Source organism: Terrimonas ginsenosidimutans (genome assembly GCF_022012415.1).
Classification (GTDB): domain Bacteria; phylum Bacteroidota; class Bacteroidia; order Chitinophagales; family Chitinophagaceae; genus Terrimonas_A; species Terrimonas_A ginsenosidimutans.
This window is the reverse complement of record NZ_JAKLTR010000022.1, coordinates 1-100,005: the sequence shown is the minus strand read 5'-3', so window position 1 is coordinate 100,005 and position 100,005 is coordinate 1. Positions and strand designations below refer to the sequence as shown.

At 46.0% G+C, this 100,005-nt stretch carries 83 protein-coding genes; 40 read left to right on the top strand and 43 right to left on the bottom strand.

Translation table 11 applies throughout. The features are described 5' to 3' along the window. Positions 1-95: 95 nt before the first annotated feature. Entirely contained in the window at positions 96-1,289 is a 1,194-nt protein-coding gene (locus LZZ85_RS24980; RefSeq protein WP_237876362.1) for an acetyltransferase domain-containing protein, read from the bottom strand. Positions 1,290-1,336: 47 nt separating this feature from the next. Here LZZ85_RS24980 and LZZ85_RS24975 point away from each other — a divergent pair, with 47 nt between their 5' ends. Both LZZ85_RS24975 and LZZ85_RS24970 read left to right on the top strand, forming a co-directional pair. Further along, positions 1,337-2,500, top strand: a complete 1,164-nt coding sequence (locus LZZ85_RS24975; RefSeq protein ID WP_237876361.1) for a dipeptidase — start codon at positions 1,337-1,339, stop codon at positions 2,498-2,500. Positions 2,501-2,984: 484 nt separating this feature from the next. Further along, complete coding sequence (locus LZZ85_RS24970; protein ID WP_237876359.1) at positions 2,985-5,414, top strand: DUF5916 domain-containing protein; 2,430 nt, start codon at positions 2,985-2,987, stop codon at positions 5,412-5,414. 197 nt (positions 5,415-5,611) lie between these two features. Here LZZ85_RS24970 and LZZ85_RS24965 read toward each other — a convergent pair whose 3' ends face one another. Beyond that, entirely contained in the window at positions 5,612-6,433 is an 822-nt protein-coding gene (locus LZZ85_RS24965) for a toxin-antitoxin system YwqK family antitoxin (protein WP_237876358.1), read from the bottom strand. A gap of 168 nt (positions 6,434-6,601) precedes the next feature. Between LZZ85_RS24965 and LZZ85_RS24960 the strand changes: the two genes are divergently transcribed. Then, a complete protein-coding gene (locus tag LZZ85_RS24960; RefSeq protein ID WP_237876357.1) occupies positions 6,602-7,165 on the top strand; it encodes a DUF1543 domain-containing protein in 564 nt (187 codons plus the stop codon). A gap of 726 nt (positions 7,166-7,891) precedes the next feature. Here the strand turns inward: LZZ85_RS24960 and LZZ85_RS24955 are convergent. Further along, positions 7,892-8,839, bottom strand: a complete 948-nt coding sequence (locus tag LZZ85_RS24955; RefSeq protein ID WP_237876356.1) for a cytochrome c — start codon at positions 8,837-8,839, stop codon at positions 7,892-7,894. Positions 8,840-9,044: 205 nt separating this feature from the next. On the opposite strand from LZZ85_RS24955, the gene LZZ85_RS24950 reads away from it, so the two are divergent. Then, positions 9,045-9,344 (top strand): hypothetical protein, encoded by a 300-nt coding sequence (locus LZZ85_RS24950; RefSeq protein ID WP_237876355.1) that lies wholly within the window; start codon positions 9,045-9,047, stop codon positions 9,342-9,344. 173 nt (positions 9,345-9,517) lie between these two features. Here the strand turns inward: LZZ85_RS24950 and LZZ85_RS24945 are convergent, their stop codons facing one another. The 3 genes from LZZ85_RS24945 to rimO all read right to left on the bottom strand — a co-directional run bounded on the left by LZZ85_RS24945 (position 9,518) and on the right by rimO (position 14,966). Beyond that, positions 9,518-11,380 (bottom strand): M1 family metallopeptidase, encoded by a 1,863-nt coding sequence (locus tag LZZ85_RS24945; RefSeq protein ID WP_237876353.1) that lies wholly within the window; start codon positions 11,378-11,380, stop codon positions 9,518-9,520. A gap of 15 nt (positions 11,381-11,395) precedes the next feature. Then, positions 11,396-13,285: a M1 family metallopeptidase gene (locus LZZ85_RS24940; protein ID WP_237876352.1), complete on the bottom strand. Its 1,890-nt coding sequence runs from the start codon at positions 13,283-13,285 to the stop codon at positions 11,396-11,398. A gap of 370 nt (positions 13,286-13,655) precedes the next feature. Beyond that, positions 13,656-14,966 (bottom strand): 30S ribosomal protein S12 methylthiotransferase RimO, encoded by a 1,311-nt coding sequence (rimO, locus tag LZZ85_RS24935; RefSeq protein ID WP_237876351.1) that lies wholly within the window; start codon positions 14,964-14,966, stop codon positions 13,656-13,658. Between the two features lie 195 nt (positions 14,967-15,161). Between rimO and LZZ85_RS24930 the strand changes: the two genes are divergently transcribed. From LZZ85_RS24930 to LZZ85_RS24920, 3 genes are all read left to right on the top strand, one after another. Further along, a complete protein-coding gene (locus tag LZZ85_RS24930) occupies positions 15,162-15,797 on the top strand; it encodes an ABC transporter ATP-binding protein (protein WP_237876350.1) in 636 nt (211 codons plus the stop codon). Next, positions 15,794-16,960 carry a hypothetical protein gene (locus tag LZZ85_RS24925; protein ID WP_237876349.1) on the top strand — a complete coding sequence of 389 codons (1,167 nt, stop codon included), beginning with the start codon at positions 15,794-15,796 and terminating at the stop codon, positions 16,958-16,960. Before LZZ85_RS24930 ends, LZZ85_RS24925 begins: the two co-directional genes overlap by 4 nt. A gap of 161 nt (positions 16,961-17,121) precedes the next feature. Next, positions 17,122-18,198 carry a sensor histidine kinase gene (locus tag LZZ85_RS24920; protein ID WP_237876347.1) on the top strand — a complete coding sequence of 359 codons (1,077 nt, stop codon included), beginning with the start codon at positions 17,122-17,124 and terminating at the stop codon, positions 18,196-18,198. Here the strand turns inward: LZZ85_RS24920 and LZZ85_RS24915 are convergent. From LZZ85_RS24915 to LZZ85_RS24880, 8 genes are all read right to left on the bottom strand, one after another. Beyond that, positions 18,195-19,673: a gluconokinase gene (locus tag LZZ85_RS24915; RefSeq protein WP_237876346.1), complete on the bottom strand. Its 1,479-nt coding sequence runs from the start codon at positions 19,671-19,673 to the stop codon at positions 18,195-18,197. The genes LZZ85_RS24920 and LZZ85_RS24915 overlap by 4 nt on opposite strands. Positions 19,674-19,833: 160 nt before the next feature. Continuing rightward, on the bottom strand, positions 19,834-20,799 hold the full coding sequence (ftsY, locus tag LZZ85_RS24910) for a signal recognition particle-docking protein FtsY (protein ID WP_237876345.1): 966 nt from the start codon (positions 20,797-20,799) through the stop codon (positions 19,834-19,836). A 201-nt stretch (positions 20,800-21,000) separates the two neighbouring features. Beyond that, positions 21,001-21,174: a DUF4295 family protein gene (locus tag LZZ85_RS24905; RefSeq protein ID WP_237876343.1), complete on the bottom strand. Its 174-nt coding sequence runs from the start codon at positions 21,172-21,174 to the stop codon at positions 21,001-21,003. Positions 21,175-21,238: 64 nt separating this feature from the next. Then, complete coding sequence (rpmG, locus tag LZZ85_RS24900) at positions 21,239-21,421, bottom strand: 50S ribosomal protein L33 (RefSeq protein WP_038102283.1); 183 nt, start codon at positions 21,419-21,421, stop codon at positions 21,239-21,241. Positions 21,422-21,498: 77 nt separating this feature from the next. Further along, positions 21,499-21,735, bottom strand: coding sequence for a 50S ribosomal protein L28 (gene rpmB / locus LZZ85_RS24895; RefSeq protein WP_237876342.1), 237 nt, complete (start codon positions 21,733-21,735; stop codon positions 21,499-21,501). A 211-nt stretch (positions 21,736-21,946) separates the two neighbouring features. Continuing rightward, on the bottom strand, positions 21,947-23,056 hold the full coding sequence (locus LZZ85_RS24890; protein WP_237876341.1) for an AI-2E family transporter: 1,110 nt from the start codon (positions 23,054-23,056) through the stop codon (positions 21,947-21,949). A 115-nt stretch (positions 23,057-23,171) separates the two neighbouring features. Further along, positions 23,172-23,624, bottom strand: coding sequence for a VOC family protein (locus tag LZZ85_RS24885; RefSeq protein WP_237876339.1), 453 nt, complete (start codon positions 23,622-23,624; stop codon positions 23,172-23,174). A gap of 98 nt (positions 23,625-23,722) precedes the next feature. Continuing rightward, positions 23,723-23,977, bottom strand: coding sequence for a hypothetical protein (locus LZZ85_RS24880; RefSeq protein ID WP_237876338.1), 255 nt, complete (start codon positions 23,975-23,977; stop codon positions 23,723-23,725). 102 nt (positions 23,978-24,079) lie between these two features. Here LZZ85_RS24880 and LZZ85_RS24875 point away from each other — a divergent pair, with 102 nt between their 5' ends. After that, positions 24,080-24,544 (top strand): hypothetical protein, encoded by a 465-nt coding sequence (locus tag LZZ85_RS24875; RefSeq protein ID WP_237876337.1) that lies wholly within the window; start codon positions 24,080-24,082, stop codon positions 24,542-24,544. Positions 24,545-24,727: 183 nt separating this feature from the next. On the opposite strand, the gene LZZ85_RS24870 is transcribed toward LZZ85_RS24875, so the two are convergent. Then, positions 24,728-26,089 carry a S41 family peptidase gene (locus LZZ85_RS24870; protein WP_237876336.1) on the bottom strand — a complete coding sequence of 454 codons (1,362 nt, stop codon included), beginning with the start codon at positions 26,087-26,089 and terminating at the stop codon, positions 24,728-24,730. Positions 26,090-26,263: 174 nt separating this feature from the next. Here LZZ85_RS24870 and LZZ85_RS24865 point away from each other — a divergent pair, with 174 nt between their 5' ends. Further along, a complete protein-coding gene (locus LZZ85_RS24865; RefSeq protein WP_237876335.1) occupies positions 26,264-26,638 on the top strand; it encodes a YccF domain-containing protein in 375 nt (124 codons plus the stop codon). Positions 26,639-26,803: 165 nt separating this feature from the next. On the opposite strand, the gene LZZ85_RS24860 is transcribed toward LZZ85_RS24865, so the two are convergent. From LZZ85_RS24860 to LZZ85_RS24850, 3 genes are all read right to left on the bottom strand, one after another. Beyond that, positions 26,804-27,598, bottom strand: coding sequence for an SDR family NAD(P)-dependent oxidoreductase (locus tag LZZ85_RS24860; RefSeq protein ID WP_237876333.1), 795 nt, complete (start codon positions 27,596-27,598; stop codon positions 26,804-26,806). Positions 27,599-27,660: 62 nt separating this feature from the next. Further along, on the bottom strand, positions 27,661-28,101 hold the full coding sequence (locus LZZ85_RS24855; protein WP_237876332.1) for a DUF6526 family protein: 441 nt from the start codon (positions 28,099-28,101) through the stop codon (positions 27,661-27,663). Positions 28,102-28,254: 153 nt separating this feature from the next. After that, positions 28,255-30,681, bottom strand: a complete 2,427-nt coding sequence (locus tag LZZ85_RS24850; RefSeq protein ID WP_237876331.1) for an outer membrane beta-barrel family protein — start codon at positions 30,679-30,681, stop codon at positions 28,255-28,257. Between the two features lie 177 nt (positions 30,682-30,858). On the opposite strand from LZZ85_RS24850, the gene LZZ85_RS24845 reads away from it, so the two are divergent. From LZZ85_RS24845 to LZZ85_RS24825, 5 genes are all read left to right on the top strand, one after another. Further along, positions 30,859-31,458 (top strand): TetR/AcrR family transcriptional regulator, encoded by a 600-nt coding sequence (locus LZZ85_RS24845; protein WP_237876330.1) that lies wholly within the window; start codon positions 30,859-30,861, stop codon positions 31,456-31,458. Between the two features lie 53 nt (positions 31,459-31,511). Next, on the top strand, positions 31,512-32,252 hold the full coding sequence (locus LZZ85_RS24840) for an SDR family oxidoreductase (RefSeq protein WP_237876328.1): 741 nt from the start codon (positions 31,512-31,514) through the stop codon (positions 32,250-32,252). A gap of 94 nt (positions 32,253-32,346) precedes the next feature. Continuing rightward, positions 32,347-33,591: a beta-ketoacyl-ACP synthase II gene (fabF, locus tag LZZ85_RS24835; RefSeq protein ID WP_237876327.1), complete on the top strand. Its 1,245-nt coding sequence runs from the start codon at positions 32,347-32,349 to the stop codon at positions 33,589-33,591. A gap of 213 nt (positions 33,592-33,804) precedes the next feature. Continuing rightward, positions 33,805-35,208, top strand: a complete 1,404-nt coding sequence (gene lpdA / locus LZZ85_RS24830; protein WP_237876326.1) for a dihydrolipoyl dehydrogenase — start codon at positions 33,805-33,807, stop codon at positions 35,206-35,208. 52 nt (positions 35,209-35,260) lie between these two features. Continuing rightward, positions 35,261-36,055 (top strand): protein-L-isoaspartate(D-aspartate) O-methyltransferase, encoded by a 795-nt coding sequence (locus tag LZZ85_RS24825; protein ID WP_237876325.1) that lies wholly within the window; start codon positions 35,261-35,263, stop codon positions 36,053-36,055. Positions 36,056-37,025: 970 nt separating this feature from the next. Here LZZ85_RS24825 and LZZ85_RS24820 read toward each other — a convergent pair. Beyond that, positions 37,026-38,753: a phospho-sugar mutase gene (locus LZZ85_RS24820; RefSeq protein WP_237876324.1), complete on the bottom strand. Its 1,728-nt coding sequence runs from the start codon at positions 38,751-38,753 to the stop codon at positions 37,026-37,028. 115 nt (positions 38,754-38,868) lie between these two features. On the opposite strand from LZZ85_RS24820, the gene LZZ85_RS24815 reads away from it, so the two are divergent. Next, the gene (locus LZZ85_RS24815) at positions 38,869-39,900 is read left to right on the top strand and encodes a DUF2279 domain-containing protein (RefSeq protein ID WP_237876322.1); all 1,032 of its coding nucleotides are present in this window, start codon (positions 38,869-38,871) and stop codon (positions 39,898-39,900) included. A 341-nt stretch (positions 39,901-40,241) separates the two neighbouring features. Here LZZ85_RS24815 and LZZ85_RS24810 read toward each other — a convergent pair whose 3' ends face one another. Beyond that, complete coding sequence (locus LZZ85_RS24810) at positions 40,242-40,742, bottom strand: phosphoribosyltransferase family protein (RefSeq protein WP_237876321.1); 501 nt, start codon at positions 40,740-40,742, stop codon at positions 40,242-40,244. Between the two features lie 109 nt (positions 40,743-40,851). Here LZZ85_RS24810 and LZZ85_RS24805 point away from each other — a divergent pair, with 109 nt between their 5' ends. From LZZ85_RS24805 to ygiD, 5 genes are all read left to right on the top strand, one after another. Beyond that, a complete protein-coding gene (locus LZZ85_RS24805; RefSeq protein ID WP_237876320.1) occupies positions 40,852-42,183 on the top strand; it encodes a 4Fe-4S dicluster domain-containing protein in 1,332 nt (443 codons plus the stop codon). A gap of 135 nt (positions 42,184-42,318) precedes the next feature. Continuing rightward, positions 42,319-42,906 (top strand): Crp/Fnr family transcriptional regulator, encoded by a 588-nt coding sequence (locus LZZ85_RS24800; protein WP_237876319.1) that lies wholly within the window; start codon positions 42,319-42,321, stop codon positions 42,904-42,906. Positions 42,907-43,500: 594 nt separating this feature from the next. Continuing rightward, positions 43,501-43,920, top strand: a complete 420-nt coding sequence (locus LZZ85_RS24795; protein ID WP_237876317.1) for a hypothetical protein — start codon at positions 43,501-43,503, stop codon at positions 43,918-43,920. Between the two features lie 10 nt (positions 43,921-43,930). Further along, positions 43,931-44,584 (top strand): NAD(P)-dependent oxidoreductase, encoded by a 654-nt coding sequence (locus tag LZZ85_RS24790; RefSeq protein WP_237876316.1) that lies wholly within the window; start codon positions 43,931-43,933, stop codon positions 44,582-44,584. A 71-nt stretch (positions 44,585-44,655) separates the two neighbouring features. Continuing rightward, the gene (gene ygiD / locus LZZ85_RS24785; protein WP_237876315.1) at positions 44,656-45,489 is read left to right on the top strand and encodes a 4,5-DOPA-extradiol-dioxygenase; all 834 of its coding nucleotides are present in this window, start codon (positions 44,656-44,658) and stop codon (positions 45,487-45,489) included. Positions 45,490-45,595: 106 nt separating this feature from the next. Here ygiD and LZZ85_RS24780 read toward each other — a convergent pair whose 3' ends face one another. Together LZZ85_RS24780 and LZZ85_RS24775 are read right to left on the bottom strand one after the other, a co-directional pair. Next, the gene (locus tag LZZ85_RS24780) at positions 45,596-46,276 is read right to left on the bottom strand and encodes a LysE family translocator (RefSeq protein ID WP_237876314.1); all 681 of its coding nucleotides are present in this window, start codon (positions 46,274-46,276) and stop codon (positions 45,596-45,598) included. 87 nt (positions 46,277-46,363) lie between these two features. Next, positions 46,364-47,407: an ATP-grasp domain-containing protein gene (locus LZZ85_RS24775; protein ID WP_237876313.1), complete on the bottom strand. Its 1,044-nt coding sequence runs from the start codon at positions 47,405-47,407 to the stop codon at positions 46,364-46,366. A gap of 73 nt (positions 47,408-47,480) precedes the next feature. On the opposite strand from LZZ85_RS24775, the gene LZZ85_RS24770 reads away from it, so the two are divergent. Then, on the top strand, positions 47,481-48,260 hold the full coding sequence (locus tag LZZ85_RS24770; protein WP_237876312.1) for a (Fe-S)-binding protein: 780 nt from the start codon (positions 47,481-47,483) through the stop codon (positions 48,258-48,260). 99 nt (positions 48,261-48,359) lie between these two features. On the opposite strand, the gene LZZ85_RS24765 is transcribed toward LZZ85_RS24770, so the two are convergent. Beyond that, positions 48,360-48,755 carry a hypothetical protein gene (locus LZZ85_RS24765; RefSeq protein ID WP_237876310.1) on the bottom strand — a complete coding sequence of 132 codons (396 nt, stop codon included), beginning with the start codon at positions 48,753-48,755 and terminating at the stop codon, positions 48,360-48,362. Positions 48,756-48,783: 28 nt separating this feature from the next. On the opposite strand from LZZ85_RS24765, the gene LZZ85_RS24760 reads away from it, so the two are divergent. Next, positions 48,784-49,293, top strand: a complete 510-nt coding sequence (locus tag LZZ85_RS24760) for a hypothetical protein (RefSeq protein WP_237876309.1) — start codon at positions 48,784-48,786, stop codon at positions 49,291-49,293. An 81-nt stretch (positions 49,294-49,374) separates the two neighbouring features. Here the strand turns inward: LZZ85_RS24760 and LZZ85_RS24755 are convergent, their stop codons facing one another. Next, on the bottom strand, positions 49,375-51,774 hold the full coding sequence (locus LZZ85_RS24755) for an outer membrane beta-barrel protein (protein WP_237876308.1): 2,400 nt from the start codon (positions 51,772-51,774) through the stop codon (positions 49,375-49,377). 256 nt (positions 51,775-52,030) lie between these two features. On the opposite strand from LZZ85_RS24755, the gene miaB reads away from it, so the two are divergent. From miaB to LZZ85_RS24710, 9 genes are all read left to right on the top strand, one after another. Next, a complete protein-coding gene (gene miaB / locus LZZ85_RS24750) occupies positions 52,031-53,653 on the top strand; it encodes a tRNA (N6-isopentenyl adenosine(37)-C2)-methylthiotransferase MiaB (protein ID WP_255724289.1) in 1,623 nt (540 codons plus the stop codon). Between the two features lie 63 nt (positions 53,654-53,716). Further along, positions 53,717-54,991, top strand: a complete 1,275-nt coding sequence (locus LZZ85_RS24745) for a sigma-54 interaction domain-containing protein (RefSeq protein ID WP_237876307.1) — start codon at positions 53,717-53,719, stop codon at positions 54,989-54,991. Between the two features lie 23 nt (positions 54,992-55,014). Then, positions 55,015-55,551 carry an LPS assembly lipoprotein LptE gene (gene lptE / locus LZZ85_RS24740; protein ID WP_237876305.1) on the top strand — a complete coding sequence of 179 codons (537 nt, stop codon included), beginning with the start codon at positions 55,015-55,017 and terminating at the stop codon, positions 55,549-55,551. A gap of 228 nt (positions 55,552-55,779) precedes the next feature. Further along, on the top strand, positions 55,780-56,847 hold the full coding sequence (locus tag LZZ85_RS24735) for a DUF8458 domain-containing protein (protein ID WP_237876304.1): 1,068 nt from the start codon (positions 55,780-55,782) through the stop codon (positions 56,845-56,847). A 1-nt stretch (position 56,848) separates the two neighbouring features. Further along, positions 56,849-57,208, top strand: coding sequence for a preprotein translocase subunit SecG (secG, locus tag LZZ85_RS24730; protein ID WP_237876303.1), 360 nt, complete (start codon positions 56,849-56,851; stop codon positions 57,206-57,208). 69 nt (positions 57,209-57,277) lie between these two features. Next, the gene (gene mltG, locus LZZ85_RS24725; RefSeq protein WP_237876302.1) at positions 57,278-58,288 is read left to right on the top strand and encodes an endolytic transglycosylase MltG; all 1,011 of its coding nucleotides are present in this window, start codon (positions 57,278-57,280) and stop codon (positions 58,286-58,288) included. 5 nt (positions 58,289-58,293) lie between these two features. Further along, complete coding sequence (locus LZZ85_RS24720) at positions 58,294-59,259, top strand: YihY/virulence factor BrkB family protein (RefSeq protein ID WP_237876300.1); 966 nt, start codon at positions 58,294-58,296, stop codon at positions 59,257-59,259. A gap of 73 nt (positions 59,260-59,332) precedes the next feature. Then, positions 59,333-59,941: a thioredoxin family protein gene (locus LZZ85_RS24715; RefSeq protein WP_237876299.1), complete on the top strand. Its 609-nt coding sequence runs from the start codon at positions 59,333-59,335 to the stop codon at positions 59,939-59,941. 121 nt (positions 59,942-60,062) lie between these two features. Beyond that, positions 60,063-60,260, top strand: a complete 198-nt coding sequence (locus LZZ85_RS24710; RefSeq protein WP_237876298.1) for a hypothetical protein — start codon at positions 60,063-60,065, stop codon at positions 60,258-60,260. 159 nt (positions 60,261-60,419) lie between these two features. Here the strand turns inward: LZZ85_RS24710 and LZZ85_RS24705 are convergent, their stop codons facing one another. Both LZZ85_RS24705 and LZZ85_RS24700 read right to left on the bottom strand, forming a co-directional pair. After that, positions 60,420-60,905 (bottom strand): TlpA disulfide reductase family protein, encoded by a 486-nt coding sequence (locus tag LZZ85_RS24705; protein ID WP_237876297.1) that lies wholly within the window; start codon positions 60,903-60,905, stop codon positions 60,420-60,422. 24 nt (positions 60,906-60,929) lie between these two features. Continuing rightward, the gene (locus LZZ85_RS24700) at positions 60,930-61,547 is read right to left on the bottom strand and encodes a TrmH family RNA methyltransferase (protein ID WP_237876295.1); all 618 of its coding nucleotides are present in this window, start codon (positions 61,545-61,547) and stop codon (positions 60,930-60,932) included. Between the two features lie 195 nt (positions 61,548-61,742). Here LZZ85_RS24700 and LZZ85_RS24695 point away from each other — a divergent pair, with 195 nt between their 5' ends. Next, positions 61,743-64,829: an AsmA family protein gene (locus tag LZZ85_RS24695; RefSeq protein ID WP_237876294.1), complete on the top strand. Its 3,087-nt coding sequence runs from the start codon at positions 61,743-61,745 to the stop codon at positions 64,827-64,829. 73 nt (positions 64,830-64,902) lie between these two features. On the opposite strand, the gene LZZ85_RS24690 is transcribed toward LZZ85_RS24695, so the two are convergent. Both LZZ85_RS24690 and LZZ85_RS24685 read right to left on the bottom strand, forming a co-directional pair. After that, on the bottom strand, positions 64,903-65,670 hold the full coding sequence (locus LZZ85_RS24690) for a DUF4397 domain-containing protein (RefSeq protein WP_237876293.1): 768 nt from the start codon (positions 65,668-65,670) through the stop codon (positions 64,903-64,905). Positions 65,671-65,901: 231 nt separating this feature from the next. After that, positions 65,902-67,110 (bottom strand): TlpA disulfide reductase family protein, encoded by a 1,209-nt coding sequence (locus LZZ85_RS24685; protein WP_237876292.1) that lies wholly within the window; start codon positions 67,108-67,110, stop codon positions 65,902-65,904. A gap of 247 nt (positions 67,111-67,357) precedes the next feature. Between LZZ85_RS24685 and LZZ85_RS24680 the strand changes: the two genes are divergently transcribed. Together LZZ85_RS24680 and LZZ85_RS24675 are read left to right on the top strand one after the other, a co-directional pair. Further along, positions 67,358-67,687 carry a carboxypeptidase-like regulatory domain-containing protein gene (locus LZZ85_RS24680; protein WP_237876291.1) on the top strand — a complete coding sequence of 110 codons (330 nt, stop codon included), beginning with the start codon at positions 67,358-67,360 and terminating at the stop codon, positions 67,685-67,687. A 121-nt stretch (positions 67,688-67,808) separates the two neighbouring features. Continuing rightward, positions 67,809-68,432 (top strand): Crp/Fnr family transcriptional regulator, encoded by a 624-nt coding sequence (locus LZZ85_RS24675; RefSeq protein WP_237876289.1) that lies wholly within the window; start codon positions 67,809-67,811, stop codon positions 68,430-68,432. 1,129 nt (positions 68,433-69,561) lie between these two features. Here LZZ85_RS24675 and LZZ85_RS24670 read toward each other — a convergent pair. The 4 genes from LZZ85_RS24670 to LZZ85_RS24655 form a co-directional block, all read right to left on the bottom strand. Beyond that, complete coding sequence (locus tag LZZ85_RS24670) at positions 69,562-69,840, bottom strand: hypothetical protein (RefSeq protein ID WP_237876288.1); 279 nt, start codon at positions 69,838-69,840, stop codon at positions 69,562-69,564. Between the two features lie 291 nt (positions 69,841-70,131). Beyond that, a complete protein-coding gene (locus LZZ85_RS24665) occupies positions 70,132-71,109 on the bottom strand; it encodes a 2-hydroxyacid dehydrogenase (RefSeq protein ID WP_237876287.1) in 978 nt (325 codons plus the stop codon). A 253-nt stretch (positions 71,110-71,362) separates the two neighbouring features. Next, positions 71,363-72,253, bottom strand: a complete 891-nt coding sequence (locus LZZ85_RS24660) for a carbohydrate kinase family protein (RefSeq protein ID WP_237876286.1) — start codon at positions 72,251-72,253, stop codon at positions 71,363-71,365. Between the two features lie 286 nt (positions 72,254-72,539). Next, complete coding sequence (locus LZZ85_RS24655) at positions 72,540-74,909, bottom strand: TonB-dependent receptor (protein ID WP_237876284.1); 2,370 nt, start codon at positions 74,907-74,909, stop codon at positions 72,540-72,542. 132 nt (positions 74,910-75,041) lie between these two features. On the opposite strand from LZZ85_RS24655, the gene LZZ85_RS24650 reads away from it, so the two are divergent. The 5 genes from LZZ85_RS24650 to LZZ85_RS24630 all read left to right on the top strand — a co-directional run bounded on the left by LZZ85_RS24650 (position 75,042) and on the right by LZZ85_RS24630 (position 80,920). After that, positions 75,042-76,187 (top strand): sensor histidine kinase, encoded by a 1,146-nt coding sequence (locus LZZ85_RS24650; RefSeq protein WP_237876283.1) that lies wholly within the window; start codon positions 75,042-75,044, stop codon positions 76,185-76,187. Next, entirely contained in the window at positions 76,184-76,885 is a 702-nt protein-coding gene (locus LZZ85_RS24645) for a LytR/AlgR family response regulator transcription factor (RefSeq protein ID WP_237876282.1), read from the top strand. Before LZZ85_RS24650 ends, LZZ85_RS24645 begins: the two co-directional genes overlap by 4 nt. 349 nt (positions 76,886-77,234) lie before the next feature. Further along, on the top strand, positions 77,235-79,622 hold the full coding sequence (locus LZZ85_RS24640) for a TonB-dependent receptor (protein WP_237876281.1): 2,388 nt from the start codon (positions 77,235-77,237) through the stop codon (positions 79,620-79,622). Positions 79,623-79,624: 2 nt separating this feature from the next. Then, complete coding sequence (locus LZZ85_RS24635) at positions 79,625-80,554, top strand: DUF4249 domain-containing protein (RefSeq protein WP_237876280.1); 930 nt, start codon at positions 79,625-79,627, stop codon at positions 80,552-80,554. Positions 80,555-80,611: 57 nt separating this feature from the next. Then, positions 80,612-80,920 (top strand): hypothetical protein, encoded by a 309-nt coding sequence (locus tag LZZ85_RS24630; RefSeq protein ID WP_237876278.1) that lies wholly within the window; start codon positions 80,612-80,614, stop codon positions 80,918-80,920. A gap of 438 nt (positions 80,921-81,358) precedes the next feature. Here LZZ85_RS24630 and LZZ85_RS24625 read toward each other — a convergent pair whose 3' ends face one another. Beyond that, positions 81,359-81,781: a VOC family protein gene (locus tag LZZ85_RS24625; RefSeq protein WP_237876277.1), complete on the bottom strand. Its 423-nt coding sequence runs from the start codon at positions 81,779-81,781 to the stop codon at positions 81,359-81,361. Between the two features lie 224 nt (positions 81,782-82,005). Here LZZ85_RS24625 and LZZ85_RS24620 point away from each other — a divergent pair, with 224 nt between their 5' ends. Further along, positions 82,006-82,917, top strand: a complete 912-nt coding sequence (locus LZZ85_RS24620) for a YybH family protein (RefSeq protein ID WP_237876276.1) — start codon at positions 82,006-82,008, stop codon at positions 82,915-82,917. Between the two features lie 163 nt (positions 82,918-83,080). Here LZZ85_RS24620 and LZZ85_RS24615 read toward each other — a convergent pair whose 3' ends face one another. From LZZ85_RS24615 to LZZ85_RS24570, 10 genes are all read right to left on the bottom strand, one after another. Beyond that, a complete protein-coding gene (locus LZZ85_RS24615; protein WP_237876274.1) occupies positions 83,081-84,418 on the bottom strand; it encodes a glycoside hydrolase family 27 protein in 1,338 nt (445 codons plus the stop codon). Positions 84,419-84,452: 34 nt separating this feature from the next. Beyond that, positions 84,453-86,453, bottom strand: coding sequence for a DUF2264 domain-containing protein (locus tag LZZ85_RS24610; RefSeq protein ID WP_237876273.1), 2,001 nt, complete (start codon positions 86,451-86,453; stop codon positions 84,453-84,455). An 81-nt stretch (positions 86,454-86,534) separates the two neighbouring features. Beyond that, positions 86,535-87,395, bottom strand: a complete 861-nt coding sequence (locus LZZ85_RS24605; RefSeq protein ID WP_237876272.1) for a glycoside hydrolase family 16 protein — start codon at positions 87,393-87,395, stop codon at positions 86,535-86,537. A 359-nt stretch (positions 87,396-87,754) separates the two neighbouring features. Further along, a complete protein-coding gene (locus tag LZZ85_RS24600) occupies positions 87,755-91,882 on the bottom strand; it encodes a hybrid sensor histidine kinase/response regulator transcription factor (RefSeq protein WP_237876271.1) in 4,128 nt (1,375 codons plus the stop codon). A 249-nt stretch (positions 91,883-92,131) separates the two neighbouring features. After that, positions 92,132-93,676: an alpha-N-arabinofuranosidase gene (locus LZZ85_RS24595; RefSeq protein ID WP_237876270.1), complete on the bottom strand. Its 1,545-nt coding sequence runs from the start codon at positions 93,674-93,676 to the stop codon at positions 92,132-92,134. A gap of 183 nt (positions 93,677-93,859) precedes the next feature. Further along, on the bottom strand, positions 93,860-94,570 hold the full coding sequence (locus LZZ85_RS24590; RefSeq protein WP_237876268.1) for an NUDIX hydrolase: 711 nt from the start codon (positions 94,568-94,570) through the stop codon (positions 93,860-93,862). Positions 94,571-94,687: 117 nt separating this feature from the next. After that, a complete protein-coding gene (gene araA / locus LZZ85_RS24585) occupies positions 94,688-96,184 on the bottom strand; it encodes an L-arabinose isomerase (protein ID WP_255724276.1) in 1,497 nt (498 codons plus the stop codon). 69 nt (positions 96,185-96,253) lie between these two features. Then, positions 96,254-96,952: an L-ribulose-5-phosphate 4-epimerase AraD gene (gene araD / locus LZZ85_RS24580; protein ID WP_237876267.1), complete on the bottom strand. Its 699-nt coding sequence runs from the start codon at positions 96,950-96,952 to the stop codon at positions 96,254-96,256. Positions 96,953-96,993: 41 nt separating this feature from the next. Then, positions 96,994-98,694 carry a ribulokinase gene (locus LZZ85_RS24575; RefSeq protein ID WP_237876266.1) on the bottom strand — a complete coding sequence of 567 codons (1,701 nt, stop codon included), beginning with the start codon at positions 98,692-98,694 and terminating at the stop codon, positions 96,994-96,996. A gap of 262 nt (positions 98,695-98,956) precedes the next feature. After that, positions 98,957-99,787 carry an alpha/beta hydrolase gene (locus LZZ85_RS24570; RefSeq protein ID WP_237876264.1) on the bottom strand — a complete coding sequence of 277 codons (831 nt, stop codon included), beginning with the start codon at positions 99,785-99,787 and terminating at the stop codon, positions 98,957-98,959. Positions 99,788-100,005 lie beyond the last annotated feature (218 nt).

Below are 100,005 nucleotides of genomic sequence, written 5' to 3'. Positions count from 1 at the left end.
AAGCGCCTTGCCCGCCGGCAAAAAAAGTAGAAGGTCACTTCAAGGCAACCCTCGAAAAAAAAGCGCCCTTTGCCCGCCCGGCAAACAAAACAGCATTACAAATAGCTCAACCACCAATACCTGTTTCTCCTCTTATAATCACTATACCATTTACACGGCAAGTACAACGCCAGTACGATCCCCATCCAAAACAAATAAACAATCCACAACGGAAAGCCAAACTTCACCGGCCGGAAAACGAACAATGAATTCGGATCAACTGCTTCGGCCATGCTGTGGCCTGTAGCGAAGAACACTGCCATACATACCAGGTGTATCAAGAAAAAATGAACAACGTAGTAAAAGAAGGGAACACTACCATACACTGTCGCAAATCGCGTAAAACGGTTATTCCAGTTCTCTGATACCGCCAGGAAGATCAATGCTGGCCCCAGCGTCATACATGCATATTGCAATGACACAGGGTACTTGGTAACACGGAAAAAGGATAAGACACTGTAGATGGTTGTTGATTGTGTCTCCCATTTATTGGGATCTCCGTACAGGTTGGGCAAACGCAGCAGCAGAAATAAAGTGATCAGCCCAAGCCCTATCTGCCACAGGATCTTTCTTCTCCGGATCGGATCAAACTCTTTCGCATACAATTTACCCATTGCGTAACCCAGGAACATAATAGCAGCCCAGGGAAGAATTGCATATCCTACAAGAAAAAAATGATTCCCTCCCACCGGCAGCAGGGTTCCGGGAGATGTCAATAACGTGCGCCAAAACACAAACGAAACCTTGCCATCCGGAAGCTGCACATAATCCAGGATATTATGCCCAACGAATATTATAAAGCCAACTATTAAGACAAGCGCATAAGATCCCCTGACCAGCAGGCCAAGTATGATCATACTCCATCCGATCGCCCAGATCACGCCCAGCAGAATAAAATTGTAGTTTGGGTTGAAGGTGAGCACAAAGCTCATGATCACGATCTCCACAAAGATCAGCCAGATCCCACGTTTGAGGAGAAAATGACCAAGCTCTGCTTTTGTTTTACGCAAGCCTACAAGATAGGCGGACAAACCCGAGAGAAACACAAACACCGGCGCACAGAAATGCGTGATCACACGCGTAAAGAAGATCGGCGGCGTAGTTGTGTCAAGGTTCAGCGGATCAGTGATCATCGCCGGCTGATGAAAGAAATCCCGCACATGGTCAAGTGCCATGATGATCATAATAATACCTCTCAAAAGGTCTATCGAACGGATACGCTGGCGTGTCAGATCCTGGCTGGGTTGCATGAGGTTTGGTTTGACTCAAGTTAATGGATTTTGCTATACCTTTCCGCATGCGCAAAAAAGTACTCCTGATCACTGCTGTTGTGCTGCTGATCGCCCTGATCATCTTCTTCGGTTTTGTCCCCACGTTCGTTGATAAAAGCCGGAACACGGTTGTGACAAAAAATGTGCAGGTTCCCCCGGATGCCTGGTATGACTCATTACCATTTGTTGCCGATCTCCATTGCGATGAATTACTGTGGAAACGAAATCTGTTGACGAAGCACGACTATGGTCATGTCGACCTTCCACGTCTTCAAAAAGCCAACATCGCATTCCAGGTATTTACGATCGTGAGTAAAACACCACGTAACCAGAATTATGATAGCAATAGTGATAAAACCGATAACATTACGCTGCTGAGTATTGCACAGCTTCGCCCCGTGCAGACATGGTTTAATTTAAAGACCCGGGCACTGGCCCAATGCCGCCAGCTTTATCGTTATGCTGAAAAGTCTTCCGGAGAGTTTCGGGTAATTGAAAGTTCCAGGCAACTGAAGCAATTGATCAGCGACAGAAAGACCAACCGTAAGCTCGTTGGAGGAATGCTTGGCCTCGAAGGCGCGCATTGCCTCAATAATGATAGTAAGAATCTGGATGATTTCTACAAGGCCGGTGTTCGTTATATCGGGCTTGCACATTTCTTCGATAATGAATGGGCGGGTTCTGCGCATGGCATGGAGAAGTATGGGCTGACCGATGCAGGACGTCAACTGGTAAAAAAGATGGATAGTCTTCATATTATTATTGATCTTGCTCATGCTTCGCCTAAGGCTATCGCTGACGTATTTGCCGGCACAAGTGGTCCCTTGCTGGTGTCGCACACAGGCGTACAGGGTGTTTGCAACAATCCACGCAATCTTTCGGATCAGCAACTGGCAGAGCTGGCAAAGCGTGATGCGTTGGTGGGCATTGGACTTTGGGAAACCGCTGTTTGCGGAACAGATGCCGCAGCGACAGCCAAGAGTGTCCGCTATGCAGTAGATAAAATCGGGCTTGACAAAGTAGCTATTGGCTCCGACTTCGATGGCGCTATCGAAGCGCCTTTCGATATCACCGGTTTTCCTTTACTCGTGTCCGCATTGAAAAAAGAAGGGTTTGATGACACTGCTATCGAAAAAATTCTTGGCAGCAATACGCGGGATTTCTTTTTACGGAATCTTCCGGGCAATTGATCTGTAGCGGCAGACTTAATATTGCACAGCGAGGGCTCCGCCAATTACGCCGGTTTATCGTCTGTAATTCAGAATAAGTTTAATATATCAGGCGTCTTACTTAACTGTACGGATCAGGCAGATCAGGTTCCATCCATCAGCAATTGATCTGAATGATCTGGATTGCACATCAGTAATCGTGCGATCTTCAAGATCTTTTCAAACGGTTGGGAATAAAATCTGCGACATCCACAGGCACCTGTGCCTGTCAAACATCACCACCGCTGCTTCGTTGGCAAATTCCTGCGTCACGTGTAAATATTTTTTCCTGGCTCTGCAGATTATATCTCTTTGTATCCCGGTATTGCAGAAACGCTCATGCAGCCTCCGTTCATAATTATTAGTTACCACTTGTAACGCATTCCGATTTTATTAACAGAGGGTCTGTAACTATTGATTTGGGGTCGCCGTTTCTTTGTTAAACCAATACCACCCAACACTGAGAATGAAACGATTATTTCTAAGTTTACTGCTGCCTGGTTGCCTTGCCGCTAATGCTCAAACCGTAAAGCAAATACCCGCCGTACGAACAACTCTCCCTATTGTGCTTGATGGAGTACCCAATGAAGATGCCTGGAAACAGTCACCATTGATCACTGACCTGACGGAAATGCGTCCCACCTTCGGACGGAAAGAAGACCCAACCAGTAAGACCCATCTTTATCTTTTATATGATAACGATTTTGTCTATTTCGGAGGCTACAATTACGAAAGAACAAGAGACAGCATCGCCACACAACTTGCCGGCCGTGATGAAGTTGGTGTAAATGATTTTGTAGGGATCATCTTTGATACTTACCAGGATAAGATCAATGGCCTTGGCTTTTATGTCACGCCGTTAAATGAACAGTTTGATGTGAAATATTCGATCGGCGATGAAGACATGAGCTGGAATGCGGTATATCACACCCAAACCCAGGTAACCGACAGCGGCTGGTCATTTGAAATGCGCATCCCTTACAGCGCCATTCGTTTCAGTAAAGAGAAAATTCAGAACTGGAATGTACATATCCTTCGCAGACGGGCAAAGCTTGGACAACAGTTTTCCTGGAGCCCGGTTGATCCAACTAAATTTGGCTTTATGAACCAGGCCGGCACATGGGCCGGTCTACAGGATATAAAACCTCCATTACGTCTTTCGTTTTCCCCTTATTTCTCTTCGTACCTGACCCGCAATGCCACCACGACCAATAAATGGGAAACCGCGGTGAATGGTGGTATGGATGTGAAGTATGGTATCTCTGATGGATTCACCATGGATATGACCCTGATCCCTGATTTTGGCCAGGTGCAAAGTGATAACCAGGTACTGAACCTTTCTCCTTTTGAAGTAAGGTTCAACGAGAACCGGGCGTTCTTCAATGAGGGCACAGAACTGTTCAACAAAGGAAATCTCTTCTACAGCCGGCGCATTGGCGGAACACCGATCAACTACGGAACCGCCTACTCCAACCTGAAGCCAGACGAAAAAGTCATTGATAACCCTGTACAAACAAAACTGCTGAACGCAACAAAGATCAGCGGACGGACAAAAAAGAAACTGGGGATCGGATTTTTTAATGCTATCAGCAAAGCACAATATGCAACGATCGAAAATAGCCTTAAAGAACGATACACTGTTGAAACAAGTCCGCTGACCAACTACAACATTCTTGTATTTGATCAGGGGTTGAAAAACAATTCACGCGTAACGCTGATCAATACCAACGTATGGAGGAGCGGTAAGACCTACGATGCAAACGTAACATCGATCGACTGGGATCTGTACGACAATAATGTAAACTATAATTTCTGGGGACAGGTAACTCAAAGCCGCCTGATCGGGTATGATGCAAATGGGAAATCAGTGGTGGGTAATCAATACCGATTGTTCTTCGGAAAATTTAAAGGAAGATTCAATTTCGATGTTCACCGCTACATGTATGATGATAAATACAATCAGAATGATCTCGGATTCTTCACCAACAACAATTATATCACGCACGGATTCTATGCAGGGTATAAATGGGTAAAACCAAAAAGCTTTTATAACAACATCTATCTTAACCTGAATGCGAATTATACGCAGTTATATAAGCCGAGGCAGTACCAGGATTTTCGTTTGAATGGTAACGTAAATGGTCAGCTGAAGAATCTCTGGTCATTTGGCATTACGGGCGACTGGCAGCCGGAGAGAAACGATTTTTATGAAGCAAGGCTTAGCGGTTGGAAGGTAGTGCGTCCTTCTTCCTGGATGAAGGGATTCTGGCTTAATACAAACTCCGCCAAAAAATATACCGCTACAATTGAAGCCTATCATCGTTATTCTGGAAAATACAATACGAGTAACCTCGAAATGTTCTTCAGCAATGCTTACCGGTTTAATAACAAGCTGAGCGTAGGGCTTTCCAATTACCTGGAAATGCACAACAGGAATTTTGGGTTTGCCACCTTGTCTGCCAATGCTGATAGTGTATTCATGAGCCTGCGGAAGATCCGCACTGCGGAAAATATACTGAACATAAAATTTAATTTCAGCAACCGGATGTGGCTGACGGCCCGGCTCCGCCATTACTGGAGCAAAGTGAAGTACACTGAATTTATGAGCCTCAAACCGGATGGAGAAGTAGAAAATGTTTCCTACAATGGCCGAAACCCGGATATCAATGTGAACCTCTTCAATGTAGACATGAACTATACCTGGCAATTTGCGCCGGGAAGTTTTCTGAACGTTACCTGGAAAACAGCTTCGGAGGTGTACGATCAGCTGGTGGTGGAACGCTATTACCGCAACTTCAGAAAATCAATCGACGCGCCAGCATTCAACAGTCTTTCATTTAAAGTGATCTACTTCCTGGATTACCTGAACCTGCAGAAGAAACGGAAAACAGTATAAAGCAAAAGAAACGTAAGAAGTCAACCAGGGCGGGTTGCTTCACAATGCCCCAAACTGAACTTCCCGTCTTAGTTTCCTACCGGTATATTTTTCCGGCAAGAAACTAAGACGGGAAGTAAGTATTGAATAGTAATCTTTCGTTGCTCATTAAAACCTGTCTAATTCGATACAGGGAACCTGGCATTTGTTCGTAAAATTCAACTGAGTTTCTTACGTGAGATCTCTTCACCTTTATTATTGTAGAAAATAATGCCCAGTATCTTTCCCGTAGGCATGTATACTCTCCACTCTTTTACCTTTACGCCGTTCTTATAAGCCCCCATACGCACAAGACCTTCGGGAGCATCGCGGTGCACCCAAACGCCCTGACGCAAACCGTTCTGATAATAACCGGAATCTTTTGCAAGTCCGTTATTAAAGAGATTCATATATAATCCATGATGAAGACTCTGATCGAACACAGGATTATAAACACTGCCGGGAGCGATATTCGAAGCAACCCATTGTTGAAGCGACTGATCATCTATCCGGCGGATACTATGTGGAAATGAATAAGAAGAATGCAGGTATTTAGAGGCAGAGGATCTGTTCCTGTGATACATAACTGTCAACGGATACGCGACATGCCTGGGATTGTATCGTGTCAGCTCCATCTTTACCCGGTTGTATTTCTCGGAACTGTAAGTGCGCACAGCAACAAGCCGGCCCTCTTCATCCCAATGTTTCCATTCGCCATCCGGCAGGCCAAGCGCCAACTGCCCGGAATCACATAACTGACCATTCTGATACCAGCTTTCCCAATTGCCGTGAAGCTTTTTCTTCTTCACGTTGCCGGAATAGAGCTTTCGTTCATTCAGTGACTCATTGATGGTACCATCTTTTTCGAAGGAGAATCGCTCTTCCTGTTTATCTGTAATAAGAGTTACCTCACCCGAAGCAGTAACAGCGTTATCCAATTGCTGAGCTCTTGAATGGGCGGCACTAATGACAAGGATCGCGAGAAGAATGAAGTTTTTCATATTAACAGCGATTATGGCAAAATTAGCAAATTGTAAACCTCTTCTGCTATACAATGCCAATTGACAAACTCTTTTTGCAAAATGTGCAATCAAACAGATTGCCTGATAATCTAAACAACAAATTTCATCCCGAACTATTCATATTTTTAAGTTCTAATGCAGGAAAAAATGCAAGAATTCAAATTATACATGTTATTGCTGGGTGCAAAGCCACCCGGAAGACACACAGAACAACATGACATCTTCTTTACCATCAGTACATCATTGAAAGAATGTGTGCCGGGCATCAGGCAATTCTGGCCGGAAGGAGGACGAACAACACATATAGATGCATGGCGTAATGTGAATTTTATTGGTGGCTTTACTCTAAATATCGTATCACGAGAAGAAAAAAATGATAAAAAAAATTACGCAACTCTGTTTTTCGTCAATCTCGGCGGATATAAAGCAAATGAATTTGAAGAGTTTCATTATAAGCTGATCATTGCAGCACCAGATAAGGACACGGCGATCAGGCAGGCAAAGAAGTCAGCCTTCTTCAGGCACAATGATTCTCCGCACGTAGATGACAAATATGGAATCGATGTGGATGATATCTTTAACGTGGAAGATATTTTACCGGACGAGATCAGAGCCCGGTATGCCATCCAATTAACCCCTTCGGCGGAAGCACAAGAAGACGAGATCCATTTGGGATATTTCAAACTGGATAACCTGGACAACCTGGGCTGACGACGTCCAGGCATTAAGCAAACCAGAACACCGGGGATCATCTTTGCGGGTCAAGCGTAAAAGTTGTGGTATGGTTGTTTAAACGTTTAATGGTTTAAAAGTTTAAGGTTTTTGCTTTTGCTTCGGTCCCCCGCCTGATGTAATCAGGCTTGCGGGTATTCTGCAAATGGGTTATTATCACTTGTCCACTTACAGGTTTTTAAGCGATGGCTGCCTGATCGGGCACAAAAAACCTGAGCACGCCTTGCGGAGATATATGCTCCGTAGATACGACATTCTGGCACGCGAAGCCAGCTGATGTGTTGACTGATGATAATCATTCAGGGTCAAATTTCGCGTGTTTTTAAAATGCTTCTTGGTCGTCGTTAGTTCGTCTCTTGGTCGTCCTTTGGCCGTCCAAAGTTCGACGGGATTTTAGGCAGTGAAAAATGGTGACAAGCTGACACGCTGAAGGCGATAAATCTTTTGCGCGACTGGCGTAGGTTCCCTCGTCTGCTTCGCTACGGTGGAAGGGCCGCCAGAAGTTTATGCGAGCGATGCTCATCCGGAACTTTTCAATCCAAGCCATTTTGCCGACCATCCCCCAACTTTTCAACATGATCCATCTTCCCCGTCATACCGGGAAACGAGTCGGTTAACGTCTTGGATGTTAAAATGGAAGAGGCCAGTCATACATTGACTGACCTCTATCCTGTCTCTGGACTTGCCTTTTCGTAAGCGTCTTTATTAATGTTGCGGCTTTAATGCCTTTGTTTTCGAAGGTGGTAATGTTTTGAGGAATCGGTAGATCGCTTTGAGCTCCATATCTCCCATCCGCTTGTACGACGGCCACGGCATCGGGCTTCCTTTTTGCAAACGCCCCATACGGAATCGCGTGATGAAATTTTGTTCCGTCCAGGTGTATATGCGGCTGCCTGGATCCGTGGTCAGGTTTGGAGGTATAAATGATCCGCCCACTTCTTCCATAGCTGATGCGCCGGAAAACGGAACACCGATAAAATCACCTGTGGGACCTCGCTCGGTATGACAACCCTTACAATTCGCGACCACCGATGCCAGGTATTGACCATATGCAGCTGAGCTATCAGGCTGCACACTTTTTTCGGGTGTTCCTTCTGGTCCAACCGGTTTGATCAGAAAAGCCTTTAGGATATTTCCCATCACGTTCAACTCATGATCAGGCACTTTATTTCTTACCGGCTTCTGTGCCTTCAGGTAGGAAATGATCGCCTTCAGATCATCGTCAGACATATTATTGAATGGCATGAAAGGATACACGATCGTTCCATCCGGTTTTACACCGTAACGAAGAGCACGGGCAATATCTTTATCTGTATACTTCCCTATACCAGTTTCAATATCAGTACTGATATTGGCGGCATAGATCTTCCCAAATGGCAGATCAAAGACAAAACCACCGCCCATCGGCACCTCCTGGCCCGCTTCAAACAATGAATCTGCATTTGATAGACTATGACAGTCGGCACAATGAGCCGCACCAAATACAAGTGACTTTCCCCTTGCTATAATAGTTGAGTCGTCAGACGCCGTGATGTCCGGATAGGGACGTGTATACGTCATATTTTGCCTGGACATCACCGTGATGGTAATTCCTGTTACAAGGAACAGCACGATCAGGCCTATCCATTTCAAGATCTTTTTGAATCGCCGCATAAAATTTAGTGTTGATTTTGACTAATGCAGCGGTGTGGTAATAACGCCGGTATTCGCTCACCGGAAAGATGATGTAAATTATATCAGGCCATTTTATTTGATAAATGATTCGGCACTGAACTGCTTTAAAAAGGCCATGAGCTGTAGAAACCTGCGTATCACGGGATAGTTTGGCACGGCTTTGTGATATTATACAAGAAACAATATGAAAACTAAGCGGTTTCAACAATACCTCGATACAAAAAAGGGTAACGCAATGGACAACAAAAACGACGTGGCAAAGCACCCTGACAATAAGATAGACCAGGACTTTGAAGGTTATCCTCATGGATCAGCCAAAGAAAAAGTGATCAAACCGGAAACAGCCACCGAAAAGAAAACTGCTGCAGTGAACGTCAAGGATGGAGAGAAAATGGAAAATACGACCGGGAAGAAAAAACGTGATGAACAGGATTCTGACGGTTCCGGCGGCGCTTTTGCAGGCACTGAAGATGTAAAAGATTAATACAGGAGTTGTATGGCCTATATAGCTATAGCGGTCCGGTATAGCAGTTTATAGCTACGCAAAGGGCGCAAAGAACCGCAAAGGACGCAATGCAATAATCTCAAAGTTATTCATTGCGTCCTTTGCGGTTCTTTGCGCCCTTTGCGTAGTTTCTCAGGCCAGGCAATTTCAGGCTAGTCGCGCTCCGTGTAAATATTATCCCGGGGGTTGCTGTCTGGCGTATGCGGATGTTTCAATTCGATCCTGCTTACTGTTTTAAGCGCGTCGAAAGTAAGCGTTACTTTATTGCTGTTCTCCCAAACAGCTATACTCTTGTGCAACTTAGTAGTTGATCCATCACTGTAGGTTACGACCAGGTCAACAGGAACAGGCTTTGCCCCTTTGCTTTCAACAATCACCGTGTATGCCTTTCCTTTCTTGTTTACTTTACCGATCGCAAGGTCAGGGATACCGTTTTCGAAGAACCATTTTTTCCAGAACCAGTTCATATTCTTTCCCGCTCCTTCATTCATACTGTAAAAGAAATCATTCGGCATGGGATGTTTACCATGCCATTGCGCAATATAATGATGTAATGCTTTAGTGAATAACGAATCTCCCAGCATGTCCTTTACATACAGGTAGCCCATGGCGGGTTTGGGATAAGAATTTGTAAATGCACTGCGGTTCACTTCTGTAGTTAATGTCATGATCGGCAGATCTGTCTCCCTTCCCGCGGAAGAAGCATAGGGCTGTACGCCGTATTCATCAACGATAGAAGAATCGATCATTGGAGAGATCAGCCACTCGCCTATCGTTGCCCAGCCTTCATCCATCCAGGCATACTTTGTTTCATTGATGCCCATATAGAAAGGGAACATGGTATGAAAGATCTCGTGATCTGTAAGCGTAATACTTTCTGTACGGTCTTCAACCGGGTTGTCATTCACCATCATCGGGTATTCCATCTGATCAAGACCATCCACTACCGTGATATGCGGATAAGGGAAAGGCCATGCGGGAAAACGATAACTCATCGACTCTACCGTTGCACGGGCATCGTTCACTACATGAAAGTAGTCTTTATGCCTCGGGTTGAACACAGCATCTACTCTTGTTCTTCTTTTCGTGGAAGGGTCAACCACCAGGCTTGTTGATTTCCATACATAGTGATCGCTGGTTGCAAAGGCAAAATCGGTCACTTCAGTTGCTTCGAACTTCCAGGTATTAAAGGCTTTTCCCGGGGGTGTGAAATTCTTTTTCGAGAGCTCAGTCGTATCGATGATCGTTGTGATCGCGTCAGATCTTTCAGCAGCAGCCAGCCTGTCAGCATATTCGGGCGAAAGAACTTCCGTCACATTTTTCAGATCACCGGTTGCCCATACTACAAAATTGACGGGGACAGTGATCGCAGCACTGAAGTTGCAGAAATCATTGTAAAACTCCTGCGCACCTATATATGGGTATGTATTCCATCCATCAATATCGTCATACACAGCAATACGCGGAAAGAAATAAGCCACAAATGCAGCATTGGGCTCTATCTCGCCGGTCCTGTTATGAGAACCTTTGTTTAACGTATAATGATAAGCAATACGGATATTGATCTTCTTTTTTGAAGCAAGCGCCTGGCGGGAAAGAATTCCATTCGTTGCACTGATCCCTATCCGGTTTGCAGGTGTTACCGCGCCATCGATCCATAGTGAATCTATACTGACTCCTTCGCTTTCATCATTTGGAGAAACAGCAAACGAGCGGGGCGAGCCTTTCTTATAAACATTGGGATACAACTTCAGCCAGATCTGTTTCAATGTATCAGGGCTGTTGTTATAATAGGCAATATCCACCACGCCATTCAGCAGCCGTGTTGCCGGATCAAAATGGATGTTCAGTTTATAATCAGCCGTATTCTGCCAGTAATTATTTCCGGGACGGCCTGTTTCAGAACGGGTGCCTTTGGTATAAGTTGCCTGGATATTTCTGGGAGTAGGTAATGACTGTGCCGTTACCAGCGATCCAAGAGATAAAGCAGCTAAAAGAAATCGAATATGCATCATATTATGCTTGACTTATTAAAACCCTTTTTTGTCTTCAGCCGGAAAGCTGTTGTTTTTCGTATTCGCATCCATGAAAATGCCACCGTCCAGCTTCACGCTTTTGATCTGTTTTTTTGTTGCAACCGTGATTGCCGTTTGTTTCAGATCTTTTTCCCACACGGATGAGTTGAAATGTTTTGTTTCAGTACTTCCATCGGCATAGGTGATCAGGAGATCAGCCGGCGCTGGAAACCCTCCAATGTTCTTTACACTGATCGAATAGCCGCTGCTTGCTTTTTTTACGTCTGATACAGCAAGATCGATATAGCCGGGCTGGAAGAACCAACTGTTCCAGAACCAATCAAGGTTTTTACCTGTAGCCGAATTGATGGTATTAAAATAGTCCCATGGAGTCGGATGTTTTCCATTCCAGCGGTTCATATATTCATGCAATGATTTTTTGAACAGCTGATCACCCAGCATATCTTTCAAAGCAAGATACCCAAGCGCAGGTTTGCCATAAATGTTATTGCCAAAGCCCGCACCTGAAACAACGTTACCGGGTGTAATGATGGGAATATCCTGCTCTGCTGACGGATCTCCTATCCAGCCTTCCACGCGGAATTGCTTGAAAAATCCATCTGCTTTTTCTTTACCCATATCTTCGATTGCCATCAGGTATTCAAATGTTGTAGCCCATCCTTCATCCATAAATCCATACCTGTTCTCATTAATCCCCATGTAGAAAGGCATGTAAGTGTGCGCCAGTTCATGCTCCGCAACAAAACGGGAGAATACCGGATCTTCATAGGTTTCATCATTCGCCATCATCGGATATTCCATTCCTGCATAGCCCTGGAAGATGGTTGTTTTCTCGTAAGGATAAGGCACGCCCGGCCATTTAAAGGAAAGCAGTTTTAATGCATGCTGACCATGCGCTACCATTTCATGATAATCTTTGGCTGTGTCATTGAACGCAGCCTGCACGCTCGCCCGGCGGTTGGTCGTACTGTCTACCACTATACTTGCGGCATCCCATACAAAATGATCGCTGAGGCCAAATGCCATATCGGGGATATTACTTGCAGTGAACTGCCAGGTATTACTTTTATTAAGCGTTACTTTTTTTCCGGCAAGATCTTCTTTAGTTACAACATTGATCGTTTTATCACTGGTAAACGATTGCTGAAAACGTTTCAGGTATTCGGGTTGTAATACTGTTTCAGGCTTTTGCAACGTACCTGTACCCCAAACAATATAGTTGTTTGGCACAGTGATATTCACTGTGTAATCATTAAAGTCGCTATAGAACTCATGATCTTCCAGAAAGCTGTTTCTATCCCATCCATAATAATCATCGTAAACAGCTACGCGTGGGTAGAAATACGCCAGGAAAAAAGTCGTGGAGTCGATCATTCCTTCCCGGTTGCTTTGGAGAGACATATCATAATGCCAGTCGAATGAAAGCTGTATCGAATCTTTCGGACCCAGGGGCTTGGCTAATCTTACCGGTACTACCGTAAATGAATACGGACTTTGCTGCCATTGTCTTTTCTGTCCGTTCACTGAAAATCCATCGATATGTACACCCGATGTCAGATACTCCTGCGGAGCTGGAACATTGCTTGGAGCTCCGGGTTTATGGATATTCATGAACAACTTGATGTAAACGCCCCGTAGTGTATCAGGACTGTTATTTATATAGCTGATCTGTTCAGAACCACGGATGGTTCTTTCCGGCGGTAAGGCTGTAATATTGATCTCATAACGGGCTTTATTCTGCCAGTAGTCTTTACCGGGCTTACCATCAGCTGAGCGGGTATTTTTATCAAACGCATGTTGAACATCGCGGGGCTTATATAACCCCTGTGAGTAGCCTTTAACTGACATACCGGCAAGCGCCAGTACCACCAAAAATCTTTGCATAAAATCGTTTTAAAAGAAACTGAGCGGGTCTTCTAATGCCCCGTTCGCTGTCTAATATCAAACTATTTCCTTTTCAGCAGAAGGTTTTTTTATGAATGGAGGGAGGAGGGTTTGGGAGGTGCCGGGAGTTGGGGAGGTGCGGGAGGTTTGATAGGTTCCATAGGTTCACCGTTGGTTGAGGCTGTCATTCCTGCCGGAAAGCCTATCGTTTGATACAATTGTAAAACTAACAGAGCCGGGCCTCCCTGAATTAGGGAAGATCCCGGCTCTGGCATAAAATACGTTCAACTTTTTTTTCGGAACGCGCATCTCAAGCAAGTGAAGAATCAATGGTTATGTCGGGAACAGCACACTTACAAACGATCAAACCTCACCCCACCACTTCACCTTCCAGGTCGTAGTCGTACGCTTTTACGATCTTCGCCTGAACGAATTCTCCGATCGCCAGTTTTTTATCACTGTGAATGATCACTTCGTTGTCAACTTCCACGCTGTCAAATTCTGTGCGTCCAAGATAGCGGCCGGCTTCTTTTTTATCAATGAGGACTTTAAACGTTTGCCCAACTTTCTCCTGGTTCTTCTCGTAAGAGATCTCCTGTTGTGTTTCCATGACGTCCTGTGCGCGGCGCTCTTTTTCTTCGGAAGGGATATCATCAACGAGGTCATACGCTGAAGTACCTTCTTCGTGAGAATAAGAGAAGATCCCTACCCTGTCGAAACGCTGGCGCTGCAGGAAGAGCTTTAATTCTTCAATATCGTCAAGCGTTTCACCCGGAAAGCCAGCGATGAGGGTTGTACGGAGACAGATTCCCGGCACTTTCTCACGGATCGCCGCTGTCAGGTCTTCCATTTCTTCACGGGTGATCTGGCGCTTCATCGCCTTCAGCATATTGTTGGCCGCATGCTGAAGCGGCATATCGAGATAATTGCAGATGTTATCGCGTTCACGCATCACATCCAGGATCTCCAAAGGGAATTTGGACGGATAGGCATAATGTAAACGGATCCATTCAAGCCCCTTTATATCAGCCAGCCTGTTCAACAGGTCGGGCAACATCCTTTTCTTGTAAATATCCAACCCGTAATAGGTCAGCTCCTGCGCGATCAGCATTACCTCCTTCACGCCCATCCTAACCAGGCGCTCAGCTTCAATTACCAGGTCATCGATGCTTCTACTGGTATGCTTTCCTCTCATCAACGGGATCGCACAGAATGAACAGGTACGATTGCAACCTTCAGAGATCTTGAGATAGGCGTAATGTTTGGGGGTGGCCAGCAGTCGCTCACCCACCAGTTCAGTTTTATAATCAGCCTCAAACTGTTTCAGGATCAACGGAAGCTCCATCGTTCCGAAGAAGGCATCTACTTCCGGGATCTCGGTTTCGAGGTTATTTTTATAGCGCTCGCTCAGGCAGCCGGTCACATAAACTTTATCCAGCTTTCCTCTCCTTTTGAGATCTACCTGGTCGAGGATCGTGTTGATACTCTCCTCTTTGGCTTTATCGATAAACCCGCAGGTATTCACCACCACGATGTTATGGTCAAGCTTTTTGTTTTCATGCACCACCGCAATATCATTCGCCAGCAGCTGACCGCTGAGTACTTCACTGTCGACCATATTCTTGCTACAGCCGAGTGTAATGATATTAACTTTGTCCTTCTTGAGCGTTCTTGTTTTCAATGTTTCTGTTTTGAGGCCTTAACTGAATGGCTTCGAAGGTTTCAGGATTTTCAGCGAACCGCTGAAACATATGGAACCAGCACTACCGAACCCGCCGGTAATAACCATTTTAAAGATTTGCAAAGGTAATTCAACTCTTTAAATTTTCTTTAATATTGTCCTGTTAATCAATCCATTATTTTCCCCATAGCTAACATGCTGGAATTAACCTCAATACAGAAATCTTTCAACGATAAACCGGTGCTGGACATCCCTTTACTCCGGTTGGATCCGGGTATTTACTGGTTAAAGGGAGCTAATGGCTCGGGGAAGTCGACGCTTTTCAAGATGCTGGCCGGACTGCTTCCGGGCAAAGGCGAGATCAGCATACAGGGGGTCTCGCAGCTTAAACAGCCGGTAGCCTACCGTCAGCTGATCAATCATTCACCAGCGGAACCCGTATTTCCGGCGTTCATCACGGGCGATGAGCTGATCAGCTTCGTGTCATCTGTAAAAAAAGGCGGACCGGAGCAGGTTGACGAGATCAGGCGAAGACTGGAGATAGGTAATTATACGGCTAACCCAACCGGCAGTTATTCCAGTGGTATGCTGAAAAAGCTTTCCCTGCTGCTGGCATTTATCGGGCAGCCGGCATGGATCCTGCTCGACGAACCTTTTACCACGCTTGATACGCAGGCTCAACAACGTCTGCATACGCTGATCAGCGACAGGCACAAGGCTGGCACTTCATTTATCATCACCTCGCATCATGATCTTGAAACTCCTGATCTCAAGTTTGATGGTGTTTTCCGCATCACTGAAACACAATTAAAGAAAGAACTGCCGGTATGAGTGCTACCTCACAATTATTGCATCGCAGCGTCGTAGAGCCGTTTTTTAAACAGCACGCCGGTTTATTTCTTTTCTCCTTTTTCATTTTGTTCGGCATTCAGCCCAGCGCGGTAGACGTCATACAGTTTCATTATTCAATCATATTGTCTATACTGGATTCAGTTTCTTTTTTCCTGATCGCATCCGGAGCCTGGTTGATCTACGCACTTAAGGTGAATCTGTTTATCCGGGCCTGTCTACGGAAAGAAGCGTATGACGTTTTATACCTGCTGAACGGTGTTGATGAATCGACGCATATCCGGTCGTTGACACAGATGCTGGTAAAGATGATATCACCGGTGCTGATCTATGGTGCTATCGTGATCATTATCGGAATAACGCAGCAGCAGTGGTTGTCTTCGTTAGCTGTTGCAGGATCGGTCCTGCTGCTGCTCGCAGCCTCAGTGATATCAACCCGGCAGATGATCCGCAATGGCAAAGCCAATCAACTGATGCAAAAAAACAGGTGGAAAAGCTTGCGTCCGGGATTGCTGAGCTTTCTGCTGCAATTCGTATTCCGTAAGCAATTCATCACACTGCTGATCCTGAAAACAGTTTCCTTTGCCGCACTATACTTCTTCGCGAAAACGGACAGCCAGGTATTTGAAGGGCGGATGTTATGGTTGCTGTTCATTACCGTACTTGCCGGTCATGGGATCATCATTCACCGGAATTTTCATTTCATGGAGAATGACCTGTCCTTCTATCGTAACCTGCCAGTAAGCAGAATATATATCCTGTTATCCCTGCTGGGTATTTATTGTGTGTTATTGATTCCAGAATGGTGGGCATTGAAAGGTATGATCATCATACAGCATGACGCGGTGCAATATGGGTGGTTGATCGTAACGGGACCAGCAGTTTTACTGTTGATCCATAGTTTGCTATATTCAGACGATCTTAAGATGGAAGACTTTCTGGGTCTGCTCTTCGGGATCTGGGTGGTGTTTATCTTCTTCAGTTTGTCGACCATGAAATGGCTGATGCCATTGATTGCAGGTGGGATTGGCGGACTAACATTTTTTGTTTCGTATTACAGGTTTGAAAAAAAGATCGATGTCGAAATGAAAAAAGGGCCGGCTGATACCGGTTTGCAATTTAAAAAAAGGAAAAAGCACATTTGATCCTCACAAAAATAAAAATGACAACATTTTAGTCATAACTAATAGTGTTTCGGGTGCCGATTTGATCAATTCGTCGGCTTATCCAACGGTTCGTCCCTGTTTTCATGTAAAAGTCCATACACCCTGTAGCTTTGCACACCGGTCTATCCCGGATAATCAACATGAGAGATCGGCGATTCTGGCAAAGAAAACTGGTATGGAATATAACCGTGGCTGAATTTTCAGCCTGGCTCTTTTATAATTTATTCTGGGGTGCTTTCTTTTTTGTTGTGATGATCCTGTCTTACCAGATAAAACATCCGTTGGGCCAGGTCAGGATCATTGCGATCGACGTGGCGCTTAAAATGCTTTGTACTTTACCCGCCTGGTGGTTCCTTCTCAGAGTTTGGAAAAAAAAGACATTCAGCCTGACGCTTTTATTCCACTTACTGTACATCCCTTTTTTTTCGTTCTCCTGGGTTTACAGTTTCGGACATATTTTAAATGACTGCGGGTTAGGAAAGTTTGATTTTTCAACAATGATGTACGATGTGTATATCGGCGCATTTTTTTACAGCCTTCAGTTTGCGCTGTATCATGCATACCGGTTTTATCTCCGGACAAAGGAGCAGTTGATCCGGGAGCAGGCGCTGAAAGACCTCGCATATCAAAGTGAGATCAAGGCATTGAAAGCACAGATCGAGCCCCATTTCCTTTTTAATACACTTAATTCGATCAGCGCATCGGTGCCGCCAAGTCTGGAGAAAACGCGCGTACTGATCGCCCAGCTTGCAGACACATTCCGATATGCACTTAAAGTAAGCGAATGCCAGTCTGTTCGTTTGGAAGAGGAGCTGAACTTTGTAAAAACATGGCTTGCGCTGGAGCATTACCGGTTTGGTAACAGGCTGCAGGTTGATTTCAGGATCGACCCCTCAGTGTTAAGAACAAATGTTCCCCCGATGATATTACAGCCGCTCGTTGAAAATGCCCTGAATCATGGGATATCTCCCCTGGTAAATGGCGGAACTGTGACGATCATTTGTCAGCGCGAAGAAGAATTCATTCATATAACGATCAGTGATACCGGGATTGGCTATAGCGGTGATCTGGATATTCTTTTCACCAAAGGGATTGGTTTAAAAAGCACTGCGGAACGGATCGATCGTCTTTACAATGAAAAACTGACCGCCAGGAGAAATTTACAGGGATTGGCCTTCATGTTCAGGATTCCGCTCACCGGTTTCCAGTTATCTTAGTGGTCCTTAGGCATGGATGGTTTATAGAGCGAGCTGAAAATCGCGAAATTGCTTTGGTATGGGAGAAAAGGTCCTGGCTGATACAACTCTTCCTCGCGCATAAATCTTTTTACTTCCGCCCAGTCATTAATGATCCCCTGCGCTTTCATGGCCATAAATACGGCCCCCATCGAAGAAGCGTCTGCTGTTAACGACACCCGAACAGGTTTCTGTAAAATATCGGTCACGATCTGCAACCACTCCGGAGATTCAACAAAACCTCCGCCTGCAAAAAGCGTATGGATCACCACACCGTTTTCCTCCAGCGCTTCCAGCACCTGCTTCATCCCGAACCCTACTCCTTCCAGTACGGCCCGGAAATAATGTGCCCGGGTATGTATCGCTTTGATGCCTGCAAACATTCCGCTGGCACCGGCATCCCAAACCGGAGCCCGTTCGCCATATACATAAGGAAGAAAGATCAGTCCTTCCGCACCCGCCGGGATCGTATCAGCCTGCGGCATAAGTTCTGACAGGTACTGATCAAATGTTTTATTGTTATCTGTAAAGGTTTTTATGAACCATTCCAGCAGGATGCCGCCATTATTGATCGCGCCGCCCGGCAGATAAACATCTTTATCGAGCCTGTAATTAAACAGCCTGCTCTTTGCATCTGCTATGGAATGATCCTGAAGAATTCTGATAGCGCCGCTGGTGCCGATGGTCAGTGCCGCTTCGCCCGGCAATACGGCGCCTGCACCAGTGTTGGCAAGACTGCCATCACTTCCCCCATGGAGAAATGGTACAGATAGTGGCAGTGTCAGTTTTTCTGCCAACGATGGCAGTAACGCCGGCAAGCGATCAGTGGGTTGAACGAGTGACGAAAGATGTGCTGCAGTGATCCCTGCGAAAGCCAGTGCCTCAGTGCTCCACTGAAGGGTTTGTACATCCAGCAGACCAGTGGCAGATGCCATGGCGATGTCTACCTCATAAACGCCTGTGAGTTGATGAACGATGTATTCTTTTCCGGAAATGAATTTGTGTGTAGCGGCGAAGGTTTCCGGCATCTCCTGTTTCATCCAGGCGATCTTGCATAGTGGCGACATGGGATGGACAGGTGTTCCCGTTTGCTGATGGATCCGTCTTCCTTCTGGTGTATCTTTTAATTCAGCGGCCACTGAGATGCTTCTCGTGTCTGCCCAGGTCCACAAACTGGTCAAAGGTTTTCCCTCTTTATCAACAGCGATCAGGCTGTGCATCGCTGCACTGAAGCTCACTGCAAGAATGTTTTCTTTATCAGCAACAGTGTCCACGGCATCGCGCAACACCTTCATCACAGCAGCGAAGATCTGCTCAGGATCCTGCTCATGATAACCCGACTGAGGTTGAAAGGACGGATAGCCAGCTTTCGTTTCAAACAACACTTCTGCAGCGTCTGTAGTCACAATGGCTTTACAGTGTGTTGTTCCGATATCTATGGCGATGAAGTAAGGCAAATAAAGAAGGTTTTAATGTTTAAAGGTTTAATAGTTTGAATATTATCTATCTGCTGTTGATTAAATGTCTGCAGGAGTGTATAACTCCTGAAACAACAAACCTCAAACCAAATACGCAAACTTTTAAACTATTAAACCTTTAAACTTTAAAACTTATTGTTCAGGACTTTTCCAGGTTGAAGAGGCTATCCACAAACTCGTGTTTATCGAACACCAGCAGGTCTTCCATTTTCTCTCCTACGCCGATGAATTTCACGGGGATCTTGAACTGGTTGGCGATGGCGAGGACAACGCCACCCTTTGCGGTTCCATCGAGTTTGGTGATGGCAAGTGCAGAGACATCGGTAGCTGCAGTGAATTGTTTCGCCTGTTCGAGTGCGTTCTGTCCGGTTGATCCGTCCAGTACCAGCAGCACTTCATGCGGAGCATCGGGGATCACTTTCTGGATCACGCGTTTGATCTTTGAAAGCTCCTCCATCAGGTGCGCTTTGTTATGCAGGCGGCCTGCAGTATCGATGAGAACTACCTCCGACTGGCGGGCAACGGCACTTTGAGCGGTGTCAAAGGCAACGGCAGCGGGGTCAGAACCCATATCCTGCTTAACGATCGGCACACCGACACGCTCACTCCAGATCGTCAACTGATCTACGGCTGCCGCACGGAATGTATCGGCCGCACCCAGCAGAACCTGCTTACCGGCTTTTTTGAAATTATAGGCGAGTTTGCCGATAGTAGTCGTTTTCCCAACTCCATTCACCCCTACAACCAGTATGATGTATGGCTTTGCGGGCAAGGGCGTATCAAATGCATAACTATTTGCTTCAGGGGCATCTACAAGGATTGCTTCCATTTCTTCCTGCAATTGCCTGTTGAGCTCAGCAGTATTCATGTACTTATCCTTAGCCACTCTTTTTTCAATGCGTTCAATGATCTTAACGGTGGTCTCAATTCCCACATCGGCCCCAACCAGTGCTTCTTCAAGATTATCCAGCACTTCTTCATCCACTGTGCTTTTACCGGCGATTGCTTTGGTGATCTTTGAAAGAAACCCCTCTTTGGTTTTCTGCAGGCCCTGGTCCAGCGATTCCTTTTCTTTCTTCCCAAACAGCTTATTAAAAAGACCCATTCGATTCCTTATTGATTGTTAGTTAATACCGAGGAAAAAAGGAAAAAGCTAAAATTAAAAAGTAAAAAAGAACCTCTGCAAAGAGGAACTTCTGTTCCACGAACTGATATTTTTAGTTTTGACTTTTGACTTTCACATCGTAAACAACAAAAGCCACCCGTAATCACGGATAGCTTTTAATATCTTTCACCTGCACAGAAATTACTTCTGAGCCAGGAATTCTTTGATCTTCTCTTTGTGAACGATATTCTCTTTGAAAGTGTAGGCGCCAGTTTTAGGGCTTCTTACGGCCTTGATAACTTTTGTCCAGTTCTTAGCTTCAGCAGAAGCTTTAAGATCTTTTACTTTCGCGTTTTTAGAAGCTGCTTTTGCCATGGTCTTATGTTTTATATCTATTGATTACAGGTGGCTGCCCACCGGAAGATAATAGACGGTAAACTTATTTAATTTCTTTGTGAACAGTCACCTTTTTCAGGATCGGGTTAAATTTTTTCAACTCCAATCTTTCAGGATTGTTCTTTTTGTTTTTTACCGTGATATAACGGCTGGTGCCAGGCTGACCACTTGTTTTGTGCTCAGTGCATTCCAGGATCACTTGTACACGGTTTCCTTTCTTTGCCATTGTATTTATTTATTGCTTTTGCGGCGCGTCATAACAGGCAGCATCTACCGGTTACTATTCACCAACCTTTAACCGGATTAGATTTTTTCTCCCTGCGCTCTCAGTTCTTTCACTACGCTGTACAAACCATTCTTATTGATCGTACGCAGTGCGTCCGTAGAAAGTTTCAGCGTTATCCATTTGTCTTCTTCTACAAGGTAGAATTTCTTTTTCTGCAAATTAGGCAGAAAACGACGTTTGGTCTTAATATTAGAGTGAGACACTTTGTGCCCACCGATCGGCGTTTTACCTGTAACCTGACATACTCTTGCCATGACATTCGAAATTTAGGACGGCAAAGGTAGTGATTAACGGTGAGAATAATAAGGAGAATTTGAAAAAAATCAGTTTTTGGCCGCCCTAAGTTACCAACACCTGTGTACAAGTGCAGTAGAAAGTCAAAAATAAATAATAAAATGGCCCTGGATTATTTTGTAAAACGTTAATAATTAATGAATAGTATTTTTAATCTTTACTTTTGAATTTTTACTTTCCACTGTCCTTCCCTTTCTCGATCATCTTCCTTTTCCTTTTATTCAGCATCGTCAGATCGTCACCCATCAGCATTCCCCAGGGCTTCAAGTCATCGACACGATCGAAAATAGCCTTCATAATGGCTATGCCGGGGATTGAAAGGAACATTCCCGAAACGCCGGCCAGCGCCCCTCCTATGAGCACCCCGATAATGCTCACTAACGCATTGATTCTTACCTTACTGCTCACAACATAGGGCATCAGGAAATTGTTATCGATGAATTGTACCACGATCAGGATAAGACCGACCCAGAGGATATCTGCGATCTGCGTAGCGCTGGTGAGGGTGATCACCATGCATAAAACCGTTGCCACCAGCATTCCTACATACGGGATCATGTTTAAGATCGCAGCCAGCACAGCCAGGAAGATCGCGTATTTAATGCCGATAATGAAGAATCCTGCCGCATTCAGCGCCGCCACGATCCCCATCTCGATCAGCAATCCCACCATATAGCCCTGGACGATGGTCTTTGATTCCGCCATCACTTCCTCTACGCTCGACCGGTGGCGGTCTCCAAAGATGTCCAGGAAAAATTTCCGGATCAGCCCGCGGTAGTACATGATCAGAAAAGTATAGATAGGCAATAAAATCACCATGAGCAATGCCGACGCTGCTGAAATAAGGGTAGTTCCTACCACACTGCTGCCTGAGTCTTTCAATCCGCTTGTAGCGTCCTTCACAGCTTTATCCTGCTCCTTATAGCTGAAGTGGAAGGTATCACTGATCCATTTCTGAACGGTATGCAGATGATCGTTAAAATGCTGTTTGATCGCAGGAAGGTCTTTCACAAACACTGCGATCTGGGAGGAAAGGAAATAAATAATGCCGCCAATTACGAGCAGCGCCAGCAAAATAGCCAGTAACATTGCCGGTACTTTCGGAATACCCCAGCGCAGAAGACGGTTATTCACCGGTAATAATAAAATGGCCAGAACGATGGCAAAGAATAATGGCATCAGGATGTCCTGGCCGATAAAGATCAACCCTCCCAGAAGAATAATAGTGAGAAGGTTCAGTGAGAATTTAATGTAGAATGGCGGTGCTTGCTGGCTGGTCATGTGTAGCAGTGTTTCTACTTTGGGAAGTAAAACTGTACCAAGTTTATGCTGACGCCTGGATGAACCTTCGCGCGCAGAATCCTAAAAAGCACCGGCCGCCTTTTTATTTTGGTATTCAACGATTATCCATCGCTTCCATCTCTCTTCTCGCCAGTTCTTCGGCTGAAACATCTTCTACGTGCGTGGCGATCCACCATTCATTGCCCCATGCATCGCGAACTCCCCCGTTGCGGTCACCGTAAAACATGTCCGCAGGTTCCATTAATGACATGGCTCCGGCTTCTATCGCTTCGCGGAATACTTTATCACAATCCTCCACATAGAGGTATACAGAAAACGGCTGTGCCTGCCATTGCTGATTTGCCTGGAAGACCATAATGATAGTATCGCCGATCTTGATCTCTGCCACATGAAAACTGCCATCTTCCCGCTTTATATTTCTCAGTTCTTCCCCTTCATCTATTGCTCCAAATACTTTTTTGAGAAATGCAACGCAACCAGGCGCATCTTCTACACGGGTACAGGCAGTGACGTTATGAAAACCCTGCGGTTTGTATGGTACTGACATAGTCTTTTTCGATGTTCATTCATAAACCATACCCAAGATCCTTCGAAGAAGGATTTTCCTGAACACATCTTCTCCTTCAGAAAGCAACGACGCACGCTTTAGTAAGACCGATGATCTTTTTTGCAATAGTGCCTCGGAGAATCCGGATTGATCACGCAACCGCCAAGCCTCAACTCGCCTTTCTCCGCACGCCGAACCGCGATCGCCGCAGGACGCCCATAAAGTATCGGAATGGAGTTCTTACTGGTTTTGCAGACCGGGCAAACCGGCCTGGTGGCGACCTGATCGGCCTTCTTTTGCCCAAATGCACAGATTGTCAACAAAAACAATGGTAACACAATAATTTTTTTCATGACTGCTTTTGGAAATGATGCGATTGTTCTCTACTTTACACAGAACAGCATACCGGTAGCCGGAACTGTAAGTTTTTATTAACAAGCCAATATCCATTAACTATGAGAAACACTCATGTGCCCCACCTATGCCTCAATTGTAATGAAGCATTGACCGCTCCGGAGATCCATCTTTCTGTTAACCGGCTTGGTCACCCGCTTTGTACTCCCTGCCAGCATGATCTGAAAACAAAACTCGAACAAACATCCCGCGAAACAGTAAAGCTTTATTTTCTATTGAAGAAAAGAGGAATAGCTGTTGAACTGGAAAAAGACGACAGTCAGAATTCCATTGACATTGCGATCGTGAATGCAAAGGTCAATATCGAAGTAGACAAACCTCAAACGTCTTACAACCGTGCAAAAGCGATAGATGAACTGAAACGCCGTTACTACTCTTTTGAAAAAGGTTATTATACCCTGCAGATCCCAAATGCGCTGGTGGCGTATGACCAGGATGATGCAGTATCATTTATCGAAGAATTTTTACAGGTAAGTTGTCAACCCAGGTCATATTACCATTGTTAAGCTATGAAGGGTTGATCGGCATAGCAGTAACGCAAAGGACCGCAACGAAATACAAAAGATAAAAACACAAAGGCCAGTCTTCAACGACCGGCCTTTGTGTTTCATCTCGTTCTTTGAGGTCTTTTACGTCCGTTACATCACTCTATGCAAGTCTGAGTTAAGCTGATTAGTACCGGAAGAGGATCACGGATGGCTTTTCTCCAGGTCCCTGATCACGTCTTCTATGGCCCGGTCAAGCGGAATGAAGATGTCCGGCGTTAACCTGTTTCCTGCATCTTTGCCCAGTGGTCTGATCCATTCTTTCACGCCAAAGCTCACTGCCAGTTTTGTATTGGGCAATGCTGTTCCATACATTTCCCCGAAGTGGGTAGGATGTCCTTCCAATGGCTCTTCCCCTATAAGTTGAGCGAGCTTGCTGTCTTTGATGATGGTCGCAAATATGATCGCGCTGGAGAAAGTTCCGCTACCGATCATGATGTACACTTTACCCTTAAATGGATCTTTTACACCTTGCATCCACGGTGTATCCGGACCTGAATGCATGACTTCACCCGGGTTCAGTTTCTCATAATCTTCATTCTTTATTCCCCAGCTTTTAATAAGGTCGAGATATTCATTGCTGCGGCGCCAGCTCATCCTGTAGGAAAGATATTCACCCTTGTAAAACTGCCTGATCAGGAAATCGCCAAGTGCGGAATTCCCGCCCGTATTGCGGCTTACATCGATCACGATCCGTTTTACACCATCCTTCTTTGCAAGAAGGAAAAGACTATCCGCGGCACGCTCATACGCGGTAAAAGCAGCCTTTCCCCGTGCGCCGAATGAGCAGGCGTTGATGTAGCCTGTTTCACTGATCTTCCGGTAAGATAATAACTGATCGCAGCTGACAGTTCCGCCAAAAATCGACTTAAGATAATTCTCCCAGGACATATAACGGATGCCGGTCACTGTTATTGATCGCCCCGCGGATTCAACCCTGAACTCCTCTTTCAACTTTCCACTTATGGAATACAAATAACCGAATTGCTTAAGGGCGTTCCGCTGCCGCTGATCCGGATATCCTGTAGTGTATTCAGCCGCCCGTGCTACCAGTTCTTTCACCTTTATCCCGTTGATGGCGGTGATGGCATCATTTGCTTTCAATCCGCTGCTTACAGACAAAACGGTATCTATAACGAACCCCGCTCCCGATTTCTTTAAGGTAAAAGGGAGAAATACTGACCGGTCATTGTAAGTGTAGAGTTCCTTCGGCAAATTGATCTGCGCGTGCTCATCCGAAAGATTTGCTACCATCGGCCGTATCAACTGGTAAAATTCCAGGGCTGTCATGGGTTCCTTGATCGACTGATCTGCTTTCTCAAAAAGCTTTGCATAATCTTTCCTTGAGATCTCCGTGAACGGATCTGCATGAACATCGAAAAGTTGTTGTTTCAGGTAGGCCAGATCCTGGTGAAGAGCCACCGGGCTGAACTTTTCTGCGGTTTGACAGACAGCGGTCAGCGTTACAAATAAAAACGCTGAAATCATCAGCAATGTTTTTCTCATGATTAGATAAACTTCGGTTTTCGGGTCAAACGAACGGGATCATGATTTTGTTACTGCCAAAAGATGAGAAACGGCTGATGCGTGATTTAAGGGTTCCGAAGTGTGGCAACCCTTCATTTAAACGAAAACTGCGGATAGATCATACCGTAGTATCTTTATGTCTTAAACAAGGCTATGAATTTATTGGGGAATCTTATCTGGCTGATCTTTGGTGGCTTTTTTGCGGCTGTCGGATATTTTGTGGGAGGAATCGTGTTATGCCTCACTTTCGTTGGGCTTCCATGGGGACTTCAATGTTTCAAAATGGCGGGGATCGTCCTTTTCCCTTTTGGGAAAAAAGTGGTCAGCGACTCCAGCGATGCAGGCTGTCTCGGCATGTTCTGCAATATCATCTGGATACTTTGCGGCGGATGGTATACAGCCCTCGTTCATCTTGTAATGGGATTTCTCCTTTCTCTGACCGTCATTGGCCTCCCCTGGGGAAGACAACACTTCAAACTAATAGAGATCTCGCTGATGCCATTTGGGAAGAGAATGGTGTGGGATTAGTTGGGGTTTCATAAGTTTAGAGCTTGGGAGGTTTTACAGGTCCCATAGGTTTCGGAGCTTTTAGACTACTAAACTTTTCTGCCGCCGAAACATCAATCCAACTTTACGTCCCTGACACCTTTATAACCTCCCAAACCTACCAAACTCCCAGTCCCTACCGCCTCCCTACAAAATCCCTCTCACCACTCCACCATCCACTCTGAGCGCAGCACCATTTGTGGCAGACGCCAGTGGGCTGGAAATATAGGTGACCATGCTCGCCACTTCATCTACAGAAGAAAAGCGTCTGAGCAGTGAACTTGGCCGCGCCGTTTCGAAAAAATCTTTCTCTGCTTCTTCAAATGTTTTATGCTGTGAAGCGGCAAGTTGTTTTACAAACTCTTTCACTCCTTCCGATTCCGTAGGACCGGGCAGTACGCTGTTTACGGTAACTCCTGTTCCTTTTGTAAGTTCAGCCAAACCACGGGCTATCGCCAGTTGCGCTGTTTTGCTCATTCCATAATGGATCATTTCTTCCGGGATCTGCACTGCGGACTCACTGGAAATAAAGATGATCCTTCCCCAGTTGCGGGATAACATTTTAGGAAAAACTTCACGCGCAAGCCTCACTCCACTCATTACATTCACTTCAAACATCTCGAACCATTTTTCATCAGTGATCTCAACGAATGGCACTGGTTCAAATATGCCTGCATTGTTGATGAGTATATCCACATCCCTGACCTCGTGAAGAAGATCGTTGATCTGCGTTACCTTGGAAAAATCGGCGGCTAATCCCTTCACATCACCCGATGGCACGAGGGTTTTAAGCTTGTCGACAGCCTCATTCACCTTTTGCGGGTTTCGCCCATTGATCATGACCGACACACCTTCCTGTAATAATTGCCTCGCGATGGCAAAACCGATACCCTGGGTTGATCCGGACACAAATGCCGTTTTGCCTTTCAATTGCAGATCCATAATGCTACAGTTTTGTTATATGAATAGATATAGTAACAAGAATATCTCCGGAATGTTTTCCGCTACACGCGCATATGGTCAGGCTTCCATGATCGGATCTGCTTTTTGATCTCGCCGGGGGATAGTTGTTCTGCCAGAGCGCGGTCAACAAGGCCCGGCAGCTCCTCATCTGATGCAAACCTGAGCGCAGCCAGCTGCCCGAAGCTTAACCTGTCTTCCAGCAACTCAAGCCTTTTCTGCGTAAGTGTATAGTAACGGAACCGCAATTCAAGCCGCACGGTCCTGTTCTGGTTGATCAGCCCATAATGCTGGCGCATCATAAAAGACACCCAGATCAGCAGTACGATGATACCTGATATTACCCACCACAGTAATGAGGAGTCTGCCCCGCTTGTAAAAGCTGCTTTCACTGCTATGATCAGCAATGCCAGCGACAAGGGATAAAAAACGAAATGGTGCGGTACATAGTACCTTACATGGTTGGAATAGCTTTGCTCTTTCATACATGGAAGTTAAGAAGAGCGATCGAGATCAGCCTTCTTATCCTTAAGACCATCCCTGTATGGTCTGTAGCCACGCGCCTGCACAGGACCTCTTCCGCCTGACCGGTAAAGAGCACCGTTGGAAGATGGAAAGAGATAAAAGTGTGAAAAGTTTTAGTTGACCGAACCTGCGCGTTCAATAAGTTCCTGCGCACTGCCGGAAGACCGCTTCATTTGCTTCATGGTTTTCCCGAAACGCCAGGTAAATGAAAGCGTTGCAACACGTGTGTCACGCATGAGCTTGAAATATTCGATTGATTTTTCGAAGTATGACCATCCGGCCATTGCCTGCGTGTAGAAGATGTCGCGCACCACCAAACGAAGTGTTCCTTTGTTTTTCAGTACCTGTTTGGATACTCCTGCAGCAAGTTGCCCTGTCGGATCCAGCACTTCCTGCAGATCGTTTTGTGCGCGCGTTACAAGGAACCCGCTCAGCTCGGCAGACCATCCTTTTTTGAACCGGAACTGGTTGTTCATGCTAAAGGTTCCCTGGTTGATCGTCGCCTTGTACTCTTTCCATAATGTGCCTTCAATCATCTTTCGGTTGAATACAGCCTGACCGGATAAGGACCACCATGACGCGACCGGTAACTGAATGCTCATCGAAACTCCCAGATTGCGCATCTTACCCACGTTGCCCTCCGTATACACAATTGTTCCGTCAGGATTAGTGAGAAAGATCTGTGAGAAATAATCATTCGTAATACTGTAGCTCACTCCGGTTGAGAGAATGTCCTTATACTGGTGAGAGATCTCTGTATTCCAGGTGTATTGTGGCAGAAAATAAGGATTACCCTGCTGGAAAGTATACTTATTGATGATGAACACAAACGGATTCAGCTTCTGAAAACCCGGCCGGTCGATCCGTCGGCCTGCCCTGAACGTAAAAGTGTTGATTGAATCAGCCTCATAACTGACGAATAATGTCGGAAACAAACTGTGATAGCGGCGATTGAAGGACGAGTCCTTCACTACTGCGTTGCCCAGTTGTTTGGCTTTGTAGCTGGTATACTCATACCGCAGCCCACCCTGTGTACTCCAGCGCCCGCTTTTCAGGTTGAAGCTGCTATAAAGAGCATGGATATCTTCTTTGTAAAGGAAGTGATTGCTTTTGCCCAGATCGTCTTTCCATACATTCCCATCGAGAAATTCATAGCGGGCAAAGTTGTCCGTATTCACGCGCGAAGTTTTCCAACCAGCCTCCCAGAGCACTGATCTGAATTGCTTGGAATAGTCGGCCTTCGCAGAAAAGATCTTTATATCCGAAGGTATGCTGCCACGTGAAGCATCCGGCTTACTTCCCGCAACCGAAGAAAGATTTTCAAATTGCTGATCGTTGTAAATATCATATCCAATCAGATCAACATCCGCGGCAAGTTCTTCTTTTGAATTGAAGGAATGGCGCATATTGACATTCAACCCACCTTGTTTCAACCGGCTGGAACTATTACTGGTAGTAACAATCGTAGAGTCTGTCACTCCCGCGGCATTTTTCCAGGAAGCATTTGCCCGCCCGCTGTTATTACGCGTAAGATATGTACCGGTGAACGCAAAGCCAACAGTAGTCTTCCTGCTCATCGAATAATCAACACCCGTGCGGAGATTATGTGTAACGCCGGTACCCAGTGTATTGTACGGTTGTTCCAGCACCGACCCTATTGTTCCGTTCGCATTATAGTTGGTACGGATCGCCCAGAGATCCATCAAATATTTATTCGCATTCACACTATAGTTAAAGAAATAATTCCAGTCACCACTTCTATAGTTCAGAATAAGGCTGTTGTTATTTTTATACCGCTTACCGTGACCAAGCGCAACGGTCAGCGTACCATTGAACCCTTTCTGTTTTACTTTTTTCAACCGGATATTGATGATCCCTGAATTTCCTGCCGCGTCATACTTTGCAGGCGGATTATCCATCAGTTCGATCGTTTCAACCTGTGTGGCATTCATCCCGGTAAGCAGATTCTGAAGATCACTTCCGGAAAGCTGCGTCAGTTTTCCATCGATCATCACCTGCACATTTGAACGGCCTTTCAGGGAAACATTACCGTCACGGTCAACTGTTACGCCGGGCGATTTTTCCAGCACTTCCATCACAGTAGCACCTGCATTGGTAATCCCTGCCTCCACGTTGATCACCGTTTTATCGGGCATGAACTGCACCAGCGGCTTTTTCGCGGTGACCGTTACGTTGCCGATCAATCCGGCCGCAGGTTGTAAAGTGATCACGGTCTGAAATTCAGGCCGCGAACTAAGATCTATCAATGCACTGTGATGTGTTTCAAAATTGATACTGCTGACCTTCAGAATATAGCTGGCAGGCGCCAGGTTGGTGAATGCAGCACGGCCAAGACTGTCCGTTATCAGGGTTTGAGCAATACTGGAATCCGGCCGCAACAAACTCGCCGAAGCAAACGCTACTGCTTGTTTTTCAGCAGATTCAACAGTAATGCGGATCTCGCCACCCGTTTGGGGCTGGGCCTGAAGGCCGATAACACAGCTCCAGCAAAAAATCGATAACAGTATTATTTTTCTCATGCAGTTGAAAAAGCTAAACTACCAAAAAAAGCACGGATTGACGCCCGCAAACGGTCCAACGGTCAATTTTGGGTGTTGAACTGAAATATCCCGGAGGATTTTACATGATGTTAAAATCAGCGCCAAAACTTGGCAGAATATACCGAACGGTATATTTTTACATCGTCATTTAATAATATGTCAGTCAGTAAATCGGAAAATACAAGACAACTCATCATCGAAAAAGCCGCTCCCTTCTTCAACAAGAAAGGGTATGCAGATACTTCGCTGAGCGATGTAACTGCCGCAACAGGTCTGACCAAAGGCGCGATCTACGGCAATTTTGAGAATAAAGATGAACTGGCCCTTGCCGTATATGATTACAATCATTCGATCCTTCTCAAAGGGCAGAGTGCCGCCATGGCTTCCGTTAGCGATGCAATTGAAAAGTTACTGGCAATGACCGCTTTTTACCGCCAGGAATTCCGAAGCGTATCATTGCGGGGAGGTTGCCCTGTCATGAACGCGGCCGTTGAAGCTGATGATAATTTCCCTGCTCTTAAAACCAAGGTAAAAGCGACGTACCGGGGATGGAGAAAAGTGATAGCACAAACCATCGAAGAGGGTAAAAAGCAAAACCGTATTATCGAAAAAGCTGATGCTGACAAATACGCCGCTGTATTCATCGCACTCATAGAAGGCGGCATCCTGCTCGCAAAAGCAATGGATGATAGTTCCCTTCTGAATAACAGCCTGGAGAAGATCGATGATCTGATCATTGGAGAATTAAAGAAGTAAATTTTTTTAACCATAAATATACCGATCGGTATATTATTATAAAAACAAGTACAATGAACACAACAAATAACACAGTCCTGATCACCGGTGGTGGTTCAGGAATCGGATTTCAGACCGCAGCTTTACTCGCCGCTCAGGGTAACCGCGTGATCATTACGGGAAGAAACAAAGAAAAACTGGAGAAGGCTGCGGCACAGATCCCTGGCGCTACTGCCATCGTCGCAGACATTACTGATGCAGCAGCTGTTGATTCACTCGTTGAGCGTATACACCGGGAATTCCCCGATCTGAACATATTATTCAATAATGCCGCACATGCGGTGGCGTACACTCTTTCAGCCAGTGCAGATGCTTACAGTAAAGCAGCTGATGAGTTCAATACGAATGTATTATCTGTCATCCGTCTGACCGAAAAGCTATGGCCTCTTCTTGAGAAACAGCCGCATGCCGCCATTGTGAATATTACCTCCATCGTTTCGATGGTGCCAGGGCTTCGTATCCCAACATACAGTGCAACAAAAGCTGCGCTTCACTCCTATACCCAATCCCTGCGCGTTGCGTTAAGCTCCACAAACGTGAAAGTTTTTGAAGTAATGCCACCCCTGGTAGATACTGAATTTGCGAAAGAACTCTCCGGCTCAAAAATGCAACCTGCAGACGTAGCCTCCGAAATAGTCACTGGTATCGCCAACAATATCTATGAGATCCACATCGGCGTCACTGCGGCATTCCGTCAGCTTTTTCTTCAATCACCCGAAACAGCGCTCAGGCACCTCAACAACCTTCCTGAATAACTGTTCAAACGGTTGAACCTTCAAACCTGTAAAACCTTTCAAACCTCTCAAGCGTTTAGTATTAAACGCTCAAACATTCAAACTTTTAACCTATATGAAACGAGTAGTCGTTACCGGCACTGGTGCGCTCACCCCGCTTGGTAATACGAGCAATGATTTCTGGAACGCCTTGCTGAAAGGTGTCAGCGGAGCTGCTCCCATTACATATTTTGATACTACGAAGTTCAAAACAAAATTCGCCTGCGAATTAAAGGATTTCAATGCACTCAATTTTATAGAAAAATCCGAGGCACGCCGTTATGACCCATTTACGCAATATGCGCTCATTGCAGTGGAGGAAGCGCGCATCAATGCGGCAATCGATTTTGAGCAGCTGAATAGGAACAGGATCGGTGTGATCTGGGGCTCTGGCAACGGAGGCATCAATACTTTCCAGCAACAGGTGACTGAATTCGCACTTGGTGATGGTACCCCCCGGTTCAGTCCGTTTTTTATTCCTAAAATGATCGCGGATATCGCGTCTGGGGTCATCTCGATCCGGTATGGACTCCGGGGAGTAAATTTCACCACGATGTCTGCCTGCGCCACATCAAACACGGCGATCATTGATGCAATGAATTATATCCGTTGGAATAAAGCGGATATGATCATTACGGGTGGCTCGGAAGCCCCGATCAATGAAAGCTCTGTTGGTGGGTTTAATGCAGCAAAGGCCCTCTCCACCAGGAACGACTCTCCGGCCACCGCATCAAGGCCGTTTGATACAGACAGGGACGGTTTTGTAATGGGTGAAGGTGCTGGTGCCCTGATTCTGGAGAGCCTGGATCATGCATTGCAACGGAATGCGCCGATCCTCGCCGAGATCGTTGGCGGTGGAATGGCCGCGGATGCATACCATCTGACCAATACCCATCCCGAAGGTGAAGGTGCTTACCTGGGAATGCTGGCCGCCCTTGAAGATGCAGGATTGCAGCCATCAGATATCGACTACCTGAATGCGCACGCCACCTCCACTTCAGTTGGCGACGCCAGCGAGTTGATCGCTTCCAAACGGGTATTTGGAGAAAACAGCAAGCTACATATCAGCGCTACAAAGTCGATGACAGGCCACCTTCTTGGTGCAGCCGGAGCTGTCGAATCGATCGCTTCTGTAAAAGCAGTACAGGAAAACAAGATCCCACCAACCATTAACGTGCAGAATCCGGATCCCGCATTCAAAGATATTTTCGACCTGACACTCGGAAAAGCTGTAGAAAAAGAAGTGAACTATGCAATGAATAATACGTTTGGCTTTGGTGGTCATATTGCCACGACGATCTTTAAGAAGTACGCCCCGTGAGCCGATGGCTGATGACCGATGGTCGAATCCATAGTGACATTCTCATCAGCCGAGCGATTTGCCTTCCAAAAGAGTGATTTTCGGCCATCTGCCATCGACCATCGGCCATCGAAGCTTGGTTTGCGTAATTGCCCGTTTTCAAATAACTTCGCGCATCATTTATGCACAGACGCCAAAAGCTGAAAATGCATTCATTAAAAATAATTAAGAATTATGGCATACGATGTAGTTGTTCTCGGTAGTGGTCCAGGCGGTTACGTGGCGGCTATCCGGGCTTCCCAGTTAGGATTTAAGGTAGCGATCATTGAAAAAGAAAGCCTCGGAGGCATCTGCCTTAACTGGGGTTGTATTCCTACCAAAGCTTTGCTGAAAAGCGCTCAGGTTGCTAACGATATCAAACATGCGGAAGCTTATGGTATCGAAGCTACAGGAACACCAAAATTCGACGCGATCATCAAACGCAGCCGTGGTGTGGCAGACAAGATGAGCAAGGGCGTTCAGTTCCTGATGAAGAAGAACAAGATCGACGTGGTAATGGGCTTCGGTAAACTCGTCGCAAAAGGCAAAATTGAAGTGACAGATAAAGACGGAAAGAAAACAACCGTTGAATCAAAATATATCATCATCGCTACAGGAGGCCGCAGCCGCGAACTTCCAGCACTGAAACAGGATGGCAAGAAGATCATCGGCTACCGCGAAGGTATGTCTCTCGCCACTCAACCCAAAAGCATGATCGTTGTCGGTAGCGGCGCGATCGGTGTTGAGTTCGGTTATTTCTACAACAGCATCGGTACAAAAGTTACCATCGTTGAATTCCTTCCGCGCGTGGTGCCTGTTGAAGACGAAGACATCTCTAAAGAACTCGAGAAAAATTTCAAAAAACAAGGTATCGAGATCCTCACCAACAGTGAAGTTACTTCTGTTGATACATCCGGTAACGGCGTAAAAGCAAAAGTAAAAACTGCAAACGGTGAAATTACCGTCGAAGCGGATGTTGTACTAAGCGCTGTAGGCGTTGTTGCAAACATTGAAGGCATCGGTCTCGAAGAACTCGGTATCAAAACTGATAAAGGCCGCATCACTGTCGATAAGAATTACCAGACCAGTGTTCCTGGCGTATATGCGATCGGTGACTGTGTACCTGGCCAGGCTTTGGCACACGTTGCATCTAAAGAAGGTATCATCTGCGTAGAAGCGATCGCTCACGGAGAGAAAAAATACAACCACCAACCCGAAGCACTTGATTACAATAACGTACCGGGTTGTACGTATTGCTATCCGGAGATCGCGTCTGTTGGTTATACAGAAAAGCAGGCGAAGGATGCCGGCTACGAGATCAAAGTTGGCAAATTCCCGCTCAGCGCATCTGGTAAGGCATCTGCTGCCGGCCATGCTGAAGGATTTATAAAAGTGATCTTCGACGCTAAATACGGCGAATGGTTAGGGACACATGCGATCGGTTACAACGTCACTGAGATCATTGCACAAACTGTTACCGCGCGCAAACTCGAAACAACGCATCACGAAGTACTCAATAGCATTCACCCTCACCCAACCATCAGCGAAAGCGTTAAAGACGCGATCGAGGTTGCGTATGGCGAAGCGATCCACCTCTAACTAAAAGAGAAAGAGGCGAAGGAAGAAAAGAGGTTATAGAAAAATCTTTTTTATGAATGAAAAGGCTGCGATATTCGCAGCCTTTCTTAGTACTGCACATCTCCTGTATCTTTACAAAAGCAACAGGATCTATCAAATATTTATAAACCAGAACTCTTTTACTCATTACCCTCCTTTTACTCTTAGCTTTATGAGGCCAACAGAAGATCTATATCGTTACCAGGGATTAAGAAGAAAATTAGTTGATATTGTTGCAGCGAAAGGAATTACCAATGAAAAAGTATTGCAGGTGATCGGAAAGATCCCCCGGCATTTCTTTCTTGATTCCGCCTTTGGAGAAGAGGCCTATGCGGATAAGGCATTCCCCATCGGTGAAGGACAGACTATTTCACAGCCTTACACCGTCGCTTATCAGACACAGCTGCTCGAACTGCAGCCTTTTCAAAAAGTACTGGAAATTGGTACCGGTAGCGCATACCAGGCTGTCGTGCTTGCGGAAATGGGCGTGCAGGTATACACGATCGAGCGACAGAAAAAACTCTTTGATATGAATAAAGAGTTCCCATTGCTGAAGAAATACCCTTCCATTAAATTCTTTTACGGTGACGGCTACCAGGGCTTGCCCACTTATGGCCCGTTTGATCGTGTCATCATTACAGCCGCAGCGCCGGAGATCCCGGAGAAACTGATCCAGCAGCTAAAAGTTGGCGGTATGATGGTGATACCCGTTGGTGCCGGCGACGTACAGCGGATGATGCGGCTCACCAAGCTGGAAAATGGCGCCTTGAAAGAAGAAGTATTTGACAACTTTTCTTTCGTGCCGATGCTGGGGGGAAAAAATCAATAGCGCTTTTAAAAGCTTCAAGATATTAGTCTGCCAAGTTTCTTCACCGGAAGTTTGGCAGTTTTTTTATGTAATGTTTGCCGGGCGGGCAAGGGCGCTTTTTTGAGGGTTGCCGCGAAGACTCTGTTTGCATTTTTGCCGGGCGGGCAAGGCGCTTTTTTTCGAGGGGTTGCCTCGAAGACTCCGTTTACTTTTTTTGCCTTGATGCAAAAAAAGTAACAAAAAAAAATCAAGGCTGGGAAAAAATGGCTAAAAATGGGAGGATGTCACCTGCACCAAAAAAAACTCGCCGGAGGAGTATGATGAATTGATTGGCGTGCCGGCTCAGACAGTTTTTTGGCGCCTTCGCACACCTGCGGTGTGGCTCAGACGGTGCCAGCCTCCCATTTTCTTAACGCCATTTTTTCCAAGGCCGGGGGCGTTGAGAGAGGAGGAGTCGGTTGCGAGGAAGATTCGTTGTATATCAGTTGCGGTATCATAGTTTGAAAAGGGTACTCTTCTATTGATACGTTTTATAATAAGAGAACAGAAAAACTTATTAGAACCGTAAGGTTACAATCCTCTAAAGGCCTTCTGCCCGCTTTGAGAGGGGGCGGCATAGCGCAAATGGCGTTAAAAAAATTATGGGCATAACCGACGAGCCGAAGGCGAGGGCGCTAAAATATTGTCTGAGCCAGCACGCCACTCAATTCCAAAACATTCTTCCGGCGAGTTTATTTTAGTGCCAGGTGCAGCCCATAATTTTTAGCCCCCGCATCGAGTGCGGGGCTGGCTATTTGCGCGTAGCCTTGATTTTTTTTTGTTACTTTTTTTGCATCAAGGCAAAAAAAGTAAACGGAGTCTTCGAGGCAACCCCTCGAAAAAAAGCGCCCTTGCCCGCCCGGCAAAAAATGTAAACAGAGCCCCAACAAAAAAAGGCTGGAGATTTTTGCATTTGCAAAAATCTCCAGCCTTTAGTATTTCCAAAAAAACCTTATGCCAACTTCATATCCCCTATGATCGCTTTGATCTTATCATCCAACTGCTTGTTCACCTTATCAAAATCCGCCGCATTCGCCAGCTCTTCTTTCACACTGAAGTAGAATTTGATCTTTGGCTCTGTACCGCTGGGTCTGGCAGAAATAATACTGCCATCCGCAGTAATAAACTGCAGTACGTTTGATTTTGGCAGATCGATCTTCCACTCCTTACCGGTTTGCAGATTGGTGCCTTTCTGCAATTCATAATCCAGCAATTCAACAACATCAGATCCGTTGATCACTTTCGGAGGATTGGCCCGATAGCTTTCCATCATCGCAGCAATTTGTTGCTGGCCATCCATTCCTTTTTTAGTGATAGAGATCAGGTCCTCTTTATAAAAACCATATTGAACATACAGATCAACCAGTTTCTGGAATAATGTTCTTCCTTTTTCTTTTTCGTATGCCGCCATTTCGCAAAGCAATGCCACTGCACTCACCGCATCTTTATCGCGGATCTTATCACCGATCATCAGGCCAAAACTTTCTTCTCCACCGATCACGTAGTTTTCTTTTCCTTCTTTCAAACGGATCATTTCAGCGATCCATTTAAAACCGGTCAATACCCGATAACAAGCGACATTATTCCCTTTTGCCAAACCATCCGCCATGCCTGTTGTAACAATGGTCGTGATGATCATATCATTCGGCTGCGCAATGCCTTTTGTTTTGCGCGCTTCCAGTACATAGTTGAATGCCAGCACAGCAGTCTGGTTCCCGTTCATCAGCACCCAGTTGCCATTATTATCTTTCACGCCGATCCCTACCCTGTCTGCATCAGGATCGGTTCCCAAAAGGATATCTGCATCCAGTTCTTTTGCTTTTTGCAGACCAATGCTCATGGTTTCCTTCTCTTCCGGGTTTGGATAAACAACGGTAGGAAAATTTCCATCCGGTTCGGCCTGTTCGTCTACAATGTTCACATTGGTGAACCCGAATGCTTTAAGTACAGCAGGAACAAGCTTGATGCCTGTGCCGTGGATCGGAGTGTACACGATCTTAAGGTCGTGTTGCTTCGCGATCACTTCAGGATATACGCTCAGCCCTTTAACCATTTCAGTATACGCTTCATCGAGCTCTTTTCCGATCAGGGTGATATTGTTTTCACCGCCGCTCCATTTTACATCATCAACAGAAGCGATCTTTTCTACTTCTTTGATCACATTCTTGTCGTGTGGCGGAACAAGCTGACCACCATCAACCCAATAAGCTTTATATCCATTGTATTCTTTCGGGTTATGCGACGCCGTACAAACCACACCGCCTTTACATTTCAGATGGCGGATGGCAAAAGACAGTTCTGGTGTTGGGCGAAGGCTTTCAAACAGGAACACCTTTAATCCGTTTGCCGCAAAAACATTAGCAACAGTTTCAGCAAAAAAGCGGCTATTGTTACGGCTGTCATGCGCGATCGCCACGCGCACTTCTTCACCCGGAAACGATTCTTTCAGATAGTTGGCATATCCCTGTGTGGCCATACCAACGGTATATTTGTTCATACGGTTGGTACCGACGCCCATGATGCCCCGCAAACCACCTGTACCAAACTCCAGGTTGCGGTAAAACGAGTCTGCCAGATCTCCTGAATTGGATGCCTGTAATTTCCTGATCTCATCTTTCGTGGCTGCGTCAAAATTTCCCTGCAACCATGTGTCTACTTTCTGCTGAATGGCAGTGTCCATAGTGTAAGTTTAATGTGATTGATTTGGGGCCTGAAGTTATTGATTTTTAGCTAAGAGTTAAAAAGAGAAAAAAGAGGATATGTTTTTTTTGTACCCGTATTTTTGATGAATGGAAATGGCTACCATTCGATCCGGACCGCTCGTGATATTGTCTTCTCCCCTTTCCCGGGCGACAGAAGCCCGCAGAAGCTATAAATATCTGGCAAAGCTGATGATCGGCCTTGTTCTGGTCTTGTCCTCTTTTGTCCTTTTTGCCCAGGATACGGATACAGGAACTGTGTCTGATTCTTCAGTATCGTTTAACCGGAAGAAACGAATCACCTGGGTAGCTGCGGCCAATGCCGGCTTTTACGCAGGCTCGCTGGCTGCACTCAATGCAGCCTGGTACCAGGGATATCCCAGAAGCGGATTTCATACATTCGATGATAGCCGCGAGTGGTTGCAGCTTGACAAGGCCGGTCATGCCTGGACGGCCTACACAACCGGAAAGTATCTGACCAGTATGTGGGAATGGGCAGGGCTCCCGCACAAAAAAGCTGTGTGGGTAGGCGGATTAAGCGGCGCCACTTATCTCACCGTGATCGAATTTCTTGACGCCTACTCTGCTGAATGGGGATGGAGCTGGAGTGATATCGGTGCCAATATGTTTGGTTCTGGTCTTTTTGTTGGCCAGGAGCTGCTTTGGAACGAACAAAGGATCCAGCTGAAGTTTTCCTTCCACCCTTCCAGCTATAAAGACCCTATGCTTGATTCACGAGCTGATAATCTTTTCGGCAAACCCTGGTATGAAAGAATGCTGAAGGATTACAATGCCCAGACATACTGGCTGAGTGCAAACCTCAGATCATTCTTCAAGCAAAGCAATCTTCCTGAATGGCTAAATGTGGCAGCCGGCTACGGCGGCGATGGAATGTTTGGAGGATTTGAAAATAGCTGGACAGATAACAACGGAAACATCGTTTCCAGATATGATATTCCGCGAAAACGCCAGTTCTATATCGCTCCGGATATTGATTTCACAAAGATAAAAACACGGAGCAAATTCCTCCGGACAACGTTTTCACTGCTGAATGCCTTCAAATGTCCTGCACCGGCATTAATGCTCGATAGTAAGGGGAAACTGAAGGCGTATGCGTTGTATTTTTAAAAGGGAATTGATACCGGGCTCATCTTTTTAACTGAGCGGCGAAGGTCCCCGAAGATTACGCGGATCCATCACTCCTTTTTACGGATCTACCTTTTGCAATGAACCAGTCAATATTATTGATTAAGCTGATCCCGCAGATGATTTCCTCGTAACAGCGACTGATCTGCGGCATCTGCACTAACAAAGCAATAGAAATTCAGATCGAACAGCTATTCAAACTATCGCGAGCTAAAATCCGCGAAATCTGCGGGAACCTTCGCCGTTCAGTTAAAAGATATGTGTCCTAACGGTAAGGTTGAAACCATTGACCGGTGCAAAACGCTGAAGACCGCATTGACAGATCAGGTAAGATAAGCTCCTAAAACCCGCTTCTCATTCACTTCAACAAAGATATGCTCCTGCAGTGTCGTCGACAGGCTTACACCCACATAATCCGGCCGTACGGGGAATGAATTGTGGCTTCTTTCCACCAGTACCAGGGTCTGTATCTTTCTGGGATGATGATCCAGGAATGGCTTTAATGCGTACAGCAGCGTTTTCCCGCTATTCGCCACATCATCAACAATAATGATCACTTTTCCGTTGAAATCCGCCTGGCGGTCAAGCTCAACCTCTTTGGGCGCACGTTTGTCCAGTTTAATACTGAACAACTCAGTTTTTATCTGCGTCGCAAACTCTCCGATCAGGTCCCGGATATTCCGGGCAATCACACTCCCGCTCTCTTCGATCCCCACGATGATCAGTTCTTTTTCTTCCGCATTATTCTCCAGTATCTCGAGGGCCATACGGCGAAGCTTCTTTTCGGCAACTGATTGATCGAGTATATAATTCTTTGCAGCCACGTATTTTCTTGTTTTAAGCCACGTAAAATTGCCATGAGGATAACAATCTGTGGCAAAGACGATTAAAACTGTATTACAAGCCGTAAATTAGCACTTGTAATTGATTGCTATGCAAATTGCACAACAAATTTTATTTATCCTTATCAGCGGTGCCGCGGTCTTATTTTTCAGTAAGAATGCGAAGCAGATCTTCCGTAATATCCGTTTGGGCAGAGATGAGATCATCAATGACCAGCCGGGTCGTCGCTGGAGGAATGTCTTGCTGCTAGCCTTCGGTCAGAAGAAAATGTTCCGAAACCCCACCGTGGCCGTGCTGCATTTTTTCGTATATGCCGGGTTTGTGATCATCAACCTCGAAGTGCTGGAGATCGTACTGGATGGCATCTTTGGCACGCATCGTCTTTTCGCTGCACCTTTAGGCGGATTGTATACGTTCCTGATCAATTCGTTTGAATTGCTGGCAGTGCTTGTGATCATAGCCTGCGCAATATTCCTCATCCGCAGGAACATTATCAAACTCCGCCGTTTTATCAGCAAAGACCTGGATGGATGGCCAAGAAGCGATGCAAATTATATTCTTGCGACAGAGATCATCCTCATGACCTTATTTCTCACGATGAATGCAAGCGATACGCTCCTGCAAAACCGTGGTGTTGGTCATTACGCAGATCATCCGACCGGCAATTTCCTGTTTTCCCAGATGCTTCACCCTTTGCTTGACGGTGTGGGCAATGGTGGGCTCGAAACGATCGAAAGGATCTGCTGGTGGTTGCATATCATTGGTATCTTCGGGTTCCTGAACTATCTGCCTTATTCAAAACATCTTCATATTATTCTCGCATTTCCCAATGCCTACTTTGCCAAACTGCAGCCGATGGGCAAAATGGAGAATATGCCTTCGATACAAAACGAAGTATTGTATGCAATGCAACCCGAACTCGCACCAACCGGCGGAGAGACAGAACCACCAAAGAAATTCGGTGCGAAGGATGTATCAGATCTGAGCTGGAAGAACCTGCTTGATGCATATAGCTGCACGGAATGCGGCCGCTGTTCCGCTGCCTGTCCGGCCAATCTGACCGGCAAAGCACTCTCGCCAAGGAAGATCATGATGGATACGCGTGACAGGGCCGACGACATCGGCAAGATCATGAACGACAATAAGGGTGAGTTCAAAGATGATGGGAAAAGCCTGCTGCATGATTATATCACTGTTGAAGAACTCAGGGCCTGCACTACCTGCAATGCCTGTGTACAGGAATGCCCGGTAAGCATTAACCCGCTTGATATCATCCTGCAGCTTCGCCGCTATCTCGTCATGGAAGAAAGCAATTCCCCCCAGGAATGGACGTCTATGTTCGGCAATGTTGAAAATAACTTTGCGCCATGGAAAGTCTCCCCGGATGACAGAGATAAGTGGACAACGGAAATATCCGGATAAACCTCACTGTATTTGAAGTTTGACAGTTTAAACGTTTAAAGTTGATCACCATTTTCAGCGCTCACATAACAACTATTAAACTACTAAACCTTAAACTATCAACCTTTCAAACTTTGTTATCGCTGATCAATCTTTATGCACGAACTTCTTTCACTTAACGTCAGACAAAAGATCAGTCTTTCTACGCAGGAAGAAGAATTACTGAAAACATTCTTTATTCCAAAGAAGCTTCGCAAGAAGCAGTTCCTTCTGCAGGAAGGAGAAGTTTGCCAGTATGCCGCCTTCGTTGAAAAAGGATTACTTCGCTCTTATACCGTAGATAAAAAAGGAAACGAACATATCCTGCAATTCGCAATGGAAGGCTGGTGGATCTCTGATCTCTTCAGCTTTTATAGCGGGGAACCTTCCGTGTATATGATCGAAGCGATGGAAGATGCTGAATTACTGCTGATAAAAAAAGACAGGTATGAAGACCTTCTGCAAGCTATCCCGTCAATGGAACGGTACTTCCGGTTGCTTTTGCAGAACAACCTCATTGCAACACAACGGCGGTTGAACGATAAGCTTAGCCTGCCTGCGGAAGAACTTTACCTGAAGCTGATCGACACCTGCGACAGCATTCCCCAACGCGTTCCGCAACACATGATCGCTTCATTCCTGGGCATCACCAGGGAAACACTTAGCCGCATCCGGAAACAGCTTTCATCCTCTCACAAGAAGTGATATCCGGTTACGGACTATTGCTATCCGGTACACTGTGGTGTAAAATTGGATGAAAATCATCTGCGCCACTGTGCGGCGTTCCACTTACCATCACCCTTTTTTGTAAATTGCAAGAGGCATACATGCTCTTCACGATATCGGAATATCGTTATAAACCCTACCTCCTTTTGCCGAAAAGTTGTCTGATGCGCTGCCACCTTTGCCTGAGGTTTTACGAGATGTTCACGAGATGTTCACGAGACATCTGTTTGATCTTTCACCGGGATACAGTACTTGTTTCGATACGGACCAAACAATCGTCCTTTATAAGCAAGGCAGAATTATCCGCTTAAAGCAAACACGGCTGAAACACCCTTGCCGACGGCATGATACAGTCTATCAGCATTTTATTGTTTTTACCGGATGGAAATAGTCAAAAACCATGGTTAAAGACAGTGGTTCCTGACAAAAGTGACATTTATCACGCTGATTAGTTATCATACATCATTGGAGCATGCCCGCTGTCAGTGTAGCTTTGTTAAATAAGCGAATGGTAGCGGTCTGCTCGGTTCGCCTTAACCCGGGCCGGGGGAAGCGGTCCATTGTCAGGATACTATGGCAACACAACAAACAATAGCAATCATTGGGGCATTGGAAGAAGAGGCGAAAACAGCCATTGCTTCTCTTACAGGAAGCGGATACAGGCTGCTTCTTTTTTGTAAAGAAGAGCAGCTGTCAACGCTCTCCTCTTTTGCATCGGGCAAACAATTTGAGGGAATCGATCTTGAATGGATGAGTTGCCCGATCGAAGCAAGCTGGGAAGCAGATCTTATACTCTTATCCGTCCCTGGTAATGAAGTTGCAGAAGTTGCAGCAGCCATCCGCGACGTGGCAATAGGGAAGCCTGTCGTTGACATTCGTAAGGATGGGACGGAATTGAGCGAACTTCAAACGCTTCTTCCCTATTCTTCAATTGGTAATGCCGTCCCGGACTCCATTTTATCGTCAATAAAAAAATTTCTAAATCAGCATTAAACAAACAAACATGAAAATAGCATTGATCGGAGCCTCAGGCTTTGTAGGATCACATATTCTGGAAGAGTTGATTTCCCGTGGTCATCAGGTGACGACTATCACGCGTCACCCCGAAAAGATCAAAGTGCAGAACACATTGGTGAAGAATGTAAAAGGAGATGTTAGCAATGTGGAAGAGCTGGCTGGTGTATTAAAAGGACATGATGTGGTCATCAGCTCCTATAATCCGGGCTGGGCAAATCCTAATATATACGAGGATTTCCTGGGTGGTGCACAGGCGATTCAACAGGCTGTTAAGACATCCGGTGTAAAGCGTTTGATCGTGATCGGTGGCGCTGGAAGCTTGTTCGTTGCACCAGGTATTCAGCTGGTTGACACCCCACAGTTTCCTGCTGAATGGAAACCCGGAGCCCTGGCTGCCCGTGACTACTATAATATCATTCAGAAAGAACAGGAACTTGACTGGACATTCCTGAGCCCTGCCATCGAAATGCACCAGGGCACGGCAGGCACACGTAAGGGCGTTTACCGAACAGGGAAAGATAATCCGGTATTTGACGAAAACGGAAGAAGCGTAATTTCAGTGGAAGATCTCTCGATCGCCATTGTGGACGAAGCAGAGAAAGGGGCACACAAAAAAGAAAGGTTTACTGTCGCCTGGTAACCATTTCCTCACCTTTTCCTCATCTAACCGATCTTATGAACAGGCGTCACTTTATAACAGGAGTAGCAGCTATGAGCACATTAGCAGGATTGAAAAAATTTACAGATGAACTCGACCGGCAGGACCAGCGGATGCCTGTGCTTTTTATGGGGCACGGCTCTCCGATGAACGGCATAGAGAATAATGAATTCAGCCGGACATGGGAGACAATGGGAAAGGAATTGCCTGTACCCCGGGCAATACTCGTCATATCCGCTCACTGGCTTACAAAAGGAACGCATGTCACAGCAATGGATCATCCTTCTACCATTCATGACTTTGGAGGCTTTCCGCAGGAACTGTTCGATGTACAGTATCCCGCTCCCGGTGATCCGGCACTTGCTGCAGAAACAAAGGCGCTCATCCAGACAACGAATGTGGGATTGAACCATGACTGGGGACTTGATCACGGAGCCTGGTCTGTTGTAAAACGCATGTATCCCGAAGCGAAGATCCCGGTGATACAATTCAGTATCGACTATGCACAACCAGCTTCCTATCATTATGAACTGGCAAAACAATTAGCCGCATTGCGGAATAAAGGCGTGCTGATCATTGGCAGCGGAAATATTATCCATAACTTAAGAATGGTGGCATGGGATAAGATGGATGTTCCAAACTATGGTTACGACTGGGCGATTGAACTGCACGAGCTATTCAATCAGAAATTACTTAACGGAGATCATCAGGCGCTGATCAACTATGAGAAGTTAGGCGCCGCTGCAAAACTGGCTATCCCTACACCGGATCATTACTATCCGCTGATGTATGTGCTCGGGTTGCAGGACAAGAAAGATGAAGTTTCATTGTTTAATGATAAGCTGGTCGCGGGTTCGCTTAATATGACTTCTGTGAAGTTTTCTTAAAATAACCTGGCGTGAGGAGTATCGCAGAGGATGCAAAGAAACCGCAGAGGGCGCGATGAAAAGATCTCTTCGCGCCCTCTGCGGTTTCTTTGTGTCCTCTGCGATACTATTTCTTGTCCGTCAGTTCCTGCGGATTTTTATCGAGTTGATGCGCCGCATCTTTCTTCTTCCACATCTTCCAGATCTGGATCAGCGCGGTAATAGCAAAGATCCCTCCGATTATCCAGTTCAGCACATGTTGATTGTTATTGATCTTGCTTGCAATTAATAACCCACCGAAGATAAAGATGGCGTTGCCTGCCAATGTTCCCAGACCAATTCCAGCGATATAGGTATTGTAATGATCCTGGCGTGGCAATAAGACCTTCTTTGTAAAAAGAACAGTGCTCCATCCAAACCAGAACGGGATCTGTACAGGATTGACCGCACTCATCACCAGTCCCAATACAAATCTTGGCAACGTGCTGCTTAATATAATATTCTTCTCCACTTTAGGATGGGCAGCAGCATAGAAGCTGGAAATAGCCAATGCGAGTACGATCACCAGGGTTACCCATTCAAGGATCCGGAAGATCTTTTCCTGTTTGCGAACCCAATCCATTGCAACCAGGGATAACCGGACATAGACCACTTCAACCAGTAATGAACCGCAGGAAAACATAAGCGCCGAAGTAATTCCATCAGTGATCGCGATCTGCATCGCGGCAATGTTCAACGTGCCGAGCGGCAATGAACCAAGAAAACTCACCAGCATGCCTGTAAAGAAAATGCGGACTAAGGGATGCATGCTGCTCAGATTTTAGAATGGACGTTGATTTTTGGGTGTATCAGTATATACCGGATAAAGTTAAGATTTATCTGTTTCCGAGCGGTATCAATCATATTTCTCCAGCATTTTGAAATGCTTTCTTGCCTGCTTGAGAAAAGCGGATCCACGTTTGAAAGACCAGTATGGCGTGCCGTTCCGGTGATTATATCTACTGATCCGATATAGCGCTTTCCAGTGGCGGAGTATTTCTGCATATGCCTGCCACACATTCATGCCGCAGTCATAGATATGATTGGGCTCTGCACCACAACCATTGAACTCGATGATCTGAAAATTTTTACCAGCTTTCAGGTCCTCAATAGAAGCCGTTTTTATATCGTAACGGCCATAATAGAATTTACCGTTGTAGTGACTGAGTTCATCAAATACATTCCGCAGGCTCTCATTGATCTCATTCTTCAGGTTAATAAAATGTGCACCGCGGTTATGATTACCTGCATAAGAAAGATAAAAGGTCTCACCCCTGGGAATGATCCGCTGAAACCGGTGACCATGGCGGTGCTCCATCTCTTCCATCCTGAAACGGGCACGCGGATGGTTTTCGATCAGCGTCCTCAGGGATGATTCGCCATCACCATGAACCTGCAATAATTCCTTCTCAATAAATCCACTCACAACCCCTTTCTCCTGGTCAGGATAACGAAAATAGAATACACTGACTTCAACAGGATAAGTGATCATATCCTGAACAATATATTCAACAGGGATCCTGTCGTGGTACTTGATCAGCTGCTCTTCATTCTCGATCTTCCGGAAGAGAATTCCTTTCATCCCTACATCTGGTTTTACGATAAAGGGGAACGTAAAACCGGCATCAGCGATCTTCTTTTTTACTTCAGTAAAAGGAAGATCATGAAGAATATAGATGGTACGGGGTACAAGGTGCGGCGGCAACTGGTCATACATCTCTTTTTTGCCTTCTCCTTCAAATCCGCCAAATGTGATGGTTGGATTAGAAGAACTGAAGAACCACATGGAGCGGCTGCGAAGGCAGTACCACAACCACACAGGACCGATAGGTGCATAAAGTGCGTAGAACGGCCACAGCTCCCAGTTAAACAGTTTCTCAAAAAATTTCTTTATTCGCATGCAGGGTTGCAAAAATAAAACAAACAGCTTCAATTTCTTATGATTTGTCTTTAGATTTGAACAAATTTGACCTATGAGCGTTCCCACGGTTGCAGAATTATTCGCCAACGGAGAAAGTCCGGAGATCCTGTTCTGGGTAGGTTGTGCCGGAAGTATTGACCAGCGCGCCCAAAAGATCACCAAAGCATTTGTCACCATACTGGAGAAACTGGAGATCCGTTACGCGATCCTTGGAAAAGAAGAAATGTGCACAGGCGATCCTGTACGCCGCGCCGGGAACGAGTTCATGTTCCAGATGATGGCTTACCAGAACATCCAGGTGCTGAACAATTATGGCATTAAGAAAATTGTTACTGCATGCCCCCACTGCTTTAACGTCCTCAAAAACGAATACCCTGAACTGGGCGGTACCTATGACGTGATCCATCACAGCACCTTTTTACAGCAACTGATCGACGAAGGAAAGATCAAGATGAAAGAAGGTGGTTTGTTCAAAGGAAAAAAGATCACCTATCACGATAGCTGTTATCTCGGCCGCGCCAACAATATTTACGAAGCTCCGCGGAAAGTGCTTGAAGCCCTGGATGCAGAACTGGTGGAAATGAAGCGATGCCGCAGCAAAGGATTGTGCTGTGGAGCAGGCGGTGCGCAAATGTTCAAGGAAGAAGAGGACGGTTCGGTCCGCATTAATATTGAAAGAGGAAACGAAGCAATTTCAACCGGTGCATCAGTTATTGCCGCAGCTTGCCCATTCTGCAATACGATGATGACAGATGGCGTAAAACTGGCAGAAAAAGAAGACGCAGTAAAAGTGTTGGATATTGCGGAGCTGGTGGCAGAATCGATGAGCTGAGAGAAGGGCATTTACAAGGACGTCAGACAGCGGACGGTCGTTCTGGAAAGGAGCTCCTCCCGCACCAGGCTGGTCATTTTAAAGATGACCCTGCCTTTCTCACCACGCATACGACGAAAGCGCCTCATGCACTTCTATGGCTTCGCGTAATTTTCCCTTTGGAATAGGCACATAGATCACCGGCAACCGCCTCGAAGCAGAGTTAGCCCGTTCGTAAGTGATCTCCATGATATTGAACCTGCCCGTGTCACGGATATTCACCCGGCGCAGTCTTCGCTGGTCATCGCGAAAAGGACGTACACGGTCGCCGATCCAGACCTTATAGGTCGTAATTGAAATTTCCGGTATATGTTTCATTTTGAGACGCAATAATCTCCATGCAAAATGCTTCCATATTCCGCGACGGAAATAGCCCCATCTCCTGAACTTTTTCCACTCTTCAGCAGAGTATGTCCAGTGAACGAGAAAGACCTTCTGTTGTGTGTTAATATCCATTAATCAAATTCTGACGTAAATTAGCGGGATGAACCTTGAATACAAATACCTTCTTGACGGTAGTTTTGACCCGGATTCCCGCATATGGATCTATCAATCCAGCCGTATTTTTACGATAAGTGAAGCATTGGAGATCGAAGAGAGACTGAATTCATTCGCTGCTGACTGGAAAAGCCATGGCACACCTGTGAAAGGCGCGGGCTATCTGTTCTTCGGACAATTTATCATTCTTATGGCGGATGAGACCGCCCATGGCGTAAGCGGATGCAGCACTGACGGCTCCGTTCGTTTCATAAAGGAGATCGAACAGGAATTTAAAGTCAACCTGTTTGACCGGACCATGCTGACATTTGTCATAAAAGATAAGATCCAGCACCTGCCGCTGGCCCAACTTGGATATGCATTTCAGAATGGCTTCCTCGATGCAGATAGCCTTTACTTCAATAATACTGTTCAAACCAAACGAGAACTGGAAGAAAAATGGATCATTCCGGTAAAAGATAGCTGGCTGGCGAAAAGAATTCCGGTAGTGAGTTAATCTTACGGGGTCGCGATTACACCAGGCAGCCTGCGAAGAACAGACCGGCGTACAAGTAGCGCAGAGTTAAACCGTAACTGTCTATTTTCTCTTAACATCCATCAATGGATTTTTCTGAGGCTTATTCAGATTATATCCAAGGCTTAACCTGAAATTTCTTGTCGTGGTTGTATTATAGCTTTCAAGATTGAAGTTAGGGCCATAGGTGAACGTTCTGCTCCGCTGCTGCGTAAAAGGGTCGATCATATTCAATGTTACCGTCAGCCTCTTTTCAAAAAATTTCTTCTGTACACCTGTATTCATGCTCCAGTTCCATCTTGCAAACCCCTGTGGATTGGCAAACCTGTTCACTGTAAAACCTGTAGTGAAATTCAGGATATCTCTCGGCGTAAAGGTGGAACTGATATTGGAAGTAAACGAACCGCCATTGCGATAACGGTTTACCGTGCGGTCAAATAAACTGTATTCATTGAACGTGTAGCTTGCACTTAAGTTGGTCCGCCATTTTCTTGCGACCGTCACACCACCCCAGGTGCTTAACTCATACTCTTTTCTGCCATTGATATTTTCCCAGGAGATCTGCGTTTTTCCATCGGGCAACAAGGTGCGCACGCGACTGTAAATATCCTGCACGATGTTATAGCCGAGGCCTAAATTAAAAAAGTAAGCCCGGGATGACTTGCCGAATACGATATCAAAATTATCTGCTGTGGAAGCACGCAGCTTTTCATTTCCGAAACGGATATTGTACGGATCCGAGAAATCGATCGTCGGGTTCAGCTCATTGATACCCGGACGGCGGATGCTTCTTCTCCAGGATCCTGTAAGGCTGAGCTGATTATCCCAACGTTTGCTGATATTGGCAAAAGGCAGCCAGGTCCAGTAGCTGTTCCTCGCCTCACGCTGAGCTTTATACAGTTGAAATAGAATAGCCGTCTGCTCTGCGGAAACACCTGCAGTAATATTGAAGAGAGGGCCAAGATTCTGACGTAATCCCGCTCTGAAGTTCACTACGGATTGATGAAACCTGAAATGATTGCTCAATGCATCAAGTGGAGCACTGGTACCGTCCTGTTTCTTCAGATAACTCGCATCAACGATCACCAGGTTATTCGTGTTGGTATAAAATGTCCCGAGCGACAGGAACGTCTTCTGTGCAATGATCGGCCGGTCATAGTTCACCCGGATATTGTAACCCGTGTTACGACCTTTATTTACTTGCTGCTGAGTTGAATCAAGGCCGTTAGGCGTATGATCGGGATTAAAGAACTGCTGATAAAAATTGCGGTTACTGGTGTTTACAGAACGGTTGGCGTCTGCGATGACGCGCAATTGTTCGCCTGCGCGCTTAGTGCGCATCAGGTAGGACAAACTGAAAGAGGCATTGTAGGTCTCCCCTTCGCTGCGGATATTCCGCTCGCTCAAACGATAGATCTCATCAAAGCGGTTCAGATTCTTATACTCCGTCTGACTGTTATTATTAAAATCGCTGGAGTTGAATTGAACCACTGCATTCAATGATTGCTGCTTGCTGATATCATAGTCCATACTCGCCCTGAAATTCGGACGGACACTCTGGTTCGCATTACTGTTTTTCGTATTGAAGAAGTTCGCAGAATCTGCATAGATATTATTCCGGATGGAATAACCGCTTCCAACAAACCGGTTGTACCCGGCGCCGGCATTGATGTTCAGGGCAAGCCCCTGTTTCCGGTAGCTATAACTGCCGTTCATACTGGCTTCTCCTCTTGACCCGCCAGATATGCTTACGCGTCCACTCTTTCCTACCCTTCCTTTTCTCGTAACGATATTGATCACACCTCCCTGTTCATTGGCATACTGTGGTGGCGGGTTCGTCATGACCTCGATCTTTTCGATGGCGCTGCCCGGCATCGACTCCAATAGGTCCTGCAGCTGCTGCATACTCAGCTGGACGGGCTTATCATCGATCATGATCATCGGCTCTTTGCCCCGTACAGAGATCTTGCCATCGCCGTCCTTCGTAACCAGCGGCACACTGGCCAGCAGGTCACTCGCATTGCTACCCGCGCTTAGGGGCGATTCAGCCGCATTAAAGGTCAGGTTGCCGTCTTTGGATTCGATCAGTGGTTTTTCCGCATACACCACCACCATTTGCAAATTCTCAGATGATTTAGCCCGAAGGATGAGATCCGGCAGGTTGAAGTCAGCCCTTTCCGCCCTGACATGGATGCTGTCGATCAGCAGCGGCTGAAAGCCGACATAACTGATGCGAAGCTGGTATACATCGAAGGGGAAATTCCGGAACCCGAAGGACCCGTCTGCTGTAGAAAGCGAACTGAAACGGATCATACTATCCTGCAAAGAGATCAATTCAACTGAGGCATTATCAACAGGTTTATTCCGCTCGTCCATAACATTGCCGGAGAGCAGACCCCTGTTATCCTGGCCATACATGGCCGTGCTGGCCAGGAGGCCAAGTAAAAGCGCAAATATTCTCAACGTGGTGATATTCGGTTTGGTTAAACAGGCGGTCAGAAATTTCACCGGATAAATCCTGACGGTCAAAACCTTTGCGGCCTCCCGGCTGTTTATTCTCCCGGACTTATCTGAATCCTAACCCCTCCTGCGGTCTAAAGATAACCCAGAGATGTTAGATGTTTTACGGCTGAATTTCCTGTGCTTTAGATAATTTTCAGGAGTGCTGACATCCTGTCATATTACCGGGCTTTTCTTATATTTGCGACGGTATTGATGGATGTTACTGATCCTGATCGGTCCGATGGTTACAACTGACTGCCAAAGGTCCGGCGCAGGAAGCGGGCTGATAGACCACGAATTGGAAGAAAATGGCGCGGTCAGGGCTGGCATCGATCAGAAAGAGGAGATTTTCAACAATAAGCACGACTCAAAGAAAATAAAAAACGGAATGTTTGATCTGGTAACTGGTTCAATTTCAAAGACTGAAGGTAGCAAGACGCAGGATGAGACCCGGCAGGGTGAAGCTTATGCTCCATTTGCGGGTGACCCGAATTTATATAAGAAAAGGTTTTATATCGAAAGCTATGGCTGTCAGATGAATTTCGCTGATAGTGAGATCGTCGCATCGATTCTGAACCAGGAAGGCTTTGGTGCTACGCGAAACCTGGAAGAAGCTGACCTTATTTTCATCAATACCTGTTCCATCCGTGAAAAAGCAGAGCAGACGGTCCGTAAGCGGCTTACCGAATTCCGCAAACTAAAGGAAAAGAAAAGAGGCATGCTGATCGGTGTGCTGGGCTGTATGGCTGAAAGGCTGAAAGCAAAATTCCTGGAAGAAGAGAAACTCGTGGACATGGTGGTGGGCCCGGATGCATACCGGACCCTTCCCGGACTTGTAGAAGAAGCCGGAACAGGGCAGAAAGCGATAAACGTTCTGCTAAGCCGGGATGAGACCTATGCAGACATTTCTCCCGTTCGCCTCGACAGCAACGGCGTTTCCGCTTTTGTCAGCATCATGCGCGGCTGCAATAACATGTGCGCCTTTTGCGTAGTACCTTTTACCCGCGGACGCGAACGCAGCCGTGATACAGCCAGCATCGTGGCGGAATGCCGCGATCTGTTTGAAAAAGGCTATCGCGAAGTCACACTGCTCGGACAGAATGTAGACAGTTACTATTACAACAACGAAAGCGCCGGTGAACAGATCACGTTCGGTAAACTGCTTGAACAGGTTGCCCTGATCTCGCCCCTGCTTCGTGTGCGCTTCTCTACTTCGCATCCAAAAGATATTACGGATGAAGTGTTATACACCATGGCGAAGTATGAGAACATTTGCCGGTACGTCCATCTTCCTGTACAAAGCGGATCAACGCGCATGTTACAGTTAATGAACCGGACCTATACACGCGAATGGTATATGGCAAAAGTGGATCGTATCAGGGAGATCATGCCAGACTGCGGCATAAGTTCAGATGTGATCGCAGGATTCTGCACCGAAGAAGAAACTGACCACCAGGACACGCTGGACATTATGGAATACAGCCGCTACGACCTGAGCTACATGTATTTCTACAGCGAACGGCCGGGAACACTCGCGCAAAGACGTTATAAAGACGATGTCCCGGAAGACGTGAAAAAAAGACGCCTCCAGGAGATCGTAGATATGCAATACAAACTTTCGCTGGAGAGCAATCAAAGAGACCTTGGCAAAACTTACAAAGTACTGATCGAGGGAACCAGCAAACGAAGCGACGCTGACTGGATGGCGCGGAACTCGCAGAACAAAGTGATCATCTTCCCGAAAGAAGCATACGATCTCAAGCCCGGCGACTATGCCATGGTGAATGTGACCGAATGCTCAAAAGCTACATTATTGGGAAAGATCGTAGAAACAATATAACCAACAGACCTGTCTGTTAAAACAGAAGAGTATAAGTAACACGAAGAATTTTAAAACTGAAGAATGGATATTCAATCAATCAAAAACCGCTTTGGCATTATCGGAAATTCGCCGGCGCTCAACTATGCATTGCAGGTTGCCGCGCAGGTAGCAAATACGGATCTTACCGTGTTGATCAATGGTGAAAGCGGGGTTGGTAAAGAGGCATTTTCGATCATCATACACACTTTATCCAACCGCAAACACAATCCCTTTATCGCAGTTAACTGCGGCGCTATACCCGAAGGCACGATCGATTCGGAATTGTTCGGCCACGAAAAAGGATCATTCACCGGTGCGGTTGACAGCCGTAAAGGTTATTTCGAAACGGTAAACGGTGGAACTATCTTTCTGGATGAGATCGGTGAAATGCCGCTGGGAACACAAGCCCGTCTTCTCCGTGTACTCGAAGCCGGTGAATACATCCGCGTGGGTTCGTCCAAAGTACAGAAGACCGATGTCCGCGTGATCGCCGCAACGAATAAAGACCTGATGCAACTTGTGCAGCAGGGTAAGTTCCGCGAAGACCTCTATTATCGTTTAAGCACCGTGCCGATCCGCGTGCCGGCATTGCACGACCGGAAAGAAGATATTCACCTGCTGTTCCGTAAGTTCGCTGCCGACTTTGCCGATAAATATAAAACAGCATCTGTTCAGCTGGATGAGGAAGCGAAAACGCTGTTAATTAATTATCCCTGGCCCGGTAATGTGCGCGAATTGAAGAATATTGCAGAGCAGATCTCTGTTCTTTCTATTGATAAAAATATTACCGCAAAAGAACTTAGCCGTTTCTTACAACCATATTCCAACAATCGTCTGCCTGCGGTAACTGCAGGCAACACCGGAAGCATTGGCAACGGACAGGATTTTGCGAATGAAAGGGAGATCCTGTACAAGCTCTTTTTTGATATGAAGAAGGACGTCACAGAACTAAAACGTCTGTTCCTGGAAGTATTGCAGAACCCTTCCATGGTTCCGAAAGACCCTTCCTTCCTGAACGAATTAAAAGAGCTGAAGACCAATGAAAACGTTCAGCCATTCTTTATGCAGCCTTCCATGCAAAGTAATGCAACAGCGCAACCGATGCTCGTTCATAACAATGCCGGTAACGCAGTACATGACGAAATTCACGAGCATGAAGAAGTAGAAGAAAGCCTGAACATCATGGATAAGGAAAAAGAACTGATCATTAAAGCGCTGAAAAAGCATAAGAGCAAACGGAAAGATGCCGCCCTCGATCTTGGCATCAGCGAAAGAACGCTCTACAGAAAACTCAAAGAATACGACATCGACGAATAAACCGGAATAACGCATTTTCTTTTATGCTCACAAAACGATCAACAAAAATCTTTCTTTCCGCGAGCCTGCTGGCGCTGCTGGCTCTTGCATTCAGCAGCATTCAGCTTACAGGTTGCGGCGTTTACAAGTTCAACGACATCAACGTTCCTGATTCGGTCAAAACCATCAGGATCGCACCATTCGAGAACAGGGCTTCCTATGTAAACCCCCAACTGGCACAATCGCTGGCCGATCGGCTTCGTCAGAAGATCGTGGGCCAGACACGTCTTCGCCAGACAAACAACACAAATGCTGACTGGGAGATCTCAGCAACGGTCACCAACTATTCATTCAGCACATCAGGTATCTCCCAGGGCCGCGAAGCCACCAACCGTCTCACCGTCGGGGTACACATCGTGCGCGTTGCCACCAAAAGCGGCGACTCTAAAGAATACGATGTATCCCGGAACTTTGAATTCAACGCATCACTCTCTATCCAGCAGGCGGAATCCCAGCTTCGTGATGAGATGATCAGGGGGGTGACGGATGATATTTTTAACAGGCTTTTCTCCGACTGGTAAACGCGAATGTTTCCCGAATAGCCGCGAATGGCCGCGAATGTTCGCGAATAGAGCCTGAAATGTGAACATAAATTATAGAAACGAAAAGAGAGTTATGCATCATAGCTCTCTTTTCTTATTTGAAATATACCATGCAATTTGGGTGCATTCGCGAACATCCGCGGCCATTAGCGATTCATTCGCGTTTTCGCGTATTCGTGTATATTTGCATTTTTAAAATTTTATCAGATGGAGGCTATCACTCAACTGACATATGCACTAACCGGAAAAGAGAAGCTGGCGGATTGCAGCGAATCTGAATTGCGGAAGATGGTGCGCCTCTATCCTTTTTTTGGCCCTGCACAGGTGTTGCTTGCAAGAAAGACAAAAGATGAACAACAGGAAGAAGCAAAGGAGATCGCCGCAAGTGCGTCTTTGTTTGTACCGAACTCACTGTGGTTTGACCGATTGATGAGCGGACAGGTAGAACAGCCTCTTGCGGATGATGCAACAGTGATCCCGCAGGATACTGTGTTGGAAACGCCGGCAACAGCAGAAGAAGTAATTGAACAGGTTTCGGTGGAAGAATATCAGGAAGAGACAATAGACACTGTGCTCCCTGAAGAAACAGTGATGGAAGAACCGGCTACAGAAGAGGAAGTGATCGAGCAAAGGTTTGAAATGCCGTCGGCCGAAGAGCCCGGAGAAACAGATATAGCTGAAGAGATCGTTCCGCACGAGGTGGTTCCCGAAAAACAGGTTGTTGAACATAAATTTCAACTGCCTACTCTGCAGGATGAAGCAGACCTGGAAGAGGAAGAGAATATAGAAGATGCAGGTGTTTCAACAACTGTCGAAGACATTGTAAAGGAGAAGATGCCCGAACTGGAAGGCCTGCCTCCCATCCCATCCTTCAAGATCGAAGCGCTTCCGGCAGGCAAAATGGAACTGAGCTTTGAGCCCTATCACACGGTGGATTACTTTGCGTCCCAGGGGATCCGGTTCAAAGATGATGACAAACCGAAAGATCGCCTGAGCCTGCAGCTCAGAAGCTTTACGGAATGGCTGAAAACGCTCAAAAAAGTACCAGACGCAGAAATGTCTGTGGGAGCAACCCGCCAGGAAGAGAAAAAAGTGGAACAAATGGCCCAGGTTTCCATTGCAGATCCGGCCGTTGTGACCGAGGCAATGGCGGAAGTATGGGAAAAACAAGGCAATACAGTAAAAGCGATAGAGTTATACAAAAAATTAAGTTTGCTTGATCCAGACAAAAACGCTTATTTTGCAGCCAAAATCGAACATTTAAAGCAATTGTGACATGTCTATCTTATTTGTGATCCTGGTTATTCTGGCTTCAGTTGTACTGGCGCTTTTCGTTTTGATCCAGAACCCGAAAGGTGGTGGTCTGGCGGGAAATATCGCTGGTTTCAGCAACCAGTTCATGGGTGTAAAACAAACCACGGACGTATTGGAAAAAGGAACCTGGATCTTCGCTGGCATCATCGGCGTTCTTTGCCTCGTCTCTGCCCTCTTCATCCGCAATGGTGACGGTGGCGATGGCCTGCCAAACAGCATCGATAAAGCAACAGGCGCTCCGGCTCCTGCTGGTTCTCAGGCACCATCCAGCAGCACCACTACTTTCCCTGCAGCACCAACTGGCGATAGCGTTCCTAAATAAGTTATCGTAACATAATATTTAAAACCCTGTCTGAAAAGACAGGGTTTTTTGTTTAATTTGTCCGCAACTATGAAAAAGAAAATACTTCTTATTGCTGCCGGTATTATCCTTCTGCTTGTTGTCTTTTTCGGATGGACATTCTTTGGACCTGCTGTTCATTCTCCTGAAAACAAATACCTGTACGTCCGCACAGGCGCAACCTATAATGATGTCACCGACAGCCTTGTAAAAAATGAGATCATAGGAAGCAAGACCTGGTTTGGCATTGCCGCAAAAATGGCCGGCTACAGCACGATCAAACCGGGACGCTATGAGATCACAAAAGGCATGAGCCTGATCGGCCTGGTAAGAAAACTCAAAAACGGAACGCAAAGCCCGGTAAGCATCGTCATCACCAAATTCCGGACACGCGAAGTCCTGGCAGGCCGGATGGGACGTGCACTTGAATGCGATTCCACCGACATACTGGCTTTCATGAATGATCCCGATTCCCTGAAGCAGTTCGGGTTGGATACAAACAACGTTATGGTGATGGTCATGCCACTCACCTACGAAATGAAATGGAATACATCCCCTTCCAGGATCTTCCGGGAATTCAATACAGCCTGGAAAACATTCTGGACAAATGAACGCAAAACGAAAGCAGACAGCCTCGGGTTGACTCCGGCACAGGTCTCCACACTTGCTTCTATTATAGATGAAGAGACGAACGCGGCATCTGACAGGCCAAATATCGCCAGCGTTTATCTTAACCGCATCAGGACCGGCATGCCCTTACAGGCAGATCCAACCGTTAAGTTCGCAATGCGCAACTTCGCTCTGAAACGTATTTATGAAAAGCAATTGCTTACTCCATCGCCTTACAATACATACATGAATAAAGGCCTCCCCCCAGGCCCGATCTGTACACCTGCAGAACATACCATCGATGCAGTATTGAATGCGCCGAAGACGGATTATATCTACTTTGTAGCAAGTGCTGCTTTTGACGGAACACACGTGTTCACCAGTAATTATAAAGACCATATGGCCTATGCCCGTCTTTATCAAAAGGAATTGAATAACCGCAACGTGAAATAAGAAACATGAAGATCATCACCCGGTTTAAAAGAGAACTGATCACTTCAGAGCCAGCCAGTTTCCTCGTCAGGAAAAGCAAGAAGGTCATCCTTCCCGGCTTCCAGGGCATTCCCCTGTATGATGTGATCCGCTTCTTTATGGAACAGATGAAAAAAACCGGGTTTACCGAAAGAGCCTCAGCTATCGCGTTCAACTTCACAATGGCCATCCCCCCTGCGGTGATCTTTTTGTTTACACTCATTCCCTATCTGCCCATCTCAAAGCAATTCATCTTTCAGATGTTCTCCCTGATCAGGGATGTAGTACCGGGAGAAAAGAACAACCATGGATTGATCACCTTTTTATCAGACATCCTGAATAAACCGCGCACAGGTCTCTTATCAACCGGTTTTATCCTTGCCATGTTCTTCTCCTCAAATGCCATCATGGGGATCATGCGTTCATTTGACAAAAACTATGTCGGTTTTAAAAAAAGAAAAGGCCTCCACCAGCGGAGCATGGCGCTGCGGCTCACATTTATACTGTTCATCTTGTTCTTTATCACGATCATTTTACTGATCATGCAGGGCGCCGTATTGAGATGGCTCGGCATCACCAATGAAACCGTGATCTCCCTGATCCACAATCTGCGCTGGCTGCTGATCGTTGCCATGTTCTTCTTCTCTATTTCCTTTATTTACCGGTATGCGCCGGCCGTTCATAAAAGATGGCGGCTGATCAACCCCGGATCCATACTGGCGGCATTTCTCATGATCGTGTTCACAGCCGGATTCTCCTATTGGGTCAGCAACTTCTCTAATTATAATGAACTCTACGGGTCTATCAGTACTGTACTGATACTCATGTTGTTGATCTATTTCAACTCGCTGGTGTTGCTGGTCGGATTTGAGCTGAATGTGAGTATAAATTCCCTGAAGTACGAAGTGGATGAAAGGAATAAAAATCTTGCGGGAGGGAACCTTCCTGCATAATTTTTGCTCACCTTTGATATATACAACCTGACTTTAACCAAGATCATTTAATAATTATTAAAACCGAGCAAGTATGAAAAAGATCCTTATGGCCGCCCTGCCTGTTGCAGCGATTGCCTTTATGGCTTTCAAATCGATTTCAGATCCGCTTACCATTGGCTCTACCCTTCCCTCTGCTGAAACAAAAATGAAGGATATTACCGGCAAGGAAGTATCATTCAAAGATGCCATGAAGAAGAACGGCCTGCTGGTGATGTTTAGCTGCAATACCTGCCCTGTTGTGAAAAAATATCAATCAAGAACGCTTGACGCCGCCAAACTGGCCGCCGGCAAGAACATTGGCGTGATCCTGCTGAACCCGAACGAGGCTACCCGAACTGCCGGCGACTCTTATGAAGATATGCAGTCCTATGCCAAAGAGCAGGGCTATGACTTCAACTATGTGGTTGACAATAACTCCGCAATGGCTGATGCATTTGGAGCAACCCGCACGCCGGAAGTATTCCTGTTCGACAAGAACAATAAACTCGTTTATCATGGCGCGATCGATGATAATCCCAATGCAGCCGACCAGGTTGGCCGCAAACACCTGGATATCGCGATCAATGAACTGGTGACCGGCAAGTCGATCGAAACACCAACCACCAAATCAGTTGGCTGTACCATTAAACGGACAAAGTAAAGACTTCAAAAAAATCGGCGGACAATGTCCGCCGATTTTTTTTGTGCAGTTTTATGGATTTTTTTTCGCATGGCATCCAAGTGAATACCAACACATCATTTCTAAACCCAAAATCAAGCTTATGTTATCCAACGTCGGTCTTAATCGTCTTATCATTCTTGGTTTTATGGCAATGGTAGGTTTCGCCATGGCTAAAAGTATTCAATCAGGAAGCAGTCTCGGCCTTGTTCTTTGTATCACAAGCCTCGGTGCCGCGGTTTATTTCTTATACCTGCTGGCAAAAATGAAGCAGGAAATGGAAGCGGAAGAAAACAGGTGATCCTACTGGAGTACCCTTGAAAATATAAACCAGGTCAAGCCCGATGGCCGAAGGGAAAGCCTTTATCGCGTAAAATCGTTAAATTATCAGGAAGAGAAATAAGGTTCATCCTTTCAGAAGGCCTTCGGCCATCGATTAACCTTGTCGCACCAAAACTCTTTACCGCAGTATAGCCATGATTTCTTTTTCCAGCTCTTCCTCGGAAAACTCCTTTTCGAAGAAGCGCCGGTAATTCTTTTTTGTATGGATAAATAAAGTGGCCGGAATAGCTCCTGACCATTTGGGGTCTACTTTCGGACAGAAATAATCCGCATTGGTTTCATCAAGCCAAACGGTTGGGTTCTGTATTTTCCGTTTCTTGATAAAGCTGTCCACCTTCGCCGGATAATCATCCTGCATATCAAGAGAAACAAACAGCAGTTTCACTCCTTTGTTCTTGTACTTCGCCGCCAGTTTTTCAAAGGCCGGCATTTCCGCGATACAGGGAATACAATAAGTGGCCCAGAAATTAATGATCAACGGTGTATTACTTTCCGCGATCGTCTTTTCGAGGTCAGTGATCTTTACGCTTTTAGTATGTTGAGCTTCTGTATTTGTGATCACACTCAGACAGATACAGGCCAGCAACAGGTATTTTCCACGCATAGTATTCTTTTAAAAGATCAAAGATCAGTCTTCTTCCCCGTTTTGTGCTTCAGCCCTGGCATTCCACCCTTTCCATTCTTCCATCAGGTGATGATATTGTTCATCTTCCATCCTTCGCTGAGCATAAAAACCAGCTTCGTTCTTCTGCCGGAATGCTTCGTACAATGTAACGGCACACGCCACGCTGATATTGAGAGACCGGATAATTCCAACCTGCGGAATAATAAAGTTGCCGTCTGCCAGTGCCCGCATTTCATCCGTTACACCGCTATGCTCATTCCCAAATACGAGCGCAATACTGTCCGTAAAATCTATATGATGTAAACTTACCGCGTCGCTGCTGAGATGTGTCGTTAAAATGCGTTTATACCTTGACCGGAGTTGTGCCACACAGGCATCAAGATCTTCAAACTGGTGGACCGTCAGCCATTTCGCCGCGCTTGAAGAACTCTTCGTTCCCCATTTTTTATGCCGGGGAATACGCGTATTAAGAATATAAATATCCTGCACGCCCACAGCATCGCAGGTACGCATCACAGCTGAAATATTATGGGGGTCGAACACATTTTCCAGAACGATCGTAAGATCAGGTTGCCGGTGAGACAACACTGATTCAAACTTCGCTTTTCTTTCAGGGGTCATATGGCGAAATTACGGGTTTGGAACGATGGTTGTTTAGTAGCTGGTGGATCAGCTGGCAGCGGCAGCTATGCCTCTTTTCCGTGGATCTCCGCCTCCCCTCCCGGATTTTTACTAAAATGCGGATATGAGACACATTGATCCTAAACGATTTGCGATAGTTTTTTTATCTTGCTCTTATATCAAGCCAATTTTGCTATGAAAAGGATTATCAGAAAGGTTTTAAAAATTACAGGTATTGTTTTGTTGGTGCTGATCGCGGCAGCTTTCATCATTCCGATCGTATTTAAAAAACAGATCACTAACCTGGTCAAGAAAGAGATCAATAACAATCTTACAGCCAGCGTCGATTTCAAAGACGTCAGCATTTCGCTCTTCAGGCATTTTCCTAAAGTGTCTATCGGCCTGGAAGATCTCTCCGTTGTTGGTACCAATGAATTCGCCGGCGATACCCTCGTGTCAGCAAAAAATATCGATGTCTCCGCCAACCTGATCAGCGTGATCAAAGGAAAAGATATCCAGGTTTCAGGCATCTTCCTCGAATCACCGAGGATCCATGCACTGGTTACAAAAGAAGGAAAAGCTAACTGGGATATTACCAAACCGTCTTCCGATACCACAACCTCATCGGACACCTCCGCCTCCGCATTCAAAATGAGTCTCAGCAGGTATGAGATCAATAATGGCTATATCTATTATGAAGATAAGACCGCGGGCATGAGTGCTGAGATCAAAGGATTGAACCACTCCGGAAGTGGCGACTTTACCCAGGACGTATTCACGCTGTCTACCCAAACAAAAGCCGACGGTGTAACCTTTAACTATGCTGGTGTGCCTTATCTCGCACAAACGCAAACAGGGGTTGGGGCTGACATCGAAATAGACAACCGAACAAGCAAATACACTTTCAAAACGGACGATATCAACCTCAATAACCTGAAACTTTCGGCTGACGGATTTTTTCAACTGGTGAACGATACAACCTATAACATGGATATCAACTTCAAATCACCTTCCAATGATTTTAAAGATATCCTCTCCATGATACCCGCTGTGTATAAAAATGATTTCGATAAGATCAAGACCACAGGCAGTGCGGCTTTTAACGGCTTTGTAAAAGGAACCTACAGCCCGGTTCAATTACCAGCGTATGATGTAAACCTGGAGATAAAAGATGGATTCTTTCAATACCCCGATCTTCCCAAGCCGGTAAAAAATATCCAGATCGCCTTGCGGGCCAGTAATAAAGATGGCCAGATGGATAACACCGTCATCAACCTTTCTAAAGGACACCTGGAAATGGGAAATGATCCATTTGATATTAAATTCATCTTCAAAAATCCCGGGACCATCCAGTATATTGATGCAGTGGCAAAAGGTAAACTAGATCTTTCACAGGTAACACAATTTGTCAAACTGGAAGGGAATACCAAGCTGGCAGGGATCATCGGTGCCGACATTTTTGCGAAGGGCTCAATGGCTGCATTACAGGCCCAGCAGGGAGATTTCAGCGCCGGCGGTTTCCTCGATATCCAAAAACTCTTCTATTCTTCCGATGCATTTCCACAGCCGATACAGAACGGTAATATGAAGATCCAGATCGCTAACTCCGGAGGCGCTGCTGATAATACAGAAGTGAACATCAGCTCAGGACATGTAGAAGTGGGAAAAGATCCGATCGACTTCACACTGAACCTGAAAAAGCCAATGTCCGCCATTGATTTCAATGGAACGGCAAAGGGTAGCTTTAACCTTGATAATGTAAAACAATTTGTTCAGTTCGAACCAGGCACAACGGTGACAGGCCTGCTGGACGCTTCCTTAAGCTTCGCAGGTAACAAAACCGCAATTGATAAAGGAGAGTATGATAAGATCAATCTCTCCGGTACTACTAACCTCAACAAGTTCAAATACGCATCGAAAGACTACCCCGGCGGCGTAGCCATCAGCAGCACACAGCTGAACTTTAACCCAAAGACCGTTTCTCTCGCGAATCTTTCAGGATCTTATCTCAACTCCAATTTTACAGCAAGCGGTGTGTTGAATAACCTGATCGGTTATGCATTGAAAAACGAACCATTACAGGGAACGATCAATGTTGGCGTTGATAAAATGAACCTGAACGACTGGATGGGAACAACCGCCACCACGGCCACTACGGCCGAAAGCACCCCGGCTCCTGCTTCAGCGGAACCTTTTCTTGTTCCAGGCGGACTTGACCTCGTATTGAATGCAAAAGCAGGCCAGGTAACTTACGACAATGTGAATTACAACAATATCAACGGCACCATCGCCCTTGCAGATGAAACAGTGAAGCTGCAGAATGTTTCCGCGAACGCGCTTGATGGCGAAATGACCTTCAATGGCTCTTATTCAACCAGGCTGAATAAAAAAGATCCCGCGATCGCGCTGAGCTATGATGTGAAAGATATCGACATTCAGAAAGCCTTTACCTCCTTTGTTACAGTAAAACAACTAATGCCGATCGGGCAATTCCTTGCAGGAAAACTTAGCTCTCAACTATCCGTAACGGGAACACTTGGAGGAAACATGATGCCGCAACTGAATAGTCTTACCGGTAAAGGAAATCTCCTGCTGCTGGAAGGCGCATTAAAGAAGTTTGCCCCACTGGAAAAGATCGCTACAACATTGCAGATCTCGGAACTTCAGTCCATCACCTTAAAAGATATCAGGAACTCCATTGAATTTGCCAACGGCAAAGTGCTGGTGAAGCCATTTACCATCAAGGTAAAGGATATTGAAATGCAGATCGGCGGCACACACTCTTTCGACCAGTCCATCGATTACATTGTTGCCATGAAAGTACCAAGGAAATATCTTGGCACGCAGGGAAACAACCTGATCAATGGCCTGGTGACGCAGGCAAACAACAAAGGCCTCGATGTAAAAATGAGTGAACTCATCGACCTCAATATCAAGATGGGAGGAAGCCTGACAAACCCTTCCATCAAAACTGACCTCAAACAAGTAGCAGGTGATGCCGTTGCAGATCTTAAGCAGCAGGCACAGGATTTCGCTCAGCAAAAGATCGACAGCGCTAAACAAACCCTGAAAGACACGATCACCGCCGTCAAAAACCAGGTCGTTACCGACCTAAAAGAAGATCTGAAGAATAAATTATTGGGAAATAAAGACAGTACACAAAAAGCAACAAACCTTGACAGTACCAAGAAAAATGCAGAAAAGACCATCAAGAATACGCTGAATAATCTGCTTAAAAAAAAGAAGGATGAGAAAAAAGAAGAAAATAAGGAACAGCCTTAACATATTCCGAGGGACAATAAAAAAAGAGGATGATCTTTCATCCTCTTTTTTTATTGGAAAACCATATAGCTTTTTAATTGGCAGCTCTTCTTGCTCCTGCCCCTCTCGCCTGGTCATCCGTTACTGTACCGTTTGTAATGAACTTGATCATTTCTCCGGAAGGCGTGGTCCCGGGAAGGCCCGTCAGCAATACGGTATAAACCTTGTTCTGCTCCAGCGTCAGCGTGCGATCTGCATCCACACCCGCATTGTTGTTCACATCGATAAGAACGGAACCAGGTGTCACCGCCACAAAATCCGATACCGAAGCATAAGGCGCTTGCCTGTTCACCACATCCGTACCATTTGCCCTGATCACAACCACCGGCAACTGGACAGAATCAATGATCGCGTTCACGAAACGGATATAGGCATTACCGTTCGCATTCAGTGAATCGAAATTGTCCTGAACAATTACATTCCTGTATTTATTGCCGGCACCAATTGTAAAGGCGGAATAATACTTTTCAACATCCAGTGCCGCCGTAGTTGAAGCAAGCGGCTGTGATGAAGTTGAATTTGAACTGTAGGCATCTAATGTGCGGCTACCCGGGAACACCGGAAGATAACCTCCGGTAAAGTTTGTGTAAGGCAACGGAAAATTAGTAAGGCTGTTACCATTCAATGTAAGCACCAACGCTGACTGATCCGGCGCAAGATTGACTGCCAGCAAACCGGCCGCAGGCTGCGTCTGACCATCACCGTCATTGTTCTTCGAACAGGAAACAAAAATTGTTGCAGCAACAGCTGCTAAAGCGATCGTTAAAATTCCCGAACGGAAATTTGAAAAAACTGATTTCATGATACAACTCCTTTTTTTGGTTAGGTAAAAAGATCGGGGAGCAGTACTAAAGTTTGGCTGGAACGGTTGCTGAATTAACACAACCAGTATGAAGAAAGAGACGCAAAATTAGCTCCAAAGATTTTAGCAAAGAGTTAAAGAAGATATAACGAAATCAAAAAGGTTATACATGCATTGCAATGCATATATAACCTTCTTTAAAGAGAGAACCGATATTTCGCAGAAATTACATCAATCCGCCAGCAAATGATCTACCTCTTCATTGAATTCTTTGACAAACTCGGTATAAAACCTGCCTGTTGCCGGACCCGTATAACCTGTATGAATTTTTGCCACCTCTCCTTTTTTGTTGATGAAAATAGTGGTCGGAAAAGAAAGAAAGGTATTAAGAGACGGGAGTGAATTAGCAACAAACTGTTTATCTGCCAAACCACCAAAAACCTGGTCGTAACGGATATCAAATTTCTTTCTATACCGGCCGATCGCATTTTTTACAAACGCGGGATCATCTTTTCTCTCATAGTGAATAGCAACGATCTCTACACCACGTGATCTGTTCTTTTTATACCATGGAGAAAGAAACGCTGTTTCATCCATGCAATTCGGGCACCAGGAACCAGTGATCGCGATGATCACCGCTTTGCCTTTATACTTTTCATCTGTTAGCGAGACCTTATTGCCATCTATATCGGGAAACGAAAAATCAAACCGGTTGTATCCCTGTTTCAAATAAGTGAGTGAATACAGGTCTGGCAGTTTTGCTTCGTCATTTTCACGGCCGGCAAACTTTCTTGCACCCCGCGGACTTACCTGTTCGCCGGTAATAGTTCCATCGTTATTAAATGTTCCCTGGTAATAAGCAACACCAGAACCGATAAATGATGACAGATAGAATTTATTGCCGTCTACAATTCCGTCAAGATATCTTGAATCCCCTGTAATGCTTAAAAACGTAGCGCTGAGTTTGCTTCCTTTCTGGGTGAAGAGTCCGACAGTGCTGTCTTTTCCGGATACGATATCATAGGTACCGGAAATATCACCTGCAGGTTCGGCGCCGTTAACCGGAAAGCGATACAGTTTTCCTTTCTCGGCCGTCACTTTTAAAGGACTGCCGGACCCATCGGTCTTTCGCAATACTCCGTCAAGCTGGTTGCCGTTTATCTTAAAAGCAAGTTCATTGTCAAACTGATCGAGTGAAATGAACAGGGAATCTTTTTGCCTTCTTACTCTTCCGCCGTCAAACCGTTCCGCGGCATTGATAAAAAATACTTTTGCATCAGCGATGGATTTACCGGTGATCTCAAAGTTGAATGGAGCTTCAACACCATCACGTAGCTGAAAAACGCCTCTCCATTTTCCAAAAGGAGAAAATGTTTGTGCCATCACTTCGTGAGAGCCTGCGATCAACGTTACGAGGAGTACTACTAAAGATTTTTTCATTTTTAACTAAACATGATTTTTTGCCTTAACTGATTGATCTGTTATTTCAACAAACGTTTGCGTAAAGAGTTTACCTGAAATGTTAAAGAATGGCGGGCCATGAAACAAGGTGCTAAATTGCTTGTGATTACAATTTAGTCTACTAAATTTGTGGACAAAGAAAATAGTTATATACTGCATTGCCAAAAAAATAAGATCCGGGCCGAACTACTTTTTTAATTATTTGTACATACGCTAAACCCTTTTTATGTTGCTCGTGAAATCTACACTGACCGCTTTACTGTTTCCCCTTCTTTCATTAACGACCATACCTGGCCAGCAGAAGAAGCTTGCGACACCGGTCGAGATCCGTGGAGTTGTTACCAATGCTGAAACAGGCAAGCCGATCCAGGGAATGTATCTTTTTGTAACGGAGGGCGAGGAAGAAGCCTTAACCAATGCAAAAGGTGAATTCAGGATAAAAACCTGGAAAGCTTTGCCCCTGGTGCTGACCAGCCAGAACCAGGAATACCACACCGTAAAATTGAAAGTATCCCAGCCGGATGGGATGGTAAACGTTAAACTCAAAAAGAAATAGCCTGCTTTTTTTTGCTGATTGTTTATAACTCGTTCATTACTATAGCAGGAAATTAGATCTGATGCGGTATTTTTGAACCGCTCCGGGCATAGGCCCTGATCAGTGATTCAACGCATTTTACATGACGAAAAAAGTATCCGCGACGGGGAAGCGGGTTTGGAAGACGCCTGACGGGCATTCTCCGATAGCTATTTTGTTCAATTCCATCTATCCGGTACCTAAAGAAGCCATTGACCTGATAGATGAACAGACCTTTCCTGTACAGGTAGCAAGGGGCAAATTTCTTGTAAAGCCCGGAGATACGGAACCTCACCTTTATCTCGTCCTGAAAGGCGTAATACGGGCTTACATCAAAGAAGATGGTAAGGAGATCACTACATGGATCAATGAAGAAAACGAGATCGTTACGTCTATCCGCAATCTTGGGCTGACTATCTCCTCCCCTGAATACCTGCAGGCGATAGAGAATTCCTCCCTTATAGCCATGCCCTATGCCCTCGTAGAGCACCTTTACGAGCATTTTCTGGAAGCCAATATCGTCGGACGCAAGATCCTTGAGGATAATTACCGTGGCGCTGAAGAACGTGCCTATATCTGCCGCATCGCGTCTGCAGAAAAGAAGTACCAGCATTTTATTAAAACCCGCCCCGGGCTTGCTAACAGGATCTCCCTCAAGTACATCGCGTCCTACTTGAACATGACGATCGAGACCCTGAGCCGCGTCAGAAGCCGCCTGGCAGAATAAAAGCTTTGACAATTATCAAAAAAAATCGTCGCAAAAATGCGCAGCGTGGCTGATTTTTGCAAGTGTATTTACTTGTAGTATAGTGGTTTACACCTATTTTTCTATCTGCATAATCCCGCAGCAAGTCCAGGGCTCCCATAATGTGATCAGTACACTTATAAAAGAAATGTCGTTTTTTTGACAAAGTCAATTCAGTGATCTGCCAAACTGCTTTGAAAGGAATAACTGCTTTGTGTGTGAACCGTTTACAAGCCTTATACGCTTCGCATTATTCCGGAAAAGCAAACATCTTTTACTGAGTTTACCATAACAGGCCTGGGTGATCAGCGTAAGCTCATCGACTCAAAGCCACCATCCTCCACTAAAATGTCCCGCCTGCAAAGACGGGATATTTTTTTAAGGGTAGTAAAACCAAATGGAACCTGCCCGCATCCATGAACCGACGCTGAAATGGTAGGATGAGTTCGTCAGCTTATGTCAGCGATCGTCTATTCACCGCCATACTTCCGTTATTTTCCCGTAAGATCCTGTGTTTTTCCCATGGATTCCCTTTCACCTAAAGCGATATTTACAACAGAGAAATTTCTTAGTCACCGTCATTTTCAGGACTGGTGGAGGAGGGCAGTCCTGAAAAGGGCGGTGCGTTTTTTTTCATTTATAGTATGATCAAAAAAGGAATAGTGAGATAGGAATTGTGGAATTATACAAATGAAAAGTGGGTGACGACAGTCAAACGCAGCAATGCGGTTGCTGTCGTATGCCCATTCCTGGCCTGCGCGCGCCAGCGAATGAATCAGCGCGCGGCGGGTATATGGATCGTAGCACACGACGGCAAATGGATCGCAGCGCGCGGCGGTATATAAATCATAGCCCACGACCGTAAATGGATCATACAACACGGCGGTATACGGATCATATCGCAGGACGGTATATGGATCGTAGCGCACAACGGTATATGGCTCGTAACACACGACGGCAAATGTATCGCAGCGCACGACGATATACCAACCCGCCCCCGTTAACGCATAAAGCCCCGAAACTTACTAACCTGTTGATAGATATCAACCTTTGAAACCTATGAAACTTTTAAACATTTAAACTTTTAAACTTCTAAACTCCCACCCCTCCCCTACAACTGAAACAACTCATGCAACTTGTCAGCCACCGCTTTAACAAGCCCGGCATCAGGAGGATTGGAAAGATGCTCTGGTGACAGCACGGCCCGGTAATGCCGCTCCTCATCAGGCTCAAAGTAAACATCGGCCCCGCCAATATTGACTGTCAGCCGGTGAGTGTACCGGCTGAGTTTATGAAACTCAGCATCAAACACCTTCTTTTCATTGTTGTAAACTAATTCGAGTATAAATGAATCCTGCATGACTGTTTCTTTTTTGTAAAGCTCCTCCATCCTTTCAGGATTTCCATGAGGATTTCCTCATAAATACTGCGATTTTTCGCCATTTACTCAACCGGTTTGCTACCCACTAAATGGTATTGTCGCGCGCCAGCCTTCTTCGTATCCTTGCAATGGTTTTTCATAGGAAATTGGATTAAAAACGGGGCAGGATTTCTATCCAGCCCCTTTTTTTGCCCATTACCGGCTGTCCCGATATCCTAAGACCGGCCCAGCCCGGTCAGTACGATCAATTGAATTTTGAAGACCACGGAAACATCGCCAGGCAGCGGCCTGCGATGAGCTTCAACGGACCTTCACTTCAGGGTTGACAGGATATGGCAGGCTATCTCCCTTTAATCCAGCAATTACATTCTCTGCGGCCCGTCTCGCCATTCCTTCCCTTGCTTCTACGGTAGCGGAACCAATATGAGGTAAGATCGCTGTATTGGGTAACTGGAGTAACGGATTATCCGCAGCCATTGGCTCAGGATTGGTCACGTCCAGGCCCGCGCCCCAGATCGTTCCGGACTCAAGCGCATCCTTTAACGCCGCCTCATTATGAATACCTCCACGCGCCGTATTCACAAAAATGGCATTTGATCTCATTTTGGAGAACGCCGTTTTATCAAATTTGTCTTTTGTTTCAGGCGTGAGCGCCGTGTGAACAGACAACACATCGCTCTGTGAAAGCAACTCCTCAAAACTCACCCACGTAGCACCCAGTTCGCGCTCGGCTTCAGGATTCGCAGAACGGTTATGATAGATCACTTTCATGTCATAGGCCCCTTTACAACGCTTTGCCATTTCAAAACCGATCTTTCCGAGGCCAAAAATGCCGATCGTCTTACCATACAATTCAATACCCAGGTCCGCAGTAGGATCATAATAATTCCACTGACCATTCAATATTTTCTTATGCTGATAGAATGCTTTCCGTGAAGCGGCCAGCATTAACAGGAACGCGGTGTCCGCCGTCGCTGCACTTAACACTCCCGGCGTATTGCCAACGGGAATCCCAAGCCTTGTCGCTTCCGCAACATCGATCTTGTCAAACCCCACGGAATAAAGAGAGATCACTTTTAAATGAGAACACGCTTCCAGGAATTCTTTATCAAGATGTTCGTGGCCCACGCTCAGCAAAGCATCATGCTGTAAACAGGCATCGATCAGCTCCCGCCGGCTCATATTTCTTCGATCGGGAAACTGGGTCACCGTCAGGCCAGCTTTCTCCATTAGTTCTGTCGCTATTTCAGGAATAGCACGACTGATAAAAACTTTCATGTTAGAGTAGTATTTAGGTCACGTTACCTATTGTATCTGTCAATCATCTGTTATCCGCACATCAACATACTGGTTACTACAACGATCGTGCATCTTTTGTTGAATCGGCAAAGATCTTTTCTCTGACGATGTATTGCACCCAATCTGATCCATGCAAAACGGTAACAACCCTTAAATCTTACTCAATATTATCTCATTTCTGTATTCTCCAATTACCGGTAGTATAATATTTCATGATGATATAACCTGGCACTCACAGATAAAGTAGTTGTTCTATATCACGTAAAGTATATGCTGGCCAGGCTCCGCTGCGTGAAGCAACAAAAGCACCAAGCCTGGATGCGAAGTTCAGGGCATTTGAAATACTGTCCTTCTGTAAACGACGGTGAAGAAAACCTGCCAGGAAGGCGTCACCGCTGCCAACTGTATCCACTACGTTCACTTTATAACCGGGATGTTCATACATTGAATCTTCATGAAAAACGGCGGCGCCCTCTGCGCCCCTCGTAACGATCACCGTATCCAGGTTGAATCTTTGCTGCAGCCAGCTCATTCGGTCTTTCAGATCACCTTCAATAGCCCACCAACGGGATAACAGGTCCAGCTCGTCGCTATTCAGTTTCGCTATCGCAGCATGTTGCAGCAATTGCCCGATCAATGCTTCACCGAAAAAAGGCTGACGCAGATTTATATCCACCACACTTGTCTTTGCTGCTGCTAAAAAAGTAAACAAGCTCAGTTGCGATGTCACATCCCGCGCTGCAAGACTTCCACAGACAAAGTAAGCTGACGCCCGCACTTTCTCTATTGCAGCTGCCGTTGCTTCTATAAAATCCCAGGCTGAAGGCGCTACGATCTCGTATTTCATATCTCCTCTTTCATTCGCCGTACCATAAACAATCCCTGTAGGACGGGTCAGGTCAGTTTGCAACAGGCTTGTATCGATCTGCTTTTCCGCAAGGATCTTTTTAAGCTCCTCTCCCTTTTCATCGTTACCAACCCGTGTGATCAATGCCGGAGATTCCTTTAACTGATGCAGATGATACGCAACATTCATCGGCGCCCCACCCGGAACAGTTCCGCCAGGCAAGATATCCCAAAGTATCTCTCCAAAACAAACCACCTGTGACCGGCTATTGTTCATAGGCATAACATTTTTATAAATTTAGCTTTATCCGCTGACTCTTGTGAGGGAAACATCAGTTTGCGCTGACTCACTGCAATCATCCCGGGCGGACAACCTGAGGTTTGCGGCAGTTCCAGGACGGCCAAAGCCGGGGCCTTCACAACTGAAGGGCTCCCGGCTCTGGGTTTTCTGTAAGCGGATAGTGAACGAAGTTATCAGGACAGGAAAGGTTGGTGATAATTTCACAGACCTGACAGCTCCCTGTCTATTTCCGGAAAAGCCTGCCAACTTAGTACAGCAACTCCTAATTGCTCATTCTCTTTTTCATTTCATCGATCCCTGTTTGCCGGTTTTTTGCGGCTTTCACATTCTTATTTCCAAATCTATACGTGAAGTTCAATTTGATAAATCTTGTCTCTGGCATGCTCTTGTTCACTGACTGCACCCCATAAGATGACACATTGTACCGCTGCTTATTACTGTTGAAAATGTCAGTTAAAGAAACCCCAAGCGTCGCCTTCTTATCCAGCAATGTGCGCGAAAATCCAAGCGAAGCAAAGAACTGCGATCTGAACTGATAAGCACCAAACTGCATTGGCGAATAATAAGCTGCGGACAATTCCCCTCTCCATATCTTTCCAATGGATACCATATTGCTGCTGCTCAAAAACACGGCTAACGCAGCATTACTCAGATCCGTACCCGCAGGAGCATTGTATTTTGCATATAATCCACCCAATGTATTACTGGTTGTCAGCTTACCGTTAAAAAGCGACTTTGTATACGAAACATTCAGGCTAAGCTGATCCGCACTGGCTATATTCTCAAAGGTGCTGATCATCGCTTCCCCATTACCGGCCTTTTTATACACTTCTGCCAGTGCATCTGTAAAATGTCCATAGTCGATCGAAGCCATCCACTCATTTCCATAAGTCCATCCTAATGAGAGATTATCAGAAAAAGACGGTTTGATAAAAGGATTTCCCTGGTAAAATGCATACTGGTTCTGATAAACAATGAACGGATTGACAATATCGAAACCAAATCTCTCGATCCTCCTGCGATAAGAGAAACTGTATTGCTGTTTTTCTGACTCGTTAAAGGATACCGTAAGACTCGGAAACAGGCTGATGTAATCATTACTGTTTTCCTGTTTTAACGTGACTGAATGACCGCTCGCATCTGTATACTCCATCCTCAACCCTGCTTCTACATCAAACTTTCCTTTGCTTCCGGATGCAGAAACATACGCCGCATAAACATTTTCTTTATAGATGAACCGGTTAGACCTCTGCACATCATCCTCCCAACTGCCATTGGCATTCTTCTCCCAATCCGACGTATTATCCGTCCTGGTCATCACCGCCTTTGCTCCAGCTTCGTACCTGATCTTGCCTGCACTGAATAGATAATCGGCCGAGAAAGATCCGATCTTGTTATCAGCAGGAGCGCTGGCACGGAGCCTGTAAGGTGCGGCATATTCGCTCTGCTTTGCATCATAATACCTTGTGGTGAACTGATCTTTTCTTGTCTTCCCATAGTCGAAATAGTCTGCATTGACAGAAAGATCTCCTGTTTTCCCAATCTTTGTTTTATAATACACATTCGTTGCGATAGTTGAAACATCACTCTGTCCTTCACTCGTCACAAGAGATGACGAATCCCTTGTAGTTTCAGACATATTCTTACTAAACTTATTTTTATCCGTGAATACACCTCTTACCAATACCCCCGCAGAGCTGCGTTTATTGATCGTGTAATCAAGGCCGGCTTTTGCTGAATGACTTTGCAACTCATCGAAAGAGCGCTGTTCGTCACTCACAGAAAAGAGTGGATTGAAAGAACGATCCGCCCGGATCACGCTCCTTGTCTTATTTTGAAGGAGATCATAACTGCCGTAAATGTTCAGGTCAGCCGTACGATGATTCACAGACAAACCACTGTTCAGTCTCGGATACCGCCCTGCTCCCGCTCCTGTTGTCAATATGCCATTCGTTCCGAGATCTTTACTTTTTGCAAGAATGATATTGATCACAGGACCGCCATTGGCTTCATATTTCGCTGAAGGGTTGGGGATCACTTCCACGCGCTCCACTGTGTTGGCCGGCATCGAGCTGAGATAGTTTTTCAGTTCTTCACCGCCAAGTCTCGCGGGTTTATCATTGATATAAACAGTCACGTTTTTACCCCTGAATTGCAGGTTCTGAAAATCGGTAACGCCCGGCGCTTTCTTCACAGCATCATAAGCATTACCGCCTGCAACGATCGGACTTTGCGATACGTTCACCGTGATCCTGTCATTTTTCTGCAGGATGAATGGTTTCGCTGAAGAAACCGTCACTCCGGCCATTTCTTTCTGCTCCCGCACAAGGTAAACGGATAGGACCGTATTTGATGGCCTGACCGGATTTAGCGTCTCAATACGGTATCCGGAATAGCGGATCTTTACTTCATACGCAGCGCTGCTATCCAGGCCCGAAAAACGGAAAGATCCTTTATCGGCGTTCAGGGTTGTGATTTCCGTCCCGTCCTTGCTTACCGTAACGGTGGCATTCGAGAGCAGATGTCCACTCAGGCTGTCTATAATGATCCCTGAAATGCTTTGCGCGTTTGCTCCTGATTTAGCAGCCAGGAAAAAAACCAGGAGAAGAATGAGTTTGTTAACGTATTGCATAGTCTGTGTTTTTTGTGGTTGATGGAACAAAGCAACGAATGCATCAACCCGAAAAAAAGTGTTGCTCGTCAAAACGGGTTTTGTTTTCGTCGTAAAAGCAGACTCTTTGTTTTGTCGAATGAAACCCCTGTTTTGTCGAAAGCGGTTTCGACGAAACCACTGGAAAAGAATAGTTTTGAGCATATGAACTGGATCAAAAGAACAGGCTTTGGCAGCCGCTACATTTCCTTTTATGAACTGCTCATATGGCTGATCTATGTGTGCGTGTTCAAGTACTCAGATTATGCATCAAGCTCACACTTGCCGCGCATGCGCGCAAACTTCCCGTTTCCGGAGCTGATCATTTTCGCCATCGCCACCACTCTGTATGTAATACCCTTTTACCGTTGGCTCGGACCATTCTTTTTGAAAAAGAAATGGAGGATCGGGCTCTTCTTCTTCACTCTTTTCTATTTTCTTTTCGTAGCAAAATGGACAAACCTGCTGGTGAGTTATCTCTTCCTGCAGAATAATCATAGTGAAGTGATGCAACTCTTCTACGAAAAGCAATACCAGTGGTACCTGCACTCCGTCGGCCTCAGAGGCTATAAACTAACAGAGACGATGTTTGACCTGCTCGCATTTGTTTCCGTAATGTTCACCCGTTATGCTTTCGAAACAGAACAGAAAAAGCATGCGCTGGAAAAAGACAACCTCGTATTGCAGCTGGAAACACTGAAAGCCCAGCTTCACCCCCATTTTCTTTTTAATACACTGAACAGTATTTATGGAATGAGCCTTACCGGTGAGCCTGATACACCGGAATACATTCTCCGGCTGTCAGATATGATGCGGTATATTCTGTATGATTGCCAGCAAAGCAAGGTGCAACTGGAGAAAGACCTTGAGTTCCTGGATAATTACCTGCAGATGGAAAAGAAACGCTACCCCCAGGCGGATATTGAATTTTCCGTTGAAAATAATGCGCCCGGGCAATATAAGATCGCGCCCCTGCTGCTGATCCCCTTTTTAGAGAACAGCTTCAAACACGGGTCTCACCGGGTGATGGATAGCGGCTATATCAGGGGGAAATTGATCGTACACGATAAAGAACTGGAATTTGATCTTTCCAATAGCATAATTTTGACAACGCCTCAGCAAAAGGCTGCTTATGGCGGCGTCGGCATCGCAAATGTAAAAAAGCGGCTCGCGCTTTATTATCCCGGAACTCATACCCTGAAAATAGAAGAAGACCAGTCAACCTATTCTGTAAAACTGAAAATCTCTCTTACAAAATGATCAAATGCCTGATTACTGACGATGAAGTGATCGCTCAACAGATCCTGGAAAAATATATACTGCAGACAGAGGGGTTGACACTTGTTGCGAAATGCCGCAACGCCATGGAAGCATTTTCAAAACTGGAACAACACAGCATCGACCTGATGTTTCTTGATATCGAAATGCCTTTGGTAAATGGCGTGGCCTTCCTGAAAACACTTACTCATCCGCCAAAAGTGATCTTCACCACCGCTTATGCTGAATATGCTTTACAGGGATATGAATTGAATGTAGTGGACTATCTGTTAAAGCCATTCTCATATGATCGGTTCCTGCAGGCTGTCAACAAAGTAAAAGCCGCAGCAAGACCGGAAGCTAAAGAAGACGCATCCGGCGAAGCAGAACACCTGATGGTGAAAGAAAAAGAAGGTCTGTTGAAGATCCCCTTTGCCGATATCCTGTACATCGAAGGGTCGCGTGATTATATGAAGATCTTTACTCCATCCCGCCAGTACCTGGTGCATCTGACCATGAAAAAACTGGAAGAGACGCTACCACCATCTCAATTTGTCCGGACACATAAATCTTATATCGTGTCTCTCAGTAAGATCAGGGCTATCAGGGCGGGAGAACTGGTACTGAATGAACAGCTGACCATTCCTGTCAGTCCCAATTATAAAGAGCAGGTTGTGAAGAGTTTCTCGGGAAATAATTAACTGCTTGATCGCAATGCTGTTCCCCCGGTCCGTGTCCCGGCACAGCCATCAACTAAATCTCCGGTTGGCGTAAAAGTAACGCGGCGGACGCGGCGAACCGCGGCGAGCGCGACGAAATACAATATCTTCCACGGCTGTTTCTCTGCGTCCGCCGCGGTTCGCCGCGTCCGCCGCGTTACTTCTACGCCAGCTTAACAGACAAGGCAACACGCATCAGGACAGCTATATTAAAATATTTTGCCCGTCTGAGCTCCCTAAAACCCTTTCCCAGTCCGCGTTTTGCCTTATCTTGAGGATATCACAACTGCCTTGCCGCGTTGTGTAATGAAAACTGACAATCTGCGAATGAATGAATGCCCTGAAACGCACATACCTGTACCCTCTGGTCGCTTTTATTAGTTGGTTTGCGACGACCTGTGAAGCGAGCGCTCAAACACACCGGTTGAACATCGCCGTTAGCGGCGACTCGTCTTATACCATCCCCTACGCAACAGTCAAACTACAACAGGAAAAACTGACCACCGACTCCCTGGGCCAGCTTGCGGTAGATCTTCCTTCCGGAATTTATGCACTGTCCATTTCCGCCGTAGGGTATTATAACGAAACAAGGCAGATACGCCTGTATAATGATACAACTTTGCAAATTCTTCTTCGCACCAGGCAGAGCATGCTGGGCAATGTAACGGTATCCGCAAACCGGCACGTGGTAAAGAACCAGATGAGCGTCCAATCCATCAACATCGAACAACTAAAAAAACTCCCGGTGATACTTGGGGAGATCGATCCGTTAAAGACCATCACCCTTCTTCCCGGCATTAAAAGCGGAGGCGAAGCAAGCGCCGGCATTTATGTACGCGGCGGCGGTCCTGATCAGAACCTCATCCTGCTGGACGGTATCCCTGTATACAATCCCAACCACCTGCTCGGGTTCTTCAGCATCTTTAACGGGGAAGCGATCCGCAATATTGAAGTGATCAAAGGAGGCATGCCCGCCGAATACGGTGGAAGGCTCAGCAGCGTGATCAATGTTGAAACAAGATCAGGCAATAAAGATTCGATCAAAGGAAGCGGCGGGATCGGACTCATCTCTTCACGCCTTTCAGTAGAAGGACCTCTTGTTAAAGGCCGCTCCGGCTTCATCATCAGTGCCAGACGGACTTATATCGACCAGGTTGGGCGACTGGTTGCCAAAAGCAGGATCGGTGACAATGGCTACTACTTCTACGATATCAATGCCAAAGCAGATTATGTGATCAATAAGAACAACACCATTGACCTCACTTTCTATAACGGCACCGATGATTTTTCCTATGTCGATAATGATGACAATGATGGCCGCGATCGCTACTTTAACGGAAACTGGGGAAACACCCTGGTAGGGCTTAGCCTCAAGCAACAGGTCAACAAAAAACTGAAACATGATTTCTCTGCGATCTATAATCAATTCAACCTGGACAGCAGGATCACCTATGCCACTACTACATTCGCCTTCGCTTCAGGATTAAAAGATTATCAGCTGAAGAGCGACTGGACATATAACGTAAGGAGCTTTATGAAATGGAAATGGGGCGCTCAGTATATCTGGCATAATTTCAGGCCAGGTGCAGGTGGTGTCACTTCCGGAATACAGGAATTCAAATCCCAGTTGAATGATCAGTATGCACGTGAAGCAGCGGCCTATTTCAGTACAGATATCCGTGTGTCTCCTACGATCAATATCATCGCAGGCTTGCGTTACAGTTACTTCAACCAGGTCGGTCCGACAGAACAGGTGATCTATGATGCAGACGGGGTGCCAACAGGTGAAGTACAGCGCTACGAACGGGGTGAAAGTATTGCAAAATATCACTACCCTGAACCACGCGTTAATCTTCTGTACAGGCTGAACGCCACGTCCAGTTTAAAGGCTTCTTATACACGCACCGTACAATACCTGCACCTGGCCACCACCAGCGCCGCTACATTCCCGAGCGATCTTTGGGTGCCCAGCAGCAGGCTCATCAGGCCGGGAATTGCAGCGCAGGTTGCTCTCGGATATTTCCGTGATATCAATAACGGCGTTTATGAGTTCAGTGCCGAAGCCTATTATAAAACCATGTCAAATCAGCTTGAATTCAGACCGGGCGCGCAACTGTTACTGAATCAGAATATCGAAGGTGAAATGATCTTTGGAACAGGCAAAGCGTATGGTCTCGAACTATTCCTGCAAAAGAAGCAGGGACAGTTCACCGGCTGGATCGGCTACACCATCAGCCGCACCGAACGGACTTTTCCTGACCTGAATGAAGGCAGAGCCTTCCCCTATCGTTACGACCGTACACATGACCTCAGCCTCGTGGCCAATTACAGGCTTTCGCCAAAATGGGAAGCATCCGGCGTCTTTGTATACGGCACCGGGAATGCACTTACCATGCCCGTCGGCAGGTTCACCTACAATGTAGGTTATGATACCTACCGTGGCGCACCGATCTTTACCAACGTAAATCAATACAGCGGTATCAATGATTATCGCATGCCCGCCTATCACAGAATGGACATTGCGTTTACCTATACACCAAAACCCGATAGCAAAAAGCGATTTAAAAGCAGCTGGAATTTCAGCCTGTATAATCTGTACAACCGGTATAATCCCTATTTCATTTACCTGGACACAGACGACAGCGAACGGACCATTCAGGGAAAAAAAGTCTTTCTATTTCCAATCATACCGGGCGTAACCTGGAACTTTAAATTCTGAAGATGAAGAAGCCGATCAATCAAAAGTTCACGAGCCTGCTGGGATTACTTTGCACGGTGATCCTGTTATCCTGTGAGCGCGACTTCGACGTGAAGTTGTCTTCCGGAAAGCCGATGCTCGTTGTGGAAGCCTATATCAATAACCTGATGCCGGAGTATAATTATGTGATCCTTAGCCGCAGCCAGGATTACTACTCACCGGATTTCCGGAGTTTGATCGTTGCCGGCGCCCGGGTGAGCATTACCGAAGGCGAACTGGCAACCGATCGCCGCTCCTACGTATGGGATCCGGCATCAAAAGTCACTTTATCAGAAACTACCGATCCGCGCATACCAGACAGTTTGCGCCAGGGGCTTTATTTTGATCCAAGGATCCTGACCAATCCGTCGCAGGCATTAAAAGGTCAGACAGGAAAATATTATCTGCTGGAAATTGAAGCCGACGGGAATACTTATTCAGCCGTTACAGGGTTGCTTCAGCCTGTTACACTGGACAGCATCACCAGCGGTTATCACTTTATTGATGCGGAAGACGAGAATAAATTAAAAGCACGGATCACGGCGCATTACCAGGATCCGGATACGATCGGCAACACACAAATGTATTACTGGCGGTACTATTCCAACCGCGGAAATTTCGGCTGGGCAAGCCTGGGACGAAACCGCCGCGCAAGAGGCGATGATGACCTTACCAATGGACAATACATCCAGCTGACCCAAAACCAGGAATTTGAAGTGGGCGATACTGTCGAATACTTCCTGGTAAGCGCAGAACGGAAAGTGTATAATTTTTGGGAAAGCTTTGATAAAGCACGGGATAATGAAGGACCTTTTTCTACTCCCGTGACCTTAATGAATACGATCAATGGAGAAAATGTGGTGGGGTGTTTCAGCGGGTTTAGTATTAGTATGAAGAAGGATATAGTGAGATAAACCGGACTCAACAATTTCTTTGGTTCGATCCTTGTGTTTCATAGGGAAACCTTCATTATGTATCAAAAAATCACTACCACTCACGATATCAATATACTCAGATCCGGCACCCAACTTATACAATACCCACTCGGAGGGCTATCAACGGATGAACTGGACCTCTCCGAGCCGGACAAGCATTTGCTGTATGAAGTTTGCGCAGTTGAAGCTGACAATATCAAAATAAAACCCGCGAATTCATCGGTAGACTGCGATCCCGTCCCCGCAGTTGCACATAATGACGCGGCAGTTCAGCTGGAAGTAATTGTGATACCCGCAGCACAACTGATCAGTGATGGGAACTGGTGGATAGAGGCGGTCTCATAGCTGATCGGGGAAATAAGCTTCCAGGACTCACCCCGATGCCTGACGATTGCATCAATGACTATCTTAAGGGCTGTTGCTAAGCCATCATCAGCTATGTTTTGTATATTACAGTAGGTTTATACAATTCAGATAGGTCTTTGTATTCGCGGCTGAAGAATCTCTGATATTTGCCTGAAATTGCCCTGATATCTGCCTGAAGTTGCCCTGATGTTAGCCTGATGTTGTCCTGAACTTAACGAGACTTTCAAGAGACACATATTCACTCTATCTATACTGTCGCTATACATACAAAGTAGTGTCATCCTATCCTGGCCCCGTAGTAACCAACGTCCCTTTCATTGCAGGTACATAAAATGGTTCCCGCCTTACGCCTAAGCAGGCAGGCCGGAACCTGCCTTCCTTTCTTTAGCAATGTCACAACTCCCCCTGACAGCCTTCTTAAAAATGCTTCGAATAGTTCACCATCCAGTTCACCCCAAATTTGTCAGTAAAGCTTCCGAAATAATCTCCCCAGAACATATCAGCCATGGGCATTTCAACCTTCCCTCCTGCTGACAGGCCATTGAATAAACGATCCGCTTCTTCGCGGCTGGCAGGATGAATGGAAATATTTACATTATTCCCGATAAGAAATCCCTCACCCATGCCCGGTCCGCAATCGGATGCCATCAGGGTAACAGTTTCGGAAAGCGGCAGGGAAATGTGCATAAGCCGATTTTTCACCTCCTCAGACTCGTTCTCCGTTCCCGGCGCTTCGCCCATACGGTTCACCGAAGAAAACTCTCCGCCGAATACTGACTTGTAAAAGTTAAAAGCATCTTCTGCATTCCCGTCAAAAATGAGATAAGGATTCACTTTCATGATGTAGAGTTTATGTTAGAGTAAGTGTTTCGTTTCTGATGATCACAAAGTAAAATTAGCGGCATATACAATCCGAAAGCCGGGTGGAAATGACAAAAACGGGGTGAATTGCGACATGCATCCCGGGCAACTTTAGCTTCCCTAAAGTCATCTGTTCGCCATTTCTAAAAAGAAACTAACCGCTTTGCGCCGTTTTTTTTATATTAAGGCTATAAACCTCTGCCATGAAAATTACATTCCGGTTATTTTGCCTGCTGCCCGCGTTGGCAGCCGGACTACATTGCACTACAAAAACATTGTCCCCCAGGGAACAGATCGACGAACTCAATGCACGGCGCGAAGCGGCATTCGCCACCAAAAATGTGAAGGAACTGGTAAGCATGTATTCTAAAGAGGCCGTTTGCATGCCCGAGTATCACCCCACATTGTTCGACCGCTCATCCATCGAAACATACTTCACAAAATGGATGGCATCTGTAAAGAGTTCCTCGTACAGATCTGAGACCACAGAATTACTGGATCTGGGTAACGATCTGTTTGAAACCGGCACCTTTACTGACACAACCAGCCGCACCAGTAATGATACAGTAATACAAACGGGTAAATATTTCCGGCACTGGAAACTGGATCCTGCAAACGTTCCGACCATCTATGCCGAGATCTGGGGAGGGCGTTTCTGGTATGGTCGCAACAAGTTACCTTTTGCCGGTAATGGCGATCCTGTCAGCATCAGGCCGTATTCAACAGGCTCCGAAGAAGAAAAACAGGTCATCAGCAGGAATCAATTACTCGGTCAGCTCGTAAAAGAGCGAAAGGGACTGGAACATGCGGCATTGTTTACGGACGATGCTGTTTATATGCCTTACTATGAATCCGCGATCAAAGGCATCAATGATATCCAAAAATATTTCTACGGCCATGAAAGACCGGGAGAAGTGACCGTCGACTCTTTAAGCCTTATCACCGGCAGGGTAACCGTCATTAACGATCTGATCATGGAACACGGTTTTTATGGAGTAAAATGGACCGCCCGGGACAGCACTTCCGGCGTCGTAACAGGAAAGAGTTTGAATTTATGGAAACGAAAAGCCGATGGAACGCTAATGATGTATCGCCAGATGGTCAATCACAATTAGCATGATGCATAGCCCAGCCTGTCGTAGGAGTATCGCAAAGAGCGCAAAGGTCGCTAAGGATTCCCTTGCGATCTTTGCGGCTACTTTGCGCTCTTTGCGATACTCCTACGACAGAATAATTTTGTGATGTCGCTTAAAAAGGACTTGACTCACAAAATCCAGATCACTTCTGAACGATCTTGTAAAGCCCTGCTCCATGTGGATTGATCACAGGCGCAAATGAGGTAGCGCTTTCAGTTGTGGTTTTACCAGACCAAAGATCGATCAGTTGAAACTTACCCGTGATACCTAACTGTTTCAGCTCCACCTCAACTGTCCCGGCTTGTTTCTCTTTATTGAACACCGCGAGATACTTCGTTTTCCTATCTGCTCCATCTGCAGCCCAGGCCGCTTTTGCAGCATCATTGAATAAGGGCCGGTTATTGGTGCTTTTGTTCAATACTTCCAGTACGCGTTTATTCGTAAGCAATGACAGAGTGAATGCGTCATTGTCCGGAAGGTTTCCACCAAACATCAACGGAGACCGGAAGATACACCACAGGCTCATCAGCGTGTATTGCTCATCCTTAGTGAAATTAGCCATACGCGGATTGCCTCTTTCTGCGCGGATCCCGATCCGGCCAAGCGGCAGCATATCACCATCAGGCCATGCTCCCGGTGCCCGCCATTTATTCCACCTGTCAAACACTTCGAAATGTTCCTCAAGTTGTTTCCAGTTATCCCAAAAATCCCCAACCGTTCTCCACATATTGGCATTCGCCTGCACATGCGATGCATGATCGATCGGTGTTTCACCCGGTGAAGTACTTAACACGATCTTTCTCCCTGTGCGCTCGATTGCTTTCCTGATCATTTCCACTTCCTCTGTGAAATAGATCGGCGAAGAAAGATCATCCACTTTTACAAAATCAAGTCCCCATGAGGCATACAATTCAAATATCGAATTATAGTACTCCTGCGCACCGGCTTTTCCCGGTAAAATAGTGTACATATCCTTCAGCCACTTGCACTGATCCTTTTCTGAATAGATATCTTTTGCCGTAGCAGAAGAACCTTTGATCGGAAGATTGCGCTTCACCGCTTCTACAGGTATCCCGCGCATGATATGAATCCCGAATTTCAATCCTTTACTGTGCAGGTAATCAGCCAGCGGTTTAAAGCCTTTGCCATTTGCTGCAGATGGGAACCTGTTCTCCGCCGGTTGAAAACGTCCGTATTCATCTATTGAATACAGCGGATCTTTTTCATTGTAGCCATGTGCTTTATCATTCCCAACATACCAGCGGATATCCACTACAATATAGTTCCAGCCAAACTGCTTCATATTTTTGGCCATATAATCAGCATTGGCTTTAACTTCAGCCTCAACAACAGTCGGACCAAAGCAATCCCAGCTGTTCCAACCCATCGGCGGAGTGGCTGCCCATTTATGAAAGTCTTTTACCTGCGCCTGTATGGTAATGGCAGCGGTAACGGCAAAGAGCAAAAACAGTTTTTTCATATAACAATTTTAAAATGACGCTCGTCTATTTTGTTCAGTAGGAGATTTCGATCTTCCTTTTATTGGTTAACACAATATCTATCTTATCTGCATTTCCGGATACTTTGAACGTTTTTACAGGGAGCAATTCCTGGTCAGTAAATTTCTGTCCCGATCTTTTCCATAGTAACAATGTAGCAAAGATTTTTGGCGTACCACTTGTCGTTGTAACACTTGCATTGATGACCTTACTTTGGTCCGCTTGCGGATGAATGCCAGTCGCAGCAATCGCTTTCATTTCCTGCCAGCCCGATAAATTGACCATTGCCAATTGATATATGCCATTATCAATGATCTGTACATCATGTCCGTTTACCTTTCGTTTTGATTCTTTGATAAGACCCTTCAATTGAGGCAATGCATAATGCCCCAAACGCATTTCAACGGCATCGCTGCTGTTATTTCTGTCTACACGCAGGATCCCGTTAGGAAGCGGCACATCGGCGAGATTGAATTTCACATTTTCGTTTGTCTCCAGCACTACATCCCTGTAATAGACGCCACGCTCAAATTTCCTGAAATCATACAGGCGGAATGGCTCCCACTCATCTTTACTGTTATGAATGATATAATTCATTGCAACAACACCATTCACACTGTCTGCCTGCCAGGGAAATGCGCTGTTATAGGAAAGGCGGTTATAGTTTTCGCTGGCGCGAAACGGTTCATTGGCTTTGATCGCTTTCACCTTACACCATGCACGGATCTCAGAAGCACCGATCGCCGGGTAATCCGTGATCAGGATACGCGAACTATCCTGGAAACGGTTATACACTTCCGTTCTCTTCATTTTATCTCTCCAGTCACCCTCATTCTCAGTGGCCGTCCAGAACGGGTTATCCTCGGGGATCAGCAATGCCAGGAACGCTTTACCCATCCAGAACACACTCCCACGGCAACTGTATGGTTGTACTGCCGGCTCAAAAGAACCATAGAACCCAAGTGTCGGGATACTGTCTTTCATCAACCCCGGTGATTCCAGGAACTGCAGCATCACTCCTGATGCGATCCTTCTCATCCAGCCATAGTTAACTCCTGTATCCTTTACCATTCCCATCAATGGAAAAGGAATGGCGGAAGCAAAACGATAAGGCATGCTCCTCCCCCACATGATCATTTCGCCATTGCGGCTGAACAGGTAGGGATAATTATTTTTTACATCGCGAAAGTTAGCTTCAAACTTGTCCGCATATTCAGGGTAATATTTTCTCCCGAAGAACTCGGACCAGACAGGGCCATACATCTGGAATGCCCACATGCTGTAGTAATCGTATGCCGGCGCATCATTGTACCAACCATTTCCGCGGTAATGCGCCAGTGATTTATCAAGATATTCAACCAACAGTTTTTCATTCACCGTATATCCCTTGCTTTTGAAAAAACTAAGGACAAAAATGTTAAAGAACTTCCAGTTGGAACCAACCGTAGGGCCATCACCATAGCTGATCATGGTTGCTGCCAGCGCATCTTTCTTTTCCTTTGCCAACGGTTCCCAGAGAATGTCCGGGGCAACAAAAAGTGAAACTGCCAATGCTCCGAATTCGACGAGGATCTGGCTTGGACCACCGTTCTTTCCGCGCTTACGAATGTAAGAGGGGCTCGTGGAGTCTACCAGTAATCCGATCTGATACATGTAATAATCCGCTACCTTAATACCATTCACCGTAAGTGATGGATCTTCCCGTAAAAGCGGAGCAGCAATGAACAATGTACGGCAAAGACCTTCCAGTTTCTCCGTAGGCACCTGTCCCGGGTTACGCGGGTATGATTTGCCCGGTTCTTTCGGAAACTTCATCGGATCATCCTCCTGATGAATATAACTAAAAGCCCCCGCGAGCAGATACTTCGCGGCATCTTTCCAATGCTGACGGGTCATACCCGTGTAAGGGCTCAAGGCACGATCCGGATTACTCAGGCTGAATACCTCTTGCGCAAATGCAGAATACCCACTCATCAGCAATATCACAATCCCTGTTATCTTCAAATATTTTAACATCACCATTGTTTTTAATACACGAATGAGCACAAATGGCCGCGAATGTTCGCGAATATTCGCGGCCCATTCGCGTTATTCGCGTTATTCGCGTTTTTGATATACCCGAACATAATCCACTTCAAATTTCTGAGGAAATACAGTGCCTTGATGATCTCCGCCGTTCATTCCACCCATTGCCAGGTCAAGCAACATGTAATGGGGTTGTTTGAACGGATGAAACCCTGATCCATCTTTGTTCACCAGCTTATCCATCGTCACTTTGTTCAGTAATTGATCGTCGATGTAAAGCGCGATGAATTCTTCCGTCCAGTCCATGCGCCAGGTATGGAACTGATCCGCCCATTTTTTTCCGCCGAGTGAATCCGTGCTGAATGTATTGCTGTACCACTCCGTTTTCCTGTTCTCTCCACGAAGGGCGATATTAGCGAGCAGTTTACCGCGATAGTATTCCATGATGTCTATTTCACCGTTGGCGGGCCAGGGTTTGTCAACACCAAGTGTCCACCACGCCGGCCACATGCCTTTGCTGATATCGATCTTTGCGCGAAGTTCAAATCTTCCGTATTGCCAGCTTTTTTTTCCGCGGGTGATCATGCAGGCGGAAGTGTATTCAATGTCTTTTCGTTTTTTCCGCCAGTCTTTGCTGCCTTCTTCGTAGCGCGGGTTGGGTTTGGTTTCCTTTCTGGCTTCGAGGACCAGCAGGCCGTTCTTGATGTATGCATTCTCCTCCTGGTACCATTGGAGTTCTTCGTTGCGGACAAATCCTTTTTCGTAACCCCAGTTGGTCGTGTCCGGTTTACCGTTCTTATTGAATTCGTCTGACCAGACGAGATGGTAGCCGCCGGGAGTGGTGGTGGGCACTTTCGACTGGGTTTTGCATCCGGGCATTATCAGGCAGATAATGGCACAGGCTGTTGCGGTTACAAATGGCAAGCGATTCATTGCGTGTGTTTAGTGATCAGCAAAATACGACGCTGGTAAAAGGACAAACAGGGGTAAAATGAGATAATGGAGGGGACGTTTTGAGCCCCTGCTAAATCTCCCCTTGAGGCTAATCGTTACCCAAACTTTCGGAGGGGTTGAAGAATTTACTGTTTCGTACTGAAGCTCACGATTTCAATCCAATGTCGTTTGGTTAGCAGCCCCGAAGTAACGCGGCGGACGCGGCGATACGCGGAGAGCGCGACGAAAATACAAGATTTTCCACGGCTGTTTTCGCTGCGTCCGCCGCGTATCACCGCGTCCGCCGCGTTACTTCTACGCCAGGCAAACCTTAAAAAATCTCCCCCGAAGGGCGAGATTTAAAGGGCGCCTCCCTTCCCCTTTTCCTTTGCCACTTTCTCGCTCAGCGAATAATTCTTCCCGAACACTTTCCTGTATTTCTCAATATACTCTGATGGATTTACCCCGAACGTCTTATGAAACTGCTCTCTGAAATACTTCACATCCTTGATCCCTACATAAAACGCCGTTTCATTCACATTGTAATTTGTATTAATAAAAAGTTCAGCCGCCTTCCTCAACCGGATGTATCGGATGAAGGCATTTGCCGTTTGACCAGACACTGCCTTGATCTTTTTATACAATTTCGAATGACTCATCCCGATGGCCGTTGCAAACTGCTGGATATTGAAATCTTCATTATCTATATTCTGCTCTACGATCGCAATACATTGCTCCAGGAATTCCTTATACTCCGCCGAGATCTTCAGCGAATTCTCCTGGTGTGTGATCTCATTGTAGAAATACTTCTGTAGGTTCTCACGGCTTTTCATCAAACTGGCCACCCGCGCCTGCAGCAGATCTTTCTCGAACGGCTTCGTGATATAATCATCCGCACCACCTTCAACTCCTTTGAGCTTGGAATCCGTGGAGTAACTTCCCGTCAGCAGGATCACCGGAATATGATTCAGCGATGGCGTCTGCTTGATGGTTTTACAAAGTTCAATCCCGCTCATCTGCCCCATCACCACATCACTGATGATCATATCCGGCAAATATTTTCTGGCAAGCAACAGTCCATCTTCCGCACTGGAAGCTTCATGTACGATGAACTGATTTTTAAAGATACCGGAGACATAGGTCCGCATCTGTTCGTTGTCATCGATCACCAGCAAAGAGGGCTGATCCGTGATCATCGATCCCAGGCCCGCCGCTTCTTTGCCCGCTGAACTTTCTGTCTCAACAATCGGCTCTTCCTCTGCTAATTCCGGTAATATGACAGGATCCGGCATAACAGCATCATTTATGTCCATATCCGCAAAATGTTGTTTTCCTTTTAAAAGAGTCACCCTGAAGCTGGTTCCTTTACCCGGAGCTGATTCAAAACTGATCGTACCTTTATGGCTCTCCACCGTATGCTTCACCAGGTAAAGACCAATGCCAAACCCAGGCTTTACCGGAGTTGTTTTATCTTTCACCTGGTAGAATTTTTCAAACAAGCGTTTCTGCGATTCCAGCGGCATGCCTACTCCGTTATCTGTTACAAATGCCTCGATGGTATCAGAATGTTCGATAACACGTAACACCACCGTTCCTCCTTCCTGCGTATACTTCACAGCATTAGATAAAAGATTGTAAAAAATGATCTCCATCTTTTCCCTGTCGGCATAGATCTCCAGTTCCCGGTTTTCACACTCATACAAATAATGAATATGCTTTGCCTTCGCCTGCTGAATAAAACACAGGTAAACTTCGTTGCAAAGGTTATGGAGGTTCAGCTTTCCTACACGCAGCTGATCCGCGTCATCTTCTGCTTTACGGAAAAGAAGAAGCTGATCAACAAGGCTCAATAATCTTCGCGCATTGCGGTAAACTATATTCAGCTCAGCATGTTCTTCCTTCGATGAATCATTCTTCTTTAAAATATCCCTGATAGGGTTGATGATCAATGTAAGCGGGGTACGGAATTCATGAGACACGTTTGTAAAGAACGTCTGCCGTTTCTCATTGATCTCTTTTTCTTTTTCTGAGTTAAGATTCGCCAAACGGATCTCATATCTCAATTTTGCCTGGCGGTTCTTATAACGGAAATAGACAACGACCAGCGCACCGGCGCCAAGTATATAAACCAGATAAGCCCATATGGTTCTGTACCACGGCGGTAGCACCACAACAGACAGGCTCGTCTCTTCATTATTCCAGATCCCTTCGGCATTCGTCGACTTGATCCGCAGTTTATAGCTTCCTTCACTGATATTGTTGTAATTGATGGTGCGGATACCACCGGTGTAGTTCCATCCCTTGTCCCAACCTTCAAGGAAGTAAGAATACCTGATCTTTTCGGAAGACGTGTATTCAAGCGCTGTAAACGTAAAGCTTAATACCGCCTGGTTGTAGGGCACTTCCAGTGTCTGGATACTGCCATCCTTCGCAGGAGAAATGTATTCAGAAATATCAGAAAGTCCCTTGTTGTTGACCCGTATATCCGTAAAGAAGACCGGTGGCATATAGTTCCTCGGCAATACATTTTTCGGATCAAAGATGTTAAAGCCGGCGATGCCTCCAAACAGCAATTCTCCTGAAGATAACCTCAATGCCGCATTGTACGAGAACTGGTTGCTTTGCAAGCCATCACTCTGATAGAAGTTTTTGAATTGTCCGCTTGATGGATCAAATCTCGATAATCCATTGAATGTACTCAGCCATAGTCTCCCGTCTCCGTCTTCCAGGATATTCAGTACAGAGTTATTACAAAGCCCTTCCGCATCCGAATATTTCGCTTTGATCTTTCCCTGCTGTTTGTCAAATAAGATCAGCCCGCCTCCTTCTGTACCTACCCAGAAGCGCTTATGGCTGTCTTCAAAAATGGACCGGATAGGTTTGCCGAACTCATACACCTGGTGTTGCTTCCCTTTCTTATCGATCTTTACAAGCTGATAAGAATTACCGCCCCAAAGATTACCGTCTCGGTCTTCTTTCAATGCGATCAGGTCATTCAACTGCTGATCAAATACTTCAAACCGGTTTTGTACCCTGTTGAACAGATACACTTTGCCTACACCAAATGTTGTTGCCCAGATATCATGCTGCTGATCTTCATATACCAGCCAGGCGTTTTTATTTTCAGCACCCGTTGCCGTATTGATACAGGGATAATGATCAAACTTTCCACTCCGTTTATTATACCGGCTCACACCTCCACCAAATGTGGCGACCCAGATCTGCCCTTCATGATCCTGCGTAATGCTGCTGATCGAGTTGTTACTCAGCGAACCTGCATTACCTGCAATATGTTTGAAATGCTGAAACTTCCCATCCGCCCTGTTCCACTTACTCATACCGCCTCCATCCGTTCCAATCCAGATATTCTTTTCGGTATCTTCAAAAAAAGACGAAACGAAATTATTAATGAGACTGTTTGCCGAAAGAGGATCATGCGTATACGTTTGAAAACGGCTTTTTTGCCAGTCGACAATATTTACGCCGCCCTTGATCGTACCGATCCAGACCCGGTTCTCCCGGTCAGCATGAATGGCAAATACAGATTCACTGGAAAGATCACTCCTGTTTTCACCAGGCAGGAGGTATTGCATAGCGGATCTGTCTGCGGGAAGAATGCTGATGCCACCGCCTTCGGTACCGATCCAAAGATTCTGGTTTGTATCGAAACTCATCCCCGCGACACGGTTCGAACTCAGTCCTCCCTGTTGCTCGTTATAATGATGCAGCAGTGTTTTTCCATCCTGTGCAAACTCATATACACCTGAGTTTGATCCGATCCAGATATGCCCCAGCTTATCGGTTGCTATGCGCTGACCAGTTCTGACAAAATTGTTCACTACCCGGATCGTATCTCTTTTCGGGTCATATTCACATAGACCAGCTTCCAGTATGAACAACCACACACGCTGCTGGCTGTCCACCGCTACGCTTTGAACATTGTAGCCGGTCTCCATTTTGCCATTGATACTAAAGGGGACCTGCGTGGCCGATGTCTCACCTGTTTTCTTAACGAGTAACCCCCAGCCATTTGTACCGATAAACAGATTGCCCGACGGGTCAGAGTCCATCCAGTTCACATTTGCAGAGATCTTCTGCATTTGCCGTCCCGGGTAGCGTTTAAGGTATGCGGTAGAAAATGTGTTATCAGAACTGTTGTACTTTGTCAACCCCTGCCCTGTCCCTATCCATAGATTATTATTCCTGTCTTCATGGATAGCATAGATATAGTTATGCGGAAGCGAGGCTGTATCATTCAGTTTATTCCGGAATACTTTGAAATTGTATCCGTCATAACGGTTCAATCCATCATAAGTGCCAAACCAGATAAACCCGCGGTGATCCTGGAAAATGCATCGCACGGAATTATTGGAAAGGCCTTGTGCAATAGACAACCTGGCAAGGGCCGGTTTGTCCGTTGCTGGCTGCTGTGCCCAGGCAGTAATGGGCAAGAGCAGAAAGAGTAGTCGTTGAATAGATGACTTCATTAGCAGTTCAAGCAGTTGGGGCAATCGTAAATTGTTTCGTTGATCAGGGATCGATTGAAAGAGCTGATTGGCATAAAAGTATCGCAATGAACTCAAAGCCCCGCTTCGGGCGCAAAGACATCACCGGGCAACAGAAATTTCATTGCGTTCTCTGCGGTGCTTTGCGTTCATTACGATACTTCTACGCCAGTTGATTAATCAGGTCTTTCAATCGAATCGCCAGGGCCAGCTATCGAAAAATTTTACTCTTTATTTCAATTCCAGCATCACGATCGACTGGGCCGGCATTTCAATCACCAGTTGATCTCCCTGTTTCTTCGCACCATTGAAAGCTACGTTCTTTATTTTGTTCGGCTCATCAAAACTATTCACATCCGTCAGTTTTGCTGCAGTAAGCACCTGGCCGGTTACACTGCCGAACTTAACACCCGCCAGAGATGTACTGATCGTCAGTTTATTCTTAGGATCAATATTTACCAGCGTCAGGTGTACTTTTCCAGTAGAGTCTTTTGATGCGGAAATATTCAAGGCTGGCAGTTTTTTATTCCCGGAAGTATAATCGGGACTGCTGAAGGAGACCGGCAGCAGTTTCGCATCCTGGTGCACTTTGAACAGATCGAATACATGGTACGTCGGCGTCAGGATCATTTTTTCTTTTTGAGTAAGCACCAATGCCTGCAATACGTTCACCGTTTGAGCAAGATTGGCCATCTTTACACGGTCAGCGTGATTGTTGAAAATATTGAGCGTGGTTGCTGCGATCAAAGCATCGCGCAAACTGTTCTGCTGATATAGAAATCCAGGGTTGGTTCCGGGTTCCACATCTGTCCAGATCCCCCATTCGTCCACAACAAGTGCAACATTTTTATCCGCATCGTATCGGTCCATAATGGCGGAATGCCTTGTTACCAGCTCTTCCATCTGCAAACAGTTGCGCATGGTATTGAAATACTCCTGTTCATCAAATGCAGTAGCCGAACCTTTCTTACCCCAGTTGCCGGTTGGCAATGTGTAATGATGCAGGGTCAATCCCCACATCTGGCGGCCAACTTTTTTCATCAGCACTTCCGTCCAGTTGTAGTCATTGCCATTTGATCCGCTGGCAATCTTTTTCAGTCTTGTTCCTGCATAGTCGCGTGCATAGGTTGCATAGCGCTTGTATTCATCCGCATAATAGTCGGGCGTCATATTACCGCCGCATCCCCAGCTTTCATTGCCTACTCCCCAGAAAGTGACCTTCCACGGCGTCTCACGGCCATTCTGCTTGCGGAGGTTGGACATTGGGCTGATGCCATCAAAGTTCAGGTATTCCACCCATTTCGCCATTTCTTCAACGGTACCGCTGCCCACGTTTGCCGAGACATAGGGTTCTGTATTCAGCAGGTTGCAAAGCTCAAGGAATTCATGCGTGCCAAAGCTGTTATCTTCCGTCACACCACCCCAGTTTGTATTCACCATCGTTGGCCGCTGATTCCGCGGGCCGATCCCGTCACGCCAGTGATATTCATCGGCAAAACATCCGCCCGGCCAGCGAAGATTCGGGATCTGGATCTTCTTCAGCGCCTCAACAATATCCAGGCGGATCCGGTCCTTCTTCGGCACATTCAATGAATCACTCACCCAGAAGCCATCATAGATACAACGCCCAAGATGCTCCGAAAAATGACCGTAGATATGACGGCTGATCGTGTGTTTGGGATTAACACCGTTTACAGACAGCGTAACGGCAGTTTGGGAATGACCAACCAGCAATGACGCTGGAACGGCCAGTAACGTGGCAAGCAGTTTTTTCATATAAAACAGTTTAGTCAACACAAGCAAGGGTGTAAAAAGTTTAATGGTTTAAAAGTTTAATAGTTTAAGGTTTAAGGTTTAAGATTTAAGATTTAAACTATTAAAAATACACAAGCCTAAAGAACTATTAAACTATTAAACTTTTAAACTATTAAACTATTAAACTTTTAAACTATTAAACTATTAAACTTTTAAACTTTTAAACTTCCCTCCTACAAAGTTTGTAAACGCATTGAAGTTGGCATGATACTTCTTCTCGTTTACGCGGTAATAGAATGCACCCTTCTTTGAACTCAGTTTATCTTTTATGTTCAGCTTTGTCAGCATTTGAGTCGACAGGATCTTCCTGCTGAAATTTCCTTTATCAAAGCTGGTATTATAAACGCACTCATACAGGTTTTGCAACTGTGGCAAAGTGAATTTTTCCGGCAGCAATTCAAACAGTAGCGGATGAAGTGCTGCTTTATAGCGAAGTTTCTCTTTCGCCAGTTCAACCATTTCGTTATGATCAAAGATCAGGCTTGGTTCATGATTGATCGGAAACCAGGCCGGGTGATAATCTTCACTCAACTGCTGCCGGTACTGTTGTATATCCACTAAAGCGAAGTATGCAACAGATACCGTCCTGTCTTCCTGGTCCCTGTCCGGCTGACTGAATGTATGTAATTGCTCCATATACAAGCCATCCAGACCTGTCAGATTCTTCAACGCCCTTCTCGCAGCTTCTTCCGACGTTTCACCTTGCTGTACAAAACCACCAACCAAACTCCACTGCCCCCTGCATGGCTCAAATCCCCGCTGGATCACCAGCAGTTTCAACTCAGCCCCATCAAACCCAAAGATGATGCAGTCGATGGCGAGCAGGAAGCGGGGTTGTGTGGTATAATGCTTCATACTAATTAAAAAGTCAAAAGTAAAAATTAAAAAAAGCGCTGTATCGAGATGAATATTCCATCGTTTTTGATCATTTTTTTAATTTTTACTTTTGAATTTTTAATTCTCACGCATCTCCTATTTATTAAGCTGATAATACACTTCACTCCATCTCAGTTCATTTTTCAGCTGAGACAGTTTTGTGTCTTTACCGATCAGTACACACTCTATGTTCGCCATGTCTGCAAAATCTTCGAGGTGTTCTGATGTAAGGTTCTGGCTGTAACAGGTATGGTGAGCGCCACCGGCGAGGATCCATGCGGCACAACCTGTTTTCATGTCGGGATAAGGCTTCCAGAGTACGCGAGCTACTGGCAATTTGGGAAGTGTTTCGGTTGTCTTCACTGCTTCCACTTCATTTACCAGTAAGCGGAACCTGTTGCCCATATCAATGATAGAAGCATTCAGTGCGGCGCCAGCGCCGGAGTTGAATACCAGACGGACTGGGTCCGCTTTGCCGCCGATCCCCAGGGGATGCACTTCACACGATGGTTTACCATCTGCAATGCTCTCGCAGATCTCCAGCATATGCGATCCCAGTACCATTTGATTGGCCGGATCGAAATGATAGGTATAGTCTTCCATAAAGGAATTACCCCCGGGCAGTCCGCTACCCATTACTTTCATCGCGCGGACGAGTGCAGACGTTTTCCAGTCGCCTTCGCCTGCAAAACCGTAACCGGCTTTCATCATGCGCTGCGCGGCAATACCTGGCAATTGGATCATGCCATGAAGATCCTCGAATGTATCAGAGAATCCTTTGAAGTTTCCCGCTTCCAGGAATTGCTTCAGACCGAGTTCTATTCTTGCTGCATCAACCAGTGACTGGCGGCCTTCACCACCTTTAAGTAAGGATTTGGAAAGCGTATAGCTGTCTTCGTATTCCTGGATCAGTTTATCTACTGATGCGTCGCCCACTTCATTGATCACTTTTACGAGATCACCGATACCGTGTGTGTTCACAGAATAACCGAATTTGTATTCTGCTTCTACTTTGTCGCCATCGGTTACTGCAACATAGCGCATGTTGTCACCGAAGCGTACAAACTTTGCGCCCTGCCAGTCGTGCCAGCCTGCTGCGGCCCGTGTCCATGCATCGATGCTTTTCAGTGTTTCTTCATCCTGCCAGTGGCCAACCACTACTTTGCGGTTGCGGCGCAGCCTGCTGACGATAAATCCAAACTCACGGTCTCCATGCGCGCTCTGATTGAGGTTCATGAAGTCCATATCGATCTCATTCCAGGGAATATCGCGGTTGAATTGCGTATGCAGGTGCAGTAAAGGTTTCTGAAGAATTTTCAGGCCATTGATCCACATTTTCGCCGGAGAGAAAGTATGCATCCAGGTGATCACGCCAATTACATTCTTTTCTGCATTGGCTTCCATGATCACCTGATAGATCTCTTCAGGAGTTTTAACAGTCGGTTTAAATACAACTTCAACCGGGATCAGTGAAGCTGCATTGAGAGATTTAACGATCGTCTGAGAGTGATCCGCTACCTGCTTCAATGTTTCTTCGCCATATAAATGCTGACTACCTGTGATAAACCAAACGGCCAGTTTTTTCAGTTCCATGATATATCTTTTAAATCTTTTGTTTATTGAATTGTCTGCCGGTACGCCGGCAAACGGTTAATGCATTGCTTATTGCCCATAATAGCTATTAGGGCCGTGCTTACGCTCAAAATGTTTTTTGATCAGTGAATCTTTTAATCTTGCGGCATCCGCTTTTACTGATTCGGTTATATGAGCCATTTTAGCAACAGCTTCCAGTACGGCGCTATTATAAACGGCTTTATGTGCAGTAGATCCCCAGGTGAATGGCGCATGGCTGCCCACAAGGATCATTTCAATTTCTTCGTAACTGAGCTTACGTTCTTTCAGCGCATTCATGATCTGAAATCCTGTTTGATATTCATAATCACCTTCGATCATCTTATCATCCATGGGAGGTGCGCAGGGAATATCGACCGTATTATGATCAGCGTGCGTGGTGCCATAGATAGGAATATCACGAAGGCTTTGCGCCCAGGCTGTTGCATAAGTGGAATGCGTATGAACGATGCCTCCTATTTTCTCCCAGTGCTTGTATAGTACAGCATGAGTGAGTGTATCTGATGATGGGCGAAGTTTGCCTTCAACCGTTTTCCCATCAAAATCTACGATCACCATTTTCTCCGGACTTAACTGTTCGTAGGGAACGCCGCTTGGTTTGATCGCAAATACTCCTTTACTTCTGTCTGCCGCGCTTACATTTCCAAAGGTGAACAGCACCAACCCGAGTTGAGGTAGTTGCATATTCGCTTCATAAGCCTGGATCTTTATATGCTCGTATGGATTCATAGCTGTGGTAAATATTGATTCGTCTGTTGATTAATTATTGATCAGGCCTGGGCAACCAGTTCCTGGTGAAGTGACATGGTTTCAGTCTCTATCTGGCTTCCCAGCGCGATGTATCGCTGGTAGCGTTTTGCATAGACTTCGATCTTTTCTGGCTCAGGGAAATATTCCATATCGAATCCTCTTCCCATGGCCGCCATGGCCTCTTCAACCTTTGGATAAATGCCCGCTGCGGTTGCCGCAAACATCGCTGCTCCTGCCGCGCAGGTCTGCTCACTGCGGTGGATACGGATCGGCATATTCATCACATTCGCCATCATCTGCATGATATAGGGAGATTTCCTGGCAACGCCACCCATACCGATCAACCCTTTTACATCGATGCCTTCGCTGACGAAACGGTCAACAATTCTTTTGGCGCCGAAGCAGGTCGCTTCTGCGATCGCCCGAAAAATGCGCGGAGCATCGGTGCCAAGGCTGAGGCCCAGTACAGCACCTTCCAGCAACTGGTTGGCATCAGGTGTTCTTCTGCCATTGAACCAGTCGATCGCGATCTCACTGTATTCATCAACAGGAATTAAAGCTGCTGCTTTGGATAATTCAGGGATAATGGCAGCAATGCTTTCTTCGAGCAATGCCGCTTTTGTTTTATCATCTATTAAAGAAGACTTCGACAGCGTTTGCTGTAAAGGCCAGGTGAGAATATTCTTGAACCAGGCATAAGCGTCACCGAAAGCGGATTGTCCTGCTTCCATACCAAGCATGCCGGGAATCACCGATCCGGGCACCTGTCCGCAGATCCCGCGTACCAGTTGATCACCTACTTCATCCAATGGAGCAACAAGGATATCACAGGTAGACGTTCCCATGATTTTACTGAGATGATACGGTTCGATCTGTCCGCCGACAGCACCCATATGTGCATCGAATGCGCCAATGCCTATCACAGTAGTGGCAGGAAGACCCAAACGTTCTGCCCAGTCTTTCGAAATGGTGCCAGCCTGCTGATCGCAGGTATATGTTTTTGTGAATAAACGTGCGGTGAATCCTTTCAGCACAGGATCAAGACTGCTGAAGAAATCGTCCGGTGGTAATCCGCCGAAATCCGCGGCCCATAAGGCTTTGTGGCCCGCAGAACATACGCCGCGTTTGAGTTCGTCCGCTTTATTTCCTCCGGTAAGAAGGAATGGGATCCAGTCACAATGCTCCACCAGCGAATAAGCCGACTCACGGACCGCCGCATCTTCACGAAGCACGTGCAGCAGCTTTGCCCAGAACCATTCAGAGGAATAAATACCACCCACGAATTGCAGATAGTTCGTATCGAACTTTGCCGCATGTGCATTGATCTCTGCAGCTTCCTGAACGGCTGTATGATCTTTCCAGAGAACGAACATTGCATTCGGATTGCGGCTGAAAGCTGGCAGTAATGCCAGCGGTGTTCCGGCTTTGTCTACCAGAACAGGGGTTGACCCCGTAGTATCCACCGAGATGGCTTTTACGTTCGCGGCAACCTCCGGTCCAACCTGCGCCAGACATTGCGTGATAGTATGCTCCAGCCCTTCCACGTAATCTAAAGGATGCTGCCTGAACTGGTTCAGTTCGGCATTGCAATACAGCTGCTCTTTCCAACGGGGATAATAAAAAGTTGACGATGCGGTCTCTTCACCATTAGAGGTATCTACGAGTATTGTACGAACGGAGTCGGTACCATAGTCCACTCCCAGTACGTATTGTTTTGTCATGTTTGCAAGCGATTTCGGTACGAATATATTATTAATTGTAGATTTTACAATTAAAAAAGCTTACAATTCTTTTCCGGCGGGAAATCAGGCTGTCTGAGGATGAGAATTGCCTGCGATCTTATGAGTGTTGGCTGGCGTAGGGGTAACGCAGAGAGCGCAAAGGACCGCAATGGGCGCAAAGAATCCAGTTTAAAAAGCTGATTTCATTGCGTTCTCCGCGGTCCTCTGCGCTCTCTGCATTACTCCTACACCAGTCTGTCCTTTAACGCACGAAGTAGTTATGCATATACAACAGCTGAAACCCTACCGCATTGTTCCAGTATACCCAGTTATGCGCCCCCGGACGGGTAATATAATCATGCGGAATATTGCGTTGCAGCAGCTCCCGGTGAAGGCTTTCATTCACCTTAAAAAAGAAGTCTTCTGTTCCGCAATCGACAATAATGGAGAGAGCATTCGGAGTTAGAAGATGCAGCATATTGATCACTGTATTCTTTTCCCAGTTATCAGGTTTATCGGCATATTTTCCCAGGCGGTCTGCCATGTTCCAGTTATTGGGGAATGGACGGATATCAACACCGCCGCTCATGCTGCCCGCTGCGCCGAATACATCCTGGTGGCGGAAAGCAAGATAGAGTGCTCCATGCCCGCCCATGCTCAGACCCGAGATGGCCCTGCCTTTAGGACTCCTGATGGTCTTATATTTACCGTCTATCCATTCAACCAGTTCTTTTGAAACATATGTCTCATATTTATAGGAAGGATCAACCGGACTGTCCCAGTACCAGCTATTATTGCCATCCGGACAAACGATCATCAGTTGGTACTGATCAACGGCTTTTTGAATATCCTTTACGCGCGACCAGTCTGAGTAGCGGCCACCATGACCATGTAACAGGTATACTACCGGAAGTTCTTTCGCATTTGCATAATTATCCGGAGTGATGACCACTGCTTTGATGTTCTTTTTCATCGAAGCGCTGTATGTCTGCACGGTGTCTACGATCGCAGCAGATGCATGAAAGACACTAAGCAATACAGTAATAAGAAGCAGGGCAGATTTGCGGGAAAGGAACTTCATCTTTGATAACATGTTTTTAACAGGTATGAGACGGAAAGTTAAACAATAAAGTTGTCTCTGAAAAGAAGATGGCGTAATGACTGGCGCATTGATGTGCTTTATTCCATCTGACAAAACCTTATCTGCCTTGCGTAAGGCCCCCTCTAAATCTTCCACGAAGGGCTAATCGTGTACCCATGAGTATTTGAATGGCGTAAAGGAACGCGGCGGACGCGGCGATACGCGACGTA

Bases quoted from the DNA above. Each gene is read 5' to 3' on its own strand.
- LZZ85_RS24980 (WP_237876362.1), bottom strand. From the start codon at position 1,289: ATGCAACCCAGCCAGGATCTGACACGCCAGCGTATCCGTTCGATAGAC.
- LZZ85_RS24975 (WP_237876361.1), top strand. From the start codon at position 1,337: ATGCGCAAAAAAGTACTCCTGATCACTGCTGTTGTGCTGCTGATCGCC.
- LZZ85_RS24970 (WP_237876359.1), top strand. From the start codon at position 2,985: ATGAAACGATTATTTCTAAGTTTACTGCTGCCTGGTTGCCTTGCCGCT.
- LZZ85_RS24965 (WP_237876358.1), bottom strand. From the start codon at position 6,433: ATGAAAAACTTCATTCTTCTCGCGATCCTTGTCATTAGTGCCGCCCAT.
- LZZ85_RS24960 (WP_237876357.1), top strand. From the start codon at position 6,602: ATGCAAGAATTCAAATTATACATGTTATTGCTGGGTGCAAAGCCACCC.
- LZZ85_RS24955 (WP_237876356.1), bottom strand. From the start codon at position 8,839: ATGCGGCGATTCAAAAAGATCTTGAAATGGATAGGCCTGATCGTGCTG.
- LZZ85_RS24950 (WP_237876355.1), top strand. From the start codon at position 9,045: ATGAAAACTAAGCGGTTTCAACAATACCTCGATACAAAAAAGGGTAAC.
- LZZ85_RS24945 (WP_237876353.1), bottom strand. From the start codon at position 11,380: ATGATGCATATTCGATTTCTTTTAGCTGCTTTATCTCTTGGATCGCTG.
- LZZ85_RS24940 (WP_237876352.1), bottom strand. From the start codon at position 13,285: ATGCAAAGATTTTTGGTGGTACTGGCGCTTGCCGGTATGTCAGTTAAA.
- LZZ85_RS24930 (WP_237876350.1), top strand. From the start codon at position 15,162: ATGCTGGAATTAACCTCAATACAGAAATCTTTCAACGATAAACCGGTG.
- LZZ85_RS24925 (WP_237876349.1), top strand. From the start codon at position 15,794: ATGAGTGCTACCTCACAATTATTGCATCGCAGCGTCGTAGAGCCGTTT.
- LZZ85_RS24920 (WP_237876347.1), top strand. From the start codon at position 17,122: ATGAGAGATCGGCGATTCTGGCAAAGAAAACTGGTATGGAATATAACC.
- ftsY (WP_237876345.1), bottom strand. From the start codon at position 20,799: ATGGGTCTTTTTAATAAGCTGTTTGGGAAGAAAGAAAAGGAATCGCTG.
- LZZ85_RS24905 (WP_237876343.1), bottom strand. From the start codon at position 21,174: ATGGCAAAAGCAGCTTCTAAAAACGCGAAAGTAAAAGATCTTAAAGCT.
- rpmG (WP_038102283.1), bottom strand. From the start codon at position 21,421: ATGGCAAAGAAAGGAAACCGTGTACAAGTGATCCTGGAATGCACTGAG.
- rpmB (WP_237876342.1), bottom strand. From the start codon at position 21,735: ATGGCAAGAGTATGTCAGGTTACAGGTAAAACGCCGATCGGTGGGCAC.
- LZZ85_RS24890 (WP_237876341.1), bottom strand. From the start codon at position 23,056: ATGACCAGCCAGCAAGCACCGCCATTCTACATTAAATTCTCACTGAAC.
- LZZ85_RS24885 (WP_237876339.1), bottom strand. From the start codon at position 23,624: ATGTCAGTACCATACAAACCGCAGGGTTTTCATAACGTCACTGCCTGT.
- LZZ85_RS24880 (WP_237876338.1), bottom strand. From the start codon at position 23,977: ATGAAAAAAATTATTGTGTTACCATTGTTTTTGTTGACAATCTGTGCA.
- LZZ85_RS24875 (WP_237876337.1), top strand. From the start codon at position 24,080: ATGAGAAACACTCATGTGCCCCACCTATGCCTCAATTGTAATGAAGCA.
- LZZ85_RS24870 (WP_237876336.1), bottom strand. From the start codon at position 26,089: ATGAGAAAAACATTGCTGATGATTTCAGCGTTTTTATTTGTAACGCTG.
- LZZ85_RS24865 (WP_237876335.1), top strand. From the start codon at position 26,264: ATGAATTTATTGGGGAATCTTATCTGGCTGATCTTTGGTGGCTTTTTT.
- LZZ85_RS24860 (WP_237876333.1), bottom strand. From the start codon at position 27,598: ATGGATCTGCAATTGAAAGGCAAAACGGCATTTGTGTCCGGATCAACC.
- LZZ85_RS24855 (WP_237876332.1), bottom strand. From the start codon at position 28,101: ATGAAAGAGCAAAGCTATTCCAACCATGTAAGGTACTATGTACCGCAC.
- LZZ85_RS24850 (WP_237876331.1), bottom strand. From the start codon at position 30,681: ATGAGAAAAATAATACTGTTATCGATTTTTTGCTGGAGCTGTGTTATC.
- LZZ85_RS24845 (WP_237876330.1), top strand. From the start codon at position 30,859: ATGTCAGTCAGTAAATCGGAAAATACAAGACAACTCATCATCGAAAAA.
- LZZ85_RS24840 (WP_237876328.1), top strand. From the start codon at position 31,512: ATGAACACAACAAATAACACAGTCCTGATCACCGGTGGTGGTTCAGGA.
- fabF (WP_237876327.1), top strand. From the start codon at position 32,347: ATGAAACGAGTAGTCGTTACCGGCACTGGTGCGCTCACCCCGCTTGGT.
- lpdA (WP_237876326.1), top strand. From the start codon at position 33,805: ATGGCATACGATGTAGTTGTTCTCGGTAGTGGTCCAGGCGGTTACGTG.
- LZZ85_RS24825 (WP_237876325.1), top strand. From the start codon at position 35,261: ATGAATGAAAAGGCTGCGATATTCGCAGCCTTTCTTAGTACTGCACAT.
- LZZ85_RS24820 (WP_237876324.1), bottom strand. From the start codon at position 38,753: ATGGACACTGCCATTCAGCAGAAAGTAGACACATGGTTGCAGGGAAAT.
- LZZ85_RS24815 (WP_237876322.1), top strand. From the start codon at position 38,869: ATGGCTACCATTCGATCCGGACCGCTCGTGATATTGTCTTCTCCCCTT.
- LZZ85_RS24805 (WP_237876320.1), top strand. From the start codon at position 40,852: ATGCAAATTGCACAACAAATTTTATTTATCCTTATCAGCGGTGCCGCG.
- LZZ85_RS24800 (WP_237876319.1), top strand. From the start codon at position 42,319: ATGCACGAACTTCTTTCACTTAACGTCAGACAAAAGATCAGTCTTTCT.
- LZZ85_RS24795 (WP_237876317.1), top strand. From the start codon at position 43,501: ATGGCAACACAACAAACAATAGCAATCATTGGGGCATTGGAAGAAGAG.
- LZZ85_RS24790 (WP_237876316.1), top strand. From the start codon at position 43,931: ATGAAAATAGCATTGATCGGAGCCTCAGGCTTTGTAGGATCACATATT.
- ygiD (WP_237876315.1), top strand. From the start codon at position 44,656: ATGAGCACATTAGCAGGATTGAAAAAATTTACAGATGAACTCGACCGG.
- LZZ85_RS24780 (WP_237876314.1), bottom strand. From the start codon at position 46,276: ATGCATCCCTTAGTCCGCATTTTCTTTACAGGCATGCTGGTGAGTTTT.
- LZZ85_RS24775 (WP_237876313.1), bottom strand. From the start codon at position 47,407: ATGCGAATAAAGAAATTTTTTGAGAAACTGTTTAACTGGGAGCTGTGG.
- LZZ85_RS24770 (WP_237876312.1), top strand. From the start codon at position 47,481: ATGAGCGTTCCCACGGTTGCAGAATTATTCGCCAACGGAGAAAGTCCG.
- LZZ85_RS24765 (WP_237876310.1), bottom strand. From the start codon at position 48,755: ATGGATATTAACACACAACAGAAGGTCTTTCTCGTTCACTGGACATAC.
- LZZ85_RS24760 (WP_237876309.1), top strand. From the start codon at position 48,784: ATGAACCTTGAATACAAATACCTTCTTGACGGTAGTTTTGACCCGGAT.
- miaB (WP_255724289.1), top strand. From the start codon at position 52,031: ATGTTACTGATCCTGATCGGTCCGATGGTTACAACTGACTGCCAAAGG.
- LZZ85_RS24745 (WP_237876307.1), top strand. From the start codon at position 53,717: ATGGATATTCAATCAATCAAAAACCGCTTTGGCATTATCGGAAATTCG.
- lptE (WP_237876305.1), top strand. From the start codon at position 55,015: ATGCTCACAAAACGATCAACAAAAATCTTTCTTTCCGCGAGCCTGCTG.
- LZZ85_RS24735 (WP_237876304.1), top strand. From the start codon at position 55,780: ATGGAGGCTATCACTCAACTGACATATGCACTAACCGGAAAAGAGAAG.
- secG (WP_237876303.1), top strand. From the start codon at position 56,849: ATGTCTATCTTATTTGTGATCCTGGTTATTCTGGCTTCAGTTGTACTG.
- mltG (WP_237876302.1), top strand. From the start codon at position 57,278: ATGAAAAAGAAAATACTTCTTATTGCTGCCGGTATTATCCTTCTGCTT.
- LZZ85_RS24720 (WP_237876300.1), top strand. From the start codon at position 58,294: ATGAAGATCATCACCCGGTTTAAAAGAGAACTGATCACTTCAGAGCCA.
- LZZ85_RS24715 (WP_237876299.1), top strand. From the start codon at position 59,333: ATGAAAAAGATCCTTATGGCCGCCCTGCCTGTTGCAGCGATTGCCTTT.
- LZZ85_RS24710 (WP_237876298.1), top strand. From the start codon at position 60,063: ATGTTATCCAACGTCGGTCTTAATCGTCTTATCATTCTTGGTTTTATG.
- LZZ85_RS24705 (WP_237876297.1), bottom strand. From the start codon at position 60,905: ATGCGTGGAAAATACCTGTTGCTGGCCTGTATCTGTCTGAGTGTGATC.
- LZZ85_RS24700 (WP_237876295.1), bottom strand. From the start codon at position 61,547: ATGACCCCTGAAAGAAAAGCGAAGTTTGAATCAGTGTTGTCTCACCGG.
- LZZ85_RS24695 (WP_237876294.1), top strand. From the start codon at position 61,743: ATGAAAAGGATTATCAGAAAGGTTTTAAAAATTACAGGTATTGTTTTG.
- LZZ85_RS24690 (WP_237876293.1), bottom strand. From the start codon at position 65,670: ATGAAATCAGTTTTTTCAAATTTCCGTTCGGGAATTTTAACGATCGCT.
- LZZ85_RS24685 (WP_237876292.1), bottom strand. From the start codon at position 67,110: ATGAAAAAATCTTTAGTAGTACTCCTCGTAACGTTGATCGCAGGCTCT.
- LZZ85_RS24680 (WP_237876291.1), top strand. From the start codon at position 67,358: ATGTTGCTCGTGAAATCTACACTGACCGCTTTACTGTTTCCCCTTCTT.
- LZZ85_RS24675 (WP_237876289.1), top strand. From the start codon at position 67,809: ATGACGAAAAAAGTATCCGCGACGGGGAAGCGGGTTTGGAAGACGCCT.
- LZZ85_RS24670 (WP_237876288.1), bottom strand. From the start codon at position 69,840: ATGGAGGAGCTTTACAAAAAAGAAACAGTCATGCAGGATTCATTTATA.
- LZZ85_RS24665 (WP_237876287.1), bottom strand. From the start codon at position 71,109: ATGAAAGTTTTTATCAGTCGTGCTATTCCTGAAATAGCGACAGAACTA.
- LZZ85_RS24660 (WP_237876286.1), bottom strand. From the start codon at position 72,253: ATGAACAATAGCCGGTCACAGGTGGTTTGTTTTGGAGAGATACTTTGG.
- LZZ85_RS24655 (WP_237876284.1), bottom strand. From the start codon at position 74,909: ATGCAATACGTTAACAAACTCATTCTTCTCCTGGTTTTTTTCCTGGCT.
- LZZ85_RS24645 (WP_237876282.1), top strand. From the start codon at position 76,184: ATGATCAAATGCCTGATTACTGACGATGAAGTGATCGCTCAACAGATC.
- LZZ85_RS24640 (WP_237876281.1), top strand. From the start codon at position 77,235: ATGAATGCCCTGAAACGCACATACCTGTACCCTCTGGTCGCTTTTATT.
- LZZ85_RS24635 (WP_237876280.1), top strand. From the start codon at position 79,625: ATGAAGAAGCCGATCAATCAAAAGTTCACGAGCCTGCTGGGATTACTT.
- LZZ85_RS24630 (WP_237876278.1), top strand. From the start codon at position 80,612: ATGTATCAAAAAATCACTACCACTCACGATATCAATATACTCAGATCC.
- LZZ85_RS24625 (WP_237876277.1), bottom strand. From the start codon at position 81,781: ATGAAAGTGAATCCTTATCTCATTTTTGACGGGAATGCAGAAGATGCT.
- LZZ85_RS24620 (WP_237876276.1), top strand. From the start codon at position 82,006: ATGAAAATTACATTCCGGTTATTTTGCCTGCTGCCCGCGTTGGCAGCC.
- LZZ85_RS24615 (WP_237876274.1), bottom strand. From the start codon at position 84,418: ATGAAAAAACTGTTTTTGCTCTTTGCCGTTACCGCTGCCATTACCATA.
- LZZ85_RS24610 (WP_237876273.1), bottom strand. From the start codon at position 86,453: ATGTTAAAATATTTGAAGATAACAGGGATTGTGATATTGCTGATGAGT.
- LZZ85_RS24605 (WP_237876272.1), bottom strand. From the start codon at position 87,395: ATGAATCGCTTGCCATTTGTAACCGCAACAGCCTGTGCCATTATCTGC.
- LZZ85_RS24600 (WP_237876271.1), bottom strand. From the start codon at position 91,882: ATGAAGTCATCTATTCAACGACTACTCTTTCTGCTCTTGCCCATTACT.
- LZZ85_RS24595 (WP_237876270.1), bottom strand. From the start codon at position 93,676: ATGAAAAAACTGCTTGCCACGTTACTGGCCGTTCCAGCGTCATTGCTG.
- LZZ85_RS24590 (WP_237876268.1), bottom strand. From the start codon at position 94,570: ATGAAGCATTATACCACACAACCCCGCTTCCTGCTCGCCATCGACTGC.
- araA (WP_255724276.1), bottom strand. From the start codon at position 96,184: ATGGAACTGAAAAAACTGGCCGTTTGGTTTATCACAGGTAGTCAGCAT.
- araD (WP_237876267.1), bottom strand. From the start codon at position 96,952: ATGAATCCATACGAGCATATAAAGATCCAGGCTTATGAAGCGAATATG.
- LZZ85_RS24575 (WP_237876266.1), bottom strand. From the start codon at position 98,694: ATGACAAAACAATACGTACTGGGAGTGGACTATGGTACCGACTCCGTT.
- LZZ85_RS24570 (WP_237876264.1), bottom strand. From the start codon at position 99,787: ATGTTATCAAAGATGAAGTTCCTTTCCCGCAAATCTGCCCTGCTTCTT.